Raw genomic sequence first — 85,318 nt, forward strand, 5'->3', positions numbered from 1 at the left:
GCTGCGCCTTTTTCCCGTATCCATTGGTTCCTCCTGAAGATAAGTCAGAAGGTGTAAACCTTATTCAGGACGAGACAACAGACAAAAAAAGGCCCGCATTCACTGCGGGCCTTTTCTTTTAGTGCTGCGGAAGCTGTCAGCCCCGGCGACGCAGTGCGTCGATGCGTTCTTCCAGCGGCGGGTGGCTCATGAACATGCGGGCGAACCCTTGCTTGAGACCGCCGTTGATGCCGAAGGCATTCAGGGTATCCGGCATGTGCACCGGCAACCCTTGTTCGGCACGCAGGCGCTGCAGGGCACCGATCATTGCGCTGGTACCGGCCAGGCGTGCGCCGGCGTCGTCGGCGCGGAATTCGCGCTTGCGCGAGAACCACATGACGATGGCGCTGGCCAGGATGCCCAGGACCAGTTCAGCGAAGATGGTCGCCACGTAGTAGGCGATACCCTGGCCTTCTTCGTTCTTGAAGATCACCTTGTCGACAAAATTGCCGATGATCCGGGCGAAGAACATCACGAAGGTGTTCACCACGCCCTGGATCAGCGCCAGGGTGACCATGTCGCCATTGGCCACGTGACCGATTTCGTGGGCCAGAACGGCTTTCACTTCATCCGGCGAGAAACGCTCGAGCAAGCCCTGGCTGACCGCGACCAGTGCGTCGTTCTTGTTCCAGCCGGTGGCGAAGGCGTTGGCTTCATAGGCCGGGAAAATCCCGACTTCGGGCATCTTGATCCCGGCTTCGCGGGACAGTTGCTCGACGGTTTGCAGCAGCCATTGCTCATGCCGGGTGCGCGGCTGGCTGATGATCTGGGTGCTGGTGCTCATTTTCGCCATCCACTTGGAGATGAACAGCGAGAACAGGGAACCGGCGAAACCAAAGACCGCACAGAAAATCAGCAGCTGATTGAGGTTGAGATCAACCCCGTTGGCCGCCATGAACCCGTTGAAGCCGAAAAGGCTCAGGGTGATGCTGGCAATCAGCACGACCGCCAGGTTAGTGGCCAAAAACAGCAAAATGCGCATCATGGTTGTAGAAATCTCCTCGTGCTAAAGATGTAGCGTACTGCGGGGTATATAAGGTGCTGCACCGGGCTATTCAACCGGGTGACTATTTCAAACTGTGTCCTACGGCAACAGTCTAGCTGCTTGAAGGGCATTTCCGACGTCGACATGGGAAACGGTTGTCAGCCGATTAGCTTCACAGGCCCCCGCCGTTATTGGGCGTGGGCATGAAGCGTGTCGTCAGTCAGCGCTTGAAACAACGAGGCAGGGCAGGGCGCACAGAAGTGTTGCTGAATTAATCACCGTGCGACTTTTATCCGCGTCGCACGGTGACAGGCCATTTATTGGCGATAGGACTTGAGGAAGTTGCCGATCCGGCCAATGGCCTGATCCAGGTCGTCGACCCGTGGCAGGGTGACCACGCGGAAATGGTCTGGCCATGGCCAGTTGAAGGCCGTGCCTTGTACCACCAGCAGCTTTTCCGAGAGCAGCAGGTCGAGCACGAATTTCTCGTCGTTGTGGATCGGGCAGACTTTCGGATCGATCCGCGGGAACGCATACAGCGCCCCCATCGGTTTGACGCAGCTCACGCCCGGAATGTCGTTGAGCAGTTCCCAGGTACGATTACGCTGTTCCAGCAGACGCCCTTGGGGCAATACCAGATCGTTGATGCTCTGATAACCACCGAGTGCGGTCTGGATTGCGTGCTGGCTCGGCACGTTGGCACACAGGCGCATATTTGCCAGCATGTCGATGCCTTCGATGTAGCTCTGGGCGTGGTGTTTCGGGCCGGAAATGGCGATCCAGCCGGAGCGGAAGCCGGCCACGCGATAGGACTTGGACAGGCCGTTGAAGGTCAGGCACAGCAGGTCCGGTGCCAGCGAGGCGGTGCAGATGTGCACGGCGTCGTCGTACAGGATCTTGTCGTAGATCTCGTCGGAGAACACCACCAGATTGTGCTGACGGGCCAGTTCCAGCATGCCCAGCAGGACTTCTTTCGAATACACCGCGCCGGTCGGGTTGTTCGGGTTGATGATCACCAGGGCCTTGGTGTTCGGGGTGATCTTGGCCTTGATGTCGGCCAGGTCCGGCCACCAGTTGGCCTGCTCGTCGCACAGGTAATGCACCGGGTTGCCACCCGCCAGGCTCACTGCGGCGGTCCACAGCGGATAGTCGGGGGCCGGTACCAGCACTTCGTCGCCGTTGTTGAGCAGGGCCTGCATCGACATCACGATCAGCTCGGAAACGCCGTTGCCCAGATAAATGTCTTCAATGCCGACGCCTTCCACCTGCTTTTGCTGGTAGTACTGCATCACGGCTTTACGGGCGCTGAACAGGCCTTTGGAGTCGCTGTAGCCCTGGGCGGTCGGCAGGTTGCGGATCACGTCCTGAAGAATTTCGTCCGGCGCTTCGAAACCAAAGGGCGCCGGGTTGCCGATGTTCAGCTTGAGGATGCGATGACCTTCCTCTTCCAGGCGTTTGGCGTGCTTGAGCACTGGGCCGCGAATGTCGTAGCAGACGTTGGCGAGCTTGTTCGATTTGCTGACCTGCATGGCGATGTGTTCCCGAAAATGAACGATCCAGGCGGCGTGTGAACGACCGTGCTGGGAATCCTGCGTATTCACACAGGCCTGACGCCTTGAGTGGCGGCACTCATAAATCCGTTTGAATGCGCGTGGTCTGGCTGCCAGACTGGCGTTTGACGAGGCGCAATCATACGTGCCGCCCGATCCGTGGAAAAGGTACAGATCGGGCTTTTTCAGCTGCTGAGGTGTATCAATGGAAAAGTTGGAAAAAACCCTGGAAGAATGGCGGGCCATGCTTGATCCGGAGCAGTACAACGTTTGCCGCCTCAAGGGCACCGAGCGACCGTTCTCCGGTAAATACAACGGCACCAAAACCGACGGCGTTTACCACTGCATCTGCTGCAACGCACCGCTGTTCGACTCCAAAACCAAGTTCGATTCCGGCTGCGGCTGGCCGAGCTTCTATGCGCCGATCGGCGACAGCGCGATGGTCGAGATCCGTGATATTAGCCACGGCATGATCCGTACCGAAGTGGTCTGCGCCAAATGCGATGCGCACCTTGGGCATGTGTTCCCGGACGGTCCGCCGCCAACCGGTTTGCGTTATTGCATCAACTCGGTGTGCCTGGACCTCGTTCCCCGCGAATAATCTGCTGATGTCGTGCGCTTGATTTGTATACGCAGGAGCAGCCTCCGGCAGCTCCTGCAATGATGTTCGCGTGCCGTGCATCTATTGATTTATTAAATTGCACACAATTCAATTGCTCGCTATGTTTGATCTTCCTTCACTCGGAGTTCGTGCCATGAGCGACAACCTGCTGAGCATCCCTTGCACCACCATCAAGGGGGAGCAAAAGACCCTGGCCGATTTCGCCGGTAAAGCGGTGCTGGTGGTCAACACCGCCAGCAAATGTGGTTTCACCCCGCAGTACAAAGGCCTCGAAGAGCTCTGGCAGAGCTACAAGGATCAAGGTTTGGTGGTACTCGGCTTTCCCTGCAATCAGTTCGGCCAGCAGGAGCCGGGCAACGAAGGGGCGATTTCCGAGTTCTGCGAGCTGAATTACGGGGTGAGTTTCCCGCTGTTCAAGAAGATCGAAGTCAACGGTGCCGGCGCTCATCCGCTGTTCGTTCAGCTGAAAAAACGCGCGCCAGGTGTATTGGGTTCCCAGGGCATCAAATGGAACTTCACCAAGTTCCTGATCGGCAAGGACGGTCAACTGGTCAAGCGCTTTGCTCCGGCAACCAAGCCGCAAGCGCTGCGCCGCGAGATCGAAGCCCTGCTCAAATGAACACGTTGTCAGTTGATTCGCTGAAACTCGACAGTCAGCTCTGCTTCAAGCTGTACGCCGCTTCTCGGGCGGTGATCCGTGCCTACAAGCCGATGCTCGATCAACTGGGCCTGACCTACCCGCAATACCTGGCGATGCTGGTGCTGTGGGAATGGCAGGAGGCGGCGCCGGAGCAGCCGACGGTCAAGGCGCTGGGCGAGCGCCTGGCGCTGGATTCCGGGACCCTGACGCCGCTGCTCAAGCGTCTTGAGCAACTGCAACTGGTGCAGCGCCAGCGTTCGGCGCGCGATGAGCGCGAGGTGCACTTGAGCCTGTCGTCCACCGGCAAGGCCTTGCGCGATCAGGTCGGGCCGCTCAAGGCCCGCCTGTTGTGCGATAGCGGTGTCGATCTGGATCGCCTGAATGAGCTGCGCGATGGTCTTGATCACCTGTTGGGGCAAATCAAATCGCTGTCGTAGTGGGTATCCACAAGTCGAGCAGGGCCGCCAGTTCTTCCCGGCGGAAGGGTTTGGCCAGGTAGTCGCTCATGCCCGCCGCACGGCAACGTTCGCGTTCTTCGGACATGGCGTTGGCGGTCAGGGCGACGATGGGCAGTTGTGGCCAGCGCCCGCTGCGACGGATCTGCCGGCTGGCTTCATAACCGTCCATCACCGGCATGTTGCAGTCCATCAGCACCAGGTCGAATTCGCTGTGTTCGAGCTGATCCAGGGCTTCGGCGCCATGGGCCGCGACGCTCACCTCGCAGCCGAGTTTGCCGAGCATGCCCTTGGCCACCAACTGATTGACCGGGTTGTCCTCCACCAGCAGGATGCGCCCGCGTCGCTGGGGCGAGAGGACTTCGACCCGGGCACCGTTGATCGTGTTGAGTTCCGGCTGCAGGATCCGTCGCAATGTCTGGTACAGCGCATTGCGCGCCAACGGTCGCGCCTGTTGCTGCAAAGGTGCCAGGGCGCTGGCTTGCTCGCTGGGCAGGAAACTGCCGTATGCGGTCACCAGCAGAATCGGCGCGGTTAAAGTTGGGCGCAGGCCAAACAGGCATTCGGGACAGTCGGTGATCAACACATCCGGTTTCAGGCCGATCAATCGGTCATCGATGGAACGTTGTTGATAGCCGAGCCCCCATTCGGGCAATAGATTCTGTAGCAGTTCCGCCAGTCCGCTGCTGGCGGCCGTGATCGCGACGATGTTGCCTTGCAGAGCTGCTGGCGGGATGGCGCGGGTGTGGCAGGGCAGCGGCAGGTCGGCGCAGAACTGACTGCCGAAGCCTGCTTCCGAGCTGATCGTCAGCCGCCCCTGCATGGCTTCGCAGAGGTTGTAAGTCAGCGCCAGGCCCAGCCCGGTACCGCCGAATTGCCGGGTAATGCCGGCACCGGCCTGGGTAAAGGGCTGGAAGATTTTGACCTGTGCGTCCTGGGCAATGCCGATGCCAGTGTCGCAGACCTCGATTCGCACGCCGTCTTCGAACGTTGAAAGACGCACATCGACCCGCCCGAAGCGGGTGAACTTGAGGGCGTTGGACAGCAGGTTGCTGACGATCTGCCGGACCCGGGTCGGATCACCGAGCACCAGTGCGGGAAATTGCGGGTCGATCAGGCACGTTAGCTCGACGCTCGGCGCGGCGTTCTGGGACAGCAGGTTGGCGGTGTCTTCGATCAGCGAGCCGAGGTCGAATGGAATGTGTTCGAGTTCCAGCTGGCCGGCATCGAATTTCGACAGGTCGAGAATATCGTTGAGCAGTTCCACCAGCACTTTGCCCGAGTCATGGGCGATGGACAGTTGTTGCTGCTGCTCGGCATTGAGCGGGCCGTCCAGCGAGAGCGCGATCATCCCCAGCAGACCGTTGAGAGGCGTGCGGATTTCATGGCTCATGTTGGCCAGGAATACCGAGCGTGCCTCGGCCATGTCCAGGGCGGTACGGCGGGCGACTTCCAGTTCCTCGTTGGACTGGCTGAGCCGCGAGTTGATGGCCTTGAGTTCCGCCGTACGGGCCGAGACGATATTTTCCAGTTGCGAGAGGTAGTCGGTCAGGCGGTTTTCGGCATTGCGCCGCTGCTGGATCTCGGTGGCAATGTTATCGAACTGTTGATTGGCGACCTTGACCAAGACGCCGATTTCATCGTTTTCATGCCCCGCCGGATACTCCAGCCAGGTCGGCTCCGCGCTGCGCGGATCACGACCACTGAGTTCTCGGATGACCCGTACCAGCGGTTTGGTCAGCATCACGTAAAACAGCGCCAGCAGAATGCCCGTAAGGATCAGGCTGCGCGCGAAGCCATTGAGCAGGGTCACTTCGGCCCGGCGCAGGAAACGACTGCCGAAAGTGTAGGTATCGACATCCAGGTGCAAGGTCCCGAGGGATTCGTCCGGCAAGTGGTCGAGGTAAAGACGGTCTTCAAACTGTCGGTTGGCGCCGAACAGGAAGTCGCTGAGCACCCGGTAATTGTTTTCCAGGCCCGGGCGTTTGGCGCTGGCCAGCACGGTATTGTTGTTGTCGGTCAATTTCGCGCCGATGATCGCCGGGGAGCGCAGCAGGCCCAGGATCAGTTCCTGGGCGAGTTCGGCATCGATGTTGTAGGCGATGCGAGACGCGGGGTTATGGCTGATTTCCAGCAACGACAGGATTTCGCGGTTGATGGAGGCGTCTTCGCTGGCATAATCGATGCCTATTTGCACAAGGCTGAGCAGCGTGCCCAGAATGAAACCGACCAGCACCGTAAGCTTGGCTTGCTTGTACGACAGCCGCTGGCTGAACTTGATATCCATGGGGTGTTGAACCACTTCCGTTTCCCTTCGCTGCTCAAGCATAGTCGATCATCAATGGATACCGATGTTCTCGCAAAACACCTGTACGGGGTGTTGGCCGGGCATCGGATGCTGTGTTTCGTCGCTGTACCGCCATCATCACTGTGAACGTGCCCGAGGAGAAGACGTGGATTCCCGATTGAATGCTTTTCTTGAACGCGCCGATGCCGTTCTGGCCCGTATCGAACCGCTGCTGCCGGCGCCTCGGCAAACGGTCGACTGGACACATTGCCTGGCCGCACGCTGGCAACGCGAGGGTCGCAACGGTTTTCTGTTGCCGCTGCAAGTCAGCCTCGACATGCGCCTGTCCGACCTGATCGGCGTTGACCGGCAACTTGAGCAATTGGGCCGCAATACTCAACAGTTCCTCGACGGCATGCCTGCCAATCACGCCTTGCTCTGGGGCTCGCGGGGCACCGGTAAATCGTCGCTGGTGCGCGCCTTGCTGGCCGAACACGCCAAGAACGGCCTGCGGCTGATCGAGATCGAGCGCGATCACCTGGCGGACTTGCCGCGGGTGGTCGAGCAGATTGCCAAGCTGCCTCAACGGTTTGTGCTGTTCTGCGATGACCTGTCGTTCGAGTCGGGCGAGGGCGATTATCGCGTGCTCAAGAGCGTACTCGATGGCTCTCTCGAGCAGGCGCCAGATAACGTTCTGCTGTACGCCACCTCCAACCGTCGCCATCTGGTGCCGGAAAAGGAAAGCGATAACGAAAACTGGAAAAGGGTCGATGGCGAGCTCCATCCCAATGAGGCGGTGGAAGACAAGATCGCACTGTCGGACCGTTTTGGCCTGTGGCTGTCGTTCTATCCGTTTACTCAGGAACATTTCCTCAACGTCGTCGAGCACTGGATCGGCCAATTGGCCGACAAGGCCGGTCTCAAGTGGCAGCGTGACGAAGAGTTGGACATCCTCGCGGTGCGCTGGGCCACGGGCCGGGGTAATCGCAACGGACGTTGCGCGTATCAATTTGCCCGCTATTGGGTCGGGCTGAAGCTGTTGGAGCAAAAGGCATGATCGATTTACAAAAGAGCGGCCAGGGCCTTGAGGGCTACGGCATGCTATGGGCACAGCTGGAATCGTTGCTGGCGGACGAGCGTGATTTTATCGCCAACGCCGCGCAATTTTCCGCGTTTCTGTTCAACCAGCTCGATGACCTGAACTGGGCCGGTTTCTACCTTAATCGCAACGAAGAACTGGTGCTTGGCCCGTTTCAGGGGCAGATCGCCTGTGTACGGATTCCATTCGGTCGCGGCGTGTGCGGGGCTGCCGCTGCCACCTTGCAGACCCAGCGGGTCGAAGACGTACATGAATTCCCCGGCCACATCGCTTGTGACAGCGCATCGAACAGTGAACTCGTCGTGCCATTGGTCAAGGACGGTCGACTGATCGGTGTGCTGGACCTCGACAGCCCGAAGCTGGCGCGTTTTACCGCTGACGATCAGGCCGGAATCGAGCAGCTGGCGGCGATTTTCCTGCGTCTGACCGACTGCTGATCAGCCCTTCAAGCCGGCCTTGATCAGCAGGCTTGTCGGGTCAACGGTGTCTATCTGCTGTGGCTCAAGGAATTGGCTGGCGTACTGCAAGTAGATTTCGTCGTTGATGAACAGCCCGAACAATTCAGCGTCGATGTGGGCGTCACGGCACATGGTGGCCATGATGCCCAGCGCTTCGCTCAAGGACTTGGTTTTCTTGTAGGGGCGATCGGCGGCGGTCAGCGCTTCGAAAATATCGGCAATCGCCATCATCCGCGCCGGCAGGCTCATGTCTTCGCGCTTCAAGCGTTTGGGATAACCGGTGCCGTCCATTTTTTCGTGGTGGCCGCCGGCGATTTCCGCGACGTTATTGAGGTGACCGGGGAAGGGCAGGTGACTGAGCATCAGGATCGTCTGCACCATGTGGTGATTGATGATGTAACGCTCCTCGCGGGTCAGGGTGCCTCGGACGATGCTCAGGTTGTACAGTTCGCCCCGGTTGTACTTGTATCGCGGCACGTCGAGCTTGAATCCCCAGGGATTGTCGTCCGGGATCAGTTCGCTGTCGGCGCGCTCGAGCAGATGCTCGGGTTTATCCGCCAGCAGTGGCTCGCTGACCGGCAGGGTCGGCACCGGGGTCCGGGCCTGGCGCCGGTTCTCTTCCCACGAAACGCCAAGCCGATCATCCAGGGTTCGGGTCCAGGTACGTTGGGCGATGGTGTTCAACCGCTGCAGATCGGCCTCGGCCATGGCCTCGCTGCCCAGGTTGCAGCGCGCCACAAACGCGAAATCATCATCCAGCGCCGCCAGGCTCGCATTGCGCAATTGCGCCAGAGGCGACTCGTCACCCCCCAGGGCGATGGCCTGCCAATAATTGATCCAGGCATCACGCTTGAGGACTTCGAAACGGGTGCGGATTTCGTGGATGCGGTCGTACAGGGTCTCAAGTTTCGTGGCTTTGTCGACCACGTATTCAGGGGTGGTGACCTTGCCGCAATCATGCAGCCAGGCGGCGATGTGCAGCGCCTCCCATTCATCTTCGCCGGGCTGATAGCTACGGAAGGCCGGGTCCTGACTGGCAGCGGCCGCCTGTGCCAGCATCAGCGTCAGTACCGGTACTCGCTGGCAGTGCCCGCCGGTGTAGGGGCTCTTGGCATCGATTGCGCCGGCCAGCAGCTGAATGAATGAGTCCAGCAGCTGTTTTTGCCTGGCTTGCAGGCGCTGACTTTCGATACTCACAGCGGCCGCGCCAGACACCGCCTGGAGAAACGCGATGCGATCCGGGCGCAGTTTTTCCAGGTCGTCTTGCGTGCCGCTGTCGGCCAGCAGCAAGACCAGCAGCCCCACGGTTTCGTTATGACGATTGTGTAGCCGAATACCGACCAGATGAACCCGCGGGCACTCCAGCGCGAGCAAGACTTTCTGCAGATCCCCCGCCTGTTCGAAGCCCAGGGAGGTGACGACATTGTCGGCGGTCGACAGTGTTTGCATCCACTGAGGGCTCTGAAAATCCTGGGGTACGTGTCCTTGAATGTCGAATGGCGGCAAGGCCTGTGAACTGCCGTTGATGACCAGCGCATGAGGTTCCACGCGATTTTCATCACCTTCACGCAGGTAGATCAGACCGGCCTGGGCCTGGCCGATCTGCACGGTTTCAAACAACACCCGTTGCAGCAAGGGGGCGAAACGGGTTTCGGCGCTCAGGCTTTCGGTGATCCGGAAAAAACTCGCCAGGGTGTCTTTCATGCGCGCCATCGACACGCTCAGTTGGTCGACTTCCAGCACCGGCGAGCGACGGCTGGCCGGAAAATTGAAATCGAAACTACGAATCGCATCGGCTTCCCGCACCAGGGCGCGCAGGGGGGTGACCAGGACTCTGGAGGTCAGCCAACCCATGGGCAGGCACAACAGTAGCGTTGCCAGGGTAATCAGCGCGCCTTGCCAGCGCATGCGGTAGGCATCGACGAGCAATTCGTCTTCCGGCACCAGCAGCGCCAGTTGCAGCCCCTGTGGGCCACCTTCCTGCATGCTGCTGCGCGCCGCGATCCATTGACGACCCGCGGCGTTCAGGCGATTGATCTCAGGGGGACTGGTGAGCAGGGCCGCGAGGCTGGGGCTCAGGTCGGCGGCTTTGATCAGCCGGGCCGTCTGGTCGTCGACGATCAGTTTGCTGCTGTCGGGGTAGGCGACGGCATTACCCTCGGCATCGAGCAGCACAATTTCGGTGCCGGGCGTCACCACATGTTTGGCCAGGGTCGCTGACAGTTCCGCCAGCGTAAGGTCGGCCCCCATCACCGCTTGCTCACCACTGCGCCGCGCCAGGGTTGTGCCGACATTGTGGGTGGAGAAAAACAGGTAGGGCTCGGTGGTGATCTGATCACGTTCGCTGCGGGCGCTGGAGAACCAGGCGCGGGTGCGTGGATCGTAGATTTCGTCGGGGTTGTCCAGACGGCTGACGAGGGCCAGGTTCTGATCGAAAAACAAGGATTGGGAGCGGACCTGACCGCCGCCTGGATGCTCGATGCTCCATACCTGATACGCCGCGGTGTCCGGTGCCTTGAGCTGCGTTTTCAGGGCGACGCTGCGCAGGGGGCGAACCATGAAAAAGTCGCCATTGCTGTAGCCCAGGTACAGCGAGGCCAGATCGGGGTTGTCCGTGAGTGATTGACTGAAGGGCTTGAGCAACGCCAGGCGTTGCTCAAGGTCGGCGGCCTGGGTTGCCGGATTGTCCGCCAGCAGGCTCAGCAGATGACGAATCGGCTCATAGGTGCGATGCAGGTCCAGACGGACATCCTGCTCGATGCGATTGAAGAGCTTTTCACTGCTGGAAAGAATGATCCGGGTGGTTTGCCGATAGTTGAAAATGCCCAGCACCACCCCGGTCAGCAATAGCAGGAACGTGAACATCACGCTGATATGGATGTGCAGGGGAAATCGGCGCTGGTCCGGGCGCAGTGGGCTGGGCATTGCAGATTTCTCCATGACGATGAACACACTGCTCAGCCTTCAAGCATAGTTAACGCTCCGTCATTCTGCTGTTTGTCGTGGCGTGCGAGCTGTTGTCGCAACGCGTGATCCAGTTCGAGCATGGCGCGCTCCATGGACTTGCTGCAATCGGCCACTTGATCGTGGTGGGGCCTGTTATGGCAGGCCTTTTCGAGCGCCTCGCAACTGTCGATCAGTCGGGAGGCCTGGACGATTCGCGCCGCTCCCTTGATTTTGTGGGCAATGTCGAGGAGTGACTGCCGGTCGTTTGACCGGGACAACGTCAGCAGCGTTTGCCGATCCAGGTGGTTGCTATTCAGCAGCTCGGTCAACAATCGCCGGTTCAGTGCCGGGTTGCCACCGGTTAACAGGTGCAGCCCCTCCAGACTGAACGCCGGGTCGCGGACCGTCGGTGCAATGCCTTCGATCCATTGGCTCAAGGCTGTCAGGCTGAGAGGTTTGAACAGGCAATCGTCCATCCCGGCTTGTTTGCAGCGTTGTCTTTCCTCCGGTTGCGCATTAGCGGTGAAACCCAGAACGGTACAGGCAGGGCGCTGCACGCGCTGTTCATGTTGGCGAATGGCACGAGCCATCTCATATCCATTCATGATCGGCATATTGCAATCGGCAATCACCAGGTCGAATGGCTGATCTTTCCACGCCTCCAATCCCGCCTCGCCATCTGCTGCGACCTTGAACCGATGCCCCAGAAACTCCAGTTGCTGGCACATGAGCAAGCGATTGGCCGGGTGATCATCGACCACCAGAACGTTCAAGGGGGCAGCGCTCTGGTGAATCTGTGGCTCGGCAATTTCCGGCATCTGTGCAGGCGGCAGGGTTGCCAGATTCAGCGAAACCCGAACCTGAGTGCCGACCCCAGGCTGGCTGCTCAATTGCAGGTTGCCGCCCATCATTTCGCACAGATTGCGGCTGATCACCAGTCCCAGCCCCGCACCGCCCCTGGGTAACTGGCTGGAGTTATTGGCCTGGGCCAGGATCAATGCGTTTGAGTGTTAGCTCCAGCATGCCGATGATCGCGTTCATCGGCGTGCGGATCTCATGGCTCATGGTTGCCAGAAAGGTGCTTTTAGCCCGGTTGGCTTCATCGGCACGTTCTTTCGCCGCCTGCCGCTGTTTTATCTGGCGTCTCATATAGGCGTTCCAGGCAACGGAGATCAGCAGCAGTACGCCAGCACCGGTAACGATCTGATAGAACACTCTGTGATAGTTGCGCCAGGTACTTTGCGAGGCCGCCGAATAGCCACGCCAGCGGTTATTGATGATGCCCAGCTCTTCCGGTGCGATGCTCAACAGCGCCTTGTCGAGGATGGCATTCAGTTCTTTGGCGTCGCGCCCGGTCGCCAGGGAAAATGCCGCCTGCTGGGTGCCGATGGTGGTGGTGATCTGAAGTGCCCGCTCGAAGATCCGCGATGAGATGAAGTAATTGGCGATCACCAATGAGTTCACCGCACCTTCTGCCTTGCCCTCGGCGAGCAACTCCACGGCACTGAATGTGTCTGGAGTTTCGACCAGATTGATCCGCGGAAACTCGCTGCGCAGGTAATCCACCAGTGGATTGCCCTGGGCAATGGCCAGGCGTTTGTCCTGCAGTTGGTTGAGGTTGGTCGGGCTGTCGGCCGCTTTGCGTGTCAGCAGGACAAAGGAGTTTTCCAGATACGGGCGGCTGAAGTTCAACATCGTTTCACGCTGTGCGCTGGGGAGCAGGGCGGCGATCAGGTCGGCCTGCTGGTTGGCGATCTGCTCGACCATCTCGTCATCGCTTCGGCTGCGCTGGATCTCGAAGCGCAAACCGGTGCGCAATCTGATCAGTTCGAGCAGGTCAGCCGTGACACCCCGAAAGTTGCCGTCGCTGTCAAAAAACGTCAGCGGCGCAAATGCTTCATTAACTACCACCCGCACAACCGGATGTTGCGCCAGCCAGCGTTCTTCATGGTGGGTGAGTTGCAGTTTTTGATCGGTGAGAAGAATGTCGCTGCCGGCACTCCAGCGTTTGGCGATGTTTTCCCGTTCGCTGGTGGGGATGGCCTTGAGTACCGCGTTGATGATCCCGAGCAGGTCCGGGTTGTCCTTCTGTACGGCAAAGCTGAAACCATGGGCTTCGTGTTTACCGAAGTTGGCCATGCGGATGTTGTTCAGATACCCCTTGTTGATCATGTAATGAGTTGAAATGGTGTCACCGAGAAAAACGTCGGCCTGGTCGAAGGCAACCGCGTTGATTGCATTCTGGTAGGACGGGTAGGAGGTGATGATTGCCTTCGGATACAGCGCCCTGACTTCGTCCAGGGGCAGATAGTGATAGACCATGCTAAGCCGCAGGCCGGCGAGTCCATCTGTCAGTGATCGGGTTTCTCCTTCCCGTGTGACCAGCACGGGTTGATCCACGGCGTAAGGGATGGACAGCGCAATGTCGGCATTGTCGGCCTCGAACCCGTTGGCGGTGCCGAGCATGTCGACCTGACCCTTTTCCAGTGCCTCGATCGCAGCCCCTCGGGACGCGAAGCGCTGAACCTTGACGGGCAACCCCGTAACCTTGCCGAGGATGCCGGCGTAGTCGGCGGTGAAACCTTCGTAGTCGTGGCCGCTGAGGGTCAGGTCGAAAGGCGGATAATCCGGGCCTGATGTGCCCAGGATCAATTCACGTTTGTCTTTGACCCATTGTCGTTGTGAGGTATCCAGTCGGACTTCCATGTGCCCGGTCGTTGAGCGACTGAGCAGGGTGTAGTTTTCACTGGCTGTCTGCGCCGCGAGCACCGGGGTACTCATGCATAAAGCCGTGACCATGAGTCTTAGATAATCCTTCAAACGACTGGGCATCCTGTTCCTCACACTAGCGCGTTACGTTTTGCCATATCGATGAGTTCAACCAGAGATTTGGCTTTGAGTTTCTGCATAAGTCGTTTTTTATAGGTGCTGACAGTCTTGTTGCTGAGGAACATGCCCTTGGCAATTTCCTTGTTGGTGCGACCTTGGGCAAAAAGTTGTAATACCATCAACTCTCGATCATTTACGGATTTGAACAAGTCTAGGTCTGCCCACTGTGCGTCGTCACAACGAACTGGGTTCAAGGCCTCGCTGGGGAAGTAGTTGTAACCTGATAATACTGCTTTGATCGCGCTTACCAGTTCACTGAGCTCTTCCTGTTTGCATACATACCCTGATGCACCTGACTGCATGCAGCGAATACCAAAAAGTTTTGGGCATTGTGCAGTCAACACCAGTGTTTTTAATGGTGTGCTCATTGCGTTGAAACGTGAGAGCACTTCCAGCCCATCCAGTTTGGGAATACTGATGTCGAGGATGATCAGGTCGGGCATGCATTCGCGCACCATTTGCATGGCATCGACGCCATTGTCAGTTTCACCGACGACTTTGTAACCTTCATGTTCCAGCAGCATTCGAACGGCAAGGCGGATGACAGGGTGATCGTCGACAATAAAAACGGAGTTCATAATAAAATCCCATACGTGCACAAATAAAGCGCGCACCTTAGCTCAGTAGTTGAGGGGGCGCATGAACTGACAAGCCGATAGCAGCAATATAGGAAAAGTCCTACAACTGAAAAAGAAATGGACTACGTGTCAACTAGGTTTTGAATGAGGAAGGGTTAAAAATTTGATAGTTTAGTCAAGAAGCTAGAAGGCGTTTGGCTATAAGTATTAATCTGTGTTTTGGATGTGGTTCTAGTGTGTGAGAGTTGGTGTTTTTTATTGTGAGGCCAAGGTCAACAAGTTTCTAAAATCTGATTGTTTCAATGGCTTGATCAAGTAACCCAGCAAGGGAAGTCCGTGTTCGTAGGCTACTGTTTTAAGTTTTTCCAGCTCGGCGGATGTCAGGCTGCTCAGCAGTATTGCCTGTCTGATCATTCCCCGGTGACTGGCGAACTCGATCAAATCAAGACCGGGAAGGTCGGGCAGGCATTGGTCGCACAGAAGAATATCGAACGGTTGCGCAGCTTTGAGCATTTGTTGCAAGGCGCCTTCGGCACTGTCAGTGGTGGTCAGTTGGGTGAAGCCGTAACTCTCGAGCAGGTATTGAGCCGCTCTCAGCTGAAACGGATGATCTTCCACCAGCAATATGTGCCAATCGTGTTTGAACGTAGGAGTTTTCATGCGTCATCTGTCGAGCAGTGGGTGTGCAATTGTTTCGCGAGATGGTCGAACAATCGATCAGTCAGCTCTGCACAAGGTGTAGGGCGATTCTGTCGATGTTGAAATACAGATGAATGTCGAGACATTCGATCAGCCGTTCAGACGTCGCTGACGCGGCTGATCGATGCGCTGTTATCCGTGGCTTGAACGACCGGTCATTTCCAGCGCCATTTCACCGGCATAGCTGTCGGTCATGCCGGCGATGAAATCAATCATGCGCAAGAAAGAGGTGTGCAACGGGCCATGCGGGTCGGGTGCATTGTTGCCCAACAGGTCGAGTATGCGCCGGTTCTTGAAGGAGGGCGTACGACCGTTGTGCTGCTCCAGTGCTGCGCCGCAAAAAGCATTGAGCAGGATTTCCAGGGTGGTGTAGGCACCGATTTCGTGGAGCGTCTTGCGCTTGTCCTGGAAGATTTTTTTGCGTGCCATGTCCTTGGCATTCAAGACACAGCGTTTGGCCGGGCCATGCATGTGTTCGACAAGGTCCCCCGGTAGCGTGCCGGACAGCAACGCGTCCTGTTGCTCGACAAAGGCTCGGGCTGCTGCGTTGGTCAGGTGTTCGATGGCTTTGCCCCGCAGAATCGCCAGTTTGCGCCGCCGCGAATCCTGTGGACCGAGCTGACGATAGGTTTCCGGGAGATCGTCGCCCACCAGGTCCAGCAGCAGGGACTCGACTTCGGCGTACTCCAGCAGCTCCATTTCCAGGCCATCTTCCAGATCGATCAGCGCGTAGCAAATGTCGTCGGCGGCCTCCATCAGATACACCAGCGGATGGCGCGCCCAGCGCTGTTCTTCCAGTTGGGGCAGGCCGAGTTTATGAGCGATCTGTTCCAGCAGCGGCAGTTCACTCTGGTAGCAGCCGAACTTGTGCTTCTTGTAGCCCAGTGAGTCGGCGTGCCGGGCCGTCCACGGGTATTTCAGGTAGGTGCCCAGGGTGGCATAGGTCAGCCGGGTGCCTCCTTCGAACTGATGGTATTCAAGCTGGGTGAGCACCCGGAAACCTTGGGCATTGCCTTCGAAGTTGAGGAAGTCGTTGCGTTCGGCTTCGCTCATGGCATCCAGCCAGCCACGGCCGGCGGCCTGCTGGAACCAGTGGCGGATCGCGTCTTCGCCGGAGTGGCCGAAGGGTGGGTTGCCGATGTCATGGGCCAGGCAAGCCGATTGCACCACCATCCCCAGGTCGCTCGGTTCACACCAGTCGGGCAGCGCGCTGCGGATGGTTTCACCGACGCGCATCCCCAGCGAACGGCCGACGCAGCTGACTTCCAGCGAGTGAGTCAGGCGCGTATGAATGTGATCGTTGCTGGAGACCGGATGGACCTGGGTCTTGCGCCCGAGACGGCGAAACGCGCCTGAGAAAATGATCCGGTCGTGGTCTTTATGGAAAGGACTGCGGCCGAGTTCTTCCGGGCTGTGCACAGGTTTTCCGAGGCGTTCGCGGGTAAGCAGGGTGTGCCAATCCAAGGCTGGTTTCTCCGTCAGGTGACTGAACCCCTAGCTTCCCGTTTCGCGCCGGTACCTGCAAGGAGAACTACAACCCCGCAGCGTCGATATCGATGAGCAGTAGCCGTTCGCCGTTATCGAAAAACTGCCCCGCAGTGAGGCAGTACTGATTGCTGGTGGCGTCGCGGTAAGTGTTGGAAAGCGTCAGACGGCGCTCATCCCAACCCTCGGCCAGCAAGTGATAGAAATAGGGGCGCCATGACCAGTTATGGCCCAGGTAGCGGCTATCGGCTTCCCAGCCGTTGTTGCGCCATTCCAGGTTGGGGGTCAGTTGCGTGCCGTGGCGGTCGCACTGATAAAAACGCAGCAGCCAGGGAAACGCCTGCAGTTGCGGCAAGGCGCTGAGGGGGGCGCAGGCTTGAGCCCAGGCTTGCAGGATGGTCATCAGTTCGCTGAGTTGCTGGCGCATGATCATCAGGCGAGCGCGTTCAGTCAGCTTTTGCTGAACGTAACGCTGGCGCAGTTGCGCGAAGCGCTCGACAAAGGCGTCGGTGGCGAAGAAATCCGCTTGCGCTCGGGCGAACAGAAAGCCTTGTACGTAGCGTGAGCCGCACTCCAGGGCAAAATTCAGTTGAGCTTCGGTTTCCACGCCTTCGGCGATGATCCAGCAACCGGTTTTTTCCGCCATTTGCGCCAGTGCCTTGACCACATCGCTGCTGGGACCGCCCAACGCAGCGGCCTGGAACAGTCGCATGTCTAGTTTGAGAATGTCCGGTTGCAGGGCCAGCACGCGATCGAGTTGAGAGTAACCGGCACCGAAATCATCGATGGCGATCCGCGCCCCGGCTTGCCGGTAGCGGGCCACGACTTCAGCCAGACGCTGGCTGTCGCCGCCCAATTCGGTGATCTCGAAGACGATTCGCTGTGCATCGACACCATGCCTGCTCAGTTGCTTGAGGCTCGGCAGTGCCTGGTCCCGGCGCAAGCGGCTAATCCAGCGGGGTGAGATGTTCAGGCTGAGAAACCAGTCCGTGGGCGCTTCATGCAGACGGCTCAGGGCGTTGTCGCGAATCTGGCGATCGAGACGTCGCAGGGCGATAGCCGGGGTTCGCGGATCGGCGAACAGCGCACCTACCGAGATCAGTTGACCATCGGCCTGGCGCAGTCGGCCCAGCGCTTCGACACCCGCGATACGGCCTGTGGCGGTATCGATGAATGGCTGAAAACAGGCGAGCGGTTGCCCGTCGATCACGAGGCCTCCTTATTAAGGTGTTGTTCTGGATAAATACCTGGTCCCAGGTAGGCACGCAGGATCAACCTCTCGATAAAGAGGTTGATCCTGGTGGTATTGCAAGAATGCAGCCAGACAAGACTGATTAGTGTTTGCGCGAAGCGCTCTGCATGACCAGCTTGATCAGCGGCCCTAGTGCGGCGCCCAGGCTAACCAGCTTGGTCAGGCTGCCGATACCGCCGCCCTTGGCACCCTTGCCGGTCAGAAAACCCAACCCGATCACGGCGGCGATGCCCCAGAGCGGGGCGTGTTTGATGCCGAAGCCGTCTTGCAGGCTTTGTGTCATGCCGCGCACCCGTTGCAGGGGCTGCAGCAGCTGTTGGGATTCGTGGCGAATTTCCTGGCGATGCATTTCCATGCGCAGACGGATCAGTGCCTTGCGCATTTCCGTTCGCGAACTATTGCGGGGAAGTTCAGGCATGCTCATGGCAACAGACGCTCCCGATCATTGGCCAGCTCCTCGAGGGTGCCATGGAAGGGTGAGGATTCATCGAAAATCGCCGCCCTCAAGCGCATCGCGCAGAACAACGTAGCGAGGGTGTAGAACACACAGAGCCCGATGATCGCCGCCAGGCGATAGGTGTCCCAGAACAGGATCAACACCAGCGTCGACAACCCCACCAGCAACAACAAGGCAAAGACCAGCGTCAGGCCTGCAAACAGCAACAGGCTTACGGTACGTGCTTTTTGCTCCTGCAGTTCGATGCCGAACAGTTCGACATGGCTATGCAGCAATCCAAGAAACGCGGCACCCAGGCGCCGCGATGAAGAGCGGGTGCCCGTCGCGGACGAGCCGGATTCATCGATTGCCATATCAGCGCCGAGTAGCCAGCAGACCAATCAGGAAACCCACGCCGGCTGCAATCCCGACCGATTGCCATGGGTTGGCCTGGACGTAATCTTCCGTGGCGGCGACAGCCGCTTTGCCGCGCTCTTGCAGGGCGTCTTCGGTCAGCCTCAGGGTTTCCCGGGCACGCAGCAGGCTGTCGCGGATCTGTTCGCGCAGCTCATCGGCCTGATCACCGGCCAGGGAGGCGGTGTGTTCCAGCAACCGTTCGGTATCGCTGACCAGTGTCTGAAAATCTTCCATCAGAATTTCTTGAGCAGTCTTTGCCTTGATGCGTGCCATTGGTGATCTCCGTAAGTGGCTTCTGAAGCGTTCGAGTATGAGCCTTGCGCGAAGGTTCAGTACAAATGACTGGTACATCTTTTGCTACGTCGTGGTGCGTCAGCCGGCGCTATTGCGCTGTTGCCGGGCATGATTTCAGGAAAACCCTAACTCAAACAATCAAAACTCGCGCAGAGGCGGCGGTCTTGTGCGCCAAAGCGGTTCATCCGGATCAGCGTTGCGGTCTGGATTGGCTGCAACTTGGTGCGTCGACCATCTGCGCGAACTGCTTTGGTGCTTTTTTCAGCCTTCAGGTCTGCCAATCCATGGAAAATCTGCAAAGTGCTGTGGACAGTCTGGTCCATAGCTCCAACACGTTGTTCATCCTTATCGGTGCGGTCATGGTTCTGGCCATGCACGCCGGTTTCGCCTTTCTTGAGGTCGGCACGGTTCGCCAAAAGAATCAGGTCAACGCCTTGTCGAAGATCCTCAGTGACTTCGCCATTTCGACCCTGGCCTACTTCTTTATAGGCTATTGGATTTCCTATGGGGTCAGTTTTATGCAACCGGCGGCGGTGATCACCGCCGACCATGGCTATGGGTTGGTGAAGTTTTTCTTTCTGCTGACCTTTGCCGCGGCGATACCGGCGATCATTTCCGGAGGCATCGCCGAGCGCGCCCGGTTCGTCCCGCAGTTGTGCGCGACGGCGCTGATCGTGGCGTTTATCTACCCCTTCTTCGAGGGCGTGGTCTGGAACGGCAACTTCGGCCTGCAAGCCTGGTTGCTGGCACGTTTCGGCGCCAGTTTCCATGACTTCGCCGGCTCCGTGGTGGTTCACGCCATGGGCGGCTGGCTGGCACTCGCGGCGGTGTTGCTGCTGGGGCCGAGGCAAGGTCGTTATCGCGACGGGCGACTGGTGGCATTCGCGCCGTCGAGCATTCCCTTCCTGGCGTTGGGGTCGTGGATCCTGATCGTCGGCTGGTTCGGTTTCAACGTGATGAGCGCCCAGACTCTGCAAGGGGTCAGCGGGCTGGTGGCGGTGAATTCGTTGATGGCCATGGTCGGCGGCACGGTGGCGGCGTTGATCGTCGGGCGCAATGACCCGGGCTTCCTGCATAACGGCCCGTTGGCTGGATTGGTGGCGATCTGCGCCGGCTCGGATCTGATGCACCCGGTGGGCGCATTGGTGACCGGCGCCATCGCCGGGGGCCTGTTTGTCTGGTGCTTTACCGCGGCTCAAGGCAAATGGCGTATCGACGATGTGCTGGGTGTCTGGCCTTTGCATGGGCTGTGTGGTGTCTGGGGCGGGATCGCTTGCGGCGTTTTCGGGCAAACCGCTTTGGGTGGATTGGGGGGCGTGAGCCTGATCAGCCAGTTGATCGGCACCTCTTTGGGGGTAGTCGTGGCGCTGGCCGGTGGTTTTGCAGTGTATGGCGCGATCAAGGCCGTCCATGGCTTGCGCCTGAGCCAGGAAGAAGAGTATTACGGCGCGGATTTGTCGGTGCACAAGATCGGCGCCATGAGCCAGGACTGAATCAGCGTTCCTCATCGTCGGCGCCAGGGTAAAAATCGTGCAGCAGGCGATAGCGGTCATGCCGTACCTGGTCGACCCGGTCCTGCACCTGCTGGCCGGGTATGCCCAGCATGATCAGAGCGTGGGAGGCGAGCATCAGGCTGGACTCAAGCAACTCGGGTACGACTTCGCTGGCACCGGCCGCCTTCAACTCGGCCAACTGGCTGTCATCCCGGGTGCGCACCAGGATCGGCACGGTCGGGTTGAACCGCCGTGCTTCCTTGAGAATCAGCAGGGCGATGTCCGTCTTGTCCACGGCAACCACCAACAGTCTTGCGCGCTCCAGCCCTATCGCGATCAGCAGCTCGCCGCGGCGTGAGTCGCCATAGTGCACACTGCTTTCATTGACCACAGCTTCCTGGACCCGCACCGGATCGGTGTCCAACGCGATGTACGGTTGCTGAACATGACGCAGGAAACGCCCGATGGATTGACCGACGCGGCCGTAGCCACAGATCACCACGTGATTGTGCAGGCCGGCATTGAGCGCGCTGATTTCTTCGAGTTCGGCTGCTTTGTTGGGTTTGCGGTGCAGACGCATGGCGATGCGGGGAGCGGCGCGCAGAAGTAAAGGCGTTACCAGCATCGAGCAGAACGTGGCCGCCAGCAGCAGGCCGCCGAGGTCGGCGGGCATCAGTTTGTTCTGTTGCATCTGCGCCATCAGGGCAAAACAGAACTCACCCCCCTGGGCCAATGCCAGGCCGCTGCGCCATGCAGTTTCGCCATCGCTGCCGCGCCATTTGACCAGCAGTGCGACCAGGGTGCCCTTGATCAGCAGCAACCCCAACGTCAGACCGAGAATCAGCAGGCCGTGGCTGGCAAACAGGCGCAAGTCGATCAGCATGCCGATACTGACGAAGAATACTCCGAGCAGAATATCGCGGAACGGACGGATATCGGCCTCGATCTGATGTCGGTAATGGCTTTCCCCCAGCAGCATGCCGGCGAGAAAGGCGCCCAGGGCAGGAGAGAGGCCGAGCAGGTGAGTCAGCCAGGCCGTCAGCAGAACAATCACCAGTGCCAACAGCACGAACAGCTCCGCGGACCGGGCCGCGGCGACTTCATGGAACAGCCGTGGCAGAAACCAGCGACTGACCAGCAGCAAACCGACGAACAGCACCAGGGTCTTGGCCAGCGTCAGCGGCAGCGCCCAATACCAGGCCTGGTCACTGCTGCCGGCGAACACCGGCACAAGCGTCAGCAGCAACACCGCAACCACGTCCTGGAACAACAGCACGGCGATGGCATTCTGGCCGTGACGGCTGAATATTTCGCCGAGGCTGCTCAACTCCTTGCTGACAATGGCGGTAGACGACAGCGCCAGACCGGCGCCGAGTAACAGGGCTGGTGTGATCGGCATGCCGAACAGCATCAGCAAAGCTCCCAGCAAGATCCCGGACCCCAGCACTTGCAGGCTGCCCAGGCCAAACACCACCTGGCGCAGTGCGAGCATCTTCGACAGGGAAAACTCAAGCCCCAGGGAGAACAGCAGGAACACCACGCCCAATTCGGCCAGATCGGGCAAATCTTCGTTTTCATTCACCCAGTTGAACGCTGTCGGCCCGATCATCAGCCCTACGCACAAGTAGCCCAGCACCGGTGGCAAACGCAGGCGCTGGAACAGTGCAATCACCACTAGGGAGGAGGCGAGGATGATCAACAAGTTGGCAAACACAAAAAACTCCGGTGAGGGTTCTGGCTACTCAAGCGTAGAGGCAAAAAAGACGCGAGCATTGCGCAAATGACCGGCGACGCAAATGATTTGCGTCAGAGTTTTGCTGAAATCTCTTGAAGTCACCGTTGCTCGGACGTCGGCTCGACTGCGTTTGATGGCGGGCCTAGAATGAGCGCTTACTTCGTTTGGTCTTGTCGTCATGCCTCCTGAATGTCAGCTGTTCGGCACCGTTGGTTGCCATCTTTGTGAAGTCGCCGAAGCCATGCTGATGGAGTTTGTCGAGCGTGGTCTGTTGGTGGAGCTGGTGGATATCGCTGATGATGAAACCTGGTTCGAAGCCTACAGCCTGCGTATTCCGGTGTTGCGTCGGGTCGATACCGGCGCTGAACTGGGCTGGCCGTTTAGTGCCGAGCAGGTGGTGGCGTTCCTGCGCGAGTCCTGACACTGCTGGCGATGCCCCACCTGTCGCGATCCTCGTTTCATTCGTTGGCGAAAGGTTGGTTATTCGGTTACTGTATGTCTATACAGTTATTCGGATTGCCTGCCATGCTTCTCCCTGTTCGGGTTTGGGCAGATGATCCCGGACGTCAGAGGGATGAAATGTGGTCAATGTCGAACAATTGAAGAACAGCGTGAACCGGATGTCGGCGGACGTGGTGCGCGAGGCGGTTCTCGAGTTGCGTCTGGATGGTCTGGTCACGGAAGGAAAAACGCCTTTCAACAAACTGCATTTCAATACCTGTTTCGCCGAAATCGAAGCCTTGTTCCAGCGTGCGGGTTATCACCGGCAGCTCGATGTTGTGGGCTATCAGGGGTTGTTGTATGCGCTCTATGATCCGGGTCGCTGGGAAGCGGTCGATGTGCTGCGCTGGCTCAAGGAGTTCACCGAAGCGGCCGCTCGAACGCAGTCAATACCGGCCTGAGGATTCTCTTCTAGGTTCGTTCCGGCCACTGTTGGATAATGCTGCCCTGCATTGAGGGTTAGAGTTTTTCGTATGTCCACTTCATCGTTTTCTGCTGCGCACAACCAGGCCAGCACGCTCTATCTGCCGCCTGGTCCGTGGCAGACCGTATTCGATTGCCTGTGCGAACACTTCAGCGCCATCGGTCGTGAGCAATGGCTGGACAGAATTGCTCGCGGTCGTGTCCTCGATGGACAAGGCATGCCGATCGCCCTGGATCTGCCTTACAAGGAAGGTCTGCGGATTCATTATTTTCGTGAAGTACCGGACGAAAAACCGATCCCGGTGGTGGAGTCGATCCTCTATGCCGACGAGCATCTGGTGGTGGCGGACAAACCGCACTTCCTGCCGGTGACGCCGGCTGGGGAGTATGTGGAGCAGACATTGCTGCGACGACTGATCCGGCGACTGGATAACCCGCATCTGGTGCCTTTGCATCGTATTGACCGGCATACGGCAGGGCTGGTGCTGTTCTCAGCCAATCCTCAGAGTCGGTCGGCGTATCAGACATTGTTTCCTACACGCCAGATCGAAAAACGCTACGAAGCAATCGCCCGGGCATTGCCTGAACTGACCTTCCCGATGGTTCATAAAAGTCGACTCATCGATGGCGAACCATTCTTTCGCATGCAGGAAGGTCCGGGCGTCAGCAATACCGAGACGGCTGTCGAGGTCCGGGAAAAAAACGGTGAGTTCTGGCGCTATGCGCTTTACCCGGTAACAGGCAAGAAACATCAGTTGCGAGTGCACATGGCGGCCCTGGGGGCTGGTATCTGCAATGACCCGTTCTATCCGCAGGTGCTCAAGGATGTTGAAGACGACTATGCCAATCCCTTGAAGCTGCTGGCCCAGGGGTTGCGATTTGTCGATCCGGTTACGGGGCACGAAAGAGAGTTCGAAAGCACAATCACTCTGGAGTGGTGATCATAGGCGATCCTGTTTTTCTTCTGCCACGAAAAAGCCCGCTTTAAAAGCGGGCTTTTCTGTATCCGATGGTCGCCGCAAAGATTACAACTCTTTAACGGTACGAATCTGATCCTTGTTGATGCGGGTGTGCTTGCCATCCAGCTGTTCGAACTCGTAAAAGCCCGATTCTTTATCGTACTTAGGCGCGTCGACGGCCTGGATTTCTCGACCGTCATTCAAGGTGATCACTGAAGGCGATGCACAACCGGCGAGGGTCGCAAGGCCCAGGGCGAGCATGAAAGTGGCGAGGGTCCGTTGGGTCATGGGTGTGTCTCCGAATGGAAAATCTTTTGATTGCTGAGCTTGAGACGTATGCAACACGTGCAAGTTCCTTCAATTATCAGTCTGACACAGTGTGATGCGTGCTTAACAGTTCCGGCGTGTTGAGGTTGGCCAGGCGAGAGTCGTTCTCGGGGCACTGCAGGGCCATGGCGCCCAATTTGCGCATCAGTCTGCCCGGGCTGCGCTCGCCTTCGTTCCAGGCCGTCTCGAAAGCCCCTGAAAGAGCGACGGGAATCATGCACAGCAAAGGTTCCCAGTGTTCTCCATGGCGTAGCATCAGCGGTTTGTCCGGATGCTGCGCGGCAGTTTCACGCATGTTCTGGAGCAGCGCCGCATCGATGCATGGCACATCGCAGGGCAATACCAGCAGGTGCGTGTGGCGGGCGGCCTTCAGGCCAGCGCGAATACCCGCCAATGGTCCCGGAAAGTCGCCTTCATCGTCATGGACCAGCTGATCCGCATAAGGCGCATATTTCTCCAGGTTTCTGTTGCAGGAGATGATCAGATCATCACTCAGCAGACGGGTCTTGCGGTGCAGATGCGCGATCAGTGGCTCGCCGTGCCATTCCAGCAAACCCTTGTCCTGACCGCCCATGCGTTGGCCACGCCCACCCGCCAGGAGCAAAATGGAGCATGGCGCCAAAGGTGTATCCGAGGTCATTGCACTTCTCCATGGGGGCGGCGAAAAAATGAGGCGCTGTGATATAACACCGGGCTGTTTCTCCTACAACTGGACGAGCCTATGAAAGCCAAGGCTGATGTACCTTTCGCACCGCTCAACATCGCGGTGCTGACTGTCAGCGATACCCGCACCCTGGAAACCGATACCTCAGGCCAGGTCTTCGTTGACCGCTTGAGCGCTGCCGGTCATAACCTGGCGGCCCGTGTATTGCTCAAAGATGATCTCTACAAAATTCGTGCGCAAGTGGCCAACTGGATTGCCGATGAAGTCGTGCAAGTGGTGCTGATCACTGGCGGTACCGGGTTTACCGGTCGTGACAGTACGCCCGAAGCGGTGAGTTGCCTGCTGGATAAGCAGGTCGATGGTTTTGGTGAACTATTCCGGCAGATATCGGTGGCGGATATCGGTACTTCCACGGTTCAGTCCCGGGCCTTGGCCGGTCTGGCCAATGGCACGTTGGTTTGCTGCTTGCCGGGTTCGACCAATGCGGTGCGCACCGGTTGGGACGGTATTCTCGCCGAACAACTGGATTCCCGGCACCGTCCGTGCAATTTCGTGACTCATCTGAAACAGGCGGCACCCTGTGAATCCCGCGGGTAAGCCAGGCAAGACTGGCAGCCTGATGGCCGTCGAGGTGGCGCTCGCGCGGTTACTGGAAATGGCCGACGCCTCGAGAATTCATGAGTACCAACGCTTGCCGTTGGCGCAGGTTCAGGGGCGTGTACTGGCTGCTGATCTGGTTTCGACACTTGATCTGCCGCCTTGGCCCAACAGTGCCATGGATGGGTATGCCTTGCGCGTCGCCGACTGGACGGGAGAACCGTTGCCGGTCAGCCAGAAGATTTTTGCAGGTCAGGCTCCGGAGCCCTTGAAGCCTGGGACCTGTGCGCGGATCTTCACCGGCGCGCCTGTGCCCGCGGGTGCTGACTGTGTCGAGATGCAGGAGAACGCCGAGGTTCAGGCGGATGAGCGGGTACGTTTCACCGAGACCATGACGCCGGGGCAGAACATCCGTCCACAAGGCCAGGAAACCACCGCCGGTGAGTTGATCTTGCCCGCCGGTACACGCCTGGGGCCCATCGAACAGGGGCTGGCGGCATCGTTGGGATACGCTGAATTGGATGTGGTTCGCAAGGTTCGTGTTGCGGTTTTGTCTACCGGGGATGAGCTGATTGAGCCGGGCCAGGCCCTTGGACCGGGACAGATCTACAACAGCAATCGAGTGTTGCTTTGCAGCTGGTTGCAGCGCTTGGGCTGTGAGGTGATCGATGCTGGCATTCTTCCCGATGATTTAGCGACCACTCGTGCCCGTCTCGGCGAGTTGAAGGATGTCGACCTGATTCTCTCCACCGGTGGCGTATCGGTGGGAGAAGCCGACTTTCTGGGCATTGCCTTGCGGGAAGAGGGCGAGTTGACCCTGTGGAAGCTTGCCATCAAGCCAGGCAAGCCGCTGACGTTCGGGCATTTTCGCGGTGTGCCTGTCATTGGTTTGCCCGGCAATCCGGCGTCAACCCTGGTGACTTTTGCTTTGTTGGCAAGGCCCTACCTCTTGCGCCGCCAAGGCGTAAAAGAGATCGAACCCCTGAAGTTTCAGGTACCGGCAGGGTTTGTCTGGCCAAAGGCTGGTAACCGACGTGAGTACTTGCGCGGACGTCTGGAGAATGGCCGGGCAATCATCTACAGGAATCAGAGCTCTGGCGTACTGCGCAGTGCCGCCTGGGCGGACGGTCTGGTTGAAGTGCTGGAGGACCGTACGCTGATCGAGGGTGATAGTGTGAGCTTCATCCCGTTGAGTGAAGTCCTGGGCTGATGCAGGTCCTGGTTCTGCCACGCAAGCCCGGTCGAAAGCGTTGGGGCTTGCGTGCATGACCGTTCCTTAATTTGCCAGAAGTGTCACGACCTGGTCGAAGCGACTATTGGAGATCCAGCTCAAAAGCCCCAGGACCACAGCTGTTCCGCCAGCTGAATAGGCAAGCCTGTGCTTGATGGATTTGACGTCGCCGCGGACTTCATCCAGGTCTCTGCGGATGTACTTGAGATGTGTCTCCAGTTCAGTGACGCGAGGTTCCATATCAACTTCTCCGGTGGGCTTTGCGCTGCTTTTGAATTCAGCCTGCTGATTGACGTGATTGTCTGAGAACGGCGCAACCGGAGTTACCGGTAGTCTGAGGTCATGGCTTTGCATGGAATAATTGGCTCCTTGCGTTAAAACCATTCAGGTGGCCGATACGGTTATTACTTACGATTTTTGAGGACCTTAAAGGGGTTCCATTCATTGTTTGCACATCCCTGTGTAATTTACTGGTGATGACTGATAACCGCTGACACAACGGTGTACCAATTGCCCTGATGGGTCAATTGAGCCGATTCCTCAGGTTTTGTAAGAAAAAATACCGCTCTGTAGGACTCAAGTGTCCTTCCCCAGGAAATAATTGAAATCCTTGCGACTTTTATGAGGGGCTGCGAGGTCAACATCTCCCATACGGATTCGGAAAGGGGGGTGATCAAAATGAACGAGCGCAAGGCGCTGTTGATTCTGCATGGCAAGCAGGCACTCAATGAGCAGGTCCGTTCAGCTGTCGAAGGCAAGCGCCAACAAGGCTGGGAACTGGCTGTTCGACTGACCTGGGAGGCTGGTGATGCGCAGCGGCTGGTGGGGGAAGCGTTGACGGCGGGCTATACGCAGCTGATTGCCGGCGGCGGCGATGGCACCTTGCGTGATATCGCCGAAACCATGGCGGCGCATTCGACTCAGGCCAGCCTGGTGCTTTTGCCCTTGGGCACCGCCAACGATTTTGCACGCGCCGCGGGTGTGCCCCTGGAGCCCGCTCAAGCGCTGGAGCTTTTGGAGGCCGCCCCGCATGCCATTGATCTGGGGGAGGTGGGTGGGCAGGTTTTTCTGAACATGGCCACGGGCGGCTTTGGCAGTCAGGTCACGGCCAATACTTCCGAGGAACTGAAAAAAATTCTTGGCGGCGCGGCTTATCTCTTCACCGGTTTATCGCGCTTCAGTGAGTTGCATGCGGCCTATGGCGAGTTGCAGGGGCCGGATTTTCACTGGGCCGGTGAGTTGTTGGCATTAGGCATCGGCAATGGCCGACAGGCTGGCGGTGGTCATATGTTGTGCCCGCAGGCGCTGGCTGACGATGGTCTGCTGGATATCAGCATTTTGCCCGCGCCCCAGGAAGTGGTCGGTACCTTGAAAGACCTGCTGACTGATGGCTTCGGAATCGACAACATGTTTGTGCGAGCCCGCTTGCCATGGGTCGAGATCAAAGTATCGGAGGGCCTTTATATCAACCTTGATGGTGAGCCTCTGGAGGGCGATAGCCTGCGGTTTTCGGCACGGCCGGCGGCATTGCGGGTGCATTTGCCCGAGGGCTCGCCGCTGCTGAGCGGCTCGAATCCGGCTAATCGTCCAGACTGATGATTTGCTCGCGCACGGCGAACAACACCAGGCCGGCCACATCGTATATCTGCAAGCGTTTCATGATCTGCGAGCGGTGGGTTTCGACAGTCTTGATGCTCAGGCCCAAGCCATTGGCAATTTCCCGGGTGGATTTTCCGCGAACAATCAATCGCAGGATTTCCAGCTGGCGTGCCGTCAGGTTGTGCGAGTCCTGGGTTGGCGCCTGATTTTTCTGGGTTCGGGTCAGCGCCTGGTTGATGACGGTGTGGGCAATGGCCGGGCTCAGGTAGCGTTCGTTATTGCGCAAGGCATCCAGGGCATGTTCGAGCTCGGTGGCCGTGGTGTCTTTGAGCAGGTAGCCATGAGCCCCGGATTCGAGTGCTTGCATGATGAGCGCCGGGTCGGTGTGCATCGACAGGATGAGCACTTTGCACTGCGGACGTACTCGTTTGAGTCGCTGCAAGGCTTCAAGGCCACCGGTTTTCCTCATGGAGATATCCAGCAGGATGATGTCCGGGGACAGTTGCTCGACCATCTCGAGTAACTGCGAGCCGTCACTGGCCTCCCCAATGACCGCATAGCCGGGAATATCCAGCACCAGAGCGCGCACGCCAGCCCTGATAAGCGAGTGGTCGTCCACCAGAAGTAAGTTACAAGTCAACGCATAACCTTATTCGTACTGGCCCGTTCCAGCGCACGGGGCGCCCAGGGGAAGAGTGCTTCGATTTGAGTGCCTTTGCCCGGCTCGCTGGTCACGGTCAGCGTGCCGCCCAACTGATCGATCCGTTCCGACATTCCGGCCATTCCGCGTTGCCCCTCGCGAGCAGGGTCTGCCGCTGGCTCGAACCCCAGGCCATCGTCACTGATTAACAACGTCAGGCCTTGGGGCAGACGTTGCAGGCGGACCAACAGATTCCTGGCTTCGGCATGGCGCAGCATATTGGTAACCGCCTCTTGAGTGATGCGAAAGGCCGCCACCGCCATTTCTTCCGGTATGCCAGTCAAACGTTGATGGCATTCCAGGCTCCAGTTCACGGACGTATTGGCCAGGGTTCTGAGTAAATGCGCACGCAGACTGGCTTCCAGCCCGAGACTGGTCAACTGTCGTGGGTTCAGGATGGCTGATACATCACGAACTTTGGTCAGGGTTTCGTCCAGCGTATCGCAGAGGACCGAACATTGACCCTGCAGTTCTTCAGGCAATCGACGTTTGAGCCATTCACTCTGAAGTTTTGCGGCGGTCAGCAATTGGCCAATATCATCATGCAGTTCCCGACTGAGCCGGTGACGTTCATTTTCCTGAACTTCCAGCAGACGGTCGGCCAATTCTTGAGGCTGAAACTTTATCGATTTGAGCGAGAGGCGATGCCCCACCCAGACGCAGGTCAGCGCCGCAGTATTGAGCACCAGCAGACTCACCGGCAGAGGCATCGACAAGCTGTAGACCAACAGGCTGCCAAGCGTCGAGCAGGTGCACACGAAAAGCGTGAACCGGCGCGCGCTTTTTCGGGAGGGTGGCCACAGGGCGATTGACTTGAGGCTGGCGTACATAGCGGATGGAGCCAATGGATGTTCGCTGCGGGCAGACCGGTCATAAGGGCTGACGGGTCTCTGTTTGAAAATAGGTTGTATGAGTCGCCTTTAATGATGGCAGTGCAATGCTCGAAATAAAGCCTTCAATGTTATGAGCTTGTTCGCGCCAAGGGGCACTCTGTCATTAATTGACGTCAACGAATGGGCGGCATAATACCACTTAAGATACCGTTGGTCGCGTTCGGCACATAGGTAGGCACCTTCAGGAAATAACGTTTTTGGACGATAGTTCCATAATGGAAAACTTTTTGATTTTTATCTTCGAAAGATATCGAGTGTGCCAGGCGTTTAGTTTCTATTGGCAGGCACTATCTGAAGTCGGGGCGGGGGTATCTATTTGTTTCGAGCTGCCATCGACGGGTATGAAATATTCAATTGCGGTATGCGCACACTCAAGTTACAGGGCGGCATCATTACAATAAAAAATGCGCAACACGGGGTTGGTGAATTTAAGCCTGCCGTTCAGAGAACGAAACGAGCCTGAACTGCTTGGAGTGGCTGGGCGGCTGAAACTGACTTTGTCCCACTTGAAATGCAAACGCTTCGATCAGGGACGTCTGTTCACTGTCATCGAGGCCGAGTTGACCGGTGGTCTGGTCGATGAGTTCGAGTTGCCAGGCCATTAACGTGAAGCAATCCTTGAGCGCATCCAGGGCCTGATCATGCAGGTCCATGTGATTCTGGGCGTGGCTCAGCAATCCATGAATGTGCAGCGAGAATTCCGAAACCGTTGCCAGTGCCAAGGCATCGGCCTTGCTTGCCAGCTTGAGAAGGGTGCTGAGCATGCAATCGATGGCGTCCTTGTCATTGCTGATCAACTGCAAATGACTCAGGCACTCCTCGGACTTGGCCAGGAGTGTTTCAGCCTCGACGAGAAACTCCGGAATCCGCTGGGCCCACTCTTTAGGGTTGTTCGCCATGCTTATCTCCACAACGTCATGTCAGATGAGGGAATGTCGTGTGTGTCGACGAGAACCTTACGTGTCCCGGCGCTGCCATGCCTTGGTGAGATCGCGCTCTGGCAGGCTTGGGCACCGACTGGGGAACTCGAACGAGTGGATGGCCACTGACCTGCGATCGCACACAAAAGCCTGACTCCGTTCATGCAATGAGAATGGCGTCACATTAATGGCTATTGGATATTGCGAATATCAGGTTGGGCCTGATTGTGCCTAGGGGAATCCCTTACACAGGGGAACCTAACGTGCAAACCAAGGTCGCGCCGCAAGGGATGAAGCAGATGAATTCACGGGGTCAGTAAAGCATGATGTTAATGTGACATCAATGCTTGGGCATGGCATTTTGTCCGGGGGTCAAGATTCGGCAAAAACTGCCGATAACTCTCTTTAGTGAATTCATCAGAACAAGCCCAGGAGTCATTAATGGCCGGCATTCTCGACACGGTAGACCAACGCACGCAACTGGTGGGTGAGAATCGCCTGGAAATTCTCATGTTCCGGCTGGCCGGACGGCAATTGTTCGCGATCAACGTCTTCAAGGTCCAGGAAGTGCTGCAGCTGCCGAAGCTGACCCTGATGCCGCAGCGCCACCCTTTTGTTTGTGGCGTGGTCAACCTGCGTGGCCAGACGCTGCCGGTGATCGACCTGTCCCAAGCCATCGGCATGCGTCCGCTGGTGCCAAGCCCCACCAGTACGATCATCGTCACCGAGTACAACCGCTCGGTGCAGGCATTTCTGGTCGGTGGCGTGGACCGCATCGTCAATATGAACTGGGAAGCCATTCTGCCGCCGCCGACCAGCGCCGGTCGCCAGCATTACCTGACCGCCATCAGCAAGGTCGACGATCAGCTGGTGGAAATCATCGACGTCGAAAAAGTCCTGGCCGAAATCGTGCCGTACAACGCCAAGGTCTCTCGCGACAAACTCGACGATCCGGTTCTGGAGCGCGCCCGTGGCCGTGAAGTGCTGCTGGTGGATGACTCGAACGTGGCTCTGTCGCAATTGCGCGACACCTTGGGTCAGTTGGGCGTGAAAATGCATATTGCCAGTGATGGCTTGAAGGCGCTGAACATGCTCAAGGCCTGGGCTGATACCGGTGTGAACATGACTGACAAGCTGTTGATGATCTTCACCGATGCGGAAATGCCGGAGATGGACGGCTATCGCCTGACCACCGAGATACGCAACGACCCCCGTTTGCGCGGCCTTTATGTAGTCCTGCACACCTCGCTGTCGGGTAGCTTCAATGACTCGATGGTCAAGAAGGTCGGCTGCGACAACTTCCTCTCCAAATTCCAGCCCGACAAACTCGTCGACGTGGTGCGTCAGCGCCTGATGCTCGACGAAGTGCCGGCCTGATAACGATCTGGAAAAACGCGGTGGCAGGGTTTGGGGCTGCTGTGCAGCCCAACGGGGGCAAGCCCCCTCGCCACAGGGTCTTTGATTCGGCGATCAAGCTCGTATAGGGTGGCGTTTTTGCCCACCAGGGAGCTGTGGCCATGCATCTGAGCGCGCTTTATCGTTTTCCGTTGAAATCCGGCAAGGGCGAGACCTTGAATCAGGTCAGCCTGGACAAACTGGGGCTGGACGGCGACCGGCGCTGGATGCTGGTCGACGAGGCCAGCGGGCGTTTTCTGACCCAGCGCGCGGAGGCGAAAATGAGTCAGCTGTCGGCGTTGTGGAACGCAAGCGGTGGCTTGACCCTCAGTGCCCAAGGCCATTCACCGATCGATATCGCCTTGCCCGCCAGCGATGCAGAGCTGCGTGGCGTGACCATCTGGCGCGACACCTTGCGCGTGCCCGATGCCGGCATTGCTGCGGCTGCCTGGGTCAGTGAGTTCATCGGCAAGCCGACGCGTCTGGTGCATGTGCCGCTCGATCGTGCGCGGACCACCCAGGCCGGCTACGGCAAGGACGACGATCAGGTGGCTTTTGCCGATGGTTTTCCGTTGTTGCTGATTGGCCAGGCGTCGCTGGAAGACTTGTCGCAACGGGTCGGGCGACCGCTGGAGATGCTGCGCTTTCGGCCCAATCTGGTGATCGAGGGCAGCGAGGCGTTCGCCGAAGATGGCTGGAAGCGCATCCGCATTGGCGATGTCGAGTTCCGCGTGGTCAAGTCCTGCTCACGTTGCATTCTGACCACCATCGACCCGCAGACCGGCGAACGTAGCGACGACCGCGAGCCTCTGGCGACATTGCAGCAATATCGGGCTCAAGAGGACGGCGCGATGTTCGGGCAGAACCTGGTCAATGACGGTAACGGTCGGCTCGAAGTCGGCATGCCGGTGACGATCCTCGAATAGCAGCCCTGAAAAAAAATGCCCGTGTTCTTGGACACGGGCATTTTTTTTCGCTGTGAAACCCTAGGGGGTTAGCCGCGGTATTCGCACAGGTAAGCGGTGTCGACGGCCACTTTCAGCTGGAACTTGCTGTTGGCGGGCACGTTGAACTGGCTGCCGGCGGCGAAGGTTTGCCAGTCGCTGCTGTCAGGCAGTTTGACGGTCAGGGCGCCGGACACCACGTGCATGATTTCACGCTGGCTGGTGCCGAATTCGTATTCGCCCGGTGCCATGACGCCGATGGTCGCCGGACCTTCAGCGGTGCCAAAGGCGATCGACTTGACGGTGCCGTCGAAGTACTCGTTGACTTTAAACATGGGCGATTCCTCGAAAAGGGCTAAAAAGGGCCGGCCAGTATGCACAAGGTGTCGATAGGCGTCACCTCCTGCACTCAAGGATTGGCGGGGAAAATCAGCGGCAACAGGCGCGCGGTATTGCGCGCATCCTCCAGCGCCCGATGCTGCTGACCGTTGAACTGCAGGCCCGCCAGTTGCAGGGCGCCATTAAGCCCCAGCGGGCGCTCCAGTCGACAGGCCTTGGCGAAACGTTGCTTGAGATTCATGTGCGGCACCCGGTTCAGGGCGCTGTCGAGTTGCAGCCGCTGCCATTCCTGAAGCAGCTGTTTGCGGTCGTAGTCACCCCAACTGGCCCAGCCTTCCAGATTCGAGAGATGTTGGTCGAGCCAGTGTTCGAACGAAACCCAGACGTCGCTCAGGGGCTGGGCAGCATCGACATTGGCCTGGGTGATGTGGGTCAATTCGCGGCAAAACGGGGTCAACAGGGGCCGACGCAACGGGCGCACGAAGCACTGGAAGTGATCCAGTTCCCGGCCTTTGCGGTCCACGAGGGTGGCGCCGATTTCGATGATTTCCATTTCTGTTACTGGCCAGCCGCCCTCATCGGTGGTGGCTTCCAGATCAATGACCAGCCAGTGAGGCATTGCAGGTTTCCTGGTATCCGCATCCTGATAGGGCTTGAGCGTAGCCAAACCCGGCGGATCCGCCTAGCGGCTTATTCGACCTCCAACAGAATCTGACGATTTTTTACCTGGTCGCCGACCCTGACCTGCAAGCGCTTGAGCACGCCGTCGATACCCGATTTGAGTGGATGCTCCATTTTCATCGCTTCAAGCACCACCAGCAGTTGCCCTTTGCTGACCGGGCTGCCCTCACTGACCAATACGTCGACGATCGCCCCGTCCATCGGCGCCTTGAGCGTGCCGGAGCTGACACTGGCCTGGCCGCTGACCAGCGCCCGGGTCCGATCGACCAGCCGCAGGCTGCCGGGGCGCGTGAACAACCAGAGTTGCCCGGCTTCGAGGCGGTAGGCATGGCGTTGGCGGATGCCGTCGATTTGCAGGGTGACCCAGCGTCCGTCGCACTGGATGACCTTCAGTTCGAGGGGCCGGGCGCCAACCTGAACACGGTAGAGCTTGCCAGGTTCAGCGTGCAGTTCGACCGGCCATTCCTGATCCTCCAGGCCGATTCGATAGTACAGAGGCGCGCTGGCGTTGTTGCGCCAACCGGCCAGCGGGGCGGGGTGAGCCTGCGCTGATACTTGATAAAAAAGCACCGCGGCGATGGCCAGCTCGTCGGCGCTCGGCGCATGAGGGTGCAGGCAGGGATGGTCGGCGAAGTACGTGGGGATGAACCCGGTGCTGAACTCGCCACTGATGAACTGGGAGTGTTCCAGCAGATTGGCGAGCAAGCGCTGATTGCTCTGCACGCCCAGCAGCACACTGTCCTGTATCGCCCGCAGCAACTTGCGTCGGGCTTCTTCACGGGTGGCACCGTGGGCGATGAGCTTGCCCAGCAGCGGGTCATAGAACGGGCTGACAGACTGGCCTTCGATCAGGCCATGGTCGATCCGTACGCTGCCCTGGATCGCTGGCTCCCAGGCCACAATTCGACCGGTTTGCGGCAGAAATCCCTGGGCCGGATCTTCGGCGTACAGGCGCACTTCCATGGCATGCCCGTTGAGCTGCACCTGTTCCTGTCGTAGCGGCAGCGGTTGCCCTTCGGCGATGTGTAATTGCCAGGCCACCAGATCGAGGCCGGTGATCAGTTCAGTCACCGGGTGTTCCACTTGCAATCGGGTGTTCATCTCCAGGAAGTAAAACCGGCCGTGAGCATCCAGTAGGAATTCCACGGTACCCGCCCCCACGTAATTCACCGTGCGACCCGCCTTGAGCGCCGCCTCGCCCATGGCCTGGCGCAACTCGGTGGTCATCGCCGGGCAGGGCGCTTCTTCGATGATTTTCTGGTGGCGGCGCTGGATCGAACAGTCGCGCTCGCCGAGGTGGATCAGGTTGCCGTGCTGGTCGCCGAACACCTGAATTTCAACGTGACGCGGATCGATCAAGGCTTGTTCGAGGATCAATTCGTCGCTGCCAAACCCGTGCAGCGCTTCGGAGCGTGCGCTACGGAGCTGTTCCGGCAATTCGGCGGCGCTGTGCACCAGGCGCATGCCGCGACCGCCACCGCCGGCACTGGCCTTGATCATCAGCGGATAGCCGATGCGTTCGGCTTCGCGGCGCAGGGTGGCGTCGTCCTGTTCGCTGCCCTGATAGCCTTTGATGCAGGGCACGCCGGCTTTGATCATGGCCAGTTTCGACAGCCGTTTACTGCCCATCAGCTCGATGGCTTCGGAGCTGGGACCGATGAAGATGATGCCGGCTTGTTGGCAGGCGAGGGCGAAGCCTGAGTTTTCCGAGAGGAAGCCGTAACCGGGATGGATTGCATCGGCACCGGTGCGCCGGGCGGCGTCGATGATGGCCGGGATGTTCAGATAAGACTGCTGCACCGGGGCCGGGCCGATGTTCACGGCTTCGTCGGCCATCTGCACGTGCAGCGCATCGGCGTCGGCGTCGCTGAATACGGCGACGGTGCGGTAGCCCAGCTCTTGCGCGGTGCGCTGGATACGGCAGGCAATTTCACCGCGGTTGGCGATCAGGATTTTTTTGAGGGCGGGCATCGGTTATTCCCTTGGTTTTTTGCGGTGAATGTAAGGGCTTGCTCGCGAAGCTCTTAAACGGACCACCCTGGTTTGCGCTTCTGCACAAAAGCCATCGTCCCCTCGATCCCTTCAGCCCCGGTCACTGCTTCGCTGAACCACTCGGCTGCCTGATCCAGCAGATCATCCGAGGGTTGTCCGGCACTCGCCAGCAACAGCTTTTTGGTCGCCGCGTTCGCTCCCGGTGCGCAACACAACACATGGGCCAGCATCTCATCAAGGCGTTCGGCCAAGGCTTGTGGGTCATGTTCGACAAAATGCACCAGCCCCATGCGCCGCGCCTGGGTACCATCGAAGCGTGCGGCGGTCAGGGCCAGTCGGCGGGCCTGGGTCAGGCCGATGCGTTGCACCACGTAAGGCGCGATCTGCGCCGGCAACAGGCCGAGGCTGGTTTCCGGCAGGCCGAACTGCGCCTGATGATCGGCCATCGCGATGTCGCTGACGCAGGCCAGGCCGAAGCCGCCGCCAAGCACCGCACCTTGCAGCACCGTAATCACCACTTGCGGCGCGTGTTGCACCTCTTGCAGTAGCGCACCGAACGCACGATTCAAATCGCGGTAGGCGGGCTGGCCTTGAGCGCGGGCGTTGGCCATGTCCTTGATGTCGGCACCGGCACAAAAATGCCCGCCGGCACCGCCGATCACCAGCGCACGAATCTGCCGATCATCGCGAACCGCCGCCAGCACCGCACGCAGTTCGGTGACCATCTGCAAGCTCATGGCATTACGGCTTTCGGGACGATTGAGGGTGATGTGCAGCACGCTGTCATGCAGGCCGAGCAACAGGGTTTGACAGGTGGGGAGGGTGCTCATTTGTTTTTCCCCGGCAGGATGCCCATGAGTTTGCAGATGATCCCCAGCATGATTTCGTCGGCACCGCCGCCAATCGATACCAGCCGCACATCGCGGTAAGCCCTGGCCACCGGGTTGTCCCACATGAAGCCCATGCCGCCCCAGTATTGCAGGCAACTGTCGCTGACTTCCCGGCCCAGTCGCCCGGCCTTGAGTTTGGCCATGGAGGCCAGACGGGTGACGTCCTGGCCTTTGATGTATTGCTCGGTGGCCTGGTAGACCAGCGCCCGCAGGCATTCGATTTCGGTTTGCAGTTCGGCCAGGCGAAAGTGGATGACCTGGTTGTCGATCAGCGCGTTGCCGAAGGTTTTGCGCTCCTTGCAGTACTCGATGGTGCTGTCTACGCAGTACTCCAGGCCTTTGATCATGTTCGCCGCGCCGAACAGCCGCTCTTCCTGGAATTGCAGCATCTGCATCATGAACCCCGCGCCTTCGTGGCCGATGCGGTTGCGTTGCGGCACGCGCACGTTATCGAAAAACACCTGGGCGGTTTCCGAGCTGCGCATGCCGAGCTTGTCCAGGTGCGAGCTGAGGCTGATCCCGGGGCTGCTCATCGGCACCATGATCAGCGACTTGTTGATGTGCGGTTTGTCGTCCGAGGTGTTGGCCAGCAGGCAGATGAAATCGGCGCTCGGCGAGTTGGTGATCCACATCTTGCAGCCGTTGATCACGTAGTCGTCGCCGTCCTTGCGGGCGGTGGTTTTCAGCCCGGCGACGTCGGAGCCCGCGCCGACTTCGGAAACACCGATGCAGCCGACCTGCTCGCCGGTGATCGCCGGCCGCAGGAATTCTTCGCGCAGTTCATCGGAGCCGAAACGCGCCAGGGCCGGGGTGCACATGTCGGTCTGCACGCCGATGGACATCGGAATGCCGCCGCAATGAATGGTGCCGAACTCTTCGGCCGCCACAATCGAATAGCTGTAGTCGAGGCCCATGCCGCCGAATTTTTCCGGTTTGGAAATCCCCAGCAAACCGAGCTCGCCGGCCTTGCGAAAGATCTCATGGATCGGAAAACGCCCGGCCTTTTCCCATTCCTCGACGTGGGGATTGATTTCATGATCGACGAATTGGCGGACGGTGCGGCGCAGTGCTTCGTGTTCCTGGGTGAAGATCATTTTTATTGTTCTCCTGATCGCCCTTAGAAGCGGGCGACACCAAAGCTGTTGGGTTGCAGCGCCCGAACCTCGGCCTCATGGCAGATGTCCAGCAAGTATCCAAGTAACGTGCGGGTATCCCGTGGATCGATCAGCCCGTCATCCCACAGGTTGGCGCTGCCATACAGCGCGGTGGACTGGCTGTCGAGTTTCTGCGCGGTGACCTGTTCCAGCATGTCGAGCATTTTCGGGTCGGGCACCATTCCGTCCTTGAGTTGTTTGGCTTCGGTGACGATCCGCAGCACTTTGCCGGCCTGGGCGCCGCCCATCACCGCGGTACGGCTGTTGGGCCAGGCGAAGATGAAGCGCGGGTCGAGACCGCGGCCGCACATCGCGTAATTGCCGGCACCGTAGGAACCGCCGACGACGATTGTCAGTTTAGGCACCCGGGCATTGGCCACCGCTTGAATCATTTTCGCGCCGTGCTTGATCACGCCTTGCTGTTCCGACTCGGTGCCGACCATGAAGCCGGTGGTGTTGTGGAAAAACAGCAACGGCGTCTGGCTCTGGTCGCAGAGTTGAATGAACTGCGCGGCCTTGCTCGCGCCTTTGGGGGTGATCGGGCCGTTGTTGCCGATGAAACCGCAGGCTCGACCCTGGATCTGCAAATGCCCGCATACCGTCTGCTGATCGAACTCGCTTTTGAATTCGAGGAAGTTCGAAGCGTCGGCAACCCGCGCGATGATTTCACGCACGTCGTAAGGTTTTTTCGGGTCATCCGGGATCAGCCCCAGCAGTTCGTCGATAGGGTAGAGCGGCTCTTCCCACCGACGTTCCGGTAACCACGGCAACTGATCGTTCCACGGCAATAGACTGACAATCTCGCGCACCTGGCGCACGCCATCGGCATCGTTCTCGGCCAGGTATTCGGCGGTGCCGGCGGTTTGCGCATGCATCTCGGCACCGCCCAGTTCTTCGTCGGTGGCGACTTCACCTGTGGCGGCCTTGAGCAGCGGGGGGCCGGCGAGAAACAGCTTGGCCTTGCCGCGCACCACCACCACGTAATCCGACAACCCTGGCTGGTAAGCACCGCCCGCCGTGGCCGAGCCGTGGACCACGGTGATCTGCGGCAAGCCCATCGCCGACATCCGCGCCTGATTGGCAAAGCTGCGCGCGCCTTCGACGAAAATTTCCGCCGCATAGTTGAGGTTGGCGCCACCGCTCTCGGCGAGGGTGATCACCGGTAGTTTGTTTTCCATGGCGATCTGCTGCAGACGCAGGGACTTTTTCAGGCCGCTGGGGGAAATGGTGCCGCCCTTGATCGCGCTGTTGTTCGCCACCACCAGCACCCGCACGCCGGATACGTAACCGATCCCGGCGATCAAACCGCCGCCGGCCGCGCTGCCGTCCTTGTCGTCGTGCAGCTTGTAGCCGGCCAGGCTCGCCAGCTCGAGGAATGGCGCGCCGGGATCAAGCAGCAGGTTCAGCCGCTCCCGGGGCAGCAATTGCCCGCGCTTGTCGAACCTCGGTTTGGCTTCCGCGGCTTTATTCAACAGGTTCTGTTCGAGCTGGCGGACCTGCTGGATGCCGGCCAGCATGGCCGCATGATTGCGTGCGAACGGTTCGCTGAACGGGTCTATCTGGGACTGGATGACCGGCATGGTTATTCCTTGTCCTTCGGTTCGTCTGGTTTGGAGGCGTCCGGCCTGAGTACTTCAGGTAAATAGGCGCGGTGAAAGCCGTTGTACGAGTGACTGTTCTGCGCCTTGTGCATTGGCCAGGCCCGCCCGCCGAGGCTGGCGGCACCGTCGATGCGCAACGTGCTGCCGCTGACAAACGCCGCTGCCGGGCTGAGCAGGAACACAATCGCCGCGCTGATTTCCGATTCGGTGCCGATGCGCTTGAGCGGCACGTGTTCGCACAGCGTCGGAATTACCGCCCGGAACGCGCCTTCGTAAGTGTCCATGCCGCTGGACGCGACCCAGCCCGGCGCGACGGCGTTGACCCGCACGCCGGCGTAGCCCCATTCGAACGCGGCGGTCTTGGTAAAGTTGTCCATGCCCGAGCGCGCCGCGCCTGAGTGGCCCATGCCGGGCATGCCGCCCCACATGTCGGCGAGCATGTTGACGATGGCACCGCCGTGCTTGCTCATGGACTGATTGAAAACCTCCCGGGCCATCAGAAAACCACCCACCAGGTTGGTGCGCAGGATGGTTTCGAAACCTTTCTGATTGATCGACGCCAGCGGCGACGGGTACTGCCCGCCAGCATTGTTGACCAACCCATGAATCGGCCCGTGTTCGCGGATCAGCTCGCTGACCAGTTGCGTGACGGCGTCTTCGTTGCGGATATCGCAGACCTGCCAACTGGCTTTACCGCCGTCTTCGGTGATTTCGGCGCTGACCTTTTTCAATTTGTCGGCATTGCGTCCCACCAGCAGCACTTGCGCGCCGAGGGCCGCGAGCTCATGGGCGGTGCAACGACCGATGCCGCTGCCGCCACCGGTGACGATGATGGTTTGGCCGGTGAACAGATCGGGTTTGAAAATCGAGTCATAGGCCATGGCGACAGTCCTCTAATTGAACTGATCGGCGATGCGCTGGGGCACCGGAATCTGGATTTCCAACAGTTGTTGGGCGAACGCCTTGCCCTGCGGATCGATCCGCAGGCTGGCCACGCCACCGCCACCGAGTGCGTTCTCCAGAAGAAAATTAAAGCTCTGAGTGCCGGGTAAATACCAGCGTTCGACGCGTCCGTGGATCGGGTCGAGGACATGGCTCATCCAGTCGACCATCACCTCGGGTGTCAGTGCTTCGGCGATCCACGGCAGGTAGTCGGGGTGGCGGGCCATGACGCCGATGTTGCTGTGGTTACCCTTGTCGCCGGAGCGCGCCACGGCGAGTTTGATCAAGGCCACGCTGGCGTCGGCACGCTCTGTGGTTTTGGGTGGGTCGAACGGCAGCGGCAAGTCAGCTGGGTCGAGCGCATCGAGGGCGGGCAGGGCACACGGATGGCGCTCACCGGCAAGGTCGATCTCCAAGGTGCAGGCGGTTTTGTCGATCAGGAACGAAAACAGCCGGATCAACGGATACACCGTCGGCCGCCCGCCGACGATTCCCGTCAGCCCAGGCGCCATACCGGTGGCAGCCTGAGCGATTTCCCGGGAGAACAGAATCAAGGCCTGCTTGCTCGGATGGCGCACGGCGAGTTTGATCACCACTTCGCGGCTGTCCTGGCGCTGGCCGTGGGGGCCGTAAGTGGCTTCGCTGCCCAGCAGTTCGATGTTCACCTCGCTGTAGGGCGCCCAGCCGCGCTGGTTAAACATTTCCGAGGTCTTGTTGATGATCGCCTGGCTGACCCGTCGGGCCTTGGCCACGGCATCGATCCCGGCGATCAGGCAACTGGCGGTGCAGCGGAAACCGTCCGGGTACGTTGCGCTGACCTTGTACTGAGCGGTCGGCGGCAAGCCTTTCGCGCCATGCACCTGAACCGCGTTTTTGCCTTGTTGCACGAGTTTGACCTGGCTGAAATCGCACACTACATCGGGCAGCAAATAGGCCTGTGGGTCGCCGATCTCATAGAGCATCTGCTCGCCAACCGTCAGCGGTGTGACCAGACCGCCGGAGCCGTCGGGTTTGCTGACGATGAACTGGCTGTCGGCACCGACTTCGACGATCGGAAAGCCGATGTGTTCGTAGTCGGGCACGTCATGCCAATCGGTGAAATTGCCGCCGGTGCACTGGGCGCCGCATTCGATCAGATGCCCGGCCAATGCGGCCTGGGCGAGTTTGTCGTAGTCGTGCCACGACCAGCCGAACTCATGCACCAGCGCGGCGCTGACCACGGCGCTGTCGACCACGCGCCCGGTGATCACAACGTCGGCGCCCAGGCGCAGGGCTTCGACGATGCCCGGTGCGCCGAGGTAGGCGTTGGTCGACACGCACATCAGCGGCAGGGGGGCGCCACTGAACATCTCATGGATACCCAGGCTGCTCAGGTGTTTGAACTGCGGTTGCAGGTCGTCACCCGACAGCACGGCGATTTTCAGCGCCACCCCGGCCTTGTCGCAGGCTGTTTGCAGGGCAACGGCGCAGGCCTGTGGATTAACCCCGCCGGCATTGCTGATCACCCGGATCTGTTGTTTCGCGAGCTGCTCGAGGAGGGGGCTGAGGACTTCGATGAAGTCGCTGGCGTAGCCGGTGGCGGGGTCTTTCATCCGCGCCCCGGCCATGATCGACATTGTTATTTCGGCCAGATAATCGAACACCAGATAGTCCAGTCGCCCGCCCTCCACCAGTTGCGCGGCGGCGGTCGAGGTGTCGCCCCAGAATGCACTGGCACAACCGATGCGAATTGTTTTAGGCACAGTCAACTCCATAGCCACCTGCGACAGAAGTGCTTCGAGACTACCAAGCAAGCGCTTGGTTTGTAAACGCCTTGATTATCTTCTTCCCGAGCGCTTGCTTGGTCGCCCCCGCCAGCTTAAATTGCCCGCGCAACCCTGCTGTTTTAACGGGCAGCGGCGCATTTGATTGATCGACTGTAGGAGAGAACGGGTGGACGAGCAAAAAGCCCTGAGGGTGATGCGCGAATTGGTCGACAGCGGCCAATTGACCGACCCCGACAGCGCCCGCGGCAAACTGCTGCAAGTGGCTGCTCACCTGTTTCGCAACAAAGGTTATGAACGCACCACCGTGCGTGACCTGGCCAGTGCGGTGGGCATTCAGTCAGGCAGCATTTTTCATCACTTCAAGAGCAAGGACGAGATCCTGCGGGCAGTGATGGAGGAGACCATTCGCTACAACACCGCGTTGATGCGTGCAGCGCTGGCCGAGGCCGGCAATGTGCGTGAGCGGGTGCTGGCGCTGATTCGCTGCGAATTGCAGTCGATCATGGGCGGCAGTGGCGAGGCCATGGCGGTGCTGGTGTATGAGTGGCGTTCGCTGTCTGAGGAAGGCCAGGCGCAGGTTCTGGCGCTGCGCGATATTTATGAAGCCATCTGGCTGCAGGTGCTGGGAGAAGCCAAGGACGCCGGTTTTATCCGGGGCGACGTGTTCATCACCCGCCGCTTCCTGACGGGCGCGCTCTCCTGGACCACCACCTGGTTTCGCGCCGATGGCAGTATGAACCTCGATCAATTGGCCGATGAAGCGCTGATTTTGGTGCTTGAAGAACGGTAAGAGCCGTCTATCTCGGCAAGAAACTGGCTAAGTTGACGAAACCGCCTAGTTTGTATGCATTGGTGAGTATTTTTTTGGGGAGTGTGCTGTTTTGATGTCTTCATCAATTCGAATGGCGTCGCGGCTTTTGCTGGCGGCGCTTGTAGTGTGCTGGGTGTTGCCATCTCAGGCCGCGCAACAGGTGCGGGTCGGGGCCGCCCATTTTCCACCCTATACCGTGCGCCCGGAGTCCGGTGCCGACACCGGTCTGCTGCCGCAACTGGTGGAAGCGTTGAATCAGCTGCAAACCGATTATCAGTTTGTGCTGGTGCCCACCTCGATTCCCCGGCGTTTCAATGACTTCAAGGAAGGCCGGGTCGATATGGCCATTTTCGAGAACCCGGAGTGGGGCTGGAAGGACATTCCGCATACCGATGTCGACATGGGCCTGGAAGATGCAGAAATCTTTGTCGCGCAGAAGCAACCCGGTCGCGATGAGAACTACTTCAAGGATCTGGCGAGCAAGCGCCTGGCGCTGTACAGCGGCTATCACTACGAGTTTGCCAATTTCAACGCCGATCCCAAGTACCTGGCCGACACTTACAACGCCACGCTGACCTATTCCCACGACAGCAACCTGCTGATGGTGCTGCGCGGGCGAGCGGACATTGCCCTGGTGACACGCTCCTATCTGAGCGATTACCTGCTGCGCAACGAAAAAGTCGGCGAGCAGTTGCTGGTGTCGCAACGCATCGATCAGGTCTATCACCATTACGCGCTGATTCGTCCAGAGGCGCCGATTACGGGGGAAGCATTCGGCAAGTTGCTGCAAGGCCTGCGAAACAACGGCCAGATGCTGAAGATTTTCGATCCCTACAAAATTGCCCTGGTGCCGGTGGGCAAGCACTGACAGATAGAGTTTCCGGGGGCAGGGGGGGCGGACGACCATTCATCTGGTATTTATGTTTTGCTGTTCGAATGGTCGAATTGACAGTAGACGCTTCCCCTCACGTGGTCTTAGCTCCTTTCCTGTGTCCGACCCCATGGAGGGGTTGGCGCTCATTCAGAAAGGATTTCTGTCATGACAAACCCCGCGTTGGTTTCTCTCTCCTGTGTGCCCGCTCCTGTGGTGCCACAAGCCGTCAACGATGTACTCGTTCTGAAAAAACCTGATGATTCGGCCGGTGTCACGGTCGAGGTGGCGCGTTGGCCATTCATGGTGGTTAATCAAAAGACAACGCTGCATGTCTGCGGTCAACAAGCCGACGGCTCGCCAGTGATGCTGCGAGTGGCCGACGCCGAGCCCGTCACGCAACAAGAGTTCCAGGAGGGCTGGCGTCGCAATATTGCCTGGGCGTCTTTGCAGAATCTGAAAGACGGGAGCCATCTCGCGTTTGTTTTTCAGGCGGCGCTGGATGGAGGCAGTTGTGCTGGCCCGGTGCTGTTCCCGACATTGTGTCTTGAGGTTCAGGCGCCTTTTGACGATACAACGACCTTCTCGGAAAAAGACGGTACCAATGACTGGAATGGCTGGATGCGGGGGGAGGCTGCGGCTGATCCACGGGATCTCACCATCACGAGAGACGGGAATATCTACGTATTATTCGACAACACCTACACCAACAACTCTGCCGGCACGGTGTTGAAAAAGACCTTTCAGGGGCTGGAAGTGGGTCGGTCCTATGAGTTCGGGCTGACCGTGCGCAGGTGGAATGACAAATATTCAGTTCCAGTGCTGTCACTCACCAGCGGAGCGCAAGTCATTGCCCCCGCGACGGAAATTCCATCAATGGCCTGGGCGCCGCTCAAAGGTACGTTTACCGCGAGTGCATCACAGATGGAGTTGCAGATCGTTAACCATGTCGCCACCGGAAACGGCAATGACTATGCCTTCCGCGAAATCTGGGTCAGGTCGATCTAGCACCTGCGTAACGTCAATGGCCTGGAACTGATCCAGGCTGTGCATGCCACCGCGAATGCTGATTAAGGTTCGCGGTGTTTTTCGTTAAATTTCCATGCCCGGCTCACGTCACCTCAGTTAACTGTCGACGATTACCGTGAGCCCGACCCATGTCCAATCTGAATGACCTGACCGCCCTGGCCTTGCCGTCAGGCAACCGTCTTGTAGCCGATGAAACCGCAAGTCGCCTGAGCCTCAGTCTGGAAGGGCAGCCGCTGATCGAACTGCGGCTGACCCGTGAGCCCGAGTTGCATCTGTGGCTGGAGGAGTGCTTCGGCCGTCCTGACGGTCAAGCATTCTGGGCGGCCTGTTATTGGCTGTTTGCCCGTGATGCGCAGTGTCAGCGTCTGACCTGGCACCTCGATCAAGTGCCCACTGAAGCCTTGCTCAGCGGGTTGCTGATCGCGACCGATGTCAAAGGTCAATATCGCTGTGAACGCACACTGTTCTGGCAATTGCCTCAGCCTTGGCTGGGTGAGTCGTTGACCGGTAGCTATCCACAGCAGATGGTCATCAGTGACGGCAAGCGCCACCCCCTGCGTGCGGTGAAACCCCGTGGTGAGGTCTATCGGCGCTTTGATGCGCGGCTCGGTGCATGGGTTTCCCTGCGTACACTAGAAATCGAGCAGGATCTGGCGCGTTTCAACCGCTGGCAGAACAGCCCGCGGGTCGCGAGTTTCTGGCAGGAGGAGGGCAGTCTCGAGAAGCATCGGGAATACCTGAGCAAGCTCGAAGCCGACCCGCACACCTTGACCCTGATCGGTTGCTTCGATGATCAGCCGTTTGCCTACTTTGAAGCCTACTGGGCCAAGGAAGATCGCATTGCGCCGTTCTATGATGTCGCCGATTACGACCGTGGCATTCACATGCTGGTGGGTGAGGAAAATCACCGTGGCCCGCACAAAGTGGCGAGTTGGTTATCGGCGCTGGTGCACTACCTGTTTCTCGATGATCCGCGCACTCAAAGGGTGGTCGCCGAACCTCGCGCCGACAACGCGAAGATGATCGGGCATCTGCATAATCAGTGTTTTCACTGCGAGAAAGAGTTCGACTTCCCGCACAAGCGCGCGGCGCTGATGATGCTGGGGCGTGAGCGGTTTTTTGATCGGTGTTCGTTGGCTTGAGTCAGTCTTCGCGGGCAAGTCGGATCGCCGCACCGCTCGCTCCTACAGTGACAGGCAATATTCCCTGTGGAGCGAGGCTTGCCCGCGAAGCGTTTAACGACGGGCGAAGGTATCGGCACGATTGCCCGACACCTTGCGGCAATGCACCAGCGCATCACGAATCATGAAGTTCACCAGGGTCGGCGAGACGCCCAGTTCCTTGGCGATGTCTTTTTGCGGCACGCCATGCAGGCGGTACATCTCGAAGGCGTAACGGGTGCGGCTGGGCAGCTCCGTCAGTGCATCGGCAATGTTTTCCAGGGTCGAGAAATTCATGTGCGAGGTTTCCGGCGAAGCGCCCTGGATCACCACGTTCAGGCCTTCTTCTTCCGGGCCCGAATACTTCTGCTCCAGCGCCTGCTTGCGGTAGTGATCGATCGCCAGGTTGCGCACGATCTGGAACAGGTAACTGAGCTGCGCCTTGATGGACGAGGTGATCTGCGGCGCCGATTGCAACCGGAAGAACGCATCCTGCACCACGTCTTCGGCGCGGGATCGGCAGCCGGTAATGCGGGCGGCGATCTTGACCAGAATCATTCGGTTGTCGACGAAGGCCTGAAGTAGCGGTGAATCGCACCTGCTTGTGGATACTTGTTCCGTCATTGGAAATCACCTTGCTGCAAATAGGGTCGTGGGACGACAAGGGGGTCGGAGCCGTCCTACATATCGAGCGACAAATTATGTTGAATGATAATGATTGTCAATTGAGAAAGAGAATTAATGCTCCGTTGCGGTGCGGACCGAGAACGGCGACACGCTGACTCACCCACCGGCCACAAGCCTGCCGGCGCTCAAGCCCGGCGACTAATTATTCCAAGACCTCATCCGTTCTCATTGGTGAATGGCTGCGGGCGCAAACCCCGGCCAAAACAGCATTCCCAAGCCTTGCGCGGTCGGCGAAGACCGCGTCCTGCATGCCCGTGAACGGGCGTGAAATATGAAAACCGATTCCACTTGCAAGCCGAATTCAGGCAGGAAACCTCATGACCGACGCGTTCGAACTCCCCAGCACACTGGTCCAAGCCCTCCAGCGCCGCGCGGCCCTGACGCCGGACCGGGTGGCCTTGCGTTTTCTCGCCGAAACCCAGGATCAGGCTGTGGTGCTCAGTTATCGTGAGCTGGACCAACGGGCGCGAACCATTGCCGGCGCGTTGCAGGCCCAGGCGTCGTTCGGCGATCGCGCGGTGCTGTTGTTTCCCAGCGGCCCGGATTACGTCGCGGCGTTCTTTGGTTGCCTGTACGCCGGGGTGATCGCGGTGCCGGCCTATCCGCCGGAATCGACCCGTCGTCATCATCAGGAACGCCTGCTGTCGATCATCAGCGATGCCGAGCCGCGTCTGCTGTTGACCAGCGCCGACCTGCGCGACGCCTTGCTGCAAATCAACGGGGCGCCGCCGCTGCTATGTGTCGACACCCTCGACAACGCCCTGGCTGAATGCTGGGTTGCGCCGGACCTGCAAGGCGAGCACATCGCTTTCCTGCAATACACCTCCGGCTCCACCGCTTTGCCTAAAGGTGTGCAAGTCAGCCACGGCAACCTGGTGGCCAACGAACGATTGATTCGTCACGGCTTTGGCATCGACCTCAATCCTGATGACGTGATCGTCAGCTGGCTGCCGCTGTACCACGACATGGGCCTGATCGGTGGCCTGCTGCAGCCGATTTTCAGTGGTGTGCCGTGCGTGTTGATGTCGCCGGCGTACTTCCTCGGTCGCCCGTTGCGCTGGCTGGAAGCGATCAGCGAATACGGCGGCACCATCAGCGGCGGGCCGGACTTCGCCTATCGACTGTGCAGCGAGCGCGTCAGCGAATCGGCTCTGGAGCGCATTGATTTGAGCGGCTGGCGCGTGGCGTATTCCGGTTCCGAACCGATTCGCCTCGACACCCTGGAACGCTTCGCCGAGAAGTTCTCGGCCTGTGGTTTTACGTCGGACAGCTTCATGGCTTCTTACGGCCTCGCGGAAGCGACACTGTTCGTTGCCGGCACTCCGCGCGGTCAGGGCATTCCGGCGTTGCGCGTGGACGATCAGGCCTTGGCGCAAAACCGCGCCGAACCGGGCGACGGCAGTCCGGTCATGAGTTGCGGCATCAGCCAGCCGGATCATGCGGTGCTGATTGTCGATTCGGTATCGTTCGAAGAACTCGCCGACAACGCGGTCGGTGAAGTCTGGGTCGCCGGGCCGAGCATCGCCCATGGCTACTGGCGCAACCCTGAAGCCACGGCCAAGACCTTCGTCCAGCACGCGGGCCGCACCTGGCTGCGCACCGGCGACCTGGGCTTTTTGCGTGACGGTGAACTGTTCATCACCGGGCGCCTGAAAGACATGCTGATCGTTCGTGGTCACAACCTCTATCCGCAGGACATCGAGCAGACCATCGAGCGCGAAGTGGAGGTGGTGCGCAAGGGGCGTGTGGCCGCGTTCGCGGTCAATCTCGAGGGTCAGGAAGGCATCGGCATTGCCGCGGAAATCAGCCGCAGCGTGCAGAAAATCCTGTCGCCCGAGGCGCTGATCAAAGCCATCCGCCAAGCGGTGGCCGAGGCGTATCAGGAGGCGCCGAGCGTGGTGGTGCTGCTCAATCCGGGGGCACTGCCCAAGACCTCCAGCGGCAAGTTGCAACGTTCGGCCTGCCGCAATCGCCTGGCCGATGGCAGCCTCGACAGCTATGCGGTTTTCCCGTCGGCAGCGAACGAAAGTGAAGGCAGCAGCGAGTCGAGTTCAGAACTGCAAACCCTGATCGGCCAGATCTGGTGCGAGCAATTGCAGGTCAAGCAAGTCAACGCCGACGATCACTTCTTCCTGCTCGGCGGTAACTCCATCGCCGCCACTCAAGTGGTTGCTCGCCTGCGTGAAACGTTGGCTCTGGAGCTGAATCTGCGTCTGCTGTTCGAAGCGCCAACCCTCGGCGCATTCGCCGCCGCAGTCGCCCGGCAACAACAGGATGGCGGCCTCGCCCAAGGCGCGATCACTCAGCTGTCGCGTAACGAAGCCATGCCGCAATCCCTGGCGCAAAACCGTTTGTGGATCACCTGGCAACTCGACCCGCAGAGCAGCGCCTACAACATTCCCGGCGCCTTGCGCCTGCGCGGCGAACTGGACGAAGACGCCTTGCGCGCCAGTTTCCAGCAACTGATCGAACGTCACGAATCCCTGCGCACACGGTTTTTCGAGCGCGACGGTGTGGCCCTGCAACGGGTCGATGCTGCCGCTGAATTCAATCTTCAAGTGATCGACATCAGCGACGTGCCGGCCGCTGAGCGTGAAGCCCGCGCGCAACAAATCCGCGAGGACGAAGCGCGCACCCAGTTCGATCTGGAGAACGGCCCGCTGCTGTGGGTGACCCTGGTGCGCCTCGATGATGAGGATCATCAACTGCTGGTGACGATGCACCACATCATCGCCGACGGCTGGTCGCTGAACGTGCTGATCGACGAATTCTCGCGCCTGTATGCGGCGGCCTCTCAAGGCCAGGCCGCCAGCCTCCCGGCCTTGCCGACCCAATACGCCGACTACGGCAGTTGGCAGCGCCAGTGGCTGGCGCAAGGGGAGGGCGAACGGCAACTCGCTTACTGGAAAGAGCAGTTGGGTGATGAGCATCCGACCCTGAGCCTGGCCACCGACCACCCACGTTCGGCACAACACACCCACAGCGCCGCCCGCCACACCCTGCGGTTGGACGCGAGCCTGAGCAACGCGATTCGCCAGACCGCCCAGGCTCATGAGTCGACGCCGTTCATGCTGTTGCTCGCGGCATTCCAGAGCCTGCTGCATCGCTACAGTGGTCAGCGTGACATCCGCATCGGCGTGCCGAATGCCAACCGTCCACGCCTGGAAACCCAAGGGCTGATCGGCTTCTTCATCAACACCCAAGTGTTGCGTGCCGAAGTGGACTCGCGACTGCCATTCGTGGAGTTGCTGGCGCAAACCCGGCAAGCCGCATTGGGTGCGCAAGCGCATCAGGACCTGCCGTTCGAACAACTGCTCGAAGCTTTCCCGCAGGCCCGCGAACAAGGTCTGTTCCAGGTCATGTTCAACCATCAGCAACGGGATCTCAGCGCTCTGCGTCGTCTGCCGGGGCTGCTCGCCGAAGAGCTGCCGTGGCACAGCCGCGAAGCCAAGTTCGACTTGCAACTGCACAGTGAGGAAGACCGCAACGGACGTTTGAGCCTGTCGTTCGACTACGCCAGCGAACTGTTTGACGCGCCGGCCATCGAGCGTCTGGCCGAGCATTTCAGCAATTTGCTGCGAGCCATCTGCGAACGTCCGCAACAAGCGATCGGTGACCTGCAACTACTGACTACCGCCGAACACGCTCAGCAAAATGACTGGAGCGTTGCCCCCTGCAACCCGGCACAGCAGTGGTTGCCGGAACTGCTCAACGAACAAGTGCGCCAGACCCCGGAGCGCACCGCGTTGCTGTGGGACGGCGGCAGCCTGGACTTCGCCGAACTGCATACTCAGGCCAACCGCCTGGCGCATTACCTGCGCGACAAAGGCGTCGGCCCGGACGTGTGCGTGGCGATCGCCGCCGAACGTTCGCCGCAGTTGCTGATCGGTTTGCTGGCGATCATCAAGGCCGGCGGCGCTTATGTGCCGCTCGACCCGGATTACCCGGCCGAGCGCCTGGCCTACATGCTCCGCGACAGTGGCGTCGAGTTGTTGCTGACCCAAACCGAATTGCTCGACCGCTTGCCGGCCACCGACGGCGTCAGCGTGATTGCCATGGACGCCCTGCACCTGGAGAACTGGCCAAGCCATGCACCGGGTCTGCACCTGCACGGCGACAACCTGGCCTATGTGATTTATACCTCGGGTTCCACCGGCCTGCCCAAGGGCGTTGGCAACACTCACGCAGCGCTCGCTGAACGTCTGCAATGGATGCAGAGCACTTATCGCCTGAACGATACCGACGTGCTGATGCAAAAAGCCCCGATCAGTTTTGACGTGTCGGTGTGGGAGTGTTTCTGGCCGCTGATCACCGGGTGCCGCTTGCTGATCGCCGGTCCCGGCGAACACCGCGATCCACACCGCATCGCACAACTGGTTCAGCAATACGGCGTGACCACGCTACACTTTGTGCCGCCATTGCTGGCGTTGTTCATCGACGAACCGCTTGCCACTGAATGCACCAGCCTGCGCCGAGTATTCTCCGGCGGCGAAGCCTTGCCCGCCGAACTGCGCAATCGCGTGCTGGCGCAATTGCCGGCGGTGCAACTGCACAACCGTTATGGCCCGACCGAAACCGCGATCAACGTCACCCACTGGCACTGCACAACCGCCGATGGCGAGCGCTCGCCGATTGGCCGGCCATTGGGCAACGTGCTGTGCCGGGTGCTCGACAGTGACCTAAACCCGGTGCCGGCCGGCGTGCCGGGTGAACTGTGCATCAGCGGTATCGGTTTGGCTCGGGGCTATCTGGGCCGTCCGGGGCTGACCGCTGAGCGTTTCGTGGTCGATCCACTGGGCGAGCAGGGCGCGCGTCTGTACCGCACCGGCGACCGTGCGCGCTGGACCGCCGATGGCGTGATCGAATACCTCGGTCGTCTCGATCAGCAGGTCAAGCTGCGCGGTTTTCGTGTCGAACCGCAAGAGATCGAAGCGCGGCTGTTGGCACAATCCGGCGTCGCCCAAGCGGTGGTGCTGGTGCACGAAACGGCGGTCGGCGGGCAGTTGATCGGTTACTACACCGCCACTGATTCCACTGAAGACCTCGACACTCAAACCGCACGCCTGAAAGCCGTGCTGGCCGCCGAGTTGCCGGAATACATGGTCCCGGCGCAGCTGATGCGTCTGGACCAAATGCCCCTGAGCCCGAGCGGCAAACTCGATCGCCGCGCCTTGCCGGAACCTCAGTGGCACGTCCGCGAGCACGTTGAACCGGTCACGGCGCTTGAGCAACAAATCGCCGGCATCTGGCGCGAGGTGCTGGGCCAGACGCAGATCGGTCTGCGCGACGACTTCTTCGCCCTTGGCGGCCACTCGCTGCTGGCCACGCAAATCATCTCCCGTACCCGTCAGGCCTGCGACGTCGAGTTGCCGTTGCGAGCGCTGTTCGAGGCCAGTGAGCTGGGCGCGTTTGCCGAGCAGGTTCGCTTGATCCAGGCCAGCGGCAAAACCAACCGGCAGCCACCGATCGAGAAGGTCGACCGCCGCCAACCGGTGCCCTTGTCCTATTCCCAGCAACGCATGTGGTTCTTGTGGCAGATGGAACCGGACAGCCCGGCCTACAACGTCGGCGGCATGGCGCGGTTGCGCGGCGTGCTGGATGTCGGGCGTTTCGAAGCGGCGCTGCAAGCGCTGATCATGCGTCATGAAACCCTGCGCACGACGTTCCCGAGCGTCGACGGCGTGGCCCGGCAACAGGTGCATCCGGACACCGGTATGCGCATGGACTGGAAGGATTTCTCCGCACTGGCGGCCGATACCCGTGAGCAGCGAGTCCAGCAACTGGCCGACAGCGAGGCGCACACGCCTTTCGATCTGGAAACCGGACCGTTGCTGCGCGCCTGCCTGGTCAAGACCGCCGAGCAGGAACATTACCTGGTGCTGACCCTGCACCACATCGTCACCGAAGGCTGGGCGATGGACATCTTCGCCCGGGAACTCAGCGCGCTCTACGAAGCCTTCGTCGATGACCGCGAATCGCCACTGCAACCCTTGCCGGTGCAGTACCTGGATTACAGCGTGTGGCAGCGTCAGTGGCTGGAATCCGGCGAACGTCAGCGCCAGCTCGATTACTGGACCGCGCAACTGGGCCGCGAACATCCGCTGCTGGAATTGCCCGCCGATCGTCCGCGTCCGCCGGTGCAAAGTCATCAGGGCGAACTGTTCCGCTTCGACCTCAGCGATGACCTCGCGGCACGGGTTCGTGCCTTCAACGCAGACAACGGCCTGACCCTGTTCATGACCATGACCGCCGCCCTGGCCGTGCTGCTTTACCGCTACAGCGGCCAGACCGACCTGCGCATTGGTGCGCCGGTGGCCAACCGCATTCGTCCGGAAAGCGAAGGGCTGATCGGCGCGTTCCTCAACACCCAAGTGCTGCGTTGCCAGCTCGACGGGCAGATGTCCGTGGGCGAGTTGTTCGAGCAGGTTCGCCACACGGTGATCGAAGGCCAGTCCCATCAGGACCTGCCGTTCGATCACTTGGTCGAAGCCCTGCAGCCACCGCGCAGCGCCGCTTACAACCCGCTGTTCCAGGTGATGTGCAACGTGCAGCGCTGGGAGTTCCAGCAGAGTCGCAACCTGGCCGGGATGACCGTCGAGTACCTGGCCAATGATGCGCGAGCGACCAAGTTCGACCTCAACCTGGAAGTCACCGACCTCGACCATCGCCTGGGTTGCTGCCTGACTTACAGTACCGATCTGTTCGACGAGCCGCGCATTGCGCGCATGGCCGGGCACTGGCGCAATCTGCTGGAAGCGTTGCTGGCCGATCCGCAACAGCGCTTGAGTGAACTGCCGTTGCTCGACGCCACTGAACAGCAAAACCTGCTCGACAACCTCGGCATCGAGCCGGGTGAGCATCGCCTCGATCAATGCATCCACCAGCTGTTCGCTGAGCAGGCGCTGGTGCGCATGGGCGCACCGGCGCTGACGTTCGCCGGGCAAACCCTGAGCTACGCCGAGCTCGACAGCCGCGCCAATCGTCTGGCCTGGATGCTCCGTGAGCGCGGTGTCGGGCCGCAAGTGCGGGTCGGCTTGGCGTTGGAACGTTCGCTGGAGATGGTCATCGGCTTGCTGGCAATCCTCAAGGCGGGCGGCGCCTATGTGCCGCTGGACCCGGAATACCCGCTGGATCGCCTGCACTACATGATCGAAGACAGCGGCATCGGTTTGTTGCTCAGCGATGCGGCGATGTTCGCAGCACTCGGTGAATTGCCGGCCAGCGTCGGTCGTTGGTGCCTGGAAGACGATGCCGCGGACCTGGCCGATTACCCGGCCAGCGAGCTGCCGTTTATCAGCTTGCCGCAGCATCAGGCGTACCTGATTTACACCTCGGGCTCGACCGGTAAACCGAAAGGCGTGGTGGTGTCCCACGGTGAAATCGCCATGCATTGCCGCGCGGTGATCGAGCGTTTCGGCATGCGCCCCGATGATTGCGAGTTGCACTTCTATTCGATCAACTTCGATGCCGCGACCGAGCGTCTGCTGGTGCCGCTATTGAGTGGTGCGCAGGTGGTCCTTCGCGCTCAAGGCCAGTGGGACGCGCAGGAAATCTGCGGGCTGATTCGTCGCCACCACATCAACATCCTCGGCTTCACCCCAAGCTACGGCAGCCAGTTGGCGCAATGGCTGGCGACCCAGGGCGAAACCCTGCCGGTGCGCATGTGCATCACCGGTGGCGAAGCCCTGACTGGCGAACACTTGCAGCGGATTCGCGCGGCGTTCAAACCGAGCCTGTTTTTCAACGCTTACGGCCCGACCGAAACTGTGGTCATGCCGCTCGCCAGCCTGGCCCCCGAGCAATTGGAAGAAGGGCTGGGCAGTGTGCCGATCGGCAGCGTGATCGGCGCTCGGGTGGCGTACATTCTCGACGCCGATCTGGCGTTGTTGCCACAAGGCGCGACCGGCGAGTTGTATGTCGGCGGCGCTGGTCTGGCGCAGGGTTATCACCAGCGTCCGGGGATGACCGCCGAACGCTTTGTCGCTGATCCTTTTGCCGCGAACGGCGGACGCTTGTACCGCACCGGCGACCTTGTCCGTCAGCGCGTCGATGGCCTGGTCGAGTACCTCGGCCGTATCGACCATCAAGTGAAGATCCGTGGTTTCCGCATCGAACTGGGCGAGATCGAAACCCGTCTGCTGGAACATGAGTCGATCCGTGAAGCGGTCGTGCTGGCGCTCGATGCGCCGAGCGGCAAGCAACTGGTGGGCTATCTGGTTACAAACGTGGCCGAGCAGGATGAAGCGCAACAAACTGCACTGCGCGAAGCGTTGAAGGCGCACCTCAAATCTCAGTTGCCGGATTACATGGTGCCGACGCACTTGATCCTGCTGGCCAGCATGCCGCTGACCGCCAACGGCAAACTCGACCGTCGCGCACTGCCGGCACCGGACCCGGAGTTGAATCGTCAGCAATACGTGGCGCCGAGCAACGAACTTGAGATGATCCTGGCCGGCATCTGGTGTGAAGTGCTCAACGTTCAACAGGTCGGCCTCAACGACAACTTCTTCGAACTGGGCGGCGATTCGATCCTGTCGATCCAGGTGGTCAGCCGGGCGCGGCAGCAGGGTATCCACTTCAGCCCGCGCGACCTGTTCCAGCACCAGACCGTGCAGACGTTGGCTGCGGTGGCGACTCGTACCGAGCAGGTCACCGCCGAACAAGGTTTGCTCACGGGTGAATCGCGTCTGACGCCAATTCAGCACTGGTTCTTCGACACCGAAATCCCGCAGCGTCAACACTGGAACCAGGCGTTGCTGCTGGAACCGACCGTGGTGCTGGAGCCGCATCGCCTGGAGCAAGCGCTGTTGGCGGTGATCGAGCAGCACGACGCCTTGCGCCTGCGTTTCACCGAAGTCGCTGGTCATTGGCAGACCGAGCATCAGGCAGTTTCCGACGCTGCCGTGCTGTGGCAAGTGCAGGTGCCGACGATGGACACATGCGCGGCACTGTTCGCCGATGCCCAGCGCAGCCTCGACCTTGAACAGGGGCCGCTGATGCGGGCGCTGCTGGTCGATGATCCCGAGGGGCAACAACGGTTGTTCATTGCCATTCACCACTTGGTGGTGGACGGGGTGTCGTGGCGGGTGCTGCTGGACGATCTGCAAACGGTTTATCGTCAACTGGACGCAGAACAGTCAGTAAAACTGCCAGCGAAAACCAGTGCCTTCAGGGACTGGGCCGCACGGTTGCAGGCTTATGCCGGCAGCGAATCCTTGCGGGAAGAATTGAGCTGGTGGCAGGCGCAGCTGGCCGGCCCAAGCGCTGAATTGCCGTGTGATCGGCCTCGGGGCGGGCAGCAGAATCGTCACGCACAAACCGTCAGCGTGCGCCTCGATAGCGAGCACACCCGGCAACTGTTGCAACAGGCGCCGGCGGCCTATCGCACCCAAGTCAACGATTTACTGCTGACTGCGTTGGCCCGTGTGTTGTGCCGCTGGAGCGGTCATGGGTCGGCGTTGATTCAACTCGAAGGCCACGGCCGCGAAACCCTGTTCGACGAGATTGACCTGACCCGCACCGTCGGCTGGTTCACCAGTGCTTATCCACTGCGCCTCACTCCGGTGAGTGAGCAGGGTGCGTCGATCAAGGTAATCAAGGAGCAACTGCGCGCGGTGCCGCATAAAGGCCTGGGGTATGGCGTGCTGCGTTACCTGGCCGATGGCCTGTGTCGGCAGACCATGGCCGCGCTGCCGCTGGCGCCGATCACCTTCAACTACCTTGGCCAGTTCGACCAGAGCTTCGGCAGCGATGCGCTGTTCCGTCCGCTCGATGAACCGGTGGGTGCGGCCCATGATCCGCATGCGCCGCTGCCCAACGAACTGAGCATCGACAGTCAGGTGTACGGTGGTGAACTGGTGTTGCGCTGGACCTTCAGCGCCGAGCGCCACGACCGGCAAACCATCGCCGACCTGGCGCAGGCGTATCTGGATGAATTGCACAGCCTGATCCAGCACTGCCTGAGCGACAACGCGGGCGGCCTGACACCGTCGGACTTCCCGCTGGCCAAACTGACTCAGCCGCAACTCGACGCGTTGCCGGTTCCGGCGGCGATGATCGAAGACGTCTACCCGCTGACCCCGATGCAGGAAGGCATGTTGCTGCACACCTTGCTCGAACCGGGCACCGGCCTCTACTACATGCAGGACCGCTACCGCATCAACAGCGAGCTCGACCCGGTGCGTTTCGCCCACGCCTGGCAAGCGGTGATCGCCCGTCACGAAGCCTTGCGCGCCTCGTTCTGCTGGAACGTCGGCGAAGACATGCTGCAAGTGATCCATAAACCCGGCAGCACGCCGATCGAGTATCTGGACTGGAGCGCGGTTGCCGAAGCAGAGCAAGAGCCGAAGCTGCAGGCGCTGCTGAAAAGCGAGCGCGAGGCCGGGTTCGATCTGCTCAACCAGGCACCGTTCCATCTGGGTTTGATCCGCGTCGGCGCGGCGCGCTACTGGTTCATGATGAGCAACCACCACATCCTCATCGATGCCTGGTGCCGTTCGCTGCTGATGAACGACTTCTTCGAAATCTACACCGCCTTCGGCGAAGGCCGGCAAGCGCAACTGGCCGTGCCGCCGCGTTATCGCGATTACATCGGCTGGCTGCAACGCCAGAGTCTGGCCGAGGCGCGGCAGTGGTGGCGGCAGAACCTGCAAGGTTTCGAGCGCACCACGCCGATTCCGAGCGACCGGCCGTTCCTGCGTGAACATGCCGGCGACAGCGGCGGCATGATCGTCGGCGACCGTTACACAAGGCTTGATCCCCGGGATGGCGCACAATTGCGCGAACTGGCCCAGGCCCATCAGTTGACCGTCAACACCTTCGCCCAGGCAGCGTGGGCGTTGGTGCTGCGTCGCTTGAGCGGTGAGCGCGACGTGCTGTTCGGCGTCACGGTGGCCGGGCGTCCGGTGGACATGCCAGAGATGCAGCGCACCGTCGGGCTGTTCATCAACAGCATCGCCCTGCGGGTGAAAATGCCCGAGGACGATCAGCGCTGCAGCGTTCGTCAGTGGCTCAGCGGTTTGCTCGACAGCAACATGCAACTGCGCGAATACGAGTACCTGCCGCTGGTGAGCATTCAGGAAAACAGCGAGTTGCCGAAAGGCCAGCCGCTGTTCGATAGCCTGTTCGTGTTCGAAAACGCCCCGGTGGAAGTCTCGGTGCTGGACCGTGCGCAAAGCCTCAACGCCACCTCGGATTCGGGCCGCACCCACACCAACTTCCCGTTGACCGCGGTCTGCTATCCGGGGGATGACCTGGGTTTGCACCTCTCCTACGACCAGCGTTATTTCGACGAATCCACGGTCGAGCGCATGCTCGGTGAGTTCAAGCGACTGTTGCTGGCGCTGGTCGAAGGATTCCATGGTGACATGGCTGATCTGCCGCTGTTGGGCGCAGAGGAACAGGACTTCCTGATCCACGGCTGCAATCAGAGCGAACACGACTATCCGCTGGAGCAGAGCTATGTCTCATTGTTCGAAGCGCAGGTTGCCCGGCATCCGCAGCGGATCGCCGCCAGTTGTCTCGATCAGCAACACAGCTATGTTGAGCTGAACCAGCGCAGCAACCGTCTCGGCCATGCCTTGATCGCTGCAGGCGTCGGCCTCGATCAACCGGTGGCGCTGCTCGCCGAGCGTAATCTCGATCTGCTGGGCATGATTATCGGCAGCTTCAAGGCCGGTGCCGGTTACCTGCCGCTGGACCCGGGCCTGCCGAGTCAGCGCCTGAGCCGGATCATTGACCTGAGCCGCACGCCGTTGCTGGTCTGCACCCAGGCGTGCCGTGACCAAGCCGTCGCGCTGCTGGAGGAATTCGGATGTGCCAACCGGCCTCGATTGCTGGTCTGGGAAGACGTGCAGGCGAGCGACGTTTCGGTGGCCAATCCGGGTGTCTACAGTGGCCCGGACAACCTCGCCTACGTGATCTACACCTCGGGCTCCACCGGCCTGCCGAAGGGCGTGATGGTCGAGCAGCGCGGCATGCTCAATAACCAGTTGAGCAAGGTGCCGTACCTGAAGCTGAGCGACGCCGATGTGATCGCCCAGACCGCTTCGCAAAGCTTCGATATTTCGGTCTGGCAGTTCCTCGCGGCGCCGTTGTTCGGCGCTCGGGTGGACATCGTGCCGAACAGCATCGCCCATGATCCCCAAGGCTTGCTGGCCCACGTCCAGAGCCAGGGCATTAGCGTGCTGGAAAGCGTGCCGTCGCTGATTCAGGGCATGCTCGCCCAGGACTGCATGAGCCTCGATGGCCTGCGCTGGATGTTGCCGACCGGTGAAGCGATGCCGCCGGAACTGGCGCACCAATGGTTGCTGCGTTACCCGCAGATGGGGCTGGTGAACGCTTATGGCCCGGCGGAATGCTCGGACGATGTGGCGTTCTTCCGCATCGACCTGGCCTCGACCCGTGGCAGTTATCTACCGATCGGTACGCCGACCGACAACAACCGTTTGTACTTGCTCGATGGCGCGCTGGAGCTGGTGCCGTTGGGGGCGGTGGGTGAGTTGTGTGTGGTCGGCACCGGGGTCGGGCGCGGTTATGTGAGCGATCCGTTGCGCACGGCGCAGGTGTTTGTGCCGAACCCGTTCGGTGCGCCCGGGGATCGGCTGTATCGCACCGGTGACCTGGCCCGTCGGCGCAGTGATGGCGTGCTGGAATACGTCGGGCGTATCGATCATCAAGTGAAGATTCGCGGGTACCGCATCGAACTGGGTGAAATCGAGGCGCGTCTGCATGAACAGCCGGAAGTCCGCGACGCGGCGGTCGGGGTGCAGGAGGGCGTCAACGGCAAGCATCTGGTCGGCTATCTGGTGGCAGCGGATTCGGCGCTCAATTCGAACGAACGACTGGAGCGGATCAAGCAGCGCCTGCGTGCCGAGTTGCCGGAATACATGGTGCCGCTGCACTGGTTGTGGCTCGACAAGCTGCCGCTCAACGCCAACGGCAAACTCGATCGCAAGGCCTTGCCGGCACTGGAGATCGGCCAGTTGCAGAGCCAGGACTATCAGGCGCCGGGCAATGAGCTGGAGCAGACCTTGGCGGATATCTGGGCCGAAGTGTTGAAGGTCGAGAAGGTTGGCGTGCGTGACAACTTCTTCGAGCTGGGTGGGCATTCGCTGCTGGCCACGCAAATTGCCTCGCGGGTACAAAAAGCCCTGCAACGCGACGTGCCGCTGCGGGCGATGTTCGAGTGCAGCACGGTGGCGGAACTGGCCGAGTACATCGATGGGTTGGCGGCGAGCGACATTACCGAGGAGAAGGTGGATCGGTTGAATGACCTGATGGCGGAGCTGGAGGGCCTTTAATCCGGGTTGACTGCCGAGCCCACGCGGCTCAGGCTTCCCGTGGTTTTTTAATGGATCCTATTTCACCAGGGAGACAGTCGATGCCCTTCGTAACGGTTGATGGACAAGCGCTTCACTACATAGATCAAGGCACGGGCCCGGCGGTATTGCTGGCCGGGAGCTACCTGTGGGACCAGGCCATGTGGGCACCGCAGATTGCGGCGCTGTCGCAGCGCTATCGGGTCATTGCACTGGACCTCTGGGGCCATGGCGAATCCGGGCGGATGCCCGAGGGCATGACGTCGCTGGATGACGTGGCGCGTCAGGCACTGGCATTACTCGATCATCTGGACATCGATCGCGTCACGCTGGTCGGTCTTTCGGTCGGTGGCATGTGGGGCGTTCGCCTGGCACTGTCGGCGCCGCAGCGGCTCAACGGGTTGGTGCTGATGGACACCTACGTTGGTGTCGAACCGGAACCGACTCGTCAGTATTACTTCTCGCTGTTCAAACAGATCGAAGACAGCGGTGAGATCTCGCCGCAACTGCTCGACATTATTGTGCCGATCTTCTTCCGTCCAGGCATCGATCCGCAGTCGGCTTTGTATCAGGATTTTCGCGCCAGGCTGGCTGCATTGCCAGTCAACCGGCTGCGTGAAAGCATCGTGCCGATGGGACGGATCACGTTTAGTCGTGATGATTTGTTGCCGCGCCTGGCTCAGCTGAACCCTGAAACCACACTGTTGATGTGTGGCGACCAGGACAAACCGCGGCCGCCGTCGGAAACCAGAGAAATGGCTGAGTTGATCGGTTGCCCGTATGTGCTGGTGCCGGAGGCGGGGCATATCTCCAGTCTGGAGAACCCCGAGTTTGTCACTGAGGCGCTGCTCAAGTTTCTGGCCGACAGAAATCCGTGTAGCGCTTGATTAAAAAGATCGCAGCCTTCGGTGGTGCCCACAGGCGCGTAGGGCGAAGGCTGCGATTTTTTGATCTTTATTTGGGCCCGAGAATCTTCAGCAACTTGTCCGGCGACGGCGCGCCTTGCTGTTGTTGCAACTGGCCCTTTTCATCCATGTAGAAAATCGCCGGGGTGGCGGCCAGTTCCAGGTCTTCCATCAACTTCATGTTCGCCGCCAGTTTCGCCTGAACCGCCGGTGGTACGTCCTTCAAGGCCTTGAGCGAGCTGCCCTTGCCGGATTTCTCGTGTTCTTCCAGGGCTTTCTGCGGGTCCTTGGCGGCCAGCAGCGCGGCGGATTTGCCGGGGCTGTCTTCGCGAATGATACCGACCATGATGTGCCGCAGCTGCACCTTGCCGGCCTGGACCCACGGCCGTGCCTGTTCCCAGAACATGTTGCAGTACGGGCAGTTCGGGTCGCTGAACAGGTAGACGACCCGTGGTGCGTCCTTATTGCCGTCACCGATCCAGCTGCTTGCTTCCATCTTGCCCCAGACTTCCTTGGCCATCGGCGCGTAGACCAGTTTCTGCAACGGTGCGCTGCTCAGGTCATTGCCGTCGGCGTCGTACAGATTGCCGAGCAGCACATGTTTGCCGTCCGGGGTCAGGTACAGCGTCATACCGCGGTTCTGGTACTGCGCCGCGTAACCGCGCAGGCCATCGGGCGCGTCGAAGGTGCCGACGATTTTGGCGCCCTTGGCTTCGATCTTCTTGATCGCTTCAGGCAGTTCTTCGGCCTGTACCGACGGCAGGTGTAGCAGGGCAGCACCCAGGGTCAGTGTCAGCAGGTGGCGGAGGCGGAGCATGGCAATTTCCTTGAAGGCGTGGCCGAGGTGGCCGGGTTCGGGGTGTCGAAGTGTTCCAGGGCGCGGGCCAGGCTGGCTTCCGACAACTCACCCAGGTGACTGCCCAACAGATACCCGTTGGGGCTATAGAACAGCGTAGTCGGCAATGCCATGGAACCCACGGCATGGCTCAATCGACCGCTGCCATCGAACAGCACGTTGGTCAGGCTCAGGCCCTGGGTTTCGAGGAAAGTGGCGACGCTCTGCATGCTTTCGCTCTGGTTGACGAACAGGAAGGTCAGGTCCGGGCGCTGTTGCTGGGCGTTCTCCAGCACCGGCATTTCCCGGCGGCACGGCGGGCACCAGGTGGCCCAGAGGTTGATGACCAACGGGCCACCCTGGTAATCGCTGAGTTGGATGGTCTGGCCGGCAGCATTGCGCAAGGTGATCTGCGGCAGGCGCGTGCCTTGTTCGTAAATACTCAGGGAGAAACTCGCCAGCAGCCAGAACACCAGGCCGCAGGCCACGCCAAAGCCCAATGGCCGACGCAGGCCCGGTTGACGCCAGCCGCGGTACAACGCCGCCAGCAAGAGCACGACCACCCCCGGCCAGGCGAGAAAACCACCGTCGCGCAGGTCGATGATCTGCCACGGATCGTTGCGATACTGTGCCCAGTAGGCAATCACGAAGCCGACCCGGGCCGCCAGCATGCCCAGCAGGAACAGGCTGAACAGCACCGATTCCGGGTTCTCGCCGCCACGCTTGGCCACCCGCCAGCCGACAAACGTCGCCAGCGCCAGGGCACTGATCAGCAGCAAATGGTTAAGCGCGATGGCAAAGGTGCCGAGGGTAAAGGTCAGCATTAACGAGCGTCTCGGGTGGTGGTCCAGCGTTGCAGGAAAGTGCCGGCATCGACCTCGCCGGTGATGCGCTGGCTGCGACGCTCTTCGCCGTCGGTGCCGATCCACAACAGGCTCGGCGGCCCCGGCACTTTATAACGGCCGAGCAGTTCGCGGCTGGCGGCATTGTCGGCGGTGACGTCCAGCCGTAGCAAGCGCACATCGCTCAGCGCATCCAGCACCTGGGGTTTGCCGAAGACCTGTTTTTCCATGACTTTGCACGACACACACCAGTCGGCGTAATAGTCCAGCAGCACCCATTGGCCCTGGGCCTTGGCGGCGTCGAGCTCACGTTGCAGGGACGCGGGCTCCTTGATCGTAGTGAATGCATCGTGAGCGCTTGGCGAGACAGCGCCGGTACGACCGGCGCTGTACACCTGCAACGGCTGATACGGATCGTCACTGCCGCCCGCCGCACCGACCACCAGCAGGCTGCCCCATAACCCCAGCAGCAGCGAACTGGCGCCGAACAGGTGGGCAACGCGGCCAAATCCCTGGGACTGCTGCCAGGCGCTGTAGGCGGCGATCAGCAGCAAACCGCCACACAAACCGAGCCACAGCGATTCATCCAGCACCGGACGCAGCATCAGCAAAGCCGTGGCGAGAAACAGGAAACCGAACACACCCTTGAGCAGGTTCATCCAGGCGCCAGGTTTAGGCAGGAAGCGATTGCCGACGGTGACCAGCAGCAACAGCGGCACACCGATGCCGATGCCCAGGGCGAACAGAATCAACCCGCCGTGCAGCGCATTGCCGCTCTGGGCGATATAGAGCAGGGCGCCGGCCAATGGGGCAGTCATGCACGGCCCCACCAACAGACCGGACAAGGCCCCAAGCACACCGGCGCCCATCAGGTTGCCACCGCGCTGGCTGCGTGAAACATGTTCCAGCCGATCCCGCACGGCCACCGGCAATTGCAGTTCAAAAAAACCGAACATCGGCAAGGCCAGCAGCACGAACACCGCCGCAAAGCTGCCTAACAGCCATGGACTCTGCAACAGCGCTTGAAGGTTCGCGCCAAGCGACGCCGCCAGAACACCCATCGCCGCATACACCAGCGCCATGCTGATCACATAACTGCCGGCGAGGGCAAAACCGCGTTTGGGCGTGGCACCACTGCCAACGATCAACCCCGCCAGAATCGGCAGCATCGGCAACGAGCAAGGGGTGAAGGCCAGCAACAGGCCCAGACCAAAGAACACCAACAAGCTCCAGCCCAGCGCACGTTGTTGCAGGCCGCTGGCCAAGGCTTGGTCCGGCGCTTCGCTGGCCGCAGATGCAGTAGCCTTGCCGCCCAGGTCCACGATCTGGGTTTGCGGCGGATAACACAAACCGGCATCGGCACACCCCTGGAAACCCACCTTGATCTGACCGGTGGCTCCCGCCGGAATCTTCAGCTCCAGGCCTTGGCGATAAACCTCTTGTTCGCCGAAGAACTCATCGCTGTGTGCTTCGCCGTCAGGTAATACCGGGTGCTGTTGCGCAGACAAACCCTCGAAATTCAGGCGTTTCTGATAAAGGTAATAACCGTCGGTAATCTGCCAATAGAGCTGTGTTTCACCTGATTCGAGGCGTTCGGAGGTAAAGGCAAAGGCCTTTTCCACTGGCAAGAATTCAGGTTTGGTGTCGAACGGATTTATCCCTGCCTGGGCTACACCCGAGATCAAGAGAACAAAAAATAGAAACAGTCGACGCATGGGTAAGCCTTATCCCTGTGCAAGTTGACTGCACAATGGGTGGCGGCGATTAACCGATGATTAACCGCCGCCGGTACCGCCTGCTCGACCCGTCAGGAGGTAGCCACTACGGCTTGAAACTTCAGTTGCGCAACAGGCCTGGCCAGGATTGGCTATCAACCGCATGCGGACCGGAAACCAGGCGATTTTTCGGAATGTTATAAGTCAGAAACTGATTGTCAGTCAGAAAGATATAGTAATAACTGTCAGCGAAAGTCCGATCGTTTTGCACCGCTGTAATGATCCGGTCTTTATAGGGAGCAAGACCGGGCCAGGTAGCTTCTGTAATGGGCTCTGTCCTCAGTGACTGGACCGGGGTCACAACAGGAGGAGGGAGGTCGTCGTCAAGTTTGCCACCGATATAGCCGCGGTCCCGGTTGGGATCCTCGTCCAAATCCAGATAGAGGGAGTTCCCGTCATTCATGATGAATCGAAAGAGTGAGGGGCGACTTACTTGCCACCATGTCCCTGCAACGATGCGATCAAAGTGAGGCAACAGCAGCTTCCATTTAGTGTCTTCAACCTTGCGGGTCTGCATTACCGCATCGGTATCCTGATTGTAGGCGCAGACCATCGGCGTAGTGCGCTCGTAATAGAAAAGCCAAAGGATATCGAGGTCAGAAGAGTCCATGGGACGATCAAGCGTTATGCCCGTGGTCGTAAATCCAAACCGCAGGTTTTTCATGTGGTTTTCCAACGTCCCCCAGTTTCCTTTAATAGGCCAGGGGTATCCATCAGAGACCTTGTTATCGGGAATATCAAAGCGGGAATAAGTATCGGTGTCTTTGAAGATGAAGTAGATCTTGTCTTTTCCTGAACGCCAATCGACGGTCACGATGTTTTTAAGTGTCGGCATGATCTGATTCCTTTCAGATAATTAAGTATGGTTCGGGTCTTAAATGACTTTCTTCCAGGTAATGATTGGCCTGGAGTGGAGCCGTGCTAGGGTAGCGTGATGTTTTACGCTGTGGTCATGTTTTCAGGATGGAATATGTTTCGGTTTGAAACGACATGTGCGCAGGCGTCCGGCCATGCATTAACAGCAAACTTCACTTTCAATTTCGTCGATTTGCGATCGCGACGCCTGCGAGGGAGGCGCTGCTTCTCGTCAGCGGCGGGCCTTGCCATAATTGCGGCTTAATCCTCAGCTGCTTCACTCGCTTTTTTGTCCTGGGGGCTCCCATGCATGTACTGGTTTGCGAAGACGATGAGCTGATCGCCAGCGGTATTGTTGCCGGCCTGACCGCGCAAGGCCTGACCGTCGAGCACGTCGCCACCGCGTCGGCTGCCCGGGCGATGCTCAAGGTGGCTGAGTTCGATGTCATGGTGCTCGACCTTGGCCTTCCCGATGAGGATGGCCTGAAGCTGTTGCAGCAGTTACGTCACAGTGGCCTGGAGATTCCGGTGTTGATTCTCACGGCGCGGGATTCGGTCACCGATCGCGTCGACGGTTTGCAGGCCGGGGCCGACGATTACTTGCTCAAGCCTTTTGATCTGCGCGAACTGGCAGCGCGCCTGCACACCTTGCTGCGACGAGTGGCGGGGCGCAGCGTCAACCTGATCGAGCACGGTCGTTTGACCTACGATCCGAGCAGCCGCGAAACCATGCTGGGCGGTCAGCCGGTGGACCTTTCCCGTCGCGAGCAATCGCTGTTGCAAGCCTTGCTGCACAACCGTGGTCGCGTACTCTCAACCGAGCAACTGAAAGACAGCGTCTACGGTTTCAACGATGAGCTGGAAAGCAACGCCCTTAACGTCCATATCCATCACCTGCGGCGTAAACTCGGCAATGGCATTGTCGAGACGGTGCGTGGCCTGGGCTATCGCCTGGGGCCGGCCGATGGCGGAGAAGAATCGAAGTGATGAGCCTGCGTTTGCGCCTGAGCCTGACCCTCGGCGCCGCATTTGCGTTGATCTGGGCCCTGGCCGCCGCCTGGATGCTCAGCGATCTGCGCAACCAGATGATGTTTTCCCTCGACCAGCGGCTGGTTGCCTCGGCGCGGATGGTCGCCGGGTTACTGGAGCAACTGCCGGCATTGCCGAGCAAGGGCGAGGGCACCCATTTCAGCGCTGAACAGCTGAATATCCCCGGCGGCATGGCCTGTCAGGTCAGCTCGTTGCGCGGCGAGATTCTGGCCCGCAGCCACAGCAACCCCGAGCAAGCGCTGGAAGCCGAGAAAATGGGCTTCCACGATCAGATTATCGACGGCGCGCCATGGCGCAGTTTCACCTTGGCGCGGGGCGATGTGCGCATCACCACCGCCGACCGGCAGATCGAGCGTGAAGCGCTGAACATGTCCATTCTGCTGGCGGCTTCGGTGCCGGTCGGCGTGGCGCTGCTTGGCTGCCTGTGCCTGTTGTGGCTCGGCATCGGTCAGGGGCTGGCACCGCTCAATCGTATGCGCGATGCGTTGATGCGGCGTAGCGCCGATTCTCTGGAACCATTGCAGATCCAGCCGTTGCCCAGCGAATTGCAACCGCTGCTGGAAACCCAGAATCAGTTGTTCCAGCGCATCGGCAAGACCATCGAGCGTGAACGACGCCTGACCGGTGATGCGGCGCACGAATTGCGTAGCCCGCTGACTGCGATCAAAACCCACCTGCAAGTGGCGCGCATGACCGACGGTGCCGCGCGGGATCAGTCCCTGGCCCGGGCTGAAGAGGGCGCCGACCGCCTGCACCGTACCCTTGAACAATTGCTGCTGCTGGCGCGTGTCGAGGGCAGCTTGTCGTTCGATGATGGCGTGCAGTGCAGCGCTGAGCAGGTGGCAAAACTGGCGATTCAGGATGCCGCCAGCGGCGATCGTCAGCGGATCAAGTTTCAGGTGCCGGCCAGATTCTCCGATGCGCCGCTGCAAATGCCCGCAGTGCTGTCGATTGCTGCATTACGCAACTTGCTCGACAACGCCCTGCGCCACACGCCGGGCGATAGGGCGGTGGAGCTGAGCCTGGAAACCAATGGCAATCGCGTGCACTTTCTGGTGCGCGACCACGGTCCGGGAATTGCCGAAGACGACTTGCAACACCTGACCCAACGCTTCTGGCGCAATGGCCAAAGCACCGGTTGCGGCCTCGGCCTGGCGATTGTCCAGGCCATCGTCCAGCGCTGCGGCTGTACCCTGCATTTCGACAGCCGGCCGGATGGCCTGCGGGTTGAATTGACGATGCCGTTGCAACCTGTCTAACAGACACCGCTCCCACAGGGTGTCTATGTTGTCGCACACCAAATGTAACGTCTCTCCGTTGGCCTCCCGGCCCCCACGGCGTTATCGTCCCCGGCAGCTTTGACTCAATGGATTGAGGTAACAGCGCCATGACTGCATCGATACACATCTGCAAGGCAACGTCTGCCGACGCCGGCATCATCAGCCGAATCGTCGAGCGCTCCATTCGCGTCGGCTGCGCGCTCGACCACCGTAACGACCCGCGAACCGTCGCCACCTGGACCCACAACAAAACCATCGAACACGTGCAGCCCTGGCTGAACGACCCGCGGTTGTACCTGAACATCGCCCTGTTGCAAGACAAACCGGTCGGCGTCGCCATGGCGGCGATCAGTGGCAAGGTTGCGTTTTGTTACGTGCAACCGGAATGGTTTCGACGGGGCGCCGGACAAGCGTTGGTGCATGATCTGGAGACGTGGTTGATTGCTCAGGGTTTGCCCCAGGTACGTCTCAACAGCACGCGCACCGGCGAAGCGTTTTACCACCGCCTGGGTTACCGGGCTTGCGCTGAAGCTTTCACGGTGGCGGGGCTCCACGCCATTCCCATGCACAAGGCGCTGCCACCACCTTCATAGAAAGCTGATCGAGGGTCTAAATCCTCGAGCCCTTGATGCGTTTCCAGAACAGGAAAACCTGCAAGTGCGCCCCGTGAACGGAATGCGCACCTGCCCGGTGGGCAGTTTTGGTCACTATCAACAGGGGTCGAGAGATGTCAGTCGCTACCAGCCTTATCGAAGATCAGCCGGCCCGGATTGCCCCGACGCCTGCCGAGACGCTTTATCAGTTCAACGAATCGCCGCTGCTGGCCCGTCAGAGCCAACAGGAATCGAACGCCCGCAGCTACCCGCGACGCATACCCCTGGCACTCAAGCGTGCCAAGGGCATTTATGTCGAAGACGTCGAAGGCCGTTGTTTCATCGATTGCCTGGCCGGTGCCGGGACCCTGGCCCTGGGGCACAACCATCCGGTGGTGATCGAAGCGATCCAGCAAGTGCTGAGCGATGAACTGCCGCTGCACACCCTCGACCTGACCACGCCGGTCAAGGACCGGTTTGTCCAGGACCTGTTCGGCCTGCTGCCGCCGGCATTGGCCGCTGAAGCGAAGATTCAGTTCTGTGGCCCCACCGGCACCGATGCCGTGGAAGCCGCGCTGAAGCTGGTGCGTACCGCCACCGAGCGCAGCACCGTCTTGTCGTTCCAGGGCGGTTACCACGGCATGAGTCAGGGCGCGCTGAGCCTGATGGGCAGTCTGGGACCGAAAAAGCCGTTGGGTGCCTTGCTCGGCAATGGCGTGCAGTTCATGCCGTATCCCTACGATTACCGTTGCCCGTTCGGTCTCGGTGGTGTGCAGGGAGTGCAGGTCAACCTGAATTACCTGGAGAACCTGCTGAACGATCCAGAGGCTGGCGTGCAACTGCCGGCTGCGGTGATCGTCGAAGTGGTGCAGGGCGAGGGCGGGGTGATTCCGGCCGATCTCGACTGGCTGCGCGGTTTGCGGCGCATCACCGAGCAGGCCGGCGTGGCGCTGATCGTCGATGAGATTCAGAGCGGCTTTGCCCGCACCGGCAAGATGTTCGCCTTCGAGCACGCCGGAATCATTCCGGACGTGGTGGTGATGTCCAAGGCCATCGGCGGCAGCCTGCCGCTGGCAGTGGTGGTCTATCGCGAATGGCTCGACACCTGGCTGCCGGGTGCCCATGCCGGAACCTTCCGCGGTAATCAGATGGCCATGGCCGCAGGCTCTGCGGTGATGCGCTACCTGACCGAACACAAGGTTTGCGAGCACGCCGCCACCATGGGCGAGCGCTTGAGCGAACACCTGCACATCCTGCAGCGGGACTTTCCGCAGCTGGGCGACATTCGCGGACGTGGCTTGATGCTGGGTGTCGAATTGGTCGACCCGGCTGGTGCGCCGGATGCTCAAGGCCATCCACCGGTATTCGGTCGTCTGGCGTCGTTGGTGCAGCGCGAATGTCTCAAGCGTGGGTTAATCCTCGAGCTGGGCGGGCGTCATGGCGGTGTCGTGCGTTTCCTGCCGCCGTTGGTGATCACCGCTGCCGAAATCGATCGGGTAGCCGACATTTTCGGCAGGGCCATGGCCGCAGCCGTCGCCAGCCTCTAAATTTTTCAGCGCCTTTAACGTTCCTTCTACATAACGGCTGCGCGCGGTGTGCAGCCCACCCTATAGCGATGGAGAGACAGCATGACGTCAGTATTCGACCGCGAGGACATCCTCTTTCAGGTCGTGGTCAACCACGAAGAGCAATACTCGATCTGGCCCGACTACAAAGCCGTGCCACAAGGCTGGCGCACCGTGGGCAAGAGCGGCCTGAAAAAGGAATGCCTGGCCTACATCGAAGAGGTCTGGACTGACATGCGTCCACTGAGCCTGCGCCAGAAAATGGAAGAGCAGGCGGCCGTGGCTCACTGAGTCGCCGCGCAAAAAGAAACCCGCTGAACCGGTGACGGTCAGCGGGTTTTTCACGTTTGAAATCTCTGTTGTCTGCGCGGCTGCCATCGCGGGTTTAACTGACGTTATGCCCCGCTCAACCCCTTGATCACTTGATCCACATTCCCTTCCAGCTCGGCCACCGGATCTGCCGCATCGACACTCAACACCACCAACCGACTGCCTGCCTGCGAGATCGCCGCTTTCACCGCCTCCGACGGCTGTCGATGATGCAACACCACCGCCACGTCATGGTCCTTGAGCGTCGCACTCAACTGCTTGAGCGCTTCAGGCGTCCACTCGGCATCCGGCCGTGCATCGAGGCCGATCAGCTCCAGGTTGAGGCCGCCGATCAGGTAGCCGAAATGATCGCTCAGGCTCATCACGCTCAGGTTATCGGCACTGGCCAGCCGCGCTTCGCTGTCGGCACTGAGCTTGAGCAAGCGCTGCTTGAGCGCTGCCAGATTGGCCTCGATGGTCGGTTTGGCCGCCGGCGCCAGGCGCACCAGGTCCGCCGCCATCACGTCTGCCATGCGCCCCATGTTGTTGCTGGAAAGCCACGGCTGGCTGTTCAACCCGTCGACCTTGCTGCCGGGCTGCACGGCGATGCCGGGAAGGGCGCCGTCCACCGGGCGGGCGGCGTCGACTTCGACGATACGAATATTGCTGCGCCGGGATATCGGGTACAGCGGATCATCCGCCCACAGGGAACGCAGACCAATCACGGCATCGGCGTCGGTCGCCAGCTTGGCCAGCGCCGGAGCGCCACGACCGGTGAAATAGGCGGTCTGTCGGCTGCCGGGGAGATTGTCCGGCGCGGCCCGTTCCAGTTTGATTTCGGTGCCTTTGAGCAACACTTCGCCCAGACCATAGGTGATCGGCAAGGACGCCAGCACGTGCAGCGGTTTGGCGCTGTCCGCCGCAGCGCAAGTATTGGCCAGACCGCACAGGGGCAATGTGAAGGTCAATGCCAGGGTCAGTTGACGCAGAGAAAAGCACATTTATCCGAGGTTCCCTTTCAGGCTGGGGAGGATGCCGCGAGCGATCGCGGCCAGGGCGAAGGCGATACCGGCCACCAGAATGATCGCGGCACCGGACGGGATGGGCAGGTCAAAGACAATCGGTGCGAGAATTCCGCACAAGGTGCTCACCGTGGCAATCAGCACCGAACACCAGAAAAAACCCTTCAACGACTGGCTGAGCAACCGCGCGGCCGCCGCTGGAATCACCAGCAGGGCGCCGACCAGAATCGCGCCGATGACTTTCACCGCTGCCACCGTGATCAGCGTCACCAGGATCACGAACAGGTAGTCCAGGGTTTTCACCGCCACGCCACGTACCGCCGCCAGTTGCGGGTTGAAACTGGCGAGCATGATGCGGTTGTACAGCGGCAGGGCCAGTGCCATGACCAGCGAGCCGACGATAGCCAACACCAGCAGGTCGTTGCCGTTGACCGTCAGTACCGAGCCGAACAGCACGTTTTCCAGAATGTGCACATTGATCTTGCCCGCCAGAATCAACAGCAGGCTCGCGCCCAGCGCCAACGACACCGACAGAAACACGCCGATCAATGTATCCGGCGCCAGACCCGTGCGGTTGCGCAGGTAGTTCAGCAAAATCCCGAACAGCAGGCAGTAACCGAACAGGCTGCCATAAGGCCCGGTGTAAGGTTCACCGAGCAGAATGCCGATGGCCACGCCAGTCAACGCCGCGTGACCCACCGCTTCGGAGAAAAATGCGAAGCGCTTGACCACCACCAGCGTGCCCAAACCGCCCAGCACCGGGCCGATCAGCAATCCAGCGAGCAGGGCGTTGACCACAAATCCATAGGCCAGCGCTTCCGGCAGGTAACCCGACGAGGCCCAACCCTGGACCATCAAACGAAAGGCTTCGTAGCTCATCAGGCAGCGCTCCGGGGATGGGTCGAGAACAGGGTCAGCAGTCGCTCCGGGGTCAGCGCCTGTTTCGGCGTGGCATCGAACAACACCCGACGATTGAGCCCGGTGACCCGGTCCGCCAGACGCCCGACCGCTTCCAGATCATGCTCGATCCACAGCACGGTGATGCCGCTCTGGCGCCAATCGCCCAGCAGCCGTTCGAACACTTGGATACCGGCCTCATCGAGCGCCGACATCGGTTCATCGAGCACCAGCAACTGTGGCGCCGGAATCAGCCCTTGGGCCAACAAAACCCGCTGGCGCTCACCGCCGGACAACGCGCCCATGCGCCGTTTGCGTTTGTCCTGCATGCCGACCCGTTCCAGCGCCTCGCCAATGGCTGTTGCGTAATGCTTGCTCAAACCGAGGAACGCCGGACGTCGCTGACACATGGCCGCCATGAAGTCGTCGACGGTCATCGGCAAACCGCGATCAAACTCCAGCGCTTGCGGCACGTAGCCGATAGTCCCCGGTTCGTCGGGCCATTGCAGGCTCAAACGGCCCTGATGCGGCATCTGCCCGAGCAGGGTCTTGATCAGCGAACTCTTGCCGCCACCGTTGGGGCCGACCAGGGCATGCACGCTGCCGGGCCGGACCTGAAAAGTTACGTTGTCGAGGATGGTCGTGCGCCCCAGCGTCAGGCTGACTTCGGCGAAGTCGAGGGTCGGGCCGGCGCTTTGTACGGTCAGGGTTTCTTGAGCGGTCATGCGCCAGACTCCTGAATCGCCCGAACCACGGTGTTGAGGTTGCCGGTCATTTCCTTTTCGTACTTGTCGGCGGTGTATTCGCCATAGGAAATGTGCGACAGCGGATACAGCTTCACCCCCGATTCGCGCTGGATGGTTTCGACGTAAGTGGACGGGAAATCCATCTCCGAGAAGATCACTTTCACGTCCAGCTCCCGCAGTTGATCGATGGTCTTTTTCAGTTGGCTGGGGCTGGGTTCGATGCCGTGGGCCGGCTCGACCACGGCAGTGACTTCCAGGCCGAACTCGCGCAGCAGATAGTCGTAGGCGGCATGGACCGTGGCCACGCGCAGCTCGGCGTTCGGCGCCTGGGTCAGTTTGGCCAGGGCATCGGCGCGCATCTGCCGCAGGCGCTTACCGTAGGCGCGGGCATTCTGGGTGTAGGTTTTAGCGTTGGCCGGGTCGAGCTTGCCCAACTCGCGGGCAATGTTGTTGACCTGGGCAATCGAAGCGCTGATCGACAAGAACGTGTGCGGGTTGACCACTTTACCGGCACCGCGAGCGGCGACACCGGTGGCGGCCAGCAGTGGCACGTTTTCGTTGGCTTCGATCACTTTGATATTCGGGGTTTCGCTGGCGGCGATCATGCGGTCGGCGAAGTCGTCATGGCCCACACCGTTGAGCACGATTACGTCGAGCCCGCTGATGCGTTTGATGTCCTCGGCGCGGGGCTCATAGGCGTGCGGGTTGAAACCGGCCGGGATCAACGGCACCACTTCGGCCTTGTCGCCGACGATATTGGCCACGTAGCTGTAATAAGGGTGCAGGGTGATGCCGATGCGCAGGCGCTTGGCTTCGTCGGCACTGGCCAGAGGCGTCAGCAAACAGGCAAGCAGGCCGACCAGCAGCAGGCGCAAAAAACGACGTTGAGATGAACTAGGCATGGGAAAGCGGTCTTCTCTCGGGTGAGGGCGAGGGTTCAGTGCCGATGCTGGCGGGTGACCCCGGCATCGAATTGCGCGACGATCTGCTGCCAGCCAGCGCTTTCCAGCGCGGCGTCAGTCAGATCAGCCGGGGGCGCGAGGGCTTTGGAGCGGTTGAGCCAGATGTCTGGCGCATCGTCGTCAGCAGTCAAACGCATCAGGAATGAGCCGGCCACGGTGGGTGCCTGGCTCTGGCCGAAGTACGCCTTGGCGTCCAGCAATTGCCAGGCATGACCGCCTCGACTGACAGAACTGGCGTCTTGGGCAAACGGCGCGAAACCTTCCTCGGCGAGGGTGGCGGGTGTGGGCAGTGCTTGTTGTTCCTCGCGCAACAGGTGGATTTCATCCAGCGTGACCCGCAGGTCTGCGTAAATACCTTGCTCGGATGCGCTCAGGTCGCGGCGGGCATCCAGTTGATGGCTGCCGACGCTGCTCACTTCCCGGGACTCGCCGCGCCAGGCGACTACCGAGCCGGCCACCGCCAGGATCATCAGGCACAACAGCAACACATAGAGGGTTTCATGGCCGGCTCCGGCCGGGCGCACCACTTGGGTGGTTGGCGTGCTCATGCTCAGGGCGCCTCGATGTCGGCTTGGTCGATCTCGACCACGTGGCCGGGACCGGCGTCGAACAGCACGTAGAATTCAGCGCCGGGCTTCTTGAACGTCAGGGTCGAATCGGCGCCGAGCTTGCCTGGCACCAGAATGGTTTCATCGTAGCCGATCACATCCAGAGTCACGCCCGGCGCGCCGCTGCCGTCGGAGAAACCACCGGTGCAACGGATCTGTTCGGCGTCGATGGCCTTGCATTCGCACATCGGGTTGTGGGCCAGGGCGCTGGCGCTGAAGACGGTGCAGAGCACCAGTAAAACGGGGCGAAAAACGCTGGTCATGGTTTGCCTCCTTGTCTGTTCAGCCATGCGACGGTGGCCGGGGACGCCTGGCTCAGGGGGATGGAGGCTTGATGCATGGCGCCGTCCCAGCCTTCCATGGTGATCCACAGTTCAGCGTCGTTTTTGGTCTTTTCGGGTACCGGCAGCGCGGCGCCCATGTGGTAGGGCGTGCCGAAGAAAATCACCCCGGCGGCGCGCAGGCTGCGCGGTTTGCCAATGCGCAGGTAAGTCGCCTTGACCTGATCGCGACAACTGTCGCAGAGCGCAGCATTGAAGGACTTCAAGTAGCCGGCCGGGCCATCGGATACCGGGGCTGCGTTGCGCAATTCAGCCAGGCGCAGGCTCCAGGGGCCGACCTGAATTTCACCGACTTCACGCTCACCCAGGCCGGTGTCTCCGCGAAACAGCGCTGCGTCGGCGAAGTATTTGGGCATGAACCCCAGCGGCACCAGCAACAGCAGCACGTTGATGTGGAAACGCCATGTGTGCCAGAAGCGGCTTAGCGGCGAGCGTGGTTTTTCTGCTGCGACCTGGCTCATCGGCTGCCCTCCGTGGCTTCGCGGCTCATGGCCGGGGCCGGCTGGCCGGTCAGCGCAGCCCGTGGACGCTTGTTGCTGCGCTTGAGCGCATTGGCCGTGGCCAGGGCGGTGCGTTTGGTCCAGATCAACAGGCCGCTGAGGACCATCATGCTCAGGATCAGGCCGAAGAAGAACCAGATCAGCTTGATCCAGATACCGCCGAAATCGCCGGTGTGCAGCGGACGCATGGATTCGGTCACCAGCTCCAGACCCGAACGATCCGACAGCAGACGCGTGGTGGAAATGTCACCGGTGTAAGGGTTGACCTCGGCGCTCTGGTAGATCAACGGGTACCAACTGCGCCCGCTCACCAAAAGGTGGCTATAGGCATTGGCGGGGAGGCTGACAGAGCTGTCTTCCAGGCCAGGAATGCGTTCCTTGGCCTCGCGGATCGCGCTTTCCAGGCTGATCATCGGCGCCGGTGCGCCATCGACGGTGAGCGGCACGCTCTCACGCGGGACGACGGGGGCGACCGGCGCGGTGGAAATCGAAATGTGGTTATCGGACAGGATCGCTTCAATCATGAACCAGGTGCTGGTGACGGAAATCACCGCAATGAACCAGATCGACCAGATGCCGCTGAGCCGGTGAAAGTCGCCCCAGAAAATCCGCGCGCCATGACGAATGCGCAGGGTCGGTCGCAAGAAGCCTTTCCAGAACCGTTTGTAGACCACGAGCCCCGTCACCAGTGAAGCCAGCATCGGCAAGCCGAGGAACGACACCAGATACCAGCCCCAGCTGTAGCCGTTGGTGAATGGCACCAGCCACCAGCCATGCAGCGCGCGAGTGAAGGCCTGGAAGTTGAAGGGTGGAGCGGTGCCCTGAATCGCCCCGCTGTAGGGGTTCACATAGACCGTCACCGAGCGTCCGTCCGGGTAGCTGACCTTCACGTCCAGGGCGAAATGCGACTCGTCGGGACGGTTGATACTTTCGACCAGCGTTTGGGGCTCGGCCTTTTTGATGGCGGCGATGATCTGGTCATAGCTGAGCAGCGGCGCGTCGTCCGAAGGCGGGCTGGCGCGCATTTGCGGGTTGGCCAGCCAGACGATTTCCTGACTGACCACCGCCAATGTGCCGGTCACACAGACGATCAATACAAAGAACCAGATGGGCAGGGCCAGCCAGCTATGGACCAGAAACCAGAGTTTTGAGCGGGATTTCTTCGACATGATTAAAGGTCTTGTTTCGATGAGAGGACCTCTGCTGCGGGCTTCCCAGCGTTGAGGTCCATGAAAGGCCCGGTCGTGGCTTTTGCCTACGCGACCGGCTGCATCTAAATAAGACGTATGAGCATCGGAAATCCCGAAAGGGGATATGAAAGTAAATGTTTCGTGTTTCTGCGCTGTGTGGGAACAGCCAATATTGATGTTGAATGTGATGCCCCCATCGCGAGCCTGCTCGCGATGGGGGCTGATCACATACCGAAGCTATCAACCCTGCTTGAACATCTCCTTCGCCCGCTGTTCGATCTGTTCCTGCGTCAGATCCTCCTTGCGCGTGGCCAGAAACCACACATGCCCATAGGGATCCTTCAAGGTCCCCGTGCGGTCGCCATAAAACTGATCCTTGACCTCGGACACCACCGTGGCACCGGCATTGATGGCCTGTTTATAGGACTTGTCCACATCGTTCACATACAAATGCAGGCCCACGGACGGCGATTTGTCCGGGTTGCTCAAAGGCCCTTGGTCACAGGGTGTGCCCAGCATGATCGGGCTATCGCCGATACGCAGTTCGGCGTGCCCGATGCCGCCGTCGGGCATGGCCAGGCGCATGACTTCGGTGGCGCCAAAGGCTTTCTTGTAGAAGTCGATGGCTTCGGCAGCTTTTTGAATGCCCAGATAAGGGGTGATGCTGTGATAACCCTCTGGAATAGGTTTGACGCTCATGACGGTTCTCCCTTTATTGTTGTGGAGTTAAGGTGTTCCTTCGCCGTTTTCCGGTCGGATAACTATAGGTCAACCCCTTCGCCACAACTGAGTGCCCGACGAGTAGCCGCAGTCACGACAACGCGCCGCACTGCAATTTTGGTGCATCAGCGGTAAGAACCTGGATCGACAGGTTCTCTGTGGCGCGACGCTTGTTCACTGCCAGTTCACCAATTCCCGATACCCACTATCGAGAGCATTGATTTCTGCCCGTCGGGGCGCGTCGGTAGCCTGTGTTCATTGCCCCGAACCCAGCTATCCGGACTTTCGAAATGAAAACTCTACTCACCACTTTTCTGTTGCTCGCCGTTTCCGTCCTCGCCGGATGTGCCAGTCATGTTTCACCGGAACTACGCCCCTACACCGCTGAAGAAACCCGGGAACTGGCGCTGGAAGCCTTGAACCGTCGGGGCTTGTCCTTCGAGGAGTACCACGCGAAGAAAGCCGAATTGCTCGGCCAGCCGACCAAATCGATCAGTTTTGACAAGCAAGGCGAGATGAACGCCGAGCGCACAGTACAGATGCACGGTCGCCAAAGCTGAGCGACAACTGTACTGCTCTAACTTTCACGCAACTGTCCATGGGTTTCCCTCAAGGCGTGCGATAGGGTCAACACCTGACTGACTCTGATGGACTGCCCCCCATGCTCTCGCTCGACCTTCTGCTGGGCTTTGCCCTGTTCGCTCTTGTCACCTCGATCACCCCCGGTCCGAACAACACCATGTTGCTGGCCTCGGGCGTGAATTTCGGCTTTAGCCGCACCATCCCTCACATGCTGGGCATTACCTGCGGCTTCTTCGTGTTGGTGGTGGCCGTCGGTTTCGGCCTGGGCACGGTGTTTCAAACCTATCCACTGCTTTACACCGTGCTGCGTTATGTCGGCGCGGCGTATTTGCTGTACCTGGCCTGGAAGATTGCGCATTCCGGGCCGGTCGCCGAGGGTGAGCAGGGCGAGGGCAAGCCGATCAGTTATTTGGGCGCGGCGGTGTTTCAATGGGTCAACCCCAAGGCCTGGATCATGGCCATCGGTGCCATCAGCACCTACACGCCGATGCAGGGCTATTTCACCAATGTGATTGTGATTGCCGCGGTCTTCGCTCTGATCAACCTGCCGAGCGTCGGTGTGTGGGCCGGTTGTGGCACGCTGTTGCGCAATGTGCTGCGCGATCGCCGCTGGCTACGCCTGTTCAACTGGGGCATGGCCTTGTTGCTGGTGGCTTCCATGTATCCGTTGTTGCTTGAAAGTTTTAGCTGACGCATTGCTTCAACCGGTTGCCCGATGCCTGTTAAGCTCGACTTCAGGAGCGTTCCTACGCACTTTTAAATGAAGTTGTTCTTCTTTAATGGCCTCCGATCGGGTATTGCTATCGTTCTGCAAATTCGGCGCCGCTCATAAGGCGGCGCTTCGATATTTCCAGTGACGAGCTTCCTGATCCCGGAACACGCTCTGCGAGTCTTCTATGAATAAACGTCCGTTGTATTTCGACTACGCCGCCACCACGCCGGTGGATGAGCGGGTCATCAAGGTGATGGTTGAGTGTCTGGGCTTCACGGGTAACTTCGGCAATCCAGCGTCCAGCTCCCATGCCTTCGGTCAACAGGCCCGGCAATCGGTCGAGCACGCACGGCGCCAGGTCGCCGAACTGGTGGGCGCCCAGGCCGAGCAGATCGTCTGGACCTCCGGAGCCACCGAATCCAACAACCTGGCACTCAAGGGCGTTACCCAGGCCCGCGGTGTGTCCGGCGGCCATATCATCACCAGCCAGATTGAACACAAGGCAATTCTCGACACCGCCAAACAATTGCAGGATGCCGGCATTGCCGTGACGTATCTGGTGCCCGATGCCGAAGGCCTGATAACTCCGCAAGCAGTCAGCGAGGCGATGCGTGAAGACACCTTTCTGGTGTCGCTGATGCTGGTCAATAACGAACTGGGCACCGTCAACGACATCCCGGCCATCGGCCAGGTGGTGCGTGATCGCGATGCGTTGTTCCACGTTGACGCGGCTCAGGGCGCGGGCAAAGTAGCGATCGACCTGGCCCGGTGGCCGGTGGATCTGATGTCGTTCTCGGCGCATAAGGTCTACGGCCCCAAAGGCATCGGCGCGCTGTACGTCGGGCCTCGTGCGCAACAGCGCCTGCAGGCGCAGATCCACGGTGGCGGCCATGAGGGCGGGTTGCGTTCCGGTACTCTGGCGACGCACCAGATCGCAGCCATGGGCGCCGCTTTCGCACTGGCGGCCGCTTTGTTCGATGAAGAAAAAGCCACCATCGTGCGCCTGCGTGAACGCTTGCTCGATCAGCTGCTGAGCATTTCCGGTATTCGCGTCAATGGCAGTCCGACCCAACGCATTCCCCATACCCTGAGCCTGACCTTCAACGAAGGTGAGTTCAATTCCGCGGTGTTGAGCACCTCGATCGCGTTTTCCGCGACGTCGGCCTGCAACTCCGCCAGTAATGCGCCATCTCATGTGCTGCTGGCGCTGGGGCATGACGCGCGCTCGGCCAGTCGCACCATTCGCCTGAGCCTGGGGCGTTTCACCACCGAGCAAGATATCGACCAGGCTGCGCACCTGATCAAAACGGCCACCGCCAGTGCTCCGGCATTCTGGGCGACAGGTCCCTAAGCGCCGACTCTGATCGGCACCCAACAATAATGATGAAGTGGTTAGCAGGAGACACGATGAGTACGCAGCCTTCGATCAATGGATTGGTACCCCGGCGCCTGGCGCAAACCCGCGAGCTGATGAGCCGGGAGGGCATTCATGCTCTGTTGGTGCCGTCGGCCGACCCGCACCTGTCGGAATACCTGCCGGGCTATTGGCAGGGGCGGCAGTGGCTGTCGGGTTTCCATGGCTCGGTCGGCACGCTGATCGTCACACCGGATTTCGCCGGCGTCTGGGCCGACAGCCGCTATTGGGAACAAGCGAGCAAGGAACTCAAGGGCAGCGGTATCGAGCTGGTCAAGCTGCAACCGGGTCAACCCGGCCCGCTTGATTGGCTGGCCGAGCAAACGCCTGAAGGCGGTGTCGTCGCAGTCGATGGCGCGGTGATGGCCGTGGCGTCGGCGCGTACCCTGAGCAGCAAACTCCAAGAACGCGGCGCACGTCTGCGCACTGACATCGATTTGCTGAGCGAAGTCTGGAGTGATCGCCCGAGCTTGCCGAACGAGCCGATTTATCAACACTTACCGCCTCAGGCGACCGTCGGCCGTGGCGAAAAACTCGCCCAGCTGCGTGACGTGTTGAAAGAGCGCGGTGCCGACTGGCATTTCATCGCCACCCTCGATGACATCGCCTGGCTGTTCAACTTGCGCGGCGGCGATGTGTCGTTCAATCCGGTGTTTGTGTCCTTCGCGCTCATTAGCCAGCAACAGGCCACCTTGTTCGTCGCCCTGAGTAAAGTCAGCGCCGAGCTGCGTGCCATCCTCGAACAGGACGGCGTGACCCTACGCGATTACAGCGAAGTGGCCGCCGCCTTGCGCGCCATACCAAGCGGTGCGAGCCTGCAAGTCGATCCGGCGCGGGTCACGGCAGGTCTGCTGGATAACTTGAACAGTGATGTGAAACTGGTCGAAGGCCTGAACCCGACCACCCTGGCCAAGTCACAAAAAAGCCTGGCCGATGCCGAGCACATCCGTCGGGCCATGGAGCAGGATGGCGCGGCGCTGTGCGAATTCTTCGCCTGGCTGGAGGCGGCATGGGGGCGTGAGCGCATCACCGAACTGACCATCGACGAACACCTGACCGCGGCCCGCACCCGGCGTCCGGATTATGTGTCACTGAGCTTCAACACCATTGCTGCGTTTAATGCCAACGGTGCGATGCCGCATTACCACGCCACCGAAGAAGAGCACGCGGTCATCGAGGGTGACGGCCTGTTGCTGATCGACTCCGGCGGCCAATACTTGGGCGGCACTACCGACATTACGCGGATGGTGCCGGTGGGGACGCCGACTGACGAGCAGAAGCGCGATTGCACCCGCGTACTCAAAGGCGTGATTGCACTCTCCCGCGCGCAGTTCCCGCGGGGCATTCTGTCGCCGTTGCTGGACGCCATTGCCCGCGCACCGATCTGGGCCGAAAGTGTCGACTACGGTCATGGCACCGGTCACGGCGTCGGCTACTTCCTCAACGTTCACGAAGGCCCGCAAGTGATCGCCTATCAGGCGGCAGCCGCGCCGCAAACTGCAATGCAGCCAGGGATGATCACTTCCATCGAACCGGGCACCTACCGTCCGGGCCGCTGGGGCGTGCGGATCGAGAACCTGGTGTTGAACCGCGAGGCGGGCAAGAGCGAGTTCGGTGAATTCCTGAAGTTCGAAACCCTGACCCTGTGCCCGATCGACACCCGTTGCCTGGAACCGTCGTTGCTGACCGAAGACGAAAAGCAGTGGTTCAACGGCTACCATGCCGAAGTGCGCGAGCGCCTGAGCCCGTTGCTCGATGGCGCGGCCCTTGAGTGGTTGAACACCCGGACCGCGGCTATTTGATCGGCTTGAGTTCAGGCGCTGGAAACAGCGCCTGGCTCATGCCTGGCTATTGTGCCCGCAGGGCTTCAAGGACGAAGTCCAGCCGATCCTGGCCAAAGAACAGCTGATTCCCGACAAACATGCTCGGTGCGCCGAATACACCGCGTTGTACTGCTTCCTCGGTGTTTTTCTTGAGGGCGGCTTTGACGTTCTCGTCGGCGGTCAGTGCCAGCACTTCATTCGGATCGAAACCGTTTTGCATCAGCACGGCGGCAACGATCGCGGGGTCATCGAGGCTGCGCCCTTCCACCCACAGGGCGTGAAACAGGCAATCGATAAACGCCTGAAAGCGTTCGGGATGACGTAATTGCATACCCGTGACCGCGCGCATCAACATCAGGGTATTGATGGGGAAGTGCGGGTTGAACTTCAGCGGCACACCGTAACGCTTGGCATAGCGGTCCAGGTCCTGAAACATGTAGCGACCCTTGGCCGGAATGGTCACCGGGGAGGCGTTGCCGGTGGCTTTGAAGACGCCGCCCAGCAGCATCGGTTTGTAGATCAGCTGACTATCGGTCTGCGCGCAGATTTTCGGCAGTTGGGTGTAGGCCAGGTAGGTGGCGGGGCTGCCGAGGTCGAAAAAGAACTCCACGGTTTTACTCATGTCGATGTGCTCTTCTTTTTGTCGTAGGGGAAGGCTTACCAGCGTTCGCTCCAGGGGCGCAGATCCAGCTCGAACGTCCAGGCGTCCCGTGGCTGGCTGTGTAAGTACCAATAGTTTTCGGCGATGTGCTCGGGATTGAGGATGCCGTCCTGATCCTTGGTCGCGTATTTTTCCGGAAATCTGTCGCGGATAAAGTCGGTGTCGATGGCACCATCGACCACCACATGGGCGACGTGGATGTTCATCGGCCCCAGTTCGCGGGCCATGCTTTGGGCCAGGGCGCGAATCCCGTGCTTGGCGCCGGCGAAGGCAGCAAAACCTGCGGCACCGCGCAAACCGGCGGTGGCCCCGGTGAACAGGATCGTGCCCCGTTGGCGGGTGACCATGCGTTTGGCCACTTCGCGAGCATTGAGAAACCCTGAGAAACAGGCCATTTCCCAGATCTTGAAATACTTGCGGGCGGTTTCTTCGAGAATACTGCAGGGCACATTGGCGCCGATATTGAAGACGAACGCTTCGATGGGGCCGATCGCGGTTTCGATCTGCTCGACGAGCGCAATCACGTCCTCTTCTTTGCGCGCATCGCAGGCAAAACCATGAGCCTCGCCGCCGCTGATCGTGATGGCATCTACCAGTGGCTGAAGTTTGTCTGCGCTGCGACGTGTGACGCAGGCGACGTAGCCTTCCCGGGCAAAACGCTTGGCGATGGCGCCGCCGGTGGCATCGCCTGCGCCGACGACCAATACGATTTTCTTGCTATTGATAGCGGTGGTCATGGATGTCGCCCTTTGCTGAACGGTCAGTGACTGACGAACGTTAGCAGCATCCCGGGCGAGGCGCCTATCGGGCTACGCAAGCCCAATAGGGTTGGAGGATTACTTGCAGATGACGATCATGCTGCGGCTGGTATAGCCGGCCGGGTTAAGGCCAAACGGATAATCTCCGGGCTCTTCGACCGCATCCCCAGACTTGGCAATCACCTTGTAACCCTTGGGCGCGCACGAGTTGGCAGCGCTGGTGTAGCACTGGTCCCAGGAGGACGACAGCCCGGAACAGTTGATATGCAGCCCTTTCTTGCCGTGTTTGATCTGGGTTTTCGAGGTCGCCGCGCAGCCCGCAACTGCAAGCACGGCGATCAGTATCAAAATTCGTTTCATTGCTGTCCTTATTGAGGCCCCGGATCTTTGTGCCCGGGTCTGCCTGCATTCGCTTTTGCTTGAAGCGTTCTGATATCCCTATCTGAAAAAATCCATGTCTGACACTGAGTTACGTGGCCTAAACATGGCCTAAATGAGCGGTAAATACTAGACCCTCGTCAAATCTCGTATCAATCCGCCGCTACTGCGGGCTTGGCGGTGCTCCCCATGGTCATGGTTGCGCCGACGGACGCCAGAATGATGCACAGGATTGCCATCCACTGAGACAGGGAAAGGTATTCATGGAGGAACAACAGGCCGGACAGTGCACCGAACGCGGGCTCGATACTCATCAATGTGCCGAAGGTCCGGGCCGGCAGCCGTGTGAGGGCGACCATCTCCAGGGTGTAGGGCAGGGCAGTGGACAGAATCGCGACCCCGATGGCCACGGGAATCAGCGAGGGTGTCAGCAGCGCAGCACCAGCATGGACGATACCGATGGGGGCTACGAACAGTGCAGCAATCATCACGCCCAATGCGGCGGTCTGCACGCCATTGTCGGCACCGGCCTTCTGGCCGAACAGAATGTACAACGCCCAGCAGACACCGGCGCCAAGGGCATAACCTGCGCCAATCAGATCAATACCTGCGCTCGTGGCGCCAGTTGGAATCAACAGCAGTAAACCCACTGCCGCCAGAGCGATCCACAGAAAGTCGATCGCCCGACGTGAGGCATAAATAGCGACCGCTAATGGGCCGGTGAACTCCAGGGCTACCGCGATACCCAGAGGGACAGTGTTCAAGGACATATAGAAGAGGAAGTTCATGCCGCCCAGCGCCATCCCATAGACAATTACCGTGCGCAGGGATTTTGCGGTGAGCTTCGCTCGCCATGGGCGCAATAGCAGCAGCATGATCACGCTGGCGAAGATCAGCCGCAGGGTGGTGGTCCCTTGAGCGCCGATAACCGGGAACATGCTTTTGGCCAGGGAGGCTCCGGACTGGATCGATGCCATGGCTATCAAGAGCAGGCCTACCGAGAACAGGGTCGAGGCAAGGCTGCGGGGGTGGTCATTCATTGCGTGGCATCGTCCGAGGTGAGAAACGAGAGTAGTTTGTAATGTGTTGGGCAATATACTGCGCATTCGTTGCGGTTGCGTCTATATATAAGCAGGGATTTTGAACATCCTGATAGAAAAGCGTAATCAGGGGTTGACGGCAGATTCTGGACGTCTATAATTCGCCCCACTTCCGGCGCAGTCGAAACGGAAAACTCCTTG

The 85,318-nt window shown here is 60.0% G+C and carries 75 protein-coding genes; 29 read left to right on the forward strand and 46 right to left on the reverse strand.

Annotated features, from left to right (window positions below; genetic code table 11):
- Positions 1-136: 136 nt before the first annotated feature.
- Positions 137-1,024 (reverse strand): protease HtpX, encoded by an 888-nt coding sequence (gene htpX, locus AC07V0_RS25740; protein ID WP_008075669.1) that lies wholly within the window; start codon positions 1,022-1,024, stop codon positions 137-139.
- A 317-nt stretch (positions 1,025-1,341) separates the two neighbouring features.
- A complete protein-coding gene (locus tag AC07V0_RS25745) occupies positions 1,342-2,553 on the reverse strand; it encodes a pyridoxal phosphate-dependent aminotransferase (protein ID WP_007940017.1) in 1,212 nt (403 codons plus the stop codon).
- A gap of 226 nt (positions 2,554-2,779) precedes the next feature.
- Here AC07V0_RS25745 and msrB point away from each other — a divergent pair, with 226 nt between their 5' ends.
- The 3 genes from msrB to AC07V0_RS25760 all read left to right on the forward strand — a co-directional run bounded on the left by msrB (position 2,780) and on the right by AC07V0_RS25760 (position 4,273).
- Positions 2,780-3,175, forward strand: coding sequence for a peptide-methionine (R)-S-oxide reductase MsrB (gene msrB / locus AC07V0_RS25750; RefSeq protein WP_007940018.1), 396 nt, complete (start codon positions 2,780-2,782; stop codon positions 3,173-3,175).
- 154 nt (positions 3,176-3,329) lie between these two features.
- Positions 3,330-3,815 carry a glutathione peroxidase gene (locus tag AC07V0_RS25755; RefSeq protein ID WP_018930016.1) on the forward strand — a complete coding sequence of 162 codons (486 nt, stop codon included), beginning with the start codon at positions 3,330-3,332 and terminating at the stop codon, positions 3,813-3,815.
- Entirely contained in the window at positions 3,812-4,273 is a 462-nt protein-coding gene (locus AC07V0_RS25760; RefSeq protein WP_007940020.1) for a MarR family winged helix-turn-helix transcriptional regulator, read from the forward strand. The genes AC07V0_RS25755 and AC07V0_RS25760 overlap by 4 nt, the downstream gene beginning before the upstream one ends.
- Here the strand turns inward: AC07V0_RS25760 and AC07V0_RS25765 are convergent.
- On the reverse strand, positions 4,257-6,578 hold the full coding sequence (locus AC07V0_RS25765) for a hybrid sensor histidine kinase/response regulator (RefSeq protein ID WP_018930015.1): 2,322 nt from the start codon (positions 6,576-6,578) through the stop codon (positions 4,257-4,259). The genes AC07V0_RS25760 and AC07V0_RS25765 overlap by 17 nt on opposite strands.
- 166 nt (positions 6,579-6,744) lie before the next feature.
- Here AC07V0_RS25765 and AC07V0_RS25770 point away from each other — a divergent pair, with 166 nt between their 5' ends.
- Positions 6,745-7,635: an ATP-binding protein gene (locus AC07V0_RS25770; protein ID WP_018930014.1), complete on the forward strand. Its 891-nt coding sequence runs from the start codon at positions 6,745-6,747 to the stop codon at positions 7,633-7,635.
- Positions 7,632-8,114, forward strand: coding sequence for a GAF domain-containing protein (locus tag AC07V0_RS25775; protein WP_018930013.1), 483 nt, complete (start codon positions 7,632-7,634; stop codon positions 8,112-8,114). The genes AC07V0_RS25770 and AC07V0_RS25775 overlap by 4 nt, the downstream gene beginning before the upstream one ends.
- Here the strand turns inward: AC07V0_RS25775 and AC07V0_RS25780 are convergent, their stop codons facing one another.
- From AC07V0_RS25780 to AC07V0_RS25825, 10 genes are all read right to left on the reverse strand, one after another.
- Positions 8,115-11,060 carry an HD domain-containing phosphohydrolase gene (locus AC07V0_RS25780; RefSeq protein WP_086944667.1) on the reverse strand — a complete coding sequence of 982 codons (2,946 nt, stop codon included), beginning with the start codon at positions 11,058-11,060 and terminating at the stop codon, positions 8,115-8,117. It abuts the gene before it with no gap.
- A 32-nt stretch (positions 11,061-11,092) separates the two neighbouring features.
- A complete protein-coding gene (locus AC07V0_RS25785; protein WP_457327318.1) occupies positions 11,093-12,016 on the reverse strand; it encodes a response regulator in 924 nt (307 codons plus the stop codon).
- Positions 12,017-12,056: 40 nt separating this feature from the next.
- Positions 12,057-13,862, reverse strand: coding sequence for a transporter substrate-binding domain-containing protein (locus AC07V0_RS25790; RefSeq protein WP_495020050.1), 1,806 nt, complete (start codon positions 13,860-13,862; stop codon positions 12,057-12,059).
- Between the two features lie 59 nt (positions 13,863-13,921).
- Positions 13,922-14,548: a response regulator transcription factor gene (locus AC07V0_RS25795; protein WP_007940027.1), complete on the reverse strand. Its 627-nt coding sequence runs from the start codon at positions 14,546-14,548 to the stop codon at positions 13,922-13,924.
- A 255-nt stretch (positions 14,549-14,803) separates the two neighbouring features.
- Positions 14,804-15,208 (reverse strand): response regulator, encoded by a 405-nt coding sequence (locus AC07V0_RS25800; RefSeq protein ID WP_018930010.1) that lies wholly within the window; start codon positions 15,206-15,208, stop codon positions 14,804-14,806.
- 171 nt (positions 15,209-15,379) lie between these two features.
- Complete coding sequence (locus AC07V0_RS25805; RefSeq protein WP_007940029.1) at positions 15,380-16,711, reverse strand: deoxyguanosinetriphosphate triphosphohydrolase; 1,332 nt, start codon at positions 16,709-16,711, stop codon at positions 15,380-15,382.
- Between the two features lie 67 nt (positions 16,712-16,778).
- Positions 16,779-17,942 carry an EAL domain-containing protein gene (locus AC07V0_RS25810; protein ID WP_018930009.1) on the reverse strand — a complete coding sequence of 388 codons (1,164 nt, stop codon included), beginning with the start codon at positions 17,940-17,942 and terminating at the stop codon, positions 16,779-16,781.
- 124 nt (positions 17,943-18,066) lie between these two features.
- The gene (locus AC07V0_RS25815; protein WP_019020946.1) at positions 18,067-18,408 is read right to left on the reverse strand and encodes a hypothetical protein; all 342 of its coding nucleotides are present in this window, start codon (positions 18,406-18,408) and stop codon (positions 18,067-18,069) included.
- Entirely contained in the window at positions 18,405-18,794 is a 390-nt protein-coding gene (locus tag AC07V0_RS25820; RefSeq protein ID WP_018930007.1) for a phage holin family protein, read from the reverse strand. The genes AC07V0_RS25815 and AC07V0_RS25820 overlap by 4 nt, the downstream gene beginning before the upstream one ends.
- A gap of 1 nt (position 18,795) precedes the next feature.
- Positions 18,796-19,110: an ElaB/YgaM/YqjD family protein gene (locus AC07V0_RS25825; protein ID WP_018930006.1), complete on the reverse strand. Its 315-nt coding sequence runs from the start codon at positions 19,108-19,110 to the stop codon at positions 18,796-18,798.
- Between the two features lie 305 nt (positions 19,111-19,415).
- Here AC07V0_RS25825 and AC07V0_RS25830 point away from each other — a divergent pair, with 305 nt between their 5' ends.
- Positions 19,416-20,624, forward strand: coding sequence for an ammonium transporter (locus AC07V0_RS25830; RefSeq protein WP_064621209.1), 1,209 nt, complete (start codon positions 19,416-19,418; stop codon positions 20,622-20,624).
- 1 nt (position 20,625) lies between these two features.
- On the opposite strand, the gene AC07V0_RS25835 is transcribed toward AC07V0_RS25830, so the two are convergent.
- Positions 20,626-22,338, reverse strand: a complete 1,713-nt coding sequence (locus AC07V0_RS25835; protein WP_018930004.1) for a cation:proton antiporter — start codon at positions 22,336-22,338, stop codon at positions 20,626-20,628.
- Between the two features lie 199 nt (positions 22,339-22,537).
- Here AC07V0_RS25835 and AC07V0_RS25840 point away from each other — a divergent pair, with 199 nt between their 5' ends.
- From AC07V0_RS25840 to AC07V0_RS25850, 3 genes are all read left to right on the forward strand, one after another.
- On the forward strand, positions 22,538-22,780 hold the full coding sequence (locus tag AC07V0_RS25840) for a glutaredoxin family protein (RefSeq protein WP_019582515.1): 243 nt from the start codon (positions 22,538-22,540) through the stop codon (positions 22,778-22,780).
- Positions 22,781-22,940: 160 nt separating this feature from the next.
- Positions 22,941-23,261: a hypothetical protein gene (locus AC07V0_RS25845; RefSeq protein WP_007895054.1), complete on the forward strand. Its 321-nt coding sequence runs from the start codon at positions 22,941-22,943 to the stop codon at positions 23,259-23,261.
- Between the two features lie 72 nt (positions 23,262-23,333).
- The gene (locus tag AC07V0_RS25850; protein ID WP_064616753.1) at positions 23,334-24,224 is read left to right on the forward strand and encodes a pseudouridine synthase; all 891 of its coding nucleotides are present in this window, start codon (positions 23,334-23,336) and stop codon (positions 24,222-24,224) included.
- A gap of 84 nt (positions 24,225-24,308) precedes the next feature.
- On the opposite strand, the gene AC07V0_RS25855 is transcribed toward AC07V0_RS25850, so the two are convergent.
- Positions 24,309-24,530, reverse strand: coding sequence for a YgdI/YgdR family lipoprotein (locus AC07V0_RS25855; RefSeq protein ID WP_064616755.1), 222 nt, complete (start codon positions 24,528-24,530; stop codon positions 24,309-24,311).
- 76 nt (positions 24,531-24,606) lie between these two features.
- Positions 24,607-25,209, reverse strand: coding sequence for a molybdenum cofactor guanylyltransferase MobA (gene mobA, locus AC07V0_RS25860; protein ID WP_064616757.1), 603 nt, complete (start codon positions 25,207-25,209; stop codon positions 24,607-24,609).
- An 81-nt stretch (positions 25,210-25,290) separates the two neighbouring features.
- Here mobA and moaB point away from each other — a divergent pair, with 81 nt between their 5' ends.
- Positions 25,291-25,830 carry a molybdenum cofactor biosynthesis protein B gene (gene moaB / locus AC07V0_RS25865; protein ID WP_007940044.1) on the forward strand — a complete coding sequence of 180 codons (540 nt, stop codon included), beginning with the start codon at positions 25,291-25,293 and terminating at the stop codon, positions 25,828-25,830.
- Positions 25,814-27,040, forward strand: coding sequence for a molybdopterin molybdotransferase MoeA (locus AC07V0_RS25870; protein ID WP_086944669.1), 1,227 nt, complete (start codon positions 25,814-25,816; stop codon positions 27,038-27,040). Before moaB ends, AC07V0_RS25870 begins: the two co-directional genes overlap by 17 nt.
- A 66-nt stretch (positions 27,041-27,106) precedes the next feature.
- Here AC07V0_RS25870 and AC07V0_RS25875 read toward each other — a convergent pair whose 3' ends face one another.
- On the reverse strand, positions 27,107-27,415 hold the full coding sequence (locus AC07V0_RS25875; RefSeq protein WP_086944670.1) for a hypothetical protein: 309 nt from the start codon (positions 27,413-27,415) through the stop codon (positions 27,107-27,109).
- A 324-nt stretch (positions 27,416-27,739) separates the two neighbouring features.
- On the opposite strand from AC07V0_RS25875, the gene yegS reads away from it, so the two are divergent.
- Entirely contained in the window at positions 27,740-28,657 is a 918-nt protein-coding gene (gene yegS, locus AC07V0_RS25880) for a lipid kinase YegS (RefSeq protein WP_086944698.1), read from the forward strand.
- Here the strand turns inward: yegS and AC07V0_RS25885 are convergent.
- The 3 genes from AC07V0_RS25885 to AC07V0_RS25895 form a co-directional block, all read right to left on the reverse strand.
- Positions 28,641-29,300 (reverse strand): response regulator, encoded by a 660-nt coding sequence (locus AC07V0_RS25885; protein ID WP_019582509.1) that lies wholly within the window; start codon positions 29,298-29,300, stop codon positions 28,641-28,643. The genes yegS and AC07V0_RS25885 overlap by 17 nt on opposite strands.
- Positions 29,297-30,190, reverse strand: a complete 894-nt coding sequence (locus tag AC07V0_RS25890; protein ID WP_018929997.1) for a sensor histidine kinase — start codon at positions 30,188-30,190, stop codon at positions 29,297-29,299. Before AC07V0_RS25890 ends, AC07V0_RS25885 begins: the two co-directional genes overlap by 4 nt.
- 491 nt (positions 30,191-30,681) lie before the next feature.
- Positions 30,682-31,152, reverse strand: coding sequence for a hypothetical protein (locus tag AC07V0_RS25895; protein WP_019582507.1), 471 nt, complete (start codon positions 31,150-31,152; stop codon positions 30,682-30,684).
- A gap of 462 nt (positions 31,153-31,614) precedes the next feature.
- Between AC07V0_RS25895 and AC07V0_RS25900 the strand changes: the two genes are divergently transcribed.
- Together AC07V0_RS25900 and AC07V0_RS25905 are read left to right on the forward strand one after the other, a co-directional pair.
- Entirely contained in the window at positions 31,615-32,550 is a 936-nt protein-coding gene (locus AC07V0_RS25900) for a chemotaxis protein CheV (protein WP_018929995.1), read from the forward strand.
- A gap of 140 nt (positions 32,551-32,690) precedes the next feature.
- Positions 32,691-33,494 carry an MOSC domain-containing protein gene (locus AC07V0_RS25905; protein ID WP_019582506.1) on the forward strand — a complete coding sequence of 268 codons (804 nt, stop codon included), beginning with the start codon at positions 32,691-32,693 and terminating at the stop codon, positions 33,492-33,494.
- Between the two features lie 68 nt (positions 33,495-33,562).
- Here the strand turns inward: AC07V0_RS25905 and ppnP are convergent, their stop codons facing one another.
- The 8 genes from ppnP to AC07V0_RS25945 all read right to left on the reverse strand — a co-directional run bounded on the left by ppnP (position 33,563) and on the right by AC07V0_RS25945 (position 42,853).
- On the reverse strand, positions 33,563-33,847 hold the full coding sequence (gene ppnP, locus AC07V0_RS25910; RefSeq protein ID WP_018929993.1) for a pyrimidine/purine nucleoside phosphorylase: 285 nt from the start codon (positions 33,845-33,847) through the stop codon (positions 33,563-33,565).
- Positions 33,848-33,921: 74 nt separating this feature from the next.
- Positions 33,922-34,470, reverse strand: coding sequence for a 3'-5' exonuclease (locus AC07V0_RS25915; RefSeq protein WP_086944671.1), 549 nt, complete (start codon positions 34,468-34,470; stop codon positions 33,922-33,924).
- Between the two features lie 71 nt (positions 34,471-34,541).
- Positions 34,542-36,503 (reverse strand): acetyl/propionyl/methylcrotonyl-CoA carboxylase subunit alpha, encoded by a 1,962-nt coding sequence (locus tag AC07V0_RS25920; RefSeq protein ID WP_457327303.1) that lies wholly within the window; start codon positions 36,501-36,503, stop codon positions 34,542-34,544.
- 53 nt (positions 36,504-36,556) lie between these two features.
- Positions 36,557-37,354 carry an enoyl-CoA hydratase/isomerase family protein gene (locus AC07V0_RS25925; RefSeq protein ID WP_086944673.1) on the reverse strand — a complete coding sequence of 266 codons (798 nt, stop codon included), beginning with the start codon at positions 37,352-37,354 and terminating at the stop codon, positions 36,557-36,559.
- Positions 37,351-38,508: a citronellyl-CoA dehydrogenase gene (atuD, locus tag AC07V0_RS25930; RefSeq protein WP_457327302.1), complete on the reverse strand. Its 1,158-nt coding sequence runs from the start codon at positions 38,506-38,508 to the stop codon at positions 37,351-37,353. Before atuD ends, AC07V0_RS25925 begins: the two co-directional genes overlap by 4 nt.
- Before the next feature lie 23 nt (positions 38,509-38,531).
- Positions 38,532-40,148 carry a geranyl-CoA carboxylase subunit beta gene (gene atuC, locus AC07V0_RS25935; protein WP_086944675.1) on the reverse strand — a complete coding sequence of 539 codons (1,617 nt, stop codon included), beginning with the start codon at positions 40,146-40,148 and terminating at the stop codon, positions 38,532-38,534.
- A 2-nt stretch (positions 40,149-40,150) separates the two neighbouring features.
- Positions 40,151-41,050, reverse strand: a complete 900-nt coding sequence (locus AC07V0_RS25940; protein ID WP_086944676.1) for an SDR family oxidoreductase — start codon at positions 41,048-41,050, stop codon at positions 40,151-40,153.
- Positions 41,051-41,062: 12 nt separating this feature from the next.
- Complete coding sequence (locus AC07V0_RS25945; protein WP_457327301.1) at positions 41,063-42,853, reverse strand: acyclic terpene utilization AtuA family protein; 1,791 nt, start codon at positions 42,851-42,853, stop codon at positions 41,063-41,065.
- A 190-nt stretch (positions 42,854-43,043) separates the two neighbouring features.
- Here AC07V0_RS25945 and AC07V0_RS25950 point away from each other — a divergent pair, with 190 nt between their 5' ends.
- The 4 genes from AC07V0_RS25950 (at position 43,044) to AC07V0_RS25965 (ending at position 46,730) form a co-directional block, all read left to right on the forward strand.
- The gene (locus AC07V0_RS25950) at positions 43,044-43,667 is read left to right on the forward strand and encodes a TetR/AcrR family transcriptional regulator (RefSeq protein ID WP_064616776.1); all 624 of its coding nucleotides are present in this window, start codon (positions 43,044-43,046) and stop codon (positions 43,665-43,667) included.
- A 94-nt stretch (positions 43,668-43,761) separates the two neighbouring features.
- Positions 43,762-44,556, forward strand: coding sequence for a substrate-binding periplasmic protein (locus tag AC07V0_RS25955; RefSeq protein ID WP_102685632.1), 795 nt, complete (start codon positions 43,762-43,764; stop codon positions 44,554-44,556).
- Positions 44,557-44,727: 171 nt separating this feature from the next.
- Entirely contained in the window at positions 44,728-45,567 is an 840-nt protein-coding gene (locus AC07V0_RS25960; RefSeq protein WP_086944678.1) for a sugar-binding protein, read from the forward strand.
- A 149-nt stretch (positions 45,568-45,716) separates the two neighbouring features.
- A complete protein-coding gene (locus AC07V0_RS25965; protein WP_086944679.1) occupies positions 45,717-46,730 on the forward strand; it encodes a GNAT family N-acetyltransferase in 1,014 nt (337 codons plus the stop codon).
- Between the two features lie 93 nt (positions 46,731-46,823).
- Here the strand turns inward: AC07V0_RS25965 and AC07V0_RS25970 are convergent, their stop codons facing one another.
- A complete protein-coding gene (locus tag AC07V0_RS25970) occupies positions 46,824-47,372 on the reverse strand; it encodes an RNA polymerase factor sigma-70 (protein WP_026286708.1) in 549 nt (182 codons plus the stop codon).
- A 380-nt stretch (positions 47,373-47,752) separates the two neighbouring features.
- On the opposite strand from AC07V0_RS25970, the gene AC07V0_RS25975 reads away from it, so the two are divergent.
- Together AC07V0_RS25975 and AC07V0_RS25980 are read left to right on the forward strand one after the other, a co-directional pair.
- A complete protein-coding gene (locus AC07V0_RS25975; protein WP_495020051.1) occupies positions 47,753-60,736 on the forward strand; it encodes a non-ribosomal peptide synthetase in 12,984 nt (4,327 codons plus the stop codon).
- A gap of 80 nt (positions 60,737-60,816) precedes the next feature.
- Positions 60,817-61,641 carry an alpha/beta fold hydrolase gene (locus AC07V0_RS25980; protein WP_086944681.1) on the forward strand — a complete coding sequence of 275 codons (825 nt, stop codon included), beginning with the start codon at positions 60,817-60,819 and terminating at the stop codon, positions 61,639-61,641.
- Positions 61,642-61,708: 67 nt separating this feature from the next.
- Here AC07V0_RS25980 and dsbG read toward each other — a convergent pair whose 3' ends face one another.
- From dsbG to AC07V0_RS26000, 4 genes are all read right to left on the reverse strand, one after another.
- Positions 61,709-62,476, reverse strand: a complete 768-nt coding sequence (gene dsbG, locus AC07V0_RS25985) for a thiol:disulfide interchange protein DsbG (RefSeq protein ID WP_018929978.1) — start codon at positions 62,474-62,476, stop codon at positions 61,709-61,711.
- Positions 62,452-63,318 carry a TlpA disulfide reductase family protein gene (locus tag AC07V0_RS25990; protein WP_086944682.1) on the reverse strand — a complete coding sequence of 289 codons (867 nt, stop codon included), beginning with the start codon at positions 63,316-63,318 and terminating at the stop codon, positions 62,452-62,454. The genes dsbG and AC07V0_RS25990 overlap by 25 nt, the downstream gene beginning before the upstream one ends.
- Positions 63,318-65,051 carry a protein-disulfide reductase DsbD gene (gene dsbD, locus AC07V0_RS25995; RefSeq protein ID WP_457327299.1) on the reverse strand — a complete coding sequence of 578 codons (1,734 nt, stop codon included), beginning with the start codon at positions 65,049-65,051 and terminating at the stop codon, positions 63,318-63,320. Before dsbD ends, AC07V0_RS25990 begins: the two co-directional genes overlap by 1 nt.
- A 121-nt stretch (positions 65,052-65,172) precedes the next feature.
- Positions 65,173-65,946 (reverse strand): hypothetical protein, encoded by a 774-nt coding sequence (locus tag AC07V0_RS26000; RefSeq protein ID WP_086944684.1) that lies wholly within the window; start codon positions 65,944-65,946, stop codon positions 65,173-65,175.
- A 326-nt stretch (positions 65,947-66,272) separates the two neighbouring features.
- On the opposite strand from AC07V0_RS26000, the gene AC07V0_RS26005 reads away from it, so the two are divergent.
- The 5 genes from AC07V0_RS26005 to AC07V0_RS26025 all read left to right on the forward strand — a co-directional run bounded on the left by AC07V0_RS26005 (position 66,273) and on the right by AC07V0_RS26025 (position 70,745).
- On the forward strand, positions 66,273-66,953 hold the full coding sequence (locus AC07V0_RS26005; RefSeq protein WP_018929974.1) for a response regulator: 681 nt from the start codon (positions 66,273-66,275) through the stop codon (positions 66,951-66,953).
- Positions 66,950-68,275 carry an ATP-binding protein gene (locus tag AC07V0_RS26010; protein WP_026286707.1) on the forward strand — a complete coding sequence of 442 codons (1,326 nt, stop codon included), beginning with the start codon at positions 66,950-66,952 and terminating at the stop codon, positions 68,273-68,275. Before AC07V0_RS26005 ends, AC07V0_RS26010 begins: the two co-directional genes overlap by 4 nt.
- 128 nt (positions 68,276-68,403) lie before the next feature.
- Positions 68,404-68,889 carry a GNAT family N-acetyltransferase gene (locus AC07V0_RS26015; RefSeq protein WP_064616788.1) on the forward strand — a complete coding sequence of 162 codons (486 nt, stop codon included), beginning with the start codon at positions 68,404-68,406 and terminating at the stop codon, positions 68,887-68,889.
- A gap of 134 nt (positions 68,890-69,023) precedes the next feature.
- The gene (locus AC07V0_RS26020; protein ID WP_086944685.1) at positions 69,024-70,436 is read left to right on the forward strand and encodes an aspartate aminotransferase family protein; all 1,413 of its coding nucleotides are present in this window, start codon (positions 69,024-69,026) and stop codon (positions 70,434-70,436) included.
- 81 nt (positions 70,437-70,517) lie between these two features.
- Positions 70,518-70,745 (forward strand): MbtH family protein, encoded by a 228-nt coding sequence (locus AC07V0_RS26025; RefSeq protein ID WP_007934245.1) that lies wholly within the window; start codon positions 70,518-70,520, stop codon positions 70,743-70,745.
- A gap of 104 nt (positions 70,746-70,849) precedes the next feature.
- Here AC07V0_RS26025 and AC07V0_RS26030 read toward each other — a convergent pair whose 3' ends face one another.
- From AC07V0_RS26030 to AC07V0_RS26070, 9 genes are all read right to left on the reverse strand, one after another.
- Entirely contained in the window at positions 70,850-71,764 is a 915-nt protein-coding gene (locus tag AC07V0_RS26030; RefSeq protein WP_018929970.1) for a metal ABC transporter substrate-binding protein, read from the reverse strand.
- Positions 71,765-72,664 carry a metal ABC transporter permease gene (locus AC07V0_RS26035; protein WP_018929969.1) on the reverse strand — a complete coding sequence of 300 codons (900 nt, stop codon included), beginning with the start codon at positions 72,662-72,664 and terminating at the stop codon, positions 71,765-71,767.
- A complete protein-coding gene (locus tag AC07V0_RS26040; RefSeq protein ID WP_064616794.1) occupies positions 72,664-73,407 on the reverse strand; it encodes a metal ABC transporter ATP-binding protein in 744 nt (247 codons plus the stop codon). Before AC07V0_RS26040 ends, AC07V0_RS26035 begins: the two co-directional genes overlap by 1 nt.
- Complete coding sequence (locus AC07V0_RS26045; RefSeq protein ID WP_019582483.1) at positions 73,404-74,330, reverse strand: metal ABC transporter substrate-binding protein; 927 nt, start codon at positions 74,328-74,330, stop codon at positions 73,404-73,406. Before AC07V0_RS26045 ends, AC07V0_RS26040 begins: the two co-directional genes overlap by 4 nt.
- A gap of 35 nt (positions 74,331-74,365) precedes the next feature.
- A complete protein-coding gene (locus tag AC07V0_RS26050; RefSeq protein WP_064616798.1) occupies positions 74,366-74,938 on the reverse strand; it encodes a DUF6162 family protein in 573 nt (190 codons plus the stop codon).
- Between the two features lie 2 nt (positions 74,939-74,940).
- Positions 74,941-75,261 carry a hypothetical protein gene (locus AC07V0_RS26055; protein WP_018929965.1) on the reverse strand — a complete coding sequence of 107 codons (321 nt, stop codon included), beginning with the start codon at positions 75,259-75,261 and terminating at the stop codon, positions 74,941-74,943.
- Positions 75,258-75,800: a PA2404 family protein gene (locus AC07V0_RS26060; RefSeq protein WP_018929964.1), complete on the reverse strand. Its 543-nt coding sequence runs from the start codon at positions 75,798-75,800 to the stop codon at positions 75,258-75,260. Before AC07V0_RS26060 ends, AC07V0_RS26055 begins: the two co-directional genes overlap by 4 nt.
- Positions 75,797-77,008, reverse strand: coding sequence for a PepSY-associated TM helix domain-containing protein (locus AC07V0_RS26065; protein ID WP_064616801.1), 1,212 nt, complete (start codon positions 77,006-77,008; stop codon positions 75,797-75,799). Before AC07V0_RS26065 ends, AC07V0_RS26060 begins: the two co-directional genes overlap by 4 nt.
- A 261-nt stretch (positions 77,009-77,269) precedes the next feature.
- Positions 77,270-77,728, reverse strand: coding sequence for a VOC family protein (locus AC07V0_RS26070; protein WP_018929962.1), 459 nt, complete (start codon positions 77,726-77,728; stop codon positions 77,270-77,272).
- Positions 77,729-78,039: 311 nt separating this feature from the next.
- On the opposite strand from AC07V0_RS26070, the gene AC07V0_RS26075 reads away from it, so the two are divergent.
- From AC07V0_RS26075 to AC07V0_RS26090, 4 genes are all read left to right on the forward strand, one after another.
- Positions 78,040-78,309, forward strand: a complete 270-nt coding sequence (locus tag AC07V0_RS26075; RefSeq protein WP_018929961.1) for a hypothetical protein — start codon at positions 78,040-78,042, stop codon at positions 78,307-78,309.
- Positions 78,310-78,410: 101 nt separating this feature from the next.
- Positions 78,411-79,022, forward strand: coding sequence for a LysE family translocator (locus AC07V0_RS26080; RefSeq protein WP_457327298.1), 612 nt, complete (start codon positions 78,411-78,413; stop codon positions 79,020-79,022).
- A gap of 205 nt (positions 79,023-79,227) precedes the next feature.
- On the forward strand, positions 79,228-80,394 hold the full coding sequence (locus tag AC07V0_RS26085) for a cysteine desulfurase family protein (protein WP_086944687.1): 1,167 nt from the start codon (positions 79,228-79,230) through the stop codon (positions 80,392-80,394).
- A 56-nt stretch (positions 80,395-80,450) separates the two neighbouring features.
- Complete coding sequence (locus AC07V0_RS26090; RefSeq protein ID WP_086944688.1) at positions 80,451-82,259, forward strand: aminopeptidase P family protein; 1,809 nt, start codon at positions 80,451-80,453, stop codon at positions 82,257-82,259.
- A 46-nt stretch (positions 82,260-82,305) separates the two neighbouring features.
- On the opposite strand, the gene AC07V0_RS26095 is transcribed toward AC07V0_RS26090, so the two are convergent.
- The 4 genes from AC07V0_RS26095 to rhtA all read right to left on the reverse strand — a co-directional run bounded on the left by AC07V0_RS26095 (position 82,306) and on the right by rhtA (position 85,117).
- Positions 82,306-82,902: a 2-hydroxychromene-2-carboxylate isomerase gene (locus tag AC07V0_RS26095; RefSeq protein WP_019582473.1), complete on the reverse strand. Its 597-nt coding sequence runs from the start codon at positions 82,900-82,902 to the stop codon at positions 82,306-82,308.
- 35 nt (positions 82,903-82,937) lie between these two features.
- Positions 82,938-83,678, reverse strand: coding sequence for an SDR family oxidoreductase (locus tag AC07V0_RS26100; RefSeq protein WP_018929956.1), 741 nt, complete (start codon positions 83,676-83,678; stop codon positions 82,938-82,940).
- A 99-nt stretch (positions 83,679-83,777) separates the two neighbouring features.
- Positions 83,778-84,059 (reverse strand): hypothetical protein, encoded by a 282-nt coding sequence (locus AC07V0_RS26105; protein WP_018929955.1) that lies wholly within the window; start codon positions 84,057-84,059, stop codon positions 83,778-83,780.
- 170 nt (positions 84,060-84,229) lie between these two features.
- Entirely contained in the window at positions 84,230-85,117 is an 888-nt protein-coding gene (gene rhtA, locus AC07V0_RS26110) for a threonine/homoserine exporter RhtA (RefSeq protein ID WP_018929954.1), read from the reverse strand.
- Positions 85,118-85,318: the final 201 nt, after the last annotated feature.

The sequence above is a fragment of the Pseudomonas sp. GW821-FHT01E10 genome, assembly GCF_059422365.1.

Excerpts from the sequence above, each read along its gene's own strand:
- AC07V0_RS25955 (WP_102685632.1), top strand. The coding sequence starts at position 43,762 with ATGTCTTCATCAATTCGAATGGCGTCGCGGCTTTTGCTGGCGGCGCTT.
- AC07V0_RS26040 (WP_064616794.1), bottom strand. The coding sequence starts at position 73,407 with ATGACCGCTCAAGAAACCCTGACCGTACAAAGCGCCGGCCCGACCCTC.
- AC07V0_RS25780 (WP_086944667.1), bottom strand. The coding sequence starts at position 11,060 with ATGCCCAGCCCACTGCGCCCGGACCAGCGCCGATTTCCCCTGCACATC.
- AC07V0_RS25765 (WP_018930015.1), bottom strand. The coding sequence starts at position 6,578 with ATGGATATCAAGTTCAGCCAGCGGCTGTCGTACAAGCAAGCCAAGCTT.
- AC07V0_RS25900 (WP_018929995.1), top strand. The coding sequence starts at position 31,615 with ATGGCCGGCATTCTCGACACGGTAGACCAACGCACGCAACTGGTGGGT.
- AC07V0_RS25815 (WP_019020946.1), bottom strand. The coding sequence starts at position 18,408 with ATGAGCATGCCTGAACTTCCCCGCAATAGTTCGCGAACGGAAATGCGC.
- AC07V0_RS26105 (WP_018929955.1), bottom strand. The coding sequence starts at position 84,059 with ATGAAACGAATTTTGATACTGATCGCCGTGCTTGCAGTTGCGGGCTGC.
- AC07V0_RS25905 (WP_019582506.1), top strand. The coding sequence starts at position 32,691 with ATGCATCTGAGCGCGCTTTATCGTTTTCCGTTGAAATCCGGCAAGGGC.
- AC07V0_RS25850 (WP_064616753.1), top strand. The coding sequence starts at position 23,334 with ATGTCCACTTCATCGTTTTCTGCTGCGCACAACCAGGCCAGCACGCTC.
- AC07V0_RS25830 (WP_064621209.1), top strand. The coding sequence starts at position 19,416 with ATGGAAAATCTGCAAAGTGCTGTGGACAGTCTGGTCCATAGCTCCAAC.
- AC07V0_RS25970 (WP_026286708.1), bottom strand. The coding sequence starts at position 47,372 with ATGACGGAACAAGTATCCACAAGCAGGTGCGATTCACCGCTACTTCAG.
- AC07V0_RS25800 (WP_018930010.1), bottom strand. The coding sequence starts at position 15,208 with ATGAAAACTCCTACGTTCAAACACGATTGGCACATATTGCTGGTGGAA.
- AC07V0_RS25775 (WP_018930013.1), top strand. The coding sequence starts at position 7,632 with ATGATCGATTTACAAAAGAGCGGCCAGGGCCTTGAGGGCTACGGCATG.
- AC07V0_RS26045 (WP_019582483.1), bottom strand. The coding sequence starts at position 74,330 with ATGCCTAGTTCATCTCAACGTCGTTTTTTGCGCCTGCTGCTGGTCGGC.
- AC07V0_RS25925 (WP_086944673.1), bottom strand. The coding sequence starts at position 37,354 with ATGAGCACCCTCCCCACCTGTCAAACCCTGTTGCTCGGCCTGCATGAC.
- AC07V0_RS25825 (WP_018930006.1), bottom strand. The coding sequence starts at position 19,110 with ATGGCACGCATCAAGGCAAAGACTGCTCAAGAAATTCTGATGGAAGAT.
- AC07V0_RS25960 (WP_086944678.1), top strand. The coding sequence starts at position 44,728 with ATGACAAACCCCGCGTTGGTTTCTCTCTCCTGTGTGCCCGCTCCTGTG.
- AC07V0_RS25820 (WP_018930007.1), bottom strand. The coding sequence starts at position 18,794 with ATGGCAATCGATGAATCCGGCTCGTCCGCGACGGGCACCCGCTCTTCA.
- AC07V0_RS26100 (WP_018929956.1), bottom strand. The coding sequence starts at position 83,678 with ATGACCACCGCTATCAATAGCAAGAAAATCGTATTGGTCGTCGGCGCA.
- AC07V0_RS25755 (WP_018930016.1), top strand. The coding sequence starts at position 3,330 with ATGAGCGACAACCTGCTGAGCATCCCTTGCACCACCATCAAGGGGGAG.
- AC07V0_RS26065 (WP_064616801.1), bottom strand. The coding sequence starts at position 77,008 with ATGTCGAAGAAATCCCGCTCAAAACTCTGGTTTCTGGTCCATAGCTGG.
- dsbG (WP_018929978.1), bottom strand. The coding sequence starts at position 62,476 with ATGCTCCGCCTCCGCCACCTGCTGACACTGACCCTGGGTGCTGCCCTG.
- AC07V0_RS25990 (WP_086944682.1), bottom strand. The coding sequence starts at position 63,318 with ATGCTGACCTTTACCCTCGGCACCTTTGCCATCGCGCTTAACCATTTG.
- AC07V0_RS25920 (WP_457327303.1), bottom strand. The coding sequence starts at position 36,503 with ATGCCCGCCCTCAAAAAAATCCTGATCGCCAACCGCGGTGAAATTGCC.
- ppnP (WP_018929993.1), bottom strand. The coding sequence starts at position 33,847 with ATGTTTAAAGTCAACGAGTACTTCGACGGCACCGTCAAGTCGATCGCC.
- AC07V0_RS25940 (WP_086944676.1), bottom strand. The coding sequence starts at position 41,050 with ATGGCCTATGACTCGATTTTCAAACCCGATCTGTTCACCGGCCAAACC.
- AC07V0_RS25895 (WP_019582507.1), bottom strand. The coding sequence starts at position 31,152 with ATGGCGAACAACCCTAAAGAGTGGGCCCAGCGGATTCCGGAGTTTCTC.
- AC07V0_RS25760 (WP_007940020.1), top strand. The coding sequence starts at position 3,812 with ATGAACACGTTGTCAGTTGATTCGCTGAAACTCGACAGTCAGCTCTGC.
- AC07V0_RS26025 (WP_007934245.1), top strand. The coding sequence starts at position 70,518 with ATGACGTCAGTATTCGACCGCGAGGACATCCTCTTTCAGGTCGTGGTC.
- AC07V0_RS25890 (WP_018929997.1), bottom strand. The coding sequence starts at position 30,190 with ATGTACGCCAGCCTCAAGTCAATCGCCCTGTGGCCACCCTCCCGAAAA.
- AC07V0_RS25980 (WP_086944681.1), top strand. The coding sequence starts at position 60,817 with ATGCCCTTCGTAACGGTTGATGGACAAGCGCTTCACTACATAGATCAA.
- AC07V0_RS26080 (WP_457327298.1), top strand. The coding sequence starts at position 78,411 with ATGCTCTCGCTCGACCTTCTGCTGGGCTTTGCCCTGTTCGCTCTTGTC.
- AC07V0_RS25965 (WP_086944679.1), top strand. The coding sequence starts at position 45,717 with ATGTCCAATCTGAATGACCTGACCGCCCTGGCCTTGCCGTCAGGCAAC.
- AC07V0_RS25840 (WP_019582515.1), top strand. The coding sequence starts at position 22,538 with ATGCCTCCTGAATGTCAGCTGTTCGGCACCGTTGGTTGCCATCTTTGT.
- AC07V0_RS26070 (WP_018929962.1), bottom strand. The coding sequence starts at position 77,728 with ATGAGCGTCAAACCTATTCCAGAGGGTTATCACAGCATCACCCCTTAT.
- AC07V0_RS25975 (WP_495020051.1), top strand. The coding sequence starts at position 47,753 with ATGACCGACGCGTTCGAACTCCCCAGCACACTGGTCCAAGCCCTCCAG.
- AC07V0_RS26095 (WP_019582473.1), bottom strand. The coding sequence starts at position 82,902 with ATGAGTAAAACCGTGGAGTTCTTTTTCGACCTCGGCAGCCCCGCCACC.
- yegS (WP_086944698.1), top strand. The coding sequence starts at position 27,740 with ATGAACGAGCGCAAGGCGCTGTTGATTCTGCATGGCAAGCAGGCACTC.
- AC07V0_RS26015 (WP_064616788.1), top strand. The coding sequence starts at position 68,404 with ATGACTGCATCGATACACATCTGCAAGGCAACGTCTGCCGACGCCGGC.
- moaB (WP_007940044.1), top strand. The coding sequence starts at position 25,291 with ATGAAAGCCAAGGCTGATGTACCTTTCGCACCGCTCAACATCGCGGTG.
- AC07V0_RS25875 (WP_086944670.1), bottom strand. The coding sequence starts at position 27,415 with ATGCAAAGCCATGACCTCAGACTACCGGTAACTCCGGTTGCGCCGTTC.
- AC07V0_RS26060 (WP_018929964.1), bottom strand. The coding sequence starts at position 75,800 with ATGAGCCAGGTCGCAGCAGAAAAACCACGCTCGCCGCTAAGCCGCTTC.
- mobA (WP_064616757.1), bottom strand. The coding sequence starts at position 25,209 with ATGACCTCGGATACACCTTTGGCGCCATGCTCCATTTTGCTCCTGGCG.
- AC07V0_RS26090 (WP_086944688.1), top strand. The coding sequence starts at position 80,451 with ATGAGTACGCAGCCTTCGATCAATGGATTGGTACCCCGGCGCCTGGCG.
- AC07V0_RS25795 (WP_007940027.1), bottom strand. The coding sequence starts at position 14,548 with ATGAACTCCGTTTTTATTGTCGACGATCACCCTGTCATCCGCCTTGCC.
- AC07V0_RS25915 (WP_086944671.1), bottom strand. The coding sequence starts at position 34,470 with ATGCCTCACTGGCTGGTCATTGATCTGGAAGCCACCACCGATGAGGGC.
- AC07V0_RS26030 (WP_018929970.1), bottom strand. The coding sequence starts at position 71,764 with ATGTGCTTTTCTCTGCGTCAACTGACCCTGGCATTGACCTTCACATTG.
- htpX (WP_008075669.1), bottom strand. The coding sequence starts at position 1,024 with ATGATGCGCATTTTGCTGTTTTTGGCCACTAACCTGGCGGTCGTGCTG.
- atuD (WP_457327302.1), bottom strand. The coding sequence starts at position 38,508 with ATGATCTTCACCCAGGAACACGAAGCACTGCGCCGCACCGTCCGCCAA.
- msrB (WP_007940018.1), top strand. The coding sequence starts at position 2,780 with ATGGAAAAGTTGGAAAAAACCCTGGAAGAATGGCGGGCCATGCTTGAT.
- AC07V0_RS26035 (WP_018929969.1), bottom strand. The coding sequence starts at position 72,664 with ATGAGCTACGAAGCCTTTCGTTTGATGGTCCAGGGTTGGGCCTCGTCG.
- AC07V0_RS25790 (WP_495020050.1), bottom strand. The coding sequence starts at position 13,862 with ATGAGTACCCCGGTGCTCGCGGCGCAGACAGCCAGTGAAAACTACACC.
- AC07V0_RS25855 (WP_064616755.1), bottom strand. The coding sequence starts at position 24,530 with ATGACCCAACGGACCCTCGCCACTTTCATGCTCGCCCTGGGCCTTGCG.
- atuC (WP_086944675.1), bottom strand. The coding sequence starts at position 40,148 with ATGCCGGTCATCCAGTCCCAGATAGACCCGTTCAGCGAACCGTTCGCA.
- AC07V0_RS26050 (WP_064616798.1), bottom strand. The coding sequence starts at position 74,938 with ATGAGCACGCCAACCACCCAAGTGGTGCGCCCGGCCGGAGCCGGCCAT.
- dsbD (WP_457327299.1), bottom strand. The coding sequence starts at position 65,051 with ATGCGTCGACTGTTTCTATTTTTTGTTCTCTTGATCTCGGGTGTAGCC.
- AC07V0_RS26075 (WP_018929961.1), top strand. The coding sequence starts at position 78,040 with ATGAAAACTCTACTCACCACTTTTCTGTTGCTCGCCGTTTCCGTCCTC.
- AC07V0_RS26020 (WP_086944685.1), top strand. The coding sequence starts at position 69,024 with ATGTCAGTCGCTACCAGCCTTATCGAAGATCAGCCGGCCCGGATTGCC.
- AC07V0_RS26055 (WP_018929965.1), bottom strand. The coding sequence starts at position 75,261 with ATGACCAGCGTTTTTCGCCCCGTTTTACTGGTGCTCTGCACCGTCTTC.
- AC07V0_RS26005 (WP_018929974.1), top strand. The coding sequence starts at position 66,273 with ATGCATGTACTGGTTTGCGAAGACGATGAGCTGATCGCCAGCGGTATT.
- AC07V0_RS26085 (WP_086944687.1), top strand. The coding sequence starts at position 79,228 with ATGAATAAACGTCCGTTGTATTTCGACTACGCCGCCACCACGCCGGTG.
- AC07V0_RS26000 (WP_086944684.1), bottom strand. The coding sequence starts at position 65,946 with ATGCCGACACTTAAAAACATCGTGACCGTCGATTGGCGTTCAGGAAAA.
- rhtA (WP_018929954.1), bottom strand. The coding sequence starts at position 85,117 with ATGAATGACCACCCCCGCAGCCTTGCCTCGACCCTGTTCTCGGTAGGC.
- AC07V0_RS25745 (WP_007940017.1), bottom strand. The coding sequence starts at position 2,553 with ATGCAGGTCAGCAAATCGAACAAGCTCGCCAACGTCTGCTACGACATT.